General features: G+C 61.9%; 68 protein-coding genes and 3 pseudogenes. 43 read left to right on the top strand and 28 right to left on the bottom strand.

Going from position 1 to position 85805, the window contains the following annotated elements; genetic code table 11:
* Nucleotides 1-165: 165 nt before the first annotated feature.
* A pseudogene (locus HV770_RS25190) lies at nt 166-420 on the bottom strand (transposase); the annotation flags it as partial.
* Nucleotides 421-1004: 584 nt separating this feature from the next.
* On the opposite strand from HV770_RS25190, the gene HV770_RS25185 reads away from it, so the two are divergent.
* On the top strand, nt 1005-1919 hold the full coding sequence (locus tag HV770_RS25185) for a hypothetical protein (protein WP_175164060.1): 915 nt from the start codon (nt 1005-1007) through the stop codon (nt 1917-1919).
* 10 nt (nt 1920-1929) lie between these two features.
* Nucleotides 1930-3933, top strand: coding sequence for a hypothetical protein (locus HV770_RS25180; protein WP_175164059.1), 2004 nt, complete (start codon nt 1930-1932; stop codon nt 3931-3933).
* A gap of 32 nt (nt 3934-3965) precedes the next feature.
* On the opposite strand, the gene HV770_RS25175 is transcribed toward HV770_RS25180, so the two are convergent.
* From HV770_RS25175 to HV770_RS25125, 11 genes are all read right to left on the bottom strand, one after another.
* Entirely contained in the window at nt 3966-4718 is a 753-nt protein-coding gene (locus HV770_RS25175; protein WP_175164057.1) for a FecR family protein, read from the bottom strand.
* 116 nt (nt 4719-4834) lie between these two features.
* Nucleotides 4835-8353, bottom strand: coding sequence for an nSTAND1 domain-containing NTPase (locus HV770_RS25170; protein WP_175164055.1), 3519 nt, complete (start codon nt 8351-8353; stop codon nt 4835-4837).
* 1 nt (nt 8354) lies between these two features.
* Entirely contained in the window at nt 8355-9728 is a 1374-nt protein-coding gene (locus HV770_RS25165; RefSeq protein ID WP_175164053.1) for a toll/interleukin-1 receptor domain-containing protein, read from the bottom strand.
* 211 nt (nt 9729-9939) lie between these two features.
* Nucleotides 9940-11535 (bottom strand): GMC oxidoreductase, encoded by a 1596-nt coding sequence (locus tag HV770_RS25160; RefSeq protein ID WP_175164051.1) that lies wholly within the window; start codon nt 11533-11535, stop codon nt 9940-9942.
* Complete coding sequence (locus HV770_RS25155) at nt 11532-13064, bottom strand: patatin-like phospholipase family protein (protein WP_175164049.1); 1533 nt, start codon at nt 13062-13064, stop codon at nt 11532-11534. The genes HV770_RS25160 and HV770_RS25155 overlap by 4 nt, the downstream gene beginning before the upstream one ends.
* Nucleotides 13061-13465: a DUF4345 family protein gene (locus tag HV770_RS25150; RefSeq protein ID WP_175164047.1), complete on the bottom strand. Its 405-nt coding sequence runs from the start codon at nt 13463-13465 to the stop codon at nt 13061-13063. Before HV770_RS25150 ends, HV770_RS25155 begins: the two co-directional genes overlap by 4 nt.
* Nucleotides 13466-13468: 3 nt before the next feature.
* Entirely contained in the window at nt 13469-13852 is a 384-nt protein-coding gene (locus HV770_RS25145; RefSeq protein WP_175164045.1) for a patatin, read from the bottom strand.
* Nucleotides 13849-14340: a hypothetical protein gene (locus tag HV770_RS25140; protein WP_175164043.1), complete on the bottom strand. Its 492-nt coding sequence runs from the start codon at nt 14338-14340 to the stop codon at nt 13849-13851. Before HV770_RS25140 ends, HV770_RS25145 begins: the two co-directional genes overlap by 4 nt.
* Nucleotides 14337-15221 carry an acetoacetate decarboxylase family protein gene (locus tag HV770_RS25135; protein ID WP_175164041.1) on the bottom strand — a complete coding sequence of 295 codons (885 nt, stop codon included), beginning with the start codon at nt 15219-15221 and terminating at the stop codon, nt 14337-14339. Before HV770_RS25135 ends, HV770_RS25140 begins: the two co-directional genes overlap by 4 nt.
* Before the next feature lie 26 nt (nt 15222-15247).
* Complete coding sequence (locus tag HV770_RS25130; protein WP_175164039.1) at nt 15248-16267, bottom strand: lipase family protein; 1020 nt, start codon at nt 16265-16267, stop codon at nt 15248-15250.
* Nucleotides 16268-16432: 165 nt separating this feature from the next.
* Nucleotides 16433-16762: a hypothetical protein gene (locus HV770_RS25125; RefSeq protein ID WP_175164037.1), complete on the bottom strand. Its 330-nt coding sequence runs from the start codon at nt 16760-16762 to the stop codon at nt 16433-16435.
* 559 nt (nt 16763-17321) lie between these two features.
* Here HV770_RS25125 and HV770_RS25120 point away from each other — a divergent pair.
* From HV770_RS25120 to HV770_RS25095, 6 genes are all read left to right on the top strand, one after another.
* Entirely contained in the window at nt 17322-18374 is a 1053-nt protein-coding gene (locus HV770_RS25120) for a hypothetical protein (protein WP_175164035.1), read from the top strand.
* Between the two features lie 269 nt (nt 18375-18643).
* The gene (locus HV770_RS25115; RefSeq protein ID WP_175164033.1) at nt 18644-20149 is read left to right on the top strand and encodes a metallophosphoesterase; all 1506 of its coding nucleotides are present in this window, start codon (nt 18644-18646) and stop codon (nt 20147-20149) included.
* A gap of 2 nt (nt 20150-20151) precedes the next feature.
* Nucleotides 20152-22176: a CHAT domain-containing protein gene (locus HV770_RS25110; RefSeq protein ID WP_175164031.1), complete on the top strand. Its 2025-nt coding sequence runs from the start codon at nt 20152-20154 to the stop codon at nt 22174-22176.
* 177 nt (nt 22177-22353) lie between these two features.
* On the top strand, nt 22354-22812 hold the full coding sequence (locus HV770_RS25105; RefSeq protein WP_175164029.1) for a hypothetical protein: 459 nt from the start codon (nt 22354-22356) through the stop codon (nt 22810-22812).
* Nucleotides 22813-22819: 7 nt separating this feature from the next.
* Complete coding sequence (locus HV770_RS25100; RefSeq protein ID WP_175164027.1) at nt 22820-24187, top strand: TRAFs-binding domain-containing protein; 1368 nt, start codon at nt 22820-22822, stop codon at nt 24185-24187.
* 74 nt (nt 24188-24261) lie between these two features.
* Nucleotides 24262-25197 (top strand): toll/interleukin-1 receptor domain-containing protein, encoded by a 936-nt coding sequence (locus HV770_RS25095; protein ID WP_175164025.1) that lies wholly within the window; start codon nt 24262-24264, stop codon nt 25195-25197.
* 10 nt (nt 25198-25207) lie between these two features.
* Here the strand turns inward: HV770_RS25095 and HV770_RS25090 are convergent, their stop codons facing one another.
* The 8 genes from HV770_RS25090 to HV770_RS25055 all read right to left on the bottom strand — a co-directional run bounded on the left by HV770_RS25090 (nt 25208) and on the right by HV770_RS25055 (nt 37377).
* Nucleotides 25208-25987 (bottom strand): N-acetylmuramidase domain-containing protein, encoded by a 780-nt coding sequence (locus tag HV770_RS25090; protein WP_175164023.1) that lies wholly within the window; start codon nt 25985-25987, stop codon nt 25208-25210.
* 11 nt (nt 25988-25998) lie between these two features.
* A complete protein-coding gene (locus tag HV770_RS25085; protein ID WP_175164021.1) occupies nt 25999-27054 on the bottom strand; it encodes an SLATT domain-containing protein in 1056 nt (351 codons plus the stop codon).
* A 709-nt stretch (nt 27055-27763) separates the two neighbouring features.
* Nucleotides 27764-29398, bottom strand: coding sequence for an eCIS core domain-containing protein (locus HV770_RS25080; RefSeq protein ID WP_175164019.1), 1635 nt, complete (start codon nt 29396-29398; stop codon nt 27764-27766).
* A 220-nt stretch (nt 29399-29618) separates the two neighbouring features.
* Nucleotides 29619-31685: a hypothetical protein gene (locus HV770_RS25075; RefSeq protein WP_217468643.1), complete on the bottom strand. Its 2067-nt coding sequence runs from the start codon at nt 31683-31685 to the stop codon at nt 29619-29621.
* Nucleotides 31631-34846: a WD40 repeat domain-containing protein gene (locus tag HV770_RS25070; protein ID WP_175164015.1), complete on the bottom strand. Its 3216-nt coding sequence runs from the start codon at nt 34844-34846 to the stop codon at nt 31631-31633. Before HV770_RS25070 ends, HV770_RS25075 begins: the two co-directional genes overlap by 55 nt.
* The gene (locus HV770_RS25065) at nt 34843-36045 is read right to left on the bottom strand and encodes an AAA family ATPase (RefSeq protein WP_175164014.1); all 1203 of its coding nucleotides are present in this window, start codon (nt 36043-36045) and stop codon (nt 34843-34845) included. Before HV770_RS25065 ends, HV770_RS25070 begins: the two co-directional genes overlap by 4 nt.
* A gap of 37 nt (nt 36046-36082) precedes the next feature.
* On the bottom strand, nt 36083-36805 hold the full coding sequence (locus HV770_RS25060; protein ID WP_175164012.1) for a hypothetical protein: 723 nt from the start codon (nt 36803-36805) through the stop codon (nt 36083-36085).
* The gene (locus HV770_RS25055; RefSeq protein ID WP_175164010.1) at nt 36802-37377 is read right to left on the bottom strand and encodes a toll/interleukin-1 receptor domain-containing protein; all 576 of its coding nucleotides are present in this window, start codon (nt 37375-37377) and stop codon (nt 36802-36804) included. The genes HV770_RS25060 and HV770_RS25055 overlap by 4 nt, the downstream gene beginning before the upstream one ends.
* Before the next feature lie 914 nt (nt 37378-38291).
* Here HV770_RS25055 and HV770_RS25050 point away from each other — a divergent pair.
* From HV770_RS25050 to HV770_RS24935, 24 genes are all read left to right on the top strand, one after another.
* Nucleotides 38292-40979: a glycoside hydrolase family 15 protein gene (locus HV770_RS25050; protein WP_175164008.1), complete on the top strand. Its 2688-nt coding sequence runs from the start codon at nt 38292-38294 to the stop codon at nt 40977-40979.
* A gap of 487 nt (nt 40980-41466) precedes the next feature.
* On the top strand, nt 41467-42495 hold the full coding sequence (locus HV770_RS25045; RefSeq protein ID WP_175164006.1) for a sigma 54-interacting transcriptional regulator: 1029 nt from the start codon (nt 41467-41469) through the stop codon (nt 42493-42495).
* A 380-nt stretch (nt 42496-42875) separates the two neighbouring features.
* On the top strand, nt 42876-43133 hold the full coding sequence (locus HV770_RS25040; protein ID WP_175164004.1) for a hypothetical protein: 258 nt from the start codon (nt 42876-42878) through the stop codon (nt 43131-43133).
* 87 nt (nt 43134-43220) lie between these two features.
* Nucleotides 43221-45248 carry a phage tail sheath C-terminal domain-containing protein gene (locus HV770_RS25035; protein WP_175164002.1) on the top strand — a complete coding sequence of 676 codons (2028 nt, stop codon included), beginning with the start codon at nt 43221-43223 and terminating at the stop codon, nt 45246-45248.
* Between the two features lie 30 nt (nt 45249-45278).
* Nucleotides 45279-45800: a phage tail protein gene (locus tag HV770_RS25030; protein WP_175164000.1), complete on the top strand. Its 522-nt coding sequence runs from the start codon at nt 45279-45281 to the stop codon at nt 45798-45800.
* Nucleotides 45801-45884: 84 nt separating this feature from the next.
* Nucleotides 45885-46616 carry a T4 family baseplate hub assembly chaperone gene (locus HV770_RS25025; protein ID WP_175163998.1) on the top strand — a complete coding sequence of 244 codons (732 nt, stop codon included), beginning with the start codon at nt 45885-45887 and terminating at the stop codon, nt 46614-46616.
* Complete coding sequence (locus HV770_RS25020) at nt 46613-47452, top strand: hypothetical protein (RefSeq protein ID WP_175163996.1); 840 nt, start codon at nt 46613-46615, stop codon at nt 47450-47452. The genes HV770_RS25025 and HV770_RS25020 overlap by 4 nt, the downstream gene beginning before the upstream one ends.
* Complete coding sequence (locus HV770_RS25015; protein WP_175163994.1) at nt 47449-48723, top strand: Pvc16 family protein; 1275 nt, start codon at nt 47449-47451, stop codon at nt 48721-48723. Before HV770_RS25020 ends, HV770_RS25015 begins: the two co-directional genes overlap by 4 nt.
* A complete protein-coding gene (locus tag HV770_RS25010; RefSeq protein WP_175163992.1) occupies nt 48720-50687 on the top strand; it encodes an ATP-binding protein in 1968 nt (655 codons plus the stop codon). The genes HV770_RS25015 and HV770_RS25010 overlap by 4 nt, the downstream gene beginning before the upstream one ends.
* Nucleotides 50678-51136, top strand: a complete 459-nt coding sequence (locus HV770_RS25005) for a hypothetical protein (RefSeq protein WP_175163990.1) — start codon at nt 50678-50680, stop codon at nt 51134-51136. Before HV770_RS25010 ends, HV770_RS25005 begins: the two co-directional genes overlap by 10 nt.
* The gene (locus HV770_RS25000) at nt 51137-51787 is read left to right on the top strand and encodes a hypothetical protein (protein WP_175163987.1); all 651 of its coding nucleotides are present in this window, start codon (nt 51137-51139) and stop codon (nt 51785-51787) included. It abuts the gene before it with no gap.
* On the top strand, nt 51784-52140 hold the full coding sequence (locus HV770_RS24995; RefSeq protein ID WP_175163985.1) for a LysM domain-containing protein: 357 nt from the start codon (nt 51784-51786) through the stop codon (nt 52138-52140). Before HV770_RS25000 ends, HV770_RS24995 begins: the two co-directional genes overlap by 4 nt.
* Nucleotide 52141: 1 nt before the next feature.
* The gene (locus HV770_RS24990; protein WP_175163984.1) at nt 52142-53272 is read left to right on the top strand and encodes a hypothetical protein; all 1131 of its coding nucleotides are present in this window, start codon (nt 52142-52144) and stop codon (nt 53270-53272) included.
* 35 nt (nt 53273-53307) lie between these two features.
* Nucleotides 53308-53814, top strand: a complete 507-nt coding sequence (locus HV770_RS24985) for a phage baseplate assembly protein V (RefSeq protein ID WP_175163982.1) — start codon at nt 53308-53310, stop codon at nt 53812-53814.
* Between the two features lie 38 nt (nt 53815-53852).
* The gene (locus HV770_RS24980) at nt 53853-54170 is read left to right on the top strand and encodes a hypothetical protein (RefSeq protein WP_175163980.1); all 318 of its coding nucleotides are present in this window, start codon (nt 53853-53855) and stop codon (nt 54168-54170) included.
* 36 nt (nt 54171-54206) lie between these two features.
* Nucleotides 54207-54572, top strand: a complete 366-nt coding sequence (locus tag HV770_RS24975) for a GPW/gp25 family protein (protein WP_175163978.1) — start codon at nt 54207-54209, stop codon at nt 54570-54572.
* On the top strand, nt 54569-57076 hold the full coding sequence (locus tag HV770_RS24970; protein ID WP_175163976.1) for a baseplate J/gp47 family protein: 2508 nt from the start codon (nt 54569-54571) through the stop codon (nt 57074-57076). The genes HV770_RS24975 and HV770_RS24970 overlap by 4 nt, the downstream gene beginning before the upstream one ends.
* Nucleotides 57073-60042, top strand: a complete 2970-nt coding sequence (locus HV770_RS24965) for a baseplate J/gp47 family protein (RefSeq protein WP_175163974.1) — start codon at nt 57073-57075, stop codon at nt 60040-60042. Before HV770_RS24970 ends, HV770_RS24965 begins: the two co-directional genes overlap by 4 nt.
* Nucleotides 60043-60052: 10 nt before the next feature.
* Nucleotides 60053-62419 (top strand): hypothetical protein, encoded by a 2367-nt coding sequence (locus HV770_RS24960; RefSeq protein WP_175163972.1) that lies wholly within the window; start codon nt 60053-60055, stop codon nt 62417-62419.
* Between the two features lie 47 nt (nt 62420-62466).
* Nucleotides 62467-65262 (top strand): DUF6519 domain-containing protein, encoded by a 2796-nt coding sequence (locus HV770_RS24955; RefSeq protein ID WP_175163970.1) that lies wholly within the window; start codon nt 62467-62469, stop codon nt 65260-65262.
* Nucleotides 65263-65309: 47 nt separating this feature from the next.
* The gene (locus tag HV770_RS24950; protein WP_175163969.1) at nt 65310-66212 is read left to right on the top strand and encodes a DUF6734 family protein; all 903 of its coding nucleotides are present in this window, start codon (nt 65310-65312) and stop codon (nt 66210-66212) included.
* A gap of 91 nt (nt 66213-66303) precedes the next feature.
* On the top strand, nt 66304-68565 hold the full coding sequence (locus HV770_RS24945) for an eCIS core domain-containing protein (protein ID WP_217468642.1): 2262 nt from the start codon (nt 66304-66306) through the stop codon (nt 68563-68565).
* A 277-nt stretch (nt 68566-68842) separates the two neighbouring features.
* Nucleotides 68843-70048 (top strand): eCIS core domain-containing protein, encoded by a 1206-nt coding sequence (locus HV770_RS24940; protein WP_175163967.1) that lies wholly within the window; start codon nt 68843-68845, stop codon nt 70046-70048.
* Between the two features lie 645 nt (nt 70049-70693).
* Nucleotides 70694-71140 (top strand): FAD-dependent monooxygenase, encoded by a 447-nt coding sequence (locus tag HV770_RS24935; protein WP_175163965.1) that lies wholly within the window; start codon nt 70694-70696, stop codon nt 71138-71140.
* Nucleotides 71141-71521: 381 nt separating this feature from the next.
* Here HV770_RS24935 and HV770_RS24930 read toward each other — a convergent pair whose 3' ends face one another.
* Nucleotides 71522-72430: a hypothetical protein gene (locus tag HV770_RS24930; protein WP_246291148.1), complete on the bottom strand. Its 909-nt coding sequence runs from the start codon at nt 72428-72430 to the stop codon at nt 71522-71524.
* Between the two features lie 111 nt (nt 72431-72541).
* On the opposite strand from HV770_RS24930, the gene HV770_RS39830 reads away from it, so the two are divergent.
* The 3 genes and pseudogenes from HV770_RS39830 (at nt 72542) to tnpC (ending at nt 74896) form a co-directional block, all read left to right on the top strand.
* Entirely contained in the window at nt 72542-72781 is a 240-nt protein-coding gene (locus HV770_RS39830; RefSeq protein ID WP_425497475.1) for a transposase, read from the top strand.
* Nucleotides 72782-73001: 220 nt separating this feature from the next.
* On the top strand, nt 73002-73310 hold the full coding sequence (gene tnpB, locus HV770_RS24920) for an IS66 family insertion sequence element accessory protein TnpB (RefSeq protein WP_343048332.1): 309 nt from the start codon (nt 73002-73004) through the stop codon (nt 73308-73310).
* 30 nt (nt 73311-73340) lie between these two features.
* Nucleotides 73341-74896, top strand: a pseudogene (gene tnpC / locus HV770_RS24915) (IS66 family transposase).
* A 107-nt stretch (nt 74897-75003) separates the two neighbouring features.
* Here tnpC and HV770_RS24910 read toward each other — a convergent pair.
* Together HV770_RS24910 and HV770_RS38235 are read right to left on the bottom strand one after the other, a co-directional pair.
* A pseudogene (locus tag HV770_RS24910) lies at nt 75004-75396 on the bottom strand (hypothetical protein); the annotation flags it as partial.
* 125 nt (nt 75397-75521) lie between these two features.
* The gene (locus HV770_RS38235; protein ID WP_246291146.1) at nt 75522-75878 is read right to left on the bottom strand and encodes a helix-turn-helix domain-containing protein; all 357 of its coding nucleotides are present in this window, start codon (nt 75876-75878) and stop codon (nt 75522-75524) included.
* A 226-nt stretch (nt 75879-76104) separates the two neighbouring features.
* On the opposite strand from HV770_RS38235, the gene HV770_RS24900 reads away from it, so the two are divergent.
* The 8 genes from HV770_RS24900 to HV770_RS24855 all read left to right on the top strand — a co-directional run bounded on the left by HV770_RS24900 (nt 76105) and on the right by HV770_RS24855 (nt 82301).
* Nucleotides 76105-76575 (top strand): hypothetical protein, encoded by a 471-nt coding sequence (locus HV770_RS24900; protein ID WP_246291144.1) that lies wholly within the window; start codon nt 76105-76107, stop codon nt 76573-76575.
* A gap of 12 nt (nt 76576-76587) precedes the next feature.
* Nucleotides 76588-77469, top strand: a complete 882-nt coding sequence (locus HV770_RS24895) for an HAD domain-containing protein (RefSeq protein ID WP_175163961.1) — start codon at nt 76588-76590, stop codon at nt 77467-77469.
* 162 nt (nt 77470-77631) lie between these two features.
* Nucleotides 77632-78150: a 3'-5' exonuclease family protein gene (locus tag HV770_RS24890; protein ID WP_175163959.1), complete on the top strand. Its 519-nt coding sequence runs from the start codon at nt 77632-77634 to the stop codon at nt 78148-78150.
* Between the two features lie 237 nt (nt 78151-78387).
* Nucleotides 78388-78825 (top strand): hypothetical protein, encoded by a 438-nt coding sequence (locus HV770_RS24885; RefSeq protein ID WP_175163951.1) that lies wholly within the window; start codon nt 78388-78390, stop codon nt 78823-78825.
* Between the two features lie 226 nt (nt 78826-79051).
* A complete protein-coding gene (locus HV770_RS24880) occupies nt 79052-79507 on the top strand; it encodes a hypothetical protein (protein WP_175163949.1) in 456 nt (151 codons plus the stop codon).
* A 674-nt stretch (nt 79508-80181) separates the two neighbouring features.
* Nucleotides 80182-81063, top strand: coding sequence for a DUF29 family protein (locus HV770_RS38855; RefSeq protein ID WP_217468641.1), 882 nt, complete (start codon nt 80182-80184; stop codon nt 81061-81063).
* Nucleotides 81060-81320: a hypothetical protein gene (locus tag HV770_RS24860; protein ID WP_175163947.1), complete on the top strand. Its 261-nt coding sequence runs from the start codon at nt 81060-81062 to the stop codon at nt 81318-81320. Before HV770_RS38855 ends, HV770_RS24860 begins: the two co-directional genes overlap by 4 nt.
* 726 nt (nt 81321-82046) lie before the next feature.
* Nucleotides 82047-82301 (top strand): hypothetical protein, encoded by a 255-nt coding sequence (locus HV770_RS24855; RefSeq protein ID WP_175163945.1) that lies wholly within the window; start codon nt 82047-82049, stop codon nt 82299-82301.
* Nucleotides 82302-82457: 156 nt separating this feature from the next.
* On the opposite strand, the gene HV770_RS24850 is transcribed toward HV770_RS24855, so the two are convergent.
* The 5 genes from HV770_RS24850 to HV770_RS24830 all read right to left on the bottom strand — a co-directional run bounded on the left by HV770_RS24850 (nt 82458) and on the right by HV770_RS24830 (nt 85789).
* On the bottom strand, nt 82458-82784 hold the full coding sequence (locus HV770_RS24850; protein WP_175163943.1) for an H-NS histone family protein: 327 nt from the start codon (nt 82782-82784) through the stop codon (nt 82458-82460).
* Nucleotides 82785-83027: 243 nt separating this feature from the next.
* On the bottom strand, nt 83028-83603 hold the full coding sequence (locus HV770_RS24845) for a hypothetical protein (protein WP_175163935.1): 576 nt from the start codon (nt 83601-83603) through the stop codon (nt 83028-83030).
* Nucleotides 83604-83932: 329 nt separating this feature from the next.
* On the bottom strand, nt 83933-84163 hold the full coding sequence (locus HV770_RS38850) for a hypothetical protein (RefSeq protein ID WP_175163933.1): 231 nt from the start codon (nt 84161-84163) through the stop codon (nt 83933-83935).
* Between the two features lie 190 nt (nt 84164-84353).
* Nucleotides 84354-84557, bottom strand: a complete 204-nt coding sequence (locus tag HV770_RS24835) for a cold-shock protein (RefSeq protein ID WP_025527573.1) — start codon at nt 84555-84557, stop codon at nt 84354-84356.
* Nucleotides 84558-85027: 470 nt separating this feature from the next.
* Nucleotides 85028-85789 carry an AbiU2 domain-containing protein gene (locus tag HV770_RS24830; RefSeq protein ID WP_175163931.1) on the bottom strand — a complete coding sequence of 254 codons (762 nt, stop codon included), beginning with the start codon at nt 85787-85789 and terminating at the stop codon, nt 85028-85030.
* Nucleotides 85790-85805 lie beyond the last annotated feature (16 nt).

The raw sequence follows: 85805 nt of genomic DNA, 5'->3' as shown, positions 1-85805 counted from the left end.
TTTGTCTTGTCCGCTGCCCAGTTGACCCATCATGACGAATCACTCCCGTCGATCGATGTCTTCCAGGATACCGAACAATCCGCGCGTCGACAGACTTTTTCAACACAATCTGTCAGTAAGCTGACATCCGACCCAGCAATATGCCGGGATGATAAATCGATGAGCGCGCTGCCGGACTTTATCCGACGGTCTCGCGTCGCTCAATTCGGAAACCGGTACGACTTCCTCACCGGCAGACACCGCAGACAGGCTGCCGTCCTGGTACAGCTTGCGCCACTGGAACAGCTGGTTCGGATTCACGCCGTGCCGCCGGGCCACCATCGACACGGTCTTGCCCGGCTCAAAGCACTCGCGAACCATCGCCAGTTCTTCATCGGCCGACCACCGCCGCCGGCGCTCAGGTCCCGTCAACACTTCCATCACTTCTTTTATTGTTAGTCATATACACAGTCTTATGCCTACCCTTTATTGTAAGTGGGAGGCTGTGTCCGGTCTTTCATGGGGCCGCTCCAATCCTCCGAGCCGTCGAGTTGCTGTTGTGCCATAGCAAGGACGAAAAAGCCGCACGTGCGACGCTTGCGTTCGCGCGCCGGTTGGTGACTATTTTCAGTTCGGTCGCCTTGACAGCCAATGTACCTTCAAGATACGCCGCGTCCGACTATGGACGATCACTGGATATATAAAGGAAGCTAGCTGTGAGCACCAACTTCAAAACGACTCTCAAATCCGCGTCTTGAGATCGGGAACGCCATTCCGTGGGGGCTCGTCCTCCTAACATGGTCGGCAAAAAACTCCATTACAAGTTCACGCGCTAGCGACTACTGTAAACGGGTTCGACGAGTTCTCCGTTCGAATGCCGACGTTCACCGGACCCGTCGGCGCGTACGTACGAATGATCGTGCCTGCACCTCTACTGCGGAGATGCTATGAGATTCGCTTCCGCTTTCAAGATGACCCGTCTACGGCCGGCGTGCGGAGCTCGCCGGCGCGGACGACTTCCCGCAATGCTGCTCGTCGCGGCGATGAGCGACTTCGTTTTCGCCGACACGCCCGAGCCCACGGTTCCAGACACTTCCGCTTCCGGTGACACTAGCCAGGGGGCGCTTCCGCGCAAGCCGCTCGACATCGCGGTGAGTCTGGGCGCGGGTTATGACAACAACGTTAGCCGCGCCCGCGACTCCATCGATAAGCTTTCCGACGAGTCGTTGAAAGGCGAGATCGCGAAGACATTCTTCGTTCCGCTCGGCAATTCCTTTCAGGTCATGCTCGACGTATACGGCGGCGCCGAAGGGTTCAGGACCTACACAAAACTGTCGAACCTTTACGCAGGCCTGTATGGACAGCTTCAATACCGGCCGTCAATTGCTTTCTATGCGCCGGTGGTCTCTGTCTTCGCCCTCTTCGAGGGCGACCAGTACGGCTCGGACCTGCGAAGGGGTTATCGCTATTCGGTGGGCGGCACGATCGATCAGCCTGTGACCGACCGGATTCGGGTGGTGGGTACGCTTGCCCATAACCAGCGCTTCGCGAAGAGCGATGTATTTGCAACCATCGACAACGCCGCGCAACTGAGCGTCAACTATCGGACGCTCGCAGGCGGTCGCTTTTACGCCAATGTGGAATACCGGCTTGGCGACACGGTGTCGTCCGGACGGCTGACGCTAGACAACATCGACGTTGCAAACGTCTTCGTTCGTGACGACGCATTCAATCGCGACAATTTCTTCAGTTACCGCTTCCGGGCGCACATGTGGTTCACGTCGCTGGGCTATGTCCATCCGATCGGTTCGAACGGATCATTGGATGTCTCGTGGCGCTATGCGCATGCGACGCCGACGGAGGGGCCAAACTTCGAAGGGGCAAGCAACGTGCCCTATGTGTCCAGCCAGTTCGTCATCACCTACAAGCACCGCTTCTGAGGACAGGGCTATGACTTCGAGACCTTTTGCCTTACTCCCGGCCCTCGCGCTGGCGTCGTGGCTCGCCGCCTGCACCGGCGGCAGCAGCAGCAACGATGTTTCGCCCTCTGCACCGCCCGTCGCGGCGCCGACGAGTTCCGACATGTTCCTGATCTTCCCGAACCCGCAGTTGCCTCCCGGCGCCACGCAACTGGCCCAGGCGCAGACGCTGTCCGAAGACTATGCGAAGGCGTACTACGCGGCTATCGATCCGCTCAACGAGCGGGATACGCTCGACAAGTGGAAAGCCGCAAACGGCTTCGGAAGTGGTACAGGAACCGAGGTCACCGCTGTATTCGGCGATGTGCGCGATCTTGGTTACGGGCGCAGGATGACGGCGCGGCGCGACCCGGCGCGCAAGACCATTGCGTTTCTCGTCGAGAACTACCTGACGAGTCCGGGTGGCGCCTATGGCTATACGCCGCAAAGTCTCAGCGCTGCAATCGTGAAGGACACGCGCTGGCGCATTCATTACAACGCCATTGAATTCAGCCCGAGGCCTGGCGCCGGGCCGAACGATGCACCGTTCGCCAAGTTTTTCAACTTCGATCCGGTTACGGGACAGCGCAAACTGACGGTCGACATCGACGGGCGAGGGAGTAAGGCGATGCCGGCGGTCTGCTTCAGCTGTCACGGCGGACGCGGCGATGCACTGGACAGAAATGCAAGCGGTCAACTTTTCTATGGCAGTCCATTGTTCGCGGCATGGCCCGGGGCTTCCAACGCCGATGGTGATGCACAGGCGCGCCTGCAGCCGTTCGAGGTCGGCAACTTCGATTTCTCGACAATGGCCGGAAACACGCGCGCCGATTACGAAGCCGCGCTCAAGCTGATGAACCGCTTCGTCATGTGTTCGTACCCGTCGGCCGCCGGGAGCGGCGGCAACAACTGCCCGGATGAACCGGTCTTCAAGCGCGAAGCGAACGTGAACGAGTGGCAGGGCGGCGCGGCGAATCTGATCCGTAACGCATACGGCGGCGACGGACTTCCCAATGACGTTTATGCGGATACCTACATGCCGGTTTCATGGGCCAACAACAATCCGGACCTGTATCGCAGCGTCATCGCGCGATCCTGCCGCGCGTGTCACATGTTGCGGGACGATGCGAGGTCTGCCAACAACACCGATATCCATCTCGACTTCGACGACTATGCGACCTTCAAGAACTACGCCCCGCTGACACGGCACTACATGATCGATCTGGGGACCATGCCGCTTGCCAAGATCGTGTACGACAACTTCTGGCAAACGGACGGCCCGGAAAAGCTCGCTCAGTTTCTCGAACAGACACTCGTGCCGACTCCCACCGAACCGCTGCCCATTCGCGACGCATCGGGCAAGGTGATCCAGCCGGGGCGTCCGATCGCGGATCCCGGACCGCTTACTCGCACGGTGCGCATGGGATGGGTGCCGCTCAGAGCGGTTCAGACGTTCAACGACGCCTATAGCTGGACAGTCGTCTCCGCCCCTGCAGGCATCGCACCGGCCGCGGTGCCGATCGAAAACGCGAACACGCCTCAGGCCCGTTTCAACGCAACCGTGCCCACGGGAACCTACAAGGTGCAACTGGTGACGAGCCGGGCCGGCGTGAAGAGCGATCCCGCGACCGTCGAGGTGTTCGTGAGTAACGACAACACCATCGGGCTGTTCGATCAGAACACGATCCGGCTTGCTCAGATCAACACTATTCTTACGAGGGGTACCTGCTTCTCATGCCACTCCTCGCCACCGTCAAATCCGGTGCCGCCGGTGGATTTCAAGTCGGCACCGGGCCAGTACGAAAGAATCACGAGCCGAATCAATTTCTCCGATACCCGATTGAGCAAGCTCCTGCTCAAGCCGGCTGCGCTCGTGCCGCATGCTGGCGGAAGCGGGCCGCTTGGTTCATTCAACTCGCTCGCTAACCCGGGAGCTGCCGACAGAGTCGACTACGACAACTTCGTGAACTGGATTTCCAACGACGCACCGCAATGACCGCGCGAGCCGGCGCGATGCGCCGGCGCGCTTCATCGATAACGGCCCTGGTCGCGCTCATACAACGTGTCGAATCTCGGGAACGACGGCGGCAGCACGCGTCCCGCAATCGTCTCGATCACGGCCAGCTCCTGATCGGTGTGATTGACGAACGGCGCATTGCGGATGCTGTTGCCGGCCGATTTCTTGCCCGCATTGATGAACAGTGGCCGGTCGTGATGTTTGGACACCACTGTCGTCCTGCTTTGCGGATCGTCCTTCGCGACGACATCGGCGGTGCCGAAGCAGGTGCAGAAGTAGGTCTGCTCCGGATCGGTCTCGAGATAGAGCCCGGTGCCGCGAATGCCGATGAGCGCGGTCAGCGTATCGATGCGGACCGGCCGCCCCGGCGCGAAGACGGATAGCAGCTTGCCCATGGCGAGATTGAGCGACACGGGCGTGGAAGACGCGTTGACGTCGGTCGACTTGTCGAGCAGCAACTGCGTGTTGTCGCGCATGAGCACGGCCGTGTCGCCGACGACGAAGATGAACTGGCTGCGTGGCCCCGTGACGATTGTGTCGCCCGGAGCAATACGTGATTTCATCGTCGCGGTCTCGCCGTTGATCGTGCATGTGCCGTCGATGCTGAACACCGACTGGCCCGGCGGCAACTTGCGCGGCACGCCGCCGAACAGGCTCATCGCGTAGGCTTGGCCCGCCGCCCCCCAGGCTGTGAGCGTACTGCCGACGAGGGCGCTGATCACCAAGCGGCGGCGCGGATCTTCTGCTTCACCATAGCGAGACATGGAGGGCTCCGTCGATGCGTCCGGTTTCGGGCTTGCCACGGCCGTAGACTTCACGTTCGCGCCGCGGATACTTCAAGGTATGTCAGTTTGTGTCGACTATCCATGCCTTTCTTCATTCACTCACGGCGTTCGCGCGACGCTGTCCGTGCTTCGCCTGCCGGTGCTTCCGCACAGGGAACACCTTCGCACACGCAGTGAAACGACGGTGCTCCGGCGGCGGAGTCTGGCCAGTCGGCGGAACTCAGATTGCGATTGGCGATCGCACAGGCCTGTTCGCGCAGCGCTGCGGGGGCGATATCCCAAAGACTTACCGAGCCGTCGAAGCCCGCCGCCGCGAGCTGTTTGCCGTCCGGGCTGACCGCGACAGCCTGCAGACGGGCAGTCGCACCTCCGATCGTCACGGGCGAAAGATTTTCCCTCATATCGTGCAGGATTACGTTGCGGTCCCAACCGACCGACGCAAGGTCGTCGGATGTAGCGCCGAATGCGACGCCCGTCGCCCGCTTCTGATGCTCTTCCATGACTACGGGCTTTTCGAAGTTCGCCGTATTCCACGCATACACGACGCCATGCCAGTCCGACGCCGCAAGCCTCTTTCCGTCATGGCTCAGAGCGAGACCGCTCACGGCATCGCGGCATTTGAACAGTTCGCGCGGCGCAGTGCCGGGCGCGCCGCGCAAGTCATGTAGCAGAATCTTGCCGTCCGCCCTTCCGCTGATGAGCGTGGTGCCGTCAGCGCTAAACGCAAGTACGAGTTCCTCTTGTCTGACGCCCTGTCTGGGATACCTCGCGACGACTGCGCCCGTGCGCAGATCCGTCAGCGTGGTTTCCGTCTCGGCGGCCACGGCCAGCAGCGAACCGTCGGGCGAGAAGGTGACGCTCGTGACGCGGCCCGGCTGCGGGAAGACGTGCAACGGTGCAGACGGTGCATCGGCGTCCGCGCGCCATAACTTCACTGTGCGATCCCATCCGCCCGACGCGAACAGCGTGCTGTCGGGACTGAAAGCGATGCTCGTCACGACACCCTCGTGTGCGGACAGCGCGACGCGGTGCATGCTTTGCCGGTCCCAGATCACGACCTGATCGGAGCCGCTCGCGGCGGCGAGCCATTTGCCGTCGGGGCTATAGTTGAGCGCCATGACCACGCGATCGTCGACCGGCAACTTGGTGACGGCTCCGCTTGCGTCGGGATGCCAGAGAATCACCGTGCGGTCCTGGCTGGCAGAGGCGATCTGGACTCCATCCGCGCGCCAGGCGACGCCGAAAACCTTGTCCGTGTGGCCACTCAGCGTGACGACGGGCTTGCTCGTCGCGACGTCCCATATCATGACGGTCCTGTCGTGGCTCGATGAAGCGAGCTGCTGTCCGTCCGGGCTGAAAGCTAGGCTTCTGACCGCCTCCGTGTGGCCTTGCAAGGGCTTGCGCGGGCTTGCGCCGCCGCATCTGACACTCCGCAAGTCGACGAAAACAGTTTGCGCGGCGCTGCCGCTCAGACAGCCCATGTCGATCATGTCGATGTATCCGCTGCTTTCTCCCATCGCGAGAGTGCGGTCGTCCGGGCTGAAGGCGACGCTGTAGAAGCCGCCGCTCCGTTTCTCGCTCAACACAGCGAGAGCCCGGTCGGGCCTCGCGACCTGCCAGACCAAGATACCCTGCGTCGTACTGACGGCGAGCAGCTTGCCGTCGCCGCTGAAGGCGAGGTTCGTCGCACTGTGTGCGCCTTGATAGGCGGTGCCTTCCGCATGACCGGCCAGGGGCCACACGAGGACGTTGCCTTCGATATCGCAGGCGGCGAGCATCGTGCCGTCGCGGTTGAACGCAACGCTCACGACCGTCGCGCGGAAGTCACCGAAATCCCGAATCTTCGTGCGCGTGTCTGCATCCCATAGCGTGACCGTTCTCGCGTCGCCGTTCGCTGTGACGAATTCGTGCGTTTTCGGCCGGAACGCCGCGCCGTAGAGCTCGGTGGGCGCCGATGTGACGACGCCGACCAGCCCGTGCGTGGCTGCGTCCCAGATTGCGGCGGTGTGATCGTAGCTGCTGGAAACGAGCAGCTTTGAGTCGTCGCTGTAGGCGACCCCGAATGCAGGCGCCTCATGCCCGCGCAGAAAGGTGATCAGCTCGGGATGTGCCAGGATCCGCTGCATGAGACGCGCGCTGTCTCCCGCGTCGTGCGTGGTCCGCATTGCTTCGAGATGCAGCAGCAGTGCGCGATCGTAGTTGCTCTTTTCGATGCTGTCGGCCCGAGCCATCAGCGTGTCGTGCCGAACGCGCTGGCGGTGCCACTCGGACGTGACCACCAGCACGGCGACCACGGCCACACACAGCGTGGTCGCGCCGAACACGCGCCACGCGTTCCGGATGCGTCTGCGCCGCGCTTCGAGCATCGCCTCGCGGGCGCGCCGGATGTCGCGGCTCTCCTTGACCACGCTCGCGAGCACGTCGTGGGCCAGCTCCAGCCGTCGCATACCGCGCCGCTCGTCGATACGCAACAGGCGACGTCTGACGAGCAGTTCGAGGCCGTCGCGCATATGGTCGCCGCGCGTGAGCGCTTCGAGATAATCGCGGCTGTCACGGTCGCCGCGCGAGGTAATCAGTTCCTCTTCGACGAACTTTTGCAGGTCGTCCGGGCACCCCTCCATGCTGCGACGATAGAAGCTCGACAGAATCTCACGATCCGCTCCTTCTAGCAGTCCGATGTCGATAGACGGTAGCCCTCGCTCGATCCGCTTGCGGTTGAGTTCACTGCAGACCACGCTCAGCAGAGACGGGTCGATCTCCATGAACTCGAAGTTCGATCGTTCAGCCGGAGGAGCCGGTTCGTTCTTCCAGGCGAGCTGAATGATGCGCCGGGCGACGTCATCGTCGACCAGCCCGCCGCCCGCGCGCGTGATGACCGAATACGCCTGGCCACCGCTCATGGCGGTGAGCTGCAGCCGGTTGTACATCAGCGACGGCATGAGCTTTCTGCCGCTCTCCAATTCCGCCAGAAAGTCCTTGCGGAGGCTCAATATGACTTTCACCCGAGCGCGCGTGAACTCAAAACGGCTTGCCGCTGCCGGATCGCGATCCAGAAGCGAGCGGACGGCCTCTGGCGGGCGGTTCTCGACTACTTCCGAGAGTGCGATGAAGAAATGGGCGGCGCGCGCGCGCGCCGCTTCGTCGCCGCGCTCCGCCGTGAAGATCTCCTCGAACTGGTCGAATACGATCACCGGCGTGACTAGCTGAGTGCGATCGTTCCAGAACTCGACATCGCGGCGCTGGAAATAAGACCACAAAGTTTCGTCCGGCGCGGGCGGCGGACATCGCACAGCGGCGCGTTCGCATGCCGCGAGCAGGGAATCGAACACCTGCTGTACGAGGGGAGCCGCGTCCGGTGCATGGTCGAGGCGGATATAGACTGGCAGCCGGGCTTCGTCGCGCAAGAGAGGAAACAGGCCAGCATTGAGCAGCGAGGTTTTGCCGAGTCCTGAGCGCCCGTGCAGGACCGTCAGCGTCTCGCGTCGCACGAGGCGCAGCAGGGCCTGCGTTTCCTGGTCCCGGCCGAAGAAAAACCGGCGCTCGCTTTCACTGAATGATGCGAGTCCCGGCCAGGGATTCTCCGGCGTCAACGGGTCACGCGCGAAGTCGTCCATGTCAATGCGCCGGTTGACGCCGATGGAATTCCCGCACGAGCTTCGCGAGCCCACTTATCGATGCCGCGTCGATCTTTCCGCCGGGCGCGTCGATCGCTTGAGCGCGCCTGAAACAGGCGGGCAGCGCGTCGGCGCTGTCCATGCGAGTGTCGTCGATCACGACCGGGACGATGAACCGCTCGCTCGCGGCGATGCCATCTGCGATGCGCCTTGCGCTGTTCCATTCTCTCCAGAAATAGCTGCGGCGATTGGATTCGCGGAGCGTTTCGCGCGACACGATAGGCACGAACAAGGAACATCGCTCGACGTTGCGGCGGATTTCTTCGTCCCAGTCGTCGCCCGGCTTGAGCGCTTCGCGGTCGAACCACACGTCGAGGTGGTGCATGCTTAGTGCGCTGGCGAGAAGCTTCGCCGCCTCCCGGTTCTCGCTCGCATAGCTGATGAAGATCGCGCCGCGCGCAACCATCTTCACGACACGCGCGGCGGCAACGGGGCGAGGCGACGGGGTGTCGTCGTGATGCCTGAGGTGCCAGCGGCGCGCCAGCTCTTTCACGAACGCGTAAGAACTCGTCTTGACCACGCGTGTCTTGTGGCTGAAGTTCTCGAGAAAGAGCAGAAGGCCGGCGGCGTCATCGGCCTGTTCGCCGACGAGCGTTTCGCAGAACCGGCGCGATTGCGAGAGCCCCGCGCTGCGCGACGCACGCAGGAAGAAGCGCGTCACCCAGTCGTTAAGGCCGCAACCGAGAATCAGCAAATAGTGCTCGCGCAGCGCATCGAACAAATGTTCGGGTTGACGCTGCCGGTCCTGCAGCGCATGTAGAAATTCGAGCAGATCTTCTTCGCAGGTCACGAATTCGGGCGCGCAGCATGCCTTGCCTAGCAGGTGAAATACGACCGGCTGCGTCAGATCCTCGAACGGCACAGGCAGGTCGCTGATGTTGTTCGGCGCATAGGCGATCCTTAGCACGCGTTCCTGAGGCCTTGCGTCATCGATGGCTTGCGCAAGCGCGGAATCGCAGGTTAGCAATACGAACAGCTTGAATGCCTCGATGGATGCGAGATCACGCAACGCGTGATCGTCGGCGAGCGCGATACCCGGTTTGAGAATCGCGTAGATGTCCGAGTAGATTTCCTGCCGGTCGCCGCCGCAGCTCAGGTATTTCGACACGACGTCATTGTACGTAAGCCGCTTTGGAAGACCGGATTCAGGCAGGTTCAGCCTCTTAAGCAGCCTTTTAGAAATCCACTGGTCAATTGGCACGAGCGTGGCGTCGTCGGGAAGCAGCACGAGTTCCGGGCCAATCACTGGGATGACGCGGCCATCCTCGATGGAATCGAGGAGCGTTTCCCATTGACGCTCAGGATCTTCGTTCATCGCGTGTCCCATCTGCAACTCAGTGGCGTGCCGGCGTGCACCGGGCCTCTGACACGATGTCGTGCTCGAATCCAATCATGCAGCAAAGCATATTGCTTGTCGAGTGAACGCCCGATGGAAGGATCAGGTTCAATCCCCGAGTCAATTGAAAAGCCGTCGTTCGCGCGTTCCTCGGGTGCCATGCGAGGTGACTATCCTCTTAACGTGCCGGTCAGGTCTTATCGAGCAACAACGCGACGTTGCGTTCTGCCAGCGCAGCAATCGTGCGCGATGGATTCAGTCCAAGCGCTCGCGGAACAACGGCACCATCCATTACGTACAGATCATCGTATCCGAATACTTTTCCGTTCGCGTCAACGACACCATCCGCCGCTGTGTCGCCCATATTGCAGCCGCCTAGTGGGTGAGGGGTGATCAGCTTGTGCAACTCGCTCCACGTTGGCGGGATGAAAGGGCGCCCGTCCGTGGCGGCCGACAGGCGCTTGTGAGCATCGATCATGGCGTCGACCACCGCTTGAGATCGCATGTACGACCAGTCGAGTCGCAGCTCACGGCGCCAGGGGGCATACCAGCAGCGACCGAGGCGCATCCGCCCGTCGCCCGGATCAACCGCCTGGCCGAACCACGGCATCATGTTGTTGACGGGGTCCTCGGAATCAAAATGGTGCGCGAAGCTTCGCCAGAAAGTGCGCAACACTCCACGAGGCGTTCGCTGAAGGCAGCGTTGCACGAGATCATGCGTAAGATCGGGTACCCCGCCGTCTTCCACGAACAGTGACTGACCGTTGGCGCCAGCATGGTCCAGCAGGTCGATCGCAGCGGAAATGGTCACGCCATGTGACGGCGAAATCTTGCGGTCCCGATAGAACGTTGGCGTGACGAAGTCGCCGTTGAACGCCCATCCGCAGCCGAGTCGCGAAGATAGATTGGGCAGTGAGCAATGTTCGTCGCGACAGCGTAGCAGCAACTCGGTGCTGCCGATTGAGCCGGCGCTCAGGATCACTTTGGCTGCGGTTGCGGTTCCGGGCGTGCAGCCGCCTGTTGAGCGATCAACGACATTGAAATGCACACGCCATCCAGGGCCGAGTGACTCTATCTTTTGCACCACATGCAGCGGCCGGATGTTTGCGCCGTGTCGCTCGGCTACGGCAAGATAGTTGAGGTCCAGTGTATTCTTCGCCGACACCTGGCAGCCGATGTCGCAGTTGCCACAGTGTACGCAGGTGCCTTGCGGCACCCCATGCACGTTAATGAACTTGACCGAATGGCCGTCGCTCCGGGCATCGGGCAAAGACGGGTCGTAATTGGGCGAGAAGCTGACAGCCAGCGGCAGCTTTCGGAAGCGGTCGCCCCAGCCGCAAGCCTCAGCGGCCTCGCGCATGAGCCGGGTGCGTTCGCTAAGCTGGTTGTCGGGCAATTCCTGGACGCACAGCATCTTCCCCACGATCTCGTAGTAGGGCTTGAGCGCTTCATACGTGATCGCGGGCGGCCAGCCGCGGTCAAAGGCGTCACGTTTAGCTTCGACCGAGACATTGGCGTAGATCAGCGATCCTCCACCCACACCCGCGGCAGCGACCACCCACATGTTCGAGAATGTGCGCAGGTCGGCCCAGCCATTGAATCGTTGCGGATGCTGCTGGTTCCACAACCAGGACTCGGCATCGTTGCGCGGATAGGTTTGCGGGGTCCAGCGGCGGCCACGCTCCAGCACCAGCACGTCGCGTCCTGCCTCCGCAAGCCGACAGGCCGCAACTGCACCGCCAAAGCCACTACCGACAACGATCACATCGTGTTCGAACGCGCTCATGTCGGCGATCTCCTGATATAGATGCGCCACAGTTCCGATACGAAAAACCTGAAGAACCGCGACATCGCATGCGCCGCTTGTTGCGAGTTATGAGCATTCGTGGCGTAAACCGTTTGCATCAGGCGCCCGAGCTGGAGCACGCCAAGGTGTAGAACGCCAGCGCCGACGACGGGACCACTCGCATCGCTGCCCCGATGCAACGTTGTGTAAAGGGTTGTCGTCTCGCCCCACATCTTGAACGGGCTGCCAATGCGGACATGCTTCTTGCCTGCCAGATAGTATGGTTGGCCTGCGTGACGAAATCCGATCTCGTAAATCATGTAGGTTAGCTCTGGATCGTCGCAAGGCGTGAACAGGCCGAAGACGCCCGACTCCGACGGCATCGCGAGTCCAAACGGGGCGAAATCTATGTGGCCTGTCAGGCCACCGAGGTGACGAGGGTCGGCAATGAAGGCCGCCATGTCGTCGATGTGAATCGTGGCGTTCATGGTCAGCGGGGAGCCATCCCTGCCGCTCTCGACGGCGCCTGGGTCGGCAGCCCCCAGACGAAAGCCGCCCGCCATCGTCTCGCGAAAGCTCAGTCCCACGCCGGGCTCGCGCATCAATGATGCACTCGGGTTCAGCGGCGACGAAGTACCGATGCGCAGCGTACGTCGCGCGTCACGGTAGCCCATGTCGATCAGTGTCGCGGCATCGATCCGTCCTCGATAGAAATCGGGGTCGAGGGGCAGCGGCAGCTCCGGTTTGATCACATGCACGGAGATGGGCTGATCGTGTCCGAAGACACACTCGCCGCGCGCGATCCTGCGATTGATATCCGCGATCGTCTCCAACTCCAGGTTAAGCGCGCCCCCCGCACTCATCTCGATCATGTGCACGTACTGGTTGAACGCGCCATCGCGGTAGACGGGCGTGTTGCCGATGCACCAGACGAGCCACAGCTCGCGCGCGCCGCGTTCGACACAACTCAGCAGATTGGCGTCCTTGATCCAGACCGCATCCGTCCATGTTTTGCCGTCGGCCTTCACGGCGGGCATGAAGATAGGCAGCGAGGCGGCCGCGACCAGCCGCTGCAGGTCGAGCTGCGTGTGAGGGATGGGCACCACGGTTTTGTCGTCGAAGCAGCAGGCATTGAAGGAGCCATCGATGCCGGTCGCCGCGCGAACCCGTTCGATGTCGATACCCAGCGACGGATAGACATGCTCCGTCAAACCGGCGGCACTGCCCAACGCACTCACGTTCGCGACGTGCAGGTAATCAGGCGCTGGGCGCAGCGCGGCGAATTGCTTGACGGGCAGTGCTCGCCAACGCGCGCACAACTCGTCCGGCGGCACACCGGACAACAAGGCAGCCAGATTGATCGTGCCGCCCGAGGCGCCGTCGGCGTGACTGAATCGCAGTCCCTCGTCAATCAACGCCTTGACGGCGCCCGCCTGGTAGGCGACACGCATGCCGCCGCCGGCCAGCACCAGTGCGCGACGAACAGAGGGATTGTCAGCCGCGATAGGCGGGCAATGATTTGCGCTCACGACGTTCTCCCGCGCCAGACGACTTCCCACACCAGAAATCCCGTCACGGCCTCCAGTACACAGAACGCGATGAAGACCTTGGTGGGATTGCCATCGACGATGAAACTCAGTACCCGAGCCGCGACACCGGCGCACAGGCCGCCGAGAAACACGCGTGATGCCGTGAGAGGCAAGAAGATTTCATTCCGGAAGGCCCAGCAAAACACACCGAAGCCCAGCTCGAGCCCTTTGAGAAAGCGATATTGGCTGAGAAAGGTAGCCCGGTGCGGTTCGGGGATCGAATCCAATCGCACGTCGAAGATGTGAGGAAGCTCCCAGGCGGCAATGAAGATCCCGCTTCCGCCGATGCCCAGAAGCATCAGCATGTAGCCCCAGAAGCAAATGCGCGCCAGGCGTTCCATCGGTTATCCTCCGCGGCGTCGCAAGTCCAGATAAAGCAGGCCGCTGGCTCCGTCGAAGATGGCGACCAGCAGTGCCGCGGAAATGAATGCGCCTCGCGTGACGCCCCACGCCACGAACGCCGACGCCAGCAGCTTCTGTAACGCTCCCCAAAGAAGCACGACGCCAAGGGCTTCCGTGCGCCGCTGCGCGTGCAGCAGACTGCCGCCGAACAGCATCATGAACATCCCTACCGTGGCGAACAGATGATCTGCGAGCCGATCGGGTGGTGCATACGCGATCAGGGCCAGTAAGGAGCTTGAGGCGATGACCTGGGCGGCTCCCGTCAGCACGGTTATGGCCGCTATCAATGTCGTCGCACGGCGCTCGAAAATGAGGAATCGCATCATCGCCCCAACGCTGAATAGCGGATGCGATATGTCCAGCGCGCGAAATACCAGGCCATCGAAAGCCACTGAATACACCACAACCCGGCACGTATCCGATTGAGCCGCATCCACTCGTTCAGCACCTCGTGCAACCTGATGGCATCCTTGATGTGACTGGCCATTTCTGCGTTGAGCGGGAAAATCCATTTCAATGTGAGAAACGTGGCAACGAACACACCGAGCAGAACCACGATCGGTACCCAGCGCGTGGGCTGACGCCATTCGCCGATGAGCATGACGACGCCGCTCGCCAGCATCAGTTTCGTCATCGTCGTGAAGAACGCGGTGGCTGCCGTCACCTGGGGGACGAACTGCAGATAGTAGTTGTCCGGAGTGAGCTGCGAGGCAATGGGAAACGAAAAGAGTACCAACGACCCGCCCGTGCCCAGGTACATCGATGTGCACAACAGCAGGAACACGTGATTGACTATCAACAGGCGGCCGATCATCGCGCGGACTCCCAGTCTGCCGGCCGGGCTGGCGGCGCGAGCCATTGCTGCGATTGCCCGAGCGGATACGTCGTCTCGAGGCCCGGCATGGGCTCAGCCGGCGGCTCGGCGCTGGTCACGAACCAGCACTCGAAGTAGTCATCCAGCACGCCGGTTGTCGACGGGAAGAAGCCTGTGGCGATCGGATTCGGATCGATATCCAGCGTCCTTAGCCAGGCCATGCGCGGGTGATCGCCGATAAACATGCGGGCGGACCTATCGGCGAACAGCGAGAATCCGAGCTTGCCCCTGAAATAGATGTACGACTTCATCAGCATGCCGCGAAAGCTGCAGTAGTTGACTGCCCCGGTGTTGACGGGCAACCACGCGGTCCGGGGCTTCTGCACGTCGATGCGCATCATCATCTGGCCATCGAGGTCGTACTGACTGCTGACCCACTGCTCTCCGATGACGAAGTCGAGGTTCGCCTGGTGCTTCGGCATGCCCCAGATGCCACGGCCACCTTTCACCGAAACCTCGGTCGACACCGGCAGGTCCACCACGTACTGCCCGGTACCGAAGGTCTTCATGAAAAGGCCCGGCAACAAGCGTGGGGCCGGTTGGCGGCCGTGGGTGCAGGCGATCGCGATGGAGTATTCGATATAGCGGCCGATGTTGGTGATGACATAGTCGATCACGGTCACGACGAGCAGGCCCCGGCGCCAGAGCTGGAATGGATGGACTTCATTGGCCGGGATCACACTGCGCGCTGCGTCGAGGTCGATTGAAAAGACCGCCATCAGCGCCGGCGAATTCTGGGAAGCGACTGGAATCTGGAATGGAATGTCATCGACCAGTGCATGGCGGCCGGCAAGCCGCCTCTGTCGTGCTGGAATCGCCATCACCGGCTCCCTTTGTCGGTTCTGAGTCAGTGGGGGGCGGCCAGTGACGCCATGAGCACGGGAAACACGTCGCGCTCCGCGTTCTTGCCGATGAATACGTCGAGATGCCCGTATCCGCCCAGCACATGCAGACGGTGATAGTTAGGGCGGTAGCGTTCGAACCAGTCGAACGTAGCCTGCTGACTTTGCCACTTGAAGCAGTCGTTGAGTTCGCCAGCGATGAACGTAAAGCGCGCCTGCGTCTTCGGCGGCTGTGCTGTCGGGTCCGGCAGAAGCCCCGGCAACTGTGACACCAGGTGACCTGCATCCAGGCACCGGTTCATCTGCCGGAAGAACGAGATTGGCACATTGGCGAATTCCTGGCGGATCCAGTCGTGCACGGTATCGCTGAGATTTTCATGGCGCCATAGCACCGGAAATCCTATGCCGAATGTGAAGCTGGAAAATCGGCAGACCCCATTGGCACATTCGTGGTGGGTAAGCAGTACCAGACCTTTGAGCAGGTTGGGTACGACACCGGCGGCGTGCTCACCCCATTGAGGGTTGAGGTAGTCGGTCATCAGGCCGACGATGGGCAGCGCGTAGCGACCTTTGTGATATGAAAGCCAACCGACCTGAGGGTGAAGTGATACTGCGTTTGATACGATCGTGTCGACTTGCGGGACGAGCCCGGCAACTGCCGACAAGAGGAAGCTGGTTGACCCCTGACAGTGCACCACCGCTTTGATCGTGGGAACCCCGGTCAGCTCGACAACTTTTTTCACGGCGGCGGGGTGATCATATAGAGCAGCTTCGTCCAACGTCCATTCACACGGCGGAAGGTCGATACTGGCGCGCCAGTTTTCCAGCCAGACGTCATATCCCTCATCGATTAACGCTTCAACGAAGTTCGTAGCGTTTGGGGGGCGAAATATGTTGGCGCGCACACCTGCTCCATGTACCAGCAGGACAGGTCCCTTCGGAGCCTGCCTGGAGCCGCTAACGTGAATTAGGTTGCACGCGTGACCGTCGCCGGCTCGAAACGCGACAACCTCTTCGTGGGACATGGGCAACTCCTTCCGGGTGATACGAAGGTACGCAGTGCCAAAATGTCAATGAACAACAACGGCTGAATCGTGGCACTCCAGGTTGGACGGCGTCAAGCAGAATGGCCGAGAAACCCGTTGTAGTGATCTCAGATGCAAATGAATGTCCGGCCGAGCCAGACGGCCTCAAATTGAAAACGATTGGACGCGATTATGTTTGAAATCGACGATCGTGCAGACAGACTGATACTCAATGAGGATCCGGGTTTTCGCTGATAGCAGGCGCTGCGTGGCGTCAAATGGAGCGTGCTTCGCATGCATGGTCACGCGTTGCAGCTTAAATTTTTGCGGATGATCGACGCAGGCGCAGTTGCGGCTCAGTCGAGCGGTTGAGAAGGCGCCGAAGTTCAGGAGATAGAGGCCACAGACCTCATGGCCACTCGACCATCCAGAATAACAATTCTGGATTCTGAAATCCGCGTCGATGGGCTGGGCGAATGGTTCGCCTTCATCCATTTTCAAGAACGAACCGGCCGCTTATAACGCTCGCCGAACTCGCATCCACAGAACTTCTCGTGCATGTCAGAACTCCATCGCTGGATCTCGATGACTCACTTCGCGCAGGTGCGGAATCGGCGGATTTTGGCGGATAGGCGCTAGTCAGGATGACTATGAAGGACGGAATGGGCTGCAATGACCGCAGCCCTTCTGCGGTGGTCATCGTCGGTGCTGTGACGGCTTGAGCACCACGCCGCGTTCTTCGACGAAGTGGGTTGGCCGCGCGGGATCGATCTCGTGCGGCATCGGCTGCCGAAATTCGCATAGCGCTTAGAACATTCAGACTTTTTGTTCAGGTACTCATCGCGCTGCCCGTGACAAGCAGTGCGTTGTCATCCATGCCAGATTGCATGCGCCATCGACGCGGGCGCCCGACCGGCTTTCGTAGCCTGAACCCAGGTTCCCATATCAATACGGACAACAGGGTCGCGCCGATTCAATTTCTTTATCTCCAATCGTCTTTATTGCATCGTAAAGATGCGTGCGCAAGACACGAGCGGGACATAAGGAGACGAGAATGAGCACCGTCAAAATATTCCTGAGTCACACGTCGGAGTTCGTCAACATTGCGCGAAGTTTGAAATGGTCAATCCTGGCTCTGGCGTCTCCCGATTCGGTTGAGGTGAAGCTGAGCGAAGAAATGCTGGGCGGCGCCAACTGGCACGCGTGGATCGAGCAGAACACCCGCGAAACCGACGCCTTCGTATTCCTCTATCCACGCGCTGATATGGACAACGGCTGGCCGGCCTATGAACTCGCTCGTTTCACGGAAAATTGCGAAAAGCCGGTGATATGGTTACGCAATCTTGAACTGAAAAAGCTTCCAGGCATGTTCGAGCAGTATCAGTATTACCCCGCAACGGAAGAAGGCATTCTCAAGTTCTTTAGTGAGGTCTTCGCGAAGGGATTGTTCACTCACGGTGAACCTCTAAACGCGGAAGTGGACGAAATCGGGTCCAAGTCATATAAAAGCGCGGTGGACGCCGCTAGCGAACTGGCAGAAGCCTTCGCCGATACGTTGATCAAACTAAAGTATTACACGAGGCGAATTCAGATCTCCCTTGCGTATGACAGGAACCGCAAGTTCGATCCGGAGCAGTCGCAGGTCGCAGGAAATGCCGAAGGCATGAAGATGCTAGGCATGAGTGCCGATGCCACGGTCAGTTGGTCTTCTGTATTGGAGATGTTCGAGGATCAGGTCGACTGGCCTCGTGAACTTGAGACGGAGTTTGCCTCGATAGTGGCAGGGGCACTACCTCCGCACCTTTCACCATTCGAGACTGAGCAGGGAATTTTCATCCCGATCATCGCAAAGTGCGAAGTCGCGCAGTCACAACTGCGACGGCTCACCGTGCTGTTCGTCGAAGCGAATAGCCAGAAGCTGCGGTCGATGTTCGAATGGAAAATGCCGGCGGCGATGCCTGGACGTGCAGCTTGTCAGACTGATGCTGAGAGTGCGCTACGACATCCTCGACCCGAAATACCAGGAGGCGAGATTCCATTCGCCGTCGCAAGAAATGTGCATCTCGCTATACGACGCGGTGCTCACCGAGTACAGAATTGCGCGTGAGGAAACCAGAAAGATCGGCATTTCGGGTGTGTCAGCTTTTCAGATGCTATTTGACAAATCGCTGTGGGACAAACTGGACGCAGCGGCTGAGGAGTATGCGATCCGAACCAAGGCTTTGAAAGCGTATCCTGAACTGCTGAAGACCGCCGAAGCGGACTTCGATCATGCCGCTGCGCTCAACAGCCTGCTAGATCTCGTTCTGCCGGACGGCTGCAAGCAGGCTCGAATCTCGCGCAGCGCATTGATGGACTTGGACCGAGGAGGGCGAATTGATTCCGGTACACAGTGTCGATCAGCTTTACGTCATTTCCGATCTCCACCTTGGCGGCACCCAAGGCTTCCAGATCTTCGGCTCCGCGGCTGAACTCGCGTGGCTCATCAGTGACCTTGCCCGGCGCGATCCGGAACAGGAGATAGCGCTCGTCATCAACGGTGACTTCATCGATTTCCTGGCCGAACCGAACGCCACCTACTTCGACCCGGACGGCGCCGTGGCGAAGCTTGAGCGCATTGCCTTGCAGGACCCGACATTCAAGCCCGTCTTCGATGCCATCCCGATCTTTCTCCAGCAGTCCAGACGTCGTCTGATCGTAAACCTTGGCAATCACGATCTGGAGCTTGCGTTGCCTTGGGTGCGCACGCGCCTCGCGCAAATCCTGACAAAGGACGCGTCACCGTCGAGCGGAGCGCACGCGCGCCTGCATTTCGTGTTCGACGGGTCGGGCGTGCAGTGCGATGTCGGTGGCCATTCCGTGCTGTGCGTGCATGGTAATGAGGTAGATCGGTGGAATCCGGCGGACTTCGAGAAAATAAGACTGATCGGCCGGGACAAGCAGTTTGGGCGCCCTGCAGAACCGTGGATACCCAACGCTGGCTCGCGGATGGTTATCGACGTGATGAACCAGATCAAGCGCAAGTATCCTTTCGTCGATCTCCTTAAACCGGAAGGGGCCGGCGTCGTGCCGACCCTCGCAGCATGTGCTCCCGAAGCCATGCGGGACTTCAACAGCGCGATGAGGCTGGCGAACGTGGGACTCGTCCGCGCGTGGGCCGGCATGTACAAGCCAAACGGAATGCTGGGGGCTGAGGAACTGGCAGCGGGAGACCCGGTACAGCCCGCAACCGTGTCCGGCGGTCTGCTAAATGCAGCGGGACCGGCCACTTCACGTCAAGATCGCGATGGACGCGCGATGCTAGCTGCGGCGGATGCCATAGTCCGTCGGGGCGTCGATCCGCTTGCGTTTGTCGCGAGCGAGCAGGGCAAGCGACTTGACATGGCGAGCGCGCTGTACAAATGGGCGCATGATGCGCCGACGAGCGAGGTGTTGCGCGAGGCGCTCGAAAAGCTCGACAATGACCGGAGCTTCGACATCACGGCGCGCGACGAAACCGCCGTGCTGCTCGACAAGGAGATCGGCCCGGAGGTCGACATCATCATTGCGGGGCATACGCATCTGTGTCGCGCACTACGCCGCCAGAACGGCAAGGGGCGGTACTTCAACAGCGGGACCTGGGCACGGCTGATCCGCATCGATCCCGCCACCCGGAGCGATCCACAAAAGTTTGCCGAGATTTTTGAGGTGCTCAACGGTGGTGACATGGCAACTCTCGACAGCTTTCCCTCCGGATCACTGGTTTTGCGCCCCTGTACCGTCGTGGCCATATGGAAGAAGGACGACGGATCCGGCGCAAGAGCCGAGTTGCGGCAAGTGGTCAAGCTTGCGGAAGACGAGTACACACTCGAATCGATTAGTGGCAGCCTTCTGGATAACTGACGATGCGCAAGATCACACTCGAACTGCTCCGCCAGGGTCCATCGCACAACCAGTTGCTCTCGCCGCTCACGGCCTATATTGCACTGTGCGAAAACCATAGCGCGGTGACGCTGCATGTTCCGTTCGAGCACAATCAGATGCTCTACCGGCTGCGCGCGCTCAGCTATCAACTCGGAGCCGAGGCGCGTGAGTTTCAGCTCGGCGACACCGCGGTGGTGCTTGGCAAGCTGCTCGGCGAAATTCCCGGCCTGACCGCCGACCTCAATCGCCGGGGCGCCGACACCGCAGCGGGCGACGAGCCAGTCACGCACTTGCGGCTGATCCTGTCCGCCTCTGAGCTCGCGCTCCTGCCGTTCGAGCTCGCGACCGCGCCCGGCGGTTTTCCAGGCGAAGGTCAGCCGCTTACCCTGCAAACACAGCAGCCCATTTGCATTACGCGCGAGACGCGGCGCGTGCCGGAGGAATTCATCCGTTGGCCGAGCAAGCCGCGCATATTGTTTGCCTTTGCTTCCCCGCCCGGTTTCGAGGAAGTGCCGGCTGCGGCGCATCTGCTCGCGCTGCGCGAGGCGCTCGCGCCATGGCTCGCGCTATCGGACGACCTCGATGACGACGAGCGGCTCAAGATTGTCGAGGAACGGTTGTCCGTGTTGCCTGACGCGACGGTCCAGAGTCTGGAGCGCGCATGCGCGGCCAGCGATTACACGCATGTGCATATTCTCGCGCACGGCGTCGATTTGCCGGGCGGCTACGACCACCGGTTCGGCGTAGCGCTGATCTCACCCATTGAACCGAACGGCTATGAGGTCGTCTCTAGTGCGCGGCTCGCGAGCATCCTGCGCACGCCGCGCCGCGACAAGGCTGGGAAGTTCGTGCGGCCTGCCGTCGTGACGCTCGCGAGCTGCAATGGCGGCAATGTCGGCGGCGTGACGGGTGTTGGGGCGAGCGTTGGGCACGCGTTGCACGAGGCCGGTATTCCACTCGTGATCGCGAGCCAGTACCCGCTGTCGTTCGGCGGATCGGTGATGCTCGTTCAGGATCTCTACCAGGGCCTGCTCTGGGGCGAGGACCCGCGAAAGCTGCTGGTGGGCCTGCGCAGGAGGCTCCACTCCTGCTTCAAGGACCAGCACGATTGGGCCAGCATCGTCGCGTACGCATCCCTTCCGCCGAATTTTGACGATCAACTGGCCGACGCGTGCATTCGACAGGCCATGAGCAGCATCAATATTGCATTGCGTGTGTCGGATCGTGTCATGGTGGCCTTTTCCGACCGGGAGTCCAGCATCAGCGGACGCCATCAGACGCTCGCCGGGGATAAACGTCAGGAGATGCTCCAGCACGTGCAAAGAAAAGTCGCCTACGCGAAGGAGCGCCTCGAAGCGGCGAATGAAGCGTATCCCGCCCAGCGGGCCCGGATCCTGGCGCAACTCGCCAGCACCGAGAAGCGCGAAGCGCAGATGCTGTATCACTCGATCAAAACCACTTCCCGCTTGACGAAGAAAGGCGGCAACGAAGTGGTGGACAAGCTGGAGCGTGCACGAGGCTGGTATTGGCAAGCCTATCTGCTGAACCGGTCGCATCCCTGGGAGCTGGTGCAATATGTGTCGCTCACGTTGTTCCTGCGGTCTTTGGGCAGGCTGCCGGCTTCGGACTGGACGGAAAGCAAGGTAAGGCCCTTGTGGATCACGGCGGACGCCCAATCGCAGAACGATGCCGAGAATGGTTCCGCGTGCGAGCGCGCCTGGGCCCACGGCAATATCGCCGAGCTGAGCCTGATCGAGCCCTGGCTGAAGGATGTTCCATTAGCTCCCGACCAGACCTCGGTCGACAAGGCGATCGAGGCTTGCCGCAATGTGGTTGAACTGGCGGGTCCATCATCGTTTCATGTATTTTCCACCCGGCGCCAGATCCTTCGCTATCTTGAGTGGTTCGGCCCTATGGGGGGCTGGAAATGGCCCGGGCTGCAAGTAATTGCCGAACAGATGCTCGATGTGTTGCCAGTTGGCGAAGAACCTGAATGGGACTATTGAGCACATAGCGCCGCAGACGCTATTCGGGGTGCGTCGACAAGGACCTCCAAGGTGACTCAAATTTTTTTACCGAAGCATGTCTTTCTCTTCAGCGGGCATATGATCGATCGCCCCGAGCGCCGGCAGCCGCGCTTCCCACCGGAACGGGAAGGAGCGGTAGCGAAGGATATAGCTGCAATGCTCGACGGTCTCCACGGTGGCAGTGCCGACCTCGCCATCTGCGGCGGTGCATGCGGCGGCGATCTGATCTTCGCGGAACTGATGCTCGGGCGCGGTGCGCATCTCGATCTTTATCTGCCCTTCGAGCCGCAGGTGTTCGTGCAGGATTCGGTTGACTTTGCGAACTCGAACTGGCACGCACGCTTTGAGGCCGTGCGGGCACACAAGTGCGCCCGCACTTTCGTGCTACCCGAAGCCGCGACCGACGAGGAGCGCCGGGCATCACCCTACGAGCGCAACAACCTCTGGATGCTTGAACGTGCGCTGGGGTGTGGCGCGCAGAAGGTTCATTTCATTTGCGTCTGGAACGGCCAGACGGGCGACGGGCCGGGCGGCGCCGGCCATATGTACGAGGCCGTCAAGGCCGCCGGCGGCGTTGTGGGGCGGCCCATCCATCCGCTCGGATCGACACAGTGAGCCAATCATGCCGAAACCTATTTGCTTCGCCATCATGCCCTATGGGCGCAAGCGGACGCAGGCGGACACCGCGCACGCTCCGGGCGAGATCGACTTCAACGCGTTGTGGGACCTCGCCTATGTGCCGGCAATCAGAGCGCTAGGCTACGAGCCCGTGCGCGCGGACCAGGACACCGGCTCGATGATCATCACGCAGATGCTGGAACGCATCTTCTATGCGGACCTGGTGCTCGCGGACATGACCATCCCCAATGGCAACGTCTACTACGAGGTCGGCATCCGCCACGCGGCCAGGCGCACCGGCTGCGTGCTGCTCGCGGCCGACTGGTCGCAGCCGCTCTTCGACGTGGCGCAGATGCGCACGGTCCGCTATCCGCTCTCGAACGGCAATATTGATCAGGACACTGCGCAGCGCATCCACGAATGCATCATGCCGGGCATCAGCGCGCTCACGGATGGCGAATCGCCGATGTTCAATGCAGTGAGCGGCTTCCCGGACAATCCGGATCCGGCCCTCGCGTCCACGATGAAGCAGCACATGATGGACCTGGCCGTGTTCCAGTCCGCCGTGCGCAACGTACGTCTGCTGCCGCGGGAAGAGCGCATGGAGGCGGCGCAGGAACTTGTGAAAAAGCACGGTGTGCCGCCGTTGATGGGAGGCGTCGTGTTCGCATTGCTGCTGCTGTTGCGCGATGCGGCAAATGAGCAGGCGGACTGGAGCAAGCTGCTCGACTTCATCGACAAGCTGCCGCAGGAATACCGCGAGAAGCCCGAGGTGCAGGCACAGCGCGCGTTCGCCGTGTCGCAGACGGGTGATGTGCAGTCCGCGATCGACCAACTCGAGGCTTTGGTAGCGATAGCCGGGCCGTCGGCAGAACGTTTCGGCTTGCTGGGAGGCCGGTACAAACGGCTGTACAAAGCGGCCGCGGATTCGAAAAGGCAGTCGCGACTTCGCGACCAGGCAATCGACTACTACGAACGGGGCATGGATCTCGACTTCAACGAGTACTACTGCTCGTCTAATCTTCCGCGTCTGTATCGCGAGCGCAATTGCGACGGTGACTTGAAGCGCGCGCAAACCGTGACGGCGCTCGCGACCGCCGCTTGCGATCGCGCGTTCCGGCGAGGCGTCACCGACGAATGGCTACGGCCGACGTGGCTGGCCCTTGCGTTCGACGACGGCAACGCTGATCTGGCCGAGGATCTCGCGAAAAAAGTCGTCAGCGAAGATGTGACGCGCTGGAAGATCGATAGTGTGCTGGCCGATCTGCGCGTCAGCGCGCGGCTGGTCGAGGACGAGGTTCAACGCGGGCGCCTTGGCGCGGTAGCCGACTGGCTGGCCACGCAATCGGGTGTGAAAAGCGTCACGACGTGAGGTGTTCGGGGCGCGGCCTGACGGGCCCGTTGGAGGGTTTTTTCCACTGCCGTTGTCACGCACGAAATTGGCGCTTGAAAAAACGTGCAGTCGTCGCGGAGGTTATCGTGGCAGAAGATCAAGATGGTATTCCCGAGTTCTTCGACGTATTCATCTCGTATCGTCACAGCGACGAGGCAAGAGCCCGGCAACTCGCAACGACGATTCGCGGCTACGGTTTCACACCGTTCGTCGACGCGGATTTCGCCGAACTCGCTGACACAAGCAACGTGACGCACGAAAAAGTTGAGATCCTCCGCAACAGGATATCGCGCGCGACGTGCCTGATCATGATTTATCCAACGCAGGAGGAGGGCGCCAGGATGCCTGCCAATTCTGCGTCTGCGCCCGGTATAGGCTTCTGGACACCGTGGGAGCTAGGTTTTTTCGACGGGAGCATTTCGTCACGGATCGGCGTTTTTATACCCTATGAAAAGACTGAACGATTCAACGCGAAAGACTACTTTAACGGCAGCGAGTATCTCCAGATATATCCCACCTTGAGCGACTCCAACCTCGAAGACTTTCTGAAACGGAATGCTGTGCGAGAGCGACGCATCGACAACGTGTCCGGCGCGTTCGTGTGGCTGCAGAATCTTGCCGAGGAGTGGGTCGCGAACCCTGTCAACGTCAGTCTTGGCGTTGGGGAGTGGTATGCCGATCATGCGGCTCGATTCTGGCGAAAACAAGGCGTCGACGTCTGGGCGGATTATTTCGCCAGCCTGAAAGTGCAACTGGACGATCTGCGGATCTCCTGGAGTCCTCAGTTTCGCTCTCCCGTCTTCGATGCGTTGCGGAAGGTGACCTCGTCAGACCAACACGCGATGCAGAATGATGGAATCCATCCTCAGATCACTCCGGTGCCTGGATTGGGCAACGCCGGGGGACCCATCGGCGATGTCGGGTATCGCCGACTGCCGATCATGGATATCGCAGCAATCTTCAAGGCATTTAGCGGAGATAAACCTTAGAGCGAACTGGTCACGGTGCCGCGGATTTCAGTGCGTCGAGCGTCGCATCGTCGAGTTCGGCCGAGACGTTGAGTCCTTTGGCACGCTGAAAGGCAATGATCGCCGTGCGAGTTCCGTTGCCAATCACCCCGTCGACACCGTGTGTGTCGAACCCAAGATAGGTCAAAATGGCCTGAGCCGTCCGCAATTCGATGCTCGGTAGTCCCTTGATTCCATATAGTTGCTGATAGTGAAGCAGCTTGTCGTCGTACGCGTTTTTCTTGTAATCCTTGCCGTTGTAGAAGAAGGCGACGCGCGGCCATACTTTCTGCCGGAATGCCGAAGCGAGAGGTGCGTTGCTCGCGATGAAGCGTCGCGCTCCATCAAGCTGGGCGTCTTCATCGACGACGAAGGCCTGGACCATGCCGTCGACGTTGGTGTAGCCCAGCTTCGATGCATTGAATCCCATGAGCTGTGGCAGACCCCAGGACGCGCTCTCGAGTGCGGCCTGCCGGTCGAGCTGCATTGCACGCGCAAGGCGGTCGTACTCGGCCGCCCCGCCGCTGTAGCCGCCGGGAGTACTGGAACTGATGTCGGGGTTTGATGCACTGAAGCGCCCGCCAGTGCGATTGTGAAAGACGTGCCGCTCGAAGAGTATCTTTGGGCGACGATCAGCGAGAAATCCAAAACCCCGGGTTTCGACGGTGACCAGTGCCCATAGCGAAGAAGCATCGACATCCAGCGCACTGAGGACAGTGTCGAATCCGTTCTGCGTCAACGGCGATCCTTTCCCGACAAACATGCTGTTCATACCGGGCTCCGTCATAACATGATGGTGAGCGGCTTGTCCTCGTCTTCGATCGTCACGTTTTCCTGCAACTGTGCGCGCACGGCTTTCTGCGCGCGCTGTCCGGTCGCGACGATCGCGTGATCCATTCCAGGAGCGAGTTGCAGTTCGACAAATCCATCGCCCGCTACGTCGATCTGCGTGCCGTCGACCTCGAGGCGCAGGGAGCCTTCGTCCAGCGTGTCGATGCCGTCGATCGCGAGACGCACGTTGACGGTCGCTACGCGCTCGTCCTCATGCGCGGCTGGGGGTGGGGAGCGTTGAGAAGTGGCAGCCGCGCTGTACCCGCCATTGGTCGTGCCGGCCCGGCCGCCAGCGTCATCCGCGTCTGCCTCCGGACCTGCACCTGCCTGAGCGCCTGGTGAACCGCCCAGCGACACCTTCAGATTAGGATTTCGATCGAATGTATCGATCATCTGGCTGAACCGCTTTGCCCATTGTTTCGTCTCATCTTCCGCCAGCCATTCCACCTTGATGACGAAATCGCGCAAGATCGCCGTGAAAGATGGGGGACGTTCTTTGCCGATAAGGGACCCTTGTGCCTGTGCCATCGCCTGGGCCCAGCTGAATCGAAAGTCTGCCAGCAAAACTTCGAGCCGTGCCTGCGATTGACGGAAACGAATCCACGAACCGGATGCGTCGAAGAATTGGTCGAAGACGACCAGCGCACCCGCAACGGCCAGCAACACATAGCCGATCTCCGCCAGTGGCAACGCAGCGATCATGTCGAGCCACGTCGAAGGCGTGTTCGGAGTCTTGCCGACGGCAGCGATTTTGATCAGAAATGTGAGCAATATTGGTGCAAGCGTTCCGAGTGCAAACAGAAGGAGCGACATAAAGCGGATTCGCTTGGCTACGGCCGCGCGTTCGGTGGCCTTCGCGTCGTACCAGTTGATGCGGTCGGTCGCATGCGTAACGGCCGTCGAGAACAACTGGCCCAATGTAGCGTCCCACGCGCTTCCCCGGTATTGGTCTGGGCGGGTGGGAAATTGCCGATATGCACCACCATGTGCTTCGTCAGGAATATTCATTGTTTTCTCGCGATAGAGCGAGACTCACGCCGGGATCATTTCTTTTCGCCTGGATTGCGAATCTAGACAGCCGTCGCCTCGTAATGGTCCCTCCATCAAAGAAGCATGCAACTTGAAAATTGAGCCAACCCCGTGTTCGAGGTTTCGCGGGGATAGAGCAGTACGAATGCGTGTGACGCGCGGCTGGTACTCGACGTCTGGTGGTTTAGTTTGAGGGTGTAGCAGCCGCATTCCAAACGGGAGCGTTTTTGGGGGATTGCTGTAGCGAATGTACGTTTCAGCCGTGCTCTTCAGCAAGGCTAGGACAATCAACGTACTTCGCTATGTACGGCAACGAACGATGCGAGCTAATTAAAACCCGAAAATACCGGGTTTCTAAAAAAGACGCGAACGTAGGGGCGCAAGTTCTCTTTTCTTAAGAAATTAATAAATCAAGCGATAGCGCACTCCATGTCGATCGCGGGATCAAAGACGAATCGAGCCGCTCGATAGAACACGGATCATCGAAACCGGAAGTGCGCTAATGGCTAGCGCGGACACCTGGGCCGCGAAGTGGCGCGGAATACGGGACGTGTCTGGACGTTTTTTCAGCGATTTCCCGAAGCCTGCCGCGCGGATCAGGACGAAACGAGCGAGCCGCTGAGCAGCAGAGTACATGCTGCGCCAGGCAGAGTTTTACGTCGGCACTGGCGATGAAAGCGAGCGCAGTCTACTTGCCGTGGTGGAAGTGCACCACGGCGAAGCGGTCCAGCGCGCGTTTGGTTTCGTCGGTGGTGTTGACCGCTTTCGTGGAACCGAAGCTGATCAAACCGCCGCTATCGGCGCAAGCGCCTTCCAGCAAATTTGGTTCGGGGTCCGCAATGCGGGCGACCGGCACGTTCAATTGTTGCCGTAGCCATTCGGCGCGGCGCGAGCCAAGGTCGCAATTGTACTCGGTAGTTCCCTCTATTGAGGCGGCCGCAGAGATTGAGATCTTGAGGCCAGGATCACCCGCGAGAGCTTTTCCGATTTGCGCTTTGAGACCTTCGAGATCTCCACTCGCCAAAACGCCTTTGTCGTTTCCCCCACCGTGCGTCGGCCGATCCTTGACGAAGAAAAACGTGGCGTCCGAAGGTGGAGGCGGAATTGCGGGTTTGTCGGCGGGTTTGTTCTCCGGTTGATCCACGGTCTGCCTGGCGTCGGCGCGCTTCTGTTGATCGGCCGTCTTTTTGGGTTCTTCGACGGGCGGCTTCGCCTCGTCGGGTAGCTTCACTTCGACTCTTTCCGGAGGCGGCGCGGGTTTGCGCTTCACTGCGTCCCAAGCGAACTGGAATCCGGCGTTCACCTGCCACGTGCGGCTGCCGGAATATTGATCATCCGCAGGTCCTTTTGACCACGCACGACCGCCGGCCAAGGACGCCACGGCTTGCAACTTGAGCGGCCCCAACTCCACCAGATCCTGCGTGGCCTGAATGCCGCCGAGCAGACTGAACTGCTTGCCCGCGAGAGTGGGGTCACTGGAAGAGGTGGAAGCGAACCCGCCCTGGCCGAACAAAGCGACCTGAGTGCTGCCGGTGTTGATGAACAGATACGAGGGCTGCAGCGCGCCGGACCACTGGTCTCCGGTGGCAGTAGCGTTGCTGCCCCAGGTCATGATTCTTCCGTACTGGCCCACGAGCGCGAGTTCGAAACCGGTGCTGTTGGGAGCGCCGTGGAATTGGATGTTCGCGGCCAGTTGCGCGCCCAGCATCCAGGGCGGCGGCTTGGGAATGGTATAGACGCGCGAGTACTGAATCAGCCCCTGCGCCTGGAGCGTGAGCCACGGCGTCGGATCGGGCGGTTCTTCTTTCGCACCGCCTTTGTCGTCTGTCCGCGCGAGGGGATCGACGGGTTGGGGGTCGCGCTGGAGGGCGATGACACCATCGGCGGGTGGTAAGCGCATGTGTCCGCCAGCCGTCACCACGTCCGATGCGTGGCGCGCGGCCGCTTCTTCAGGGGAGTGCGCATCGGCTATGGGCAAGTGCGGCGGAATCCGGTTCGCGGCAGGGTGTTGCGCGACGTGGGCCAGTTCATGATGGAGCGTGTGAGCATTGCTCTCACGACCCATGACAACGTGCTCGCCAACGGCGTAGCCGCGTGCACCGACGTCATCCGCCGAGCGCGCGCTGCGCGAATCATCATGAATGCGTACGCGGCTGAAGTCGAAGTCGAACGCGGCGCCAAACTTTTGCCGGGAGGCGAGGTCGAGCGAGTGGCCCGGAGTGGCGAGGATTTCATGCACCGAGTGTGGGGCGAAGGTCCGCGCCAGCGCTGCGTTGCGCTTCGATTGAACAGGCTTCGACTCGGGTCTGGCAAAAGATCGCACGCTTGCCTCCTACACCGCTACGGTTCGACGTGTATATGCTGGGCGGCCGTCAAGCCGTCTAAGCCGAATCACGCCCCCAAATATAGGTCAATCGCCGACCGCTATACAATCCAGCGATAATCCGCTGCTTCCGTCGTCGGCTTCACCCGCTGCAATGCGCCTGCGGTACAAACGGCATCGAACGGTAATCTGCGCTGAATGCGAGCGCGACTCCTGCCAATCAAACGACTGTCGGTGGTTCAATGGGCGTTCCGAGTGGTGGCTTCGTGCGTTCTTCCGGCTCGGCGGATTGGGTGTGCTTCGTACGCGCGCGCAGATTCCGGCGATACCACGCCGGCCATGTATAGCCGAATAGCGCGCCGATCCCGGCGCTCACCAGGACGGGCGTCCAGGATGTCACCGGTATGTTCGGCCGGACCCGTGCGATATCCGGCATGACCCAGTTGATCACGAGCCAGCCCGCGATCGCCATCACGCAGGCGAGCGCGATGCTTTCCAGCGGACGCAACCACGGCGGATCGGCAGGTTGGAGCACATAATCGTCGCATAGCGATGCGAGCGTCACGGTGAGCGTCACCGAAAGCAGTAGCCACTTGGCCTGGGAGAAAAACGGCGTCATCGGCGCATTGCCGAAGTGCACCCGGATCGGATAAATCATGGCCGACAGCGCTAGCAGAATAAGGAACGTCGCGAGGCCCGACAGCGCATAGGCACCCTTGGGTCTGCCACTCCAGAAGGTGCGGCGCGCGAAGCTCAGATAGCGCTTCGGCAGGATCGCCACCGCCGCGGCGATGCAATGGTTGATGGCCACCAGGACGGCAACGATCACCGTCGTGGTGGCCCGATGGCTGAAACCATGATTCAGCAACGCGCCGAGCGCGAATAGCGCACACACGCCGAGGCCATTCCACGCAAGCGGTGCGCCCAGATAGAACGCCGGCCAGTCCGGCTCTTGCGGCATGGATTTGCCCTCATGCCGGCCGATGTGCTGCTGTAAGACATTGGCGGCGCGTTTGAAGCTGTCCCTGCCGACCGCGGCGATGCGCACGATGCTCAAGCCCTGTAGCGTCGCGGGGACCTCTGCGCCGGTCAGCGCGAACGTGCGGCTGATGGGAAGGCTCGCGCGGATCGCATCGAGCCGCCTCGACGCGTCGCCGATCGTGACGAGATCGTGGCTTTCGGCGACGAGCAGTACCCACGTCGATGGCGTCAGCAGCGAGCGGAAGTAGTCGGTCCACAGCGACGGGGTGGGATAGCACTCCCGCGCGACCAGCCCCTTCCAATCGTCATCGCGCGGAAGCTCTTTTCGTGCGTGGCTCAGCTCGCCGACGGTCTTGGGGAACAGTGTCTCCAGGCAGTCCGCGCGCGCGGCGACGCGGGCATGCGCGCCGTAGTAGTCGATCGCATTCGATGCCGGCGCCATGAGCGTGACCGGTCCGAGCAACCATCTGCCGGAAAAGAGGTTGATAAAGTTCCGCAGCGCGCGCGAATTCCGGCCTTCGAGCAGCACGATGACGAGCGACGGTGCGCGCTCGGGCCTTGGCCGCGATAGCGCGACGCGCGTAAAAACGAAGCCCGTTACGGCCGCTATGTCACTGACGGGCCGGTAGAAGCGGTCGGGTTCCCAACTGACGTTTATGATCCATGCGGCGAGCGCGCCGAAGCTCCAGATGGTGGCGGCGAACCACAGGCAGTCATCGGCGGCGCGACCCGTGATGCGGCCTTTCAGCTGAAGTCGCGCCAGCGCGCGCGGCAGCGCCGTGAGCAGAAGGAGCAGCAACGTGGCGCTCGCGAGAGCGGCGATAATTCGCAGACCGGCGGTCAGGCTCTCGAACTGTGTGTTCCGGAACGTCTGCGAGACGAAATCATAGAGATTGTTGGAAAACGCGAAAGCCAGGCGCAGCATGAACAACATCCCCGCGCCATAGTAAAGCGCGAACCACACATAACGCCAGGAGGTGCTGCCGAACGGCTTGTGCCGTTCGACCGTCAGGAACGACCAGGCCACCAGCCACATGATCAGCATGACCGCGGCATTGTCCAAAAACAACTGCCCGACATCGATGTCTCGGTCAGTCGTCCAAAAGAATTCTCTGTTGACGACATCGACCGCGCCCGCCGCCACCATGGATGCGGCGATCGCGCCGACGCGTCGCAGCGAACGCGCGACCGGCAGCGCGGGCAGTTCGATGGGAGCAGCGACATCGGTATCCACGATTTCTCCGCCTTGATTCATATACTGCTCAATTTCACCACCCGGTGGCGCAACCTGCGCGCGTTCAGCCACCCTATGATCGCAATCACGATTACCCACAGCAGGGTCGGCACGACCGGATGTGCGGCCATCAACGCGGACACGAGGCTATGCATCGCATTCAGATCCATCAACGACATCGCGAAGTTGTTATTCTCGCCGGTCCATAGCGTGGCTCGATCCGCGTCGCCGATGACGAGATGCTGGCCGTCCGGGCTGAACCCAACGTCGCTCACCGGACTGCCACCGCCCTGCCAGACCCTGAGCTGCCTGAGGGCGGGGTGCACGCTCCACAGTTGGACGGTTCGTTCGTCGGCGACCATGAACTGGCTGCCGTCCGGGCTTAGCGCGACGGCGTTTATGCGTTGGAATGACTTGGGGGGACAGATAGACGAATCATCCTCGAGATTCCAGAGGCATGCGACGTCATCGCCGAGCGTAATCACGCTGCTACCGTCGAGGTTGATGAACGCGTTATTGACGAAGCGATCCCATTTGAGAATCACCGAGTATTCGTCATTTCTCCATGCCCACGAAAAGACACCGTCAGAACTCGCAACGATGACGGTGTCCGCGTCATTCACGAATCTGGCCGCATAAGCCCCATAGCCGAAAAGGCGGCTTTTCATTTTTTGTCGGGTGCGCATGTCCCATATGTCAACCGTCCCTACGTCGTACGTCACCGCGAGAAACTGACCGTTATCATCGCATCCAATGGATCTCACGGACGCACTTATGCGCGGCAGCGGGTCGCCATCGCGCACCCCACGCGACAAGTGCCAGAACTGGATTGCACCGTTCGACGTCGTCGTTACTGCGGTGTCGCCCCGGCCGCAGAACGCGACGCGCGTCACTGAAGAAGCGTGGTACAACGGGTCGCCGCGCGGCTCGCCCGTGCGCACGCTCCAATTTTGCACGCGGCCATCGTCGCCGGCGGTCAGTACGTAGTCGCCGTCCGGGCTGAACCCGTATGCATTCATTCGCGTGCCACGCATGACATAGCTGATCGGATGATGTTGCTCGGAAAGCAGCATTCCCGAGTGAGAGCCCTTCCTTTGCATAGAGGCGGCAACCAGAACCAGCGCGCAGATCATCAAACCTGCAACGACGATCCATAGCGCGCCGCGCGTGCCGTTGCGCACCATACCGCCGCGATACGCGAGTTCGGCCCACGCCCCCTTCAGCTCGTCGCGAAGCCCGCTCGCCGCATTGCGCCACGTGAAGCGGCGAGCGGGCGTGCGAGCGGGGCGTTTGCGTATCCAGTTCGCCCATTTCTCAGGAATACGCATGGCAAGCCGTTGCGCGGACATTCCACCCAGGTAGCCGAGACAAATAGCGACGCTCTGTTCGCCCACGGGCACACGAGCGCCGTGCGGATCGGGCACAGAATCCAGTTCGATGGTCATGCCCGGGCCTTCGGTCGGTGAAAGCGGTTCCAGCAGGCCGCGCACGACTTCGCGGATGCGCTCGTGCGTCTCCGGCGGCAATTCTTCCAGCAACAACAGCCGAAGCCAGTTCGGCATGCACTGCCTGCGCAGCCAGGGAAGCCGCGCAAGCCGCCGGTAATTGCGCGCGATCAGATAACGTAATTCGGCTTCGTGCTGGACGTTCGCGAGGCGGAAGAACCGTTCGCCGATCAGAAGCGTCAGCGGATGCCGTACGACCGGCGCGACCGCGAGCGCCGCGAGCCATTGGAAGCCGTTGTCGCCCAGATAGAGCTTCAACTGCGCGATCAGGCGTTCAGCGACCTCCTTGTTGCTGAAATCGTCGCTGAGAAAGTCGTACCGGCCTTCGGCGAGCAGGCGCGGATAGCGCTGCGGTTCGCTCAGCACGATGTTCGGCAGTTCCCCCGAAACCAGCAGCGTCGCCCATGCGCGCAGCGCGTCTTCTTCGAGCGGCAGAACCAGAAAGCCGGGATCGGCAGCGCGCTCGGGCTGTTCGATCAATTGTTCGCGCAGGTCCCAGTCTTGTGGTTCGATCAGGGTAAACAGCGCGCGATTTCGCCAGCGATAGAAACGCGCGGACTCGACCCATGGCAGGAGACGACCGTCCTGACCCGTGAATGCGTCGCGATCCGACACCACGATAAGCCGCTGACCGACAGGAGGATCAGGAAGACGATCGAGGGGTTCGCCGTGCGCGTCGTCGAGTTTTCCGCGTGCGGCGAGCCGGTACGCGACCGGTGCCTCGCCTTTACGGCGATGAAACATTCTGATGTCGACATCTAGCCCTTCCTGCCGAAGCCGGTTCGCCCACATGTAGAAGAGGCGTCCGCGCGGATCGGCCTCGTCTTCCGCATCGATCAGCATCAAATAGGATGGCCGCAGATTCGTGTGCCGGAAATGCAGTTCGGGAATGCCGAAGTTGCGCATCGTGGCTTCGATGGTTCGGCGCATGTGCAACGGTGCGCGGCGAGCGAGCGTGCCGCGCGCCGTGCGCGATTCGCGCGTATGACGTTCGAGCGGGGTGGCGATGTCGGAAGCCAGAGTAGGGACGATGTGCTGCGTCGCTTCGTGCAGCGAGCGTTCGTCGAGTTTGATGCTTGCGGACATCTGGCGTCGCTGGGTGCGCGCGAGGAACCACGCTGGCGCACACACGAACAGCAGAATCGCGACCAACGGCAGAAAAATGCCCCAGACGATCGACGTGTTCACTTCGTCGTTCGAGCGGGCCGCGGGATAGTACTGCTCGACCTGCCGCGGCACCGGGATGGGCTTCGTGATCAGTTGCTCCACTGCCGGGAGTTTCAGTTCGGGCCTCTGGCGCTCATCCAGAGGCGTGCCCCAGTTGACTGCGATCGCGAACACGGTCACTACGACGAAGAGCGCGGCAAAATACCAGACGATCTGGGGCGACTTCGCATAGAACGTCGTGAACCTGCGCCATGGGCTCTCCTTTGGGGGACGAAGCTCGGCCTCGTCGTCCGTACTGGTGGCTCTCGTGTCGTCGATCCACTCGCGGAATGCATCGTCGAAACGGCTCTGGTCTTCGCGCGACTTGCAGAAGATCGGGCGCAGGCGCGCGCGCAGCGTGTCGGGCGAGAGCGCCTCGCCGCGCTCCTCCAGATGCCGCAAAAGCCGCCCAGCGTTGACGAGTTCGGTCGCACCCGGCGAAAAACAAGCGTCGCGCAGGTGTTGCACGAGTTCGATGAACGGCGGCCAGGACCTTGGCGCCGACGTGTCGGGCGAGGTCATGGGCGTCTCGCCCATTCGTCGATCGCCCGCAATATCAGCCCGCGATCATCGCGATGTTTAGCCACGGCGGAGAGCGCGCGTTTTACGCCTGCGATGCTGTCGCGCATGAGTCCGTCGCTGGGGAGGCCCGAATTGCGCAGCGATTTCGCCCAGTCGATCAGCTCCGAGGTACCCGACTGGTAGCGCAACTCGGGCCCGCAGCGCTCGCGGCAATCGACGAAGAACTCGAGCAGGTCGTCATAGAGGCGCGTCGAGCCGGCGACGGCGAATTGCGATTGTTCGCCCGCGCTACGTTCGCTCATGTATCTCTCGGGGAAGACGCGCGCGAGCAGAATCTTGCGCAGCGTTTCCTCGTCAGGATCTTCGATATGAAAGTACACGCAGCGGCGCAGAAACGGATCAGGCAAATCGCGCTCGGAGTTGCTCGTGATAACGACTATGGGCCGCAGGCGGGCGTCGCGCGGTGCGGCGACCAGCCGGTCGCGCATCTCGCGAATGCGGAAGTCGAGGCGCTCGATGCCATTGAGCAAGTCGTTGGGGAAATCGCGGCTTGCCTTGTCGATTTCATCGATGAGCACGACGCTAGGACGCGGCCGGGCCAGGTGGGCGGGTTCGTCCGGAAAGGCGACGGCGAGCAGATCCTCGTTACCCTCGGGCGCGGCGCGCAGAACCGCCTGGCCAAGCGGCCCGAACGTGATGAAGTTCTCGGGTCTCAGTTTCGCGGGCATCGGATCCCCAGTGCCCGGCGCCTGGCCCGTGGTCTGGAACGTCAACTGCGCGCGCGCGATTTCGACATCGCCGAGTTGCGCGACCAGATCATAGCGATAGAACAGGTCGGGCGATTCGCTCATCGATTGGGCTTCGAAGCGCAGAACGGGCGCAAGATCGAATTCCCACGCGATGCGGTCGGCCAACTGGCTCTTTCCCGTGCCTGGCCGTCCTGTCAGCAGAAGCGGCTTGCCGAGAATGACGGCGGTGTTGACCGCTTCGGCCAATTCCGCGCTGGCGGAATAGCCTTCGGGATGATCGGTGAAGTTATAGATGACAGATACGGCTTCGGCGTGGTCGGCCTCGTTACCGTCGGAGGGCGTCTCGCGCAGGATGACTCCGTTGCCTGCCACGCTCGCGTCTGGATTGCCGGACATCTCTGCGCGGCTGCCGTGCCCGATGAAAACCGGGAGTTCGATCCGGCGATTCATGGCTCCTCCATTCCTTGAGAGACGCGGCCTGACGGCACTACGCCGCACCCCGAAATAAGCGGCGAAGCCAACTCGTGCTGGGTGCGACCTCGGTTTCATTCCCGGCGGTCTCGTGCCGATGGCAGCATTTGCCGCAGCCGAGCCGCTGATGTTTGCGCAGACGCGTCGCGGCGGTGTGCAATTGCTGCTTCAGGGTCTCGCCCGATACGTCGCCCAGCCGCAGATAGTCGTTACCGTCGAGCAGTTCGTGCCACCAGTCGGGGGACGTGTCGGCGACGAGCGCGTATTCCCTCGGATCCGACATCTGATGAACGAGGATCAGCCACATGGCCAACTCCCTTTGCTCGGCGCTTTCTGGTGAGCCTTGCTCCCACGCGGCCTCCTCTGTGCGCTTGCGCCTGACGAACTGGCTCAGATCCACCAGTTCGGAAACGTGCGGCTCGGCGGCAATGTAGTCGTCCGTCAGGAAGGCGATGACATCGGTGACATCTTTCATGTTCTCGATCACCATCAGCGGACTGATATGTGAATTGGCGAGATCGCCCGCCTTCGGCGGCTGAAGTTCTTGACGCGACCGATAGATCGTCTTGAGCGGCGTGTTGTAGGCGTCGTACGGGTAGCATTTGAGCTTGACCCAGAAATCTTTCGCGCATTGATCGGCTTGCCCCAGGCGGTCCGACACCCAGGACAGATAAATGATGCGTTCTATCTGGAGACACTTTTCGATCTTTGTGCCTGCGGTGAACGTGACGTTCGTCATGGCCGGCTTCCCATAGTCCGCGCGGTTTGTGTATCGAGCGTCGGCAGTGTTTCCTTGAGGCGCTTCACGAGTTGCGTCAACTGCTCGGCAAAGCGCGCGGCCGAATCCTGACTGAGCGGTTCGAGCCGGAGGTTGCCGTCGAACGGCCCCAGGAAATTCACGTCGCTGACGGACTGGATGACACGCTCGCCGTCGCCCGGCAGGCCGAGCCTGTCCGGGCGGCCCGCATCGTCGAAAGTCAGGTATTCGGGGCTCATCGCTTCGGCCAGCACGAACAGCAGCCGCGGCTCGCCCGTTGCGCGAAAGCTCTCCACTGCGAACATCAGTTCGCGTTGGCATTCGATCGATTCCCAATATTCGTCGCAGAGCACGCAGACGAAGTGCGTCGTTGCCTGGAGCTGCTGCTGGAGATGCTGCGCCCACATTACGCCTGCACCCATGCCTTCGTCGATGAACAGATCGAAGCCCAGCGCCTTTGAGACGTTCTTCAAACGAACCTGCAGGCGACGAGTCAACTCCGTCCACGGGTCGCCGTGGCGGTAGGAAATGAAAACGAGGGGCCGTTTTGGCATGGGTCGCCTCTTCCTCGATGGAAACCATAGAATATTTCTTTGGATTTCCTGATTTTCCCTACTCAATCTAGCAGATGTTTTCTGGCCGCCAAGTACCGGTTATGGACGACGAACGCCAAAATAAATCATTTATTGGCTATTCCACTTGTGTTCCCATCCGCCCACTGGCTGCTTCGACGAACCAGGCTGGAACCCTTGCTCGACCGGAAAATCGCCTTGCTCGTTACAGCGCAACACTAAATTACAGGACGAGCAAAAGAGAGAATTTTTAAATTGCCGGTTCCCACCTTTGCTTTCGCACAGTCCCGTGCGTTTGCTAACGCTAAATGAAGTACGCTCGGGACGCGTTGTATGCAGTGATGGGGCATACCCGGATAGCTTGACGTAGTGAACGAGCCTTTGTGGATTGCTTTGTCATCGAAAGGAGAAAATCTTTCGACATGATCGGATAGCTTTTGACTATCGCGGTACATCAAGACTACATCGACCTGGTACTTCAGGCAGTTTAAGCATCGCCGGATTCTCTGCATTCACCAAGCTTTCATTGGCTATTTAAGATCATCTTCGAGTCGAACTGAACATTTGTTCGAGATGCATTAGATTGAGGGTCCTCTCCGAATCATGGCGGACTGCAGAGTGGAAAAGGCGCTTCCATGCTAGGTGTTCCGCTGAATTCGATCGACGCTGTACTAATATGAATGCGGAAACCCGGCGGCGCGTACCGTGGCGCCGCACACGTTCGTTCGCACTCGGTCCTGATCGCCCCGAATCGCGGCGTCCATCCGCAGTTCATCCGGATTGCTGAAGTTCGCTAGCCGAGCGATGACGCGCTATCGCAGTCGGCGCGCAATGCGCGATACCCCGCCTCGCGGTGTCGAATCGGGCATCCAATTCGCGAGCCCCAGAGAATACCTATGAGCCCGACTTCGCCTTCGGCCACCTCCACCCGTGCGCTCTATCTGTCGAACTGGCGGGATCTCGTTGGCGTATGGAAGGCCGCGAAGCTTAGCCAGATCGACACATCCTGGACCGGCCCATGCCTGAGCGAACTCCATTGTCTGCGCGGCTCTCTCGCGCGCCGGACGGTGAACCAGATCGTCGACTACACCGGCTTCTTCCGTGACGAAACCAACGCGATTTCCTATAGCCACGCCGAGAAGTTCGACTCCGAAGCGTGGTTCGAAAGCGGCGCAGATGACGCCGGCGTGCTGACGACGCACTACCTGAGCTATCAGGGCGCGTCGCTGCCACCTCGCCTTGACCTGACCCGCAGCTTCGCGGCGCCGCCCGATCAGCCGTTCTTCATCGTTCGTTACACGCTGACCAATCCGACGGCCGAAAGCGTTACTTTCAACCTGCTCGATCAGGTACATCTCAACAACGTTGATCCGAGCAAGCAGGTGCACGCGTGGTACGACGCCGGACAAAACGCGTTCATCGCGGACATGACGGCCTCCGGGCAGTTATTCGTGCTGCTGGGCGCGCTGCAACCGAGCGACGGCTATCAGGCAGGCAACAACGCCGACGCATCGACGCAAAGCGGTACCGTGTCGGCCTGGTACAGCTTCGACGCCGAAGGCACGCTGAAAAACAATGCCGACGTCAGTGCTCCCGACGTATCGCTCGCGTTCAGCAAGCGCGTGGAGGTCGCGCCAGGCGCATCCGCGACGCTCTACTTCTATCTTGGCGTATGCGAGACACAAGCTGATGCCAGCGCCGCGATCGCCGCCGCCCGAGCATCTTCGGGCGACGCCTGGATGACGGCGGTCGCGTCCGCGTACAACACATGGCTCACCAACGGCAATCAGGGCCGGCGCGTGCATTTCGACGACGATGCGCTCAACCAGATGTTCGACCGTGCGCTGATCCTGATGAAGAACATCCAGAACCCCGTACTCGGCACGTTCGCCGCAACCACCAATCCCGTCGCCTATCAATACCGGACCTGGGTGCGGGATGCTTGCATCGCAGCGATCGGGCTCGACACCAGTGGCCATCACGACGAAGCGCAACTGTACTGGCGCTGGATGAGCGGCAGCCAGGGCGGCGACGGCACCTGGAAGACGACTTACAACACATGGGACGGCAGCTATGTGCCCTTTGTCGAGCCCGAGTACGACTCGGTCGGCGCATTTCTGTACGGCGTCTATCAGCACTACGCGCTGACCGCCGACGCGACGTTTCTGCGCGACCTGTGGCCGAGCGTCAAGCGGTCGGCGGACTGGATCGTCAGCCATATCCAGCCCAACGGATTCGGCCAGGCGGACTACAGCATCTGGGAAGAAAGCGACAATCTGGAGCACAACAGCTACACGCAGAGCTGGTATGTGGTCGGCATGTATGCGACGCAGGCCATCACCGAGGGGCTCGGCGAGACATCCCTGACCGACTGGTATGCGGGCGGCGCGGCTTCGATTCTCACCGCTCTTCAGCGTCCGTCGGACTGGTTTCCGCCGGGTTCCTGGAATCCGCAAGGATATTTCTGTCGCGCGGTGAACGTGAACGACACGCCGCGCACGATGATCGACAGCTCGTCGGACATGCTGATCGCGCTGGGCGTTATCGATCATGAGTCCGGCCGCGCAGCGAGCCATGTCGATACGATCCTTAGCGCGCTCACGAATGAGAGCTTTGGGATCGCGCGCTATCCTGGCGACACGTTCTACTACACGGCGAGCTGGAGCCCGGGCGGCAACGAGGCCCTTGGGCCGGAACCGGCGTGGCCGCAGATGAGCCTGTGGGTGGCCGTCTACGACATCCTGCGCGGCCATGCCGCCGACGCGTTGGCGCGCCTGCAATGGTGCGCCAGCATCTGGGGGAAGGGGTACATGCCGCCCGGCGAGGCGGTCTCCAACGTGACGAAACAGCCGCTCGTGAGCTCAATGTGCGAACCGTTGACGGCCTCTGCGTTCATTCTGGCTGCGTTGCTCTACGAAAAGCAGGTGCGCTTTGGCTGCGTACCGCCGTCGTACAACGCGGGTACCTTCAAGACGATCGGAGTTAGCTATGCGGCGGCGGGAGACTGGAATCAATGGTCGAACGTTCCGTACTTCGTGGGCGCGCAGACTTCGGGCGCGTCGCCGATGTGTTCGATCAAGCGCGTGTACGTCACCAACGACGGCTCGAATCTCTATGTGCGGATCGACAACGTAGCCGGGACGTTCACGCGCTTCGCACAGCCCCCGTTGTTCGCGCTGCAGCTATACAGCCAGGATCTGGCGCAGGGCGGCGCGGCCGCCAGCAGCCTCGGCATCTTCAATCAGGCGTTGAGCCGGCCGATGAGCTTCGTCGTCTCACGTCGCAGCGATTCGGATTCGTTCTCGCGCTGGCGCGTCGCCAACAATGCATGGAGCGCCGAAGGCAACGTCGATTATGTCGAAGCGCCCCAATGGGATCCCGGGAGCGGAAGAATCGAGGCGATCATTCCGCTCGCCGCGCTGGCGAGCGCGGGTCCTTCGTTCGGAAGCTGGGCCGATATGCTGTTCGTGCTCGCCGCTTGCGACCCGGCCTCCGGCGCGTGGTCCGAGACGGATCACATGCTAATTCACTATCGGCTCAGCAACGGCGCTCAGGACTGGATCTATGGGAACATCGAAATGTGACGGAGGTGGAACGGGCACAAGGCAAACTCTGCAAACCTAACATAGGTCGGATACGGCGTTTGATAACCGGTCACATAGGATTTTCAGGGACTCGTACCGATAAATCCTGAATGACCTCTCGCCGGGCGAGAGCAAAGCGCGGATGGTGCTGCTGTCAGATGTAAAACGGCATTCACAGAGTGGAATCCCTGATCAGTATCGGTTTAATTTTGTGCTCGAGTTCTTCGTTATATTGCCGAGGGCCGGGCGCGAATCACAGACTTTTATCTGGACAAAAGAAAGTCTGAAGCTAGACTAATTCAGTAGCGCAAGCTTCCGGAATTGCACCACGGAAAGCTCCGACCTACGCCTCGCGCATGTGGCTCTACCCTTCGATAAAGGACACCGAATGTTTTTTACGCCGCATTCACGCATCCCACAGAGAACGAGTGGGCAATGATGCAACGCGGGCGTATCTGGCATGCCCGCTGGCGAGGAGTCGTTTCCGATGATTGGAAGCTCGCAATCGTTTCTGGAAGCCCAGCGGGTGATCGAACGGTTTGCCCGCTGCGACGTGCCGGTGCTGATAGAAGGCGAAACCGGCACGGGAAAGGAACTCGCCGCCCGCGCGATTCACTACGGTGGACAACGATCATCGGGGCCGTTTGTTCCCGTAAACTGCGGCGCGCTGCCGGATGCGCTTGTTGATAACGAGTTGTTCGGTCACAAGCGCGGCGCTTTCACCGACGCGCACATCGAGCAGGCAGGCCTTATCGCTCATGCGAGTGGCGGCACTCTGTTCCTGGACGAAGTGGATGCGCTTCCGCTGAAGTCCCAAGTCATCTTGCTTCGTTTCCTGCAGGATCACCAATATCGGCCGTTAGGCGCGCCCGAAAGCCGCCATGCCGATGTCAGGCTGATAGCAGCAACCAATGCCGATCTGGCTGAGCGTGTCGAGGAGGGAGAGTTCCGGCTCGATCTTCTGTTCCGCTTGCGTATTCTCGTGGTGACGTTGCCGCCATTACGCGAACGCGATCGAGATATCGAACTGCTGGCCGACAATTTTCTTCACGTCTGTGCGCAACGCTTCGGCAATGGCGACAAAGTGCTGCATCCGGCAACCTTCGACTGGATGTACCGCTATGACTGGCCAGGCAACATTCGCGAACTCGAAACGCTGATCTGTCGAGGCTACCTGCTGAGCGACGCTCGCGTCATCGAGATCGGACCGCCGGACCCCTTCATCTCCGATCGATGCCAGCCGGGCATCGTGCATCTTCAACCGGCTTCGCTGTATGGATCGCTGCGTCAATCGGAGGCGCCCGCCATGCTTGCGCATGAAGATTTCAAGACCGCAAAAAGCCGGGTTATCACGGAGTTCGAGTGCCGTTATCTGGCCGATGCGCTGAGCGCCGCGGGCGGCAACGTGACAAAGGCCGCGAGGATCGCGGGCAAAGAACGTCGGGCGTTCGGCAAGCTCCTGAAGAAGCACGGACTCGCACCAGCTCAGAGCGCTTTCGACGGCCCGCTGCGCTGAGCGCTGCGCTCGCTTATATGACTGCGCCGCCTGCTGCGACGGCGATCGAGCGCAGACAGCCCGTCCGCATCGCGGTTTCGACCTCTGAAGTCCGTTCCCGTTGCAGCGCGCATCAGCTTGGGGAGTATGCGCGTCTTCATCGGGGACACGCTTGACCCATGTCCGGGTCAGGCGTGCGGCTTCCCACAAATTCCATCGTGCCCCGTCCAGGCATGTCAAACCGCCGTCCACGCGATTTAGCGGGTGGGTTCGCATTGACCCGCTGCACGTTCAGGCGGGCGCCAGGAGTCGCTACAGGCAAGCATCCGTCGTCCGTCGCCAAATGGAATGGAGTTTGCATCGGGCGCTTTGCCTGTAATGAGCCACAAGCCGGTGCTCAAGTGAATAGCAAAGAAGCGCGTGTGGAGCGTATCCGGGATTCGATCGAATCGTATCTGGTTCACCATCCCGGCGCCGCGGATACCGTCAATGGAGTGTTGAGCTTCTGGCTGCCAGTAGCGTGCAGCGACGCGACGCTCGCCGATGTCGCCCTCGCATTGGGACAACTCGTTGACGAGGGCTACCTCGCGCAGAGCGAGCTGCCGGGTGGCCCGGTGTTGTACGAACGAGCTCGCGTTGCAGGCAACGCCACGCAGTGAGGCGATCGGGACTCGCGGCATCGCCGGACCGACCGTAGCCCGGATACAGTGCAACCTGCTTTGCTTTCTCGGAAAAGGAACTTCGCCATGCCCGCAACGCTCACGTATCCCGGCGTCTACATCGTCGAGTTGCAGAATCCAATGCACAACATCACGGGCGTGGCGACATCGATCACCGCGTTCGTCGGTTACACGGCAACGGGAATCGATAACCGGGCGCAAGCAATCTACAGCTTCTCCGACTTCGCGCGTCTGTTCGGCGGCCTCGCAATCGACAGCGAACTCAGTTATGCGGTCCTGCAGTTCTTTCTGAACGGCGGAACGACAGGGTATGTCATACGCGTGCCGCATCACAATGCGACGCCGGCGAGCGTCGAAGTGACCGGTGCGAGCGCCATCGACCTGACGTTCACCGCACTTTCCAGTGGCGTTTGGGCGAATGGCCAGATCACGATCGACATCGACTACGACGGCATCGACTTCTCGCTGCCCGGCGTCGACCCCAGTACATTCAACGTGACCATAACGAATCTCTCGGGAAACGTGGTCGAGACGTTTCCGCAAGTCTCGCTCAATGGCACGAGGCAGAACTACGTCGCTAACGTGATCAACGACTTCGATACTGGATCGCAACTGGTGAAGATGAGCGAGGCCGCCGATCCAACGAACCCGCTGCGCAAGAACACACCGGAGGTTTCGGGAGTACTCGGCAAAAGAATCCAACGCAACAGCGGAGAACTGCTCTTCTTCGACAAGACCAAGACCACGCCCCAGCTCATCGACAAAAACTACACCTTGACGCTACAGGTTCCGAAGCCGAAGAATTCGCTGCCCGACATCAAGGACGTGAACGTACTTCTTAAGGATGCGCCTATACCGGTGTCGTCCGCGGCGATTGCTTCCCAGGTTCAGAGCGCCCTCGCCAATGCGGTCGCGCTGAACTGGAACGGTGCGACCTTGCGTTTCATTGCGACGAAGAGCAATGCGGACGACGTGCTGCGCGCCGTCGCGAGCATCCCTACGTTGCCGGATGCACAAGTCGTATTTAGCGGAACCGCAGCCGCGCCGCTCGGGCTCGATGTCACCCCGACCAACGTTGCACATTACGCGCTCGGGACGGGCAATGCGATCGAAGGGCAGAAGACGTCCGTGGCCGGCACGGACCCGGGTAATCAACTTCCGTTCTCGGCCGATCTCGTCGGCGACCCGGCTTCGTTCAAAGGTATCTACGCACTGGAAAAGGTCGACCTCTTTAACCTGCTCGTGATACCGGACGCGACGCGCGCGCTTGCCGGCAGCCCGGCCACGCCCGATCCCAACGTGTCCGGCGCCGATGTCTTCCCTCCCGCGATCGCCTATTGTCAGCAGCGGCGTGCGTTCCTGCTCGTCGATCCGCCTCCCGATGCGACGACCGTGACGGCCGCGCTCGACTGGAAGACGAGCATGGCTATCACACCTCCGGAAAACGGCGCGTGCTTCTTCCCGCGGCTACGTCTGCCAGATCCGGTGAACAACTATCAGTTGCGCACGTTTGCGCCGAGCGGCGTGGTCGCGGGGCTGTTTGCGCGTATCGACGGATCGCGCGGCGTCTGGAAGGCGCCTGCCGGTACCGAGGCATCGCTGACCGGCGTCCAGGCGTTCAGCTATCACAACCAGTTGACCGATACTGAAAACGGCGTTCTGAATCCGATCGGTGTGAACTGCTTTCGCAACTTCCCGCTGTACGGGCCGGTGCTGTGGGGCTCACGCACGCTCGCGGGCGCGGATGCCGAGGCGAGCCAGTGGAAGTACGTGCCCGTGCGCCGGCTGGCGCTCTTTCTGGAAGAAAGCCTGTATCGCGGCACCAAGTGGGCCGTGTTCGAACCCAACGACGAGCCGCTGTGGGCATCGCTCAGACTCAGCATCGGCTCATTCATGAACGGACTCTTCAGGAAGGGAGCGTTCCAGGGACAGTCGCCCAATGCGGCTTACTTTGTGAAATGCGACAACGAGACGACCACGCAAAACGACATCGACAGCGGCGTCGTCAACGTGCTCGTCGGCTTCGCTCCATTGATTCCGGCGGAGTTCGTCGTGATCCAGATTCAGCAGATGGCAGGGCAGGTTCAGACCTGATTCGGAGATTCCCTCGCGGAGGTAAGCGTCATGGCCGAGTTCACCGTCAATGCACAGCGATTCGATCCATACAAGAATTTCAAATTTCGCCTCAAGTGGGACAACAAATACGTCGCCGGGATCAGCAAGGTGACGGGTGGCCTCAAGCGCACGACGGAAGTCGTCGAACATCGCGAGGGCGGCGATCCGAGCACGGGCCGCAAGTCGCCGGGGCGTTCGAAATTCGAAGCGATCACGCTGGAGCGCGGCGTTACGCACGATCCCGAGTTTGAGCTCTGGGCGAACAAGGTCTGGCAGTTGAATGCCGGGCTCGGCGCTGAAGTCTCGTTAGCGGACTTTCGCAAGGACATCATTCTGGAGGTCTACAACGAGGCCGGGCAACTGGCGCTCGCTTACAAGATCTACCGCTGCTGGGTGTCGGAATTTCAGGCACTCCCCGATCTCGACGCCAACGCGAATGCCGTCGCGTTGCAGCATATCAAGCTCGAGAACGAAGGTTTCGAACGCGATCCCCAGGTCAAGGAACCTACCGAGCCGACCTTGTCGCCATAGGCGACACGCGGTGCCGACCGGGCCTCGCCGCCAGCCGGGTCATAGCTTGTCACGGGCGGTGCCACTTGATCGATGAGACGGGAAATGCGTCCATTGCACGCTCAGAATCTGCTGCTCGCATGGGAGCGGGGCAGTTCGCCCGCCCACCTGCCGGCACTGCATCGCGCACTCTCGATGCTCGAAGTGGCTTGTCCGGAGCATTCGCGGGCCGCGCTCGCAGCGCTTGACATGTCGGCGCGCGACAGGCTGCTGTTGCAGATGCGAGCAATGAGCTTCGGCGCACGTCTCGACTGCCGTTTCGACTGTGCTCAGTGCAGCGCGGCGCTGGAGTTCGCCGCGTCGACCGAGGCATTGCAGCCGCCTTGCGCGAACCCGTCCGACACGGTATTCGGTGCTTACCGACTCAGCTTGCGCGAAGCGTCTAGCGAGGATCTGTGCGTAGCGGCTCGCGAAACCGACGGCAGCGAGGCGCTGCGTGTGCTGATCGAACGTTGCGTGCAGGTCGAAAACGAACAGGGGCACCTCGAGCCGCCATCGACATGGCCGGTTGAATTGCGGCAACACGCGGGCGCATATCTCGAAACGCTCCACGCGTCGGCAGCGATAGTGTTGCAGTTCGACTGTCCCGCATGCGGTCGCCACGACGCACAGACGTTCGACGCCGCCTCCTTCGTGTGGCGCGAGGTCGTTCATCACGCGCAACGTCTGCTCGATGATGTGCATGCGCTTGCCTGGGCCTACGGATGGTCGGAGGCCGCTGTGCTGCGCATGCATCGACGCCGCAGGCAAGCGTATCTGGAACGGGTGGGTCTATGACTATGCAGACTGCGCTGGGCGGACTGCTCGACCGTGCACGCGGGGCGCTTTCCGGTGTGCGGCCAGCGCTTGAACCGCGCTTCGCACCTCGTTACGTCGAGCCAGAGGAGTCTGACAATGCGGACACGTCGACGCGTGCGCACGCCAGCGTCGAGATGAGCACTGCATTGCGCGGGCACGAGTTGCCGCTGCCACCGTCACCGGCTGCGATTCGAGCGCCGACGTCAACGCCGATGCCGGATCCCATGCCGATACCGGATCGTTTCCATGCGGACGATCTGCCGCCCGTGGTATCGAGCGACGTGCGAAGCGCCCTTGCCAATGCACCTGCCGACCCGCGGCATCAAGCGGACGTGTCCGTCCCGCTTCGCCCGGGCGCGGTCTCGATGCCGCAGCCAGATGTTGCCGTACACGAAACCGTGTCGCTGCGCACGGTTCCGGTCGAGCCGGCGTTCGTGCAGAGCCAGCCCGCGCCTTCGAGGGAACCACAGGCATTGCGTGGCCGTGATACTGGACGGTGGCAACCTGAAGCGCCGCTTCAGCAGGAGAAGCGCGACGTGACGCAGGCGCCGGCCCGTCAAAGTGCGCCGCTGCCGGCGGTTGCGCCGGCGTATGAGGCGCAAGCTTCGTCGCCTGGCGTGCCACGCTTGCCGCCGGTGTCACCGCATTTCGCCCAGTCCGCGGATACCACTGTGCCGCGCGTGCAGGTGAGCATCGGCCGCGTCGAAGTCCGGGCCGCACCTATGCGCGCGACGCCGGCCGCCGCGCCGTCGGCCGCGAATGCGGCACTGTCGTTGCATGCCTATCTGCAACGCTCCCGAGGAGGTCACTCGTGAGCGACTATTTCGCCGTCGCGGCTGTCACCGCGGTCATGCGCACGATCCTGCAGGACGCGCTCGCGCAGTCCGCGCTCCCTGGTCAGCTCGCCAATGCGACGATCACCGCGCTGCCGCCCGATCGCATCTTGATCGGAAATGAGGAAAAGGCGCAACTGAATCTCTTTCTCTACCGGCTCTCATCGAATACCGGCTGGTGCAATGAAGGGCTGCCTTCGCGTGACGCGAGCGGGCAACGCATCGCCAATCCACCGCTCGCGCTCAATCTGCATTACATGATGTCCGTATACGGCCCGAATCCGTTTGACGGCGAGCTGTTGCTCGCGTGGGCGATGCAGATCTGGCATGAGACGCCTGTCCTCACCCGGGACATCCTGCAAACCGCGCTCACCGAAATGGCCAAGCCGATCGCCCAACCGGCGCCGGAAGAGCAGGCGCTTGCCACGACGACGCTGCCCGATCAGGTGGAACTGATCAAGCTCGTGCAGGAGCCGCTTGGCATCGAGGAGCTGTCGAAGATGTGGACGGCGTTTCAGGTGAGCTACCGCCCGACGGTCGCATATCAGGCGTCGGTCGTGTTGATCCAGCGCCGCGACGCGGCGCGCCTCGGGCCGCCCGTGCAGAAACGACATATCAAGGCGGTGCCGTGGCAGCAGCCGGTCATCGAGGACGTCTCGCCCGCGATCGCGAGAACCGGCGACATCCTGACGCTGCGCGGGCGCAATTTCATCGGCGATACGCCGGCATCGACGGGCGTCTCTTTCGACGGCGGTGTACCCGTCGCGCCCGCTCAGGTGCAGGGCAACGCGCTGCGCGTGCAGGTGCCCGCCAGCTTGCCCGCGGGCATCGCAACGGTGGCCGTCAGGCAGTCGATCGCGCTTGGCGATCCGCCGACGCCGCATGTCGGCTCCACGTCCAACCTCGCGTCCTTTACGCTCGCACCAACGGTGCTCTCGCCACTGGCCGGGTCGTTCAAGGCGGGCACCACGCTGACCGTGCAGACTGACGTGCAGATCGGTCGGATGCAGTCGGTGTCGCTCGTAATCGGCACGTCCGAACTGCCGATCGACATCCGGCCGGCAAGCGGGCCGCCGAGTTCGTCGAGCGTGGACATTCCGATTCCTGCCGACTTCCCATTCGTGCAGCCGGAGGCCAGCGTGCCGCTCTATCTGCGCGTGGACGGCGCACAGAGCAAGCTCTACATCGACCAGGACACGACGCACCCGACCCACGGCCAGCTCGTGCCGCAGATCACGGTGACGGCGCCATGAACGCGCGCGCACCGTCTTGGCCAGAGGCCAACCAGGCCGCTCTCGCGGCGGAGCTCGCGCGTGTGCTGCGCATGCTCGTCGCGGCACGCGCGAAACAGGGCGGGGACGGCGGGTCTGGACAGGCGATCGAAGCCGACGCGCCGCCGACGCCGTCCGACGACGCCAGCGCACTCGCGGCGCTTACGGCGCGGCTCGGCTTGAGCGCCTTCGAGCGTGACCTGCTGGTGCTGTGCGCGGGCGTCGAACTCGACAGCGCCTTCATGCCGGCTCTAGCCGCAGTCTTCGACGAACCCGGCCGTGCCCAGCCGACCTTCAGCCTTGCGCTCGCGATCCTGCCGGGTTCGCACTGGAGCGCCTGTACGCGCGACAGGCCGCTGCGCTACTGGCACCTGGTCGACGTCGAGCCTGGCGCGACGCTCCTGACGAGCCCGCTTTGCATCGACGAGCGCATCGTCCACTATCTCGCGGGACTCGATCCGCTCGACGCGCGTCTCGACGGCATCGTGCGACGCTGCGAGCCCGCATTCGCCGAGCTATCCGACGTGCCGGCGTTCTTACAGCCCGCTGTGGTGACTGCCGCGCGTGCGCTGCAGGGCGCCGCGCCGTGCGTCGCGTTGCTCGGGCGTTCCGCGCGCGGCCGCAACGAGGCCGCAGCGATTGCCTGCGCGCTTGCGGGTCGCGAACGCTTCTCGTTGCGCGTGACCGACATTCCGACAGGCGTGGCCGAGCGCGAACTGATCACGCGGCTGTGGAACCGCGAAGGACGACTGACGGGCGCGGTCCTCACGATTCAGTGCGGCGACTTCGATGAACCGACCGACTCGCTGCGCCAACTCGCGTCGTTCGTCGAACGCATTGACGTGCCGATGTTGCTCGAACTACCTGAGGACGCGCTGCCGGCAAGCTTCGACGCCATCAGGATCGACGTGCCCGAATTGCCGCCGGCCGAGCGGCGCGCGTTTATCGAGGCGCGGCTCGGGCCGCTTGCCGAGCGCATGAACGGACGCGTGTCCGTGAGCGCCGAACAGTTCCGCCTTGATCTTGCGGGCATCGAAACCGTGACGATGCTCACCTGCGATTTGAACGACGCTTCGCCCGATGCGCCGCTCGACCATGCATTCTGGCATTTTTGCCGCCAGCAGGCGCGCCATTCGATGGAGCAGCTTGCACGCCGTATCGAGCCGAAGGACGAATGTCTGCACCTCGTGTTGCCGGCCCAGCAGGCAAGCCTGCTCGACCAGATCGCCGCACATGTGCGTCAGCGCAGCACCGTGCACGAGACCTGGGGGTTCGCCGGATACTGCTCGCGCGGCCTTGGCACGACCGCGCTCTTCTCCGGGCTACCGGGAACCGGCAAGACGATGGCCGCCGAGGCGCTTGCCGCGATGCTCGAACTCGATCTGTACCAGATCGATCTCGCGACCGTGGCGAGCAAATACATCGGCGAGACGGCCAAGAATCTACGCCGCATTTTCGACTCCGCCTCAGAAAGCGGTGCCATCCTGCTCTTCGACGAAGCTGATGCACTCTTCGGACAGCGCACCGAGGTGAAAGACAGCCACGACCGCTATGCGAATTTCGACGTCAGCTACCTGTTACAGCGCATGGAGTCGTATCGCGGACTTGCGATCCTCACGACCAATATGAAGCATGCCATCGACAACGCGTTTCGTCGCCGCATCCGCTTCGTGATCGACTTTCCGTTCCCCGACGCCGAGAGCCGCGAGCGCATCTGGGCAAGTGCCTATCCGGCGGCCACGCCGACCCAGGATCTGGATCTCGGCAAGCTCGGACGACTCAATGTGGCAGGCGGCATCATTCATAACATCGCGATGCACGCAGCCTATCTCGCGGCGGATGAGGACGTGCCCGTGCAGATGAAACACATCCTGCGTGCCGCACACGTCGAATACGCGAAGCTCGAACGGCCGCTCACCGCATCGGAGACGCAAGGATGGCTATGAAACCCACGCCTTCCTTACCGTCGAGTCGGCCGGACTGGGGCCTGCCGCGGCGTGACGTCACGCACTGGCGTACGCGGCGCGACACCAGGGCACCGTCGCGACATGCGGACAGCGTCCCGCAGACGGCGGCGCCGCACGTTTCGCCGCATGTCATCGACCTGCACATCGACACCCTCGTGCTGGACGGCTTTGCGAGGAGTCAACGCGCGCGTGTCGTGCGCGCGCTGCGGGCTGAACTCGACTTGCTTTGCGTGAGCCTGTCGCGTCTCGGCACGGACGTCGAGGCACGCGCGTTGCGCTCGGCTGCCGCTCAATTCGTGCAGACCGGAGTGCCCGACGCCGACGGTCGCGCGATCGCGCGTGCGATCTTCCGGGCGCTAGGGCTCGACGAGTCCGAACGCGTCAGCGAACCCAAGACCACGCATCCCGACTTAGATGGAGGCGACTGAATGTCGGCTATCTCTCCTCGCACGCTCAAGGGCGGCCTCGTGATGCTGGATCCGGACACGGCGATTCCGCTGGGCGCGGTGATCCTGCAGTACAACCCGGATTCGCTCACGCGCAAGCTCCAACCGCAAAGCGTTGCAGAGCCCGCAGACCGCTCGGAAGTGCTGCGGTTGAAGGGGCCGCCGATCGAGACCATCAACCTGAGCGCCGAACTCGACGCCACAGACCAGCTCGAATTTCCCGCTCAGAATCCACTGGCCGTGCAATTCGGCATTCAGCCGCAACTCGCCGCGCTCGAGATGCTGGTCTATCCGTCGAGCGTGCGGATCATCGTCAACGAGGCACTGAGCCTGCTCGGCACGATCGAAGCCGTGCCGATGGAGTCGGCACTCACGCTGTTCGTCTGGAGCGCGACGCGGGTGATTCCGGTGCGCGTGACGGAACTCGACATCACGGAAGAAGCGTTCGACCCGAATCTCAACCCGATTCGCGCGAAGGTGAACCTCGGCATGCGAGTTCTCAGCGTGACCGATGTGAACTTCGTGAGCCCGGCGGGCGCACTCTACATGATCTACCAGATCGGCAAGGAGGCGCTTGCGGCAGCCAACACACTCAACACCATCGCCGATCTCGGCGCGGGAGCCTTGCAATGAGTGATTCGCTGGGCGCACTGATCAAGGCGGGTGTGCAGATCGGTTCGCCGACCACGCCCGACAGCCGTTACTATGGCGTGTCGACGCTGTCGTACACGCAAGCCGACGGCACCGTTGTGCGCTATCTCGCACGCCGTCTCGTGCCGCAGCCGGAGCAGTACACGTCGATCCAGCAATTCGTCGTCGCGCAGGGTGCGCGGCTGGACAACATTGCCGCGAAAACCCTGGGCAATCCGCTACTCTTCTGGATGCTCTGCGACGCCAACCTCGCGATGGACCCCGATGACCTCACGAGTCAACCGGGCCGCTCCATTGCGATTCCGCTTGCCACCGCGGTACCCAAGGGAGGCTAGCGTGCTCAACGGTGTCTACGTCTCTCTTCTGATCGGGCCGATGGTTCCCGTGCCTGCGCCGAAGCCGGTTGTCGACGCACTCACGTCGATCGAAGTCGAGGTTCAAGCGGGTCAGCGCAGCGGTTTCAAGCTGGTGTTCACGCTCGCCGATTCCTCACCGCTCCAAACGCTTTTCCTACTGACAGGCGGCGCGCCGCTGCCGGTGCTGCGGGTGGTGATCGTCGTGACGGTGAACGGCTTGCCGCAGGTGCTGATGGATGGCGTCGTCAAGCATCACCAGGTCGAGCCCGGCGCGAACGGTGCGGCGAAGCTCACTGTGATGGGCGAGGACCTCGGGGCGCTGATGGACCTGCAGGCGCTCGACGGCTTTCCTTATCCCGGCATGACGACCGACGCCCGTGTGCTTCTCATGCTCGCGAAGTACGCCGTGTTCGGCGTCACACCGAACGTGATTCCGGCCATCGTGCCTGACGTCGAAACGCCCGTGCAGCGGTTCGCGAGCCAGCGCGGCACCGATTACGCCTACATTGGCGCGCTCGCGAAGGCTGCGGGCTACGTCTTTTACCTCGAACCGGGACCGCTGCCCGGCGTGAGCCAGGCGTACTGGGGACCGGAAATCAAGTTCGGCGTGCCGCAACCCGCGCTCGCGATCAATCTCGACAGCTGGAGCAACTGCGAGTCGCTCAACTTTACGTATGCACCCGAAGGCGCGAAGGAGTTCGTCGTGTATATCCAGGAGCCCATCAGCAAACAGCCGATTCCGGTCGCCATTCCGCCTGTTACGCCGCTCAATCCGCCCCTCGGTGCCGTTATCGCGACGCCGCAGAGCGTGGAGTTTTCCCTCGACACCGCCAAGCTCCAGCCAGGCCAGGCCCTGATGCAGGGGATGGCCGCGACCTCGGCGAGTGCGGACGTGGTGACAGGCACGGGCACGATCGACGTATTGCGCTACGGTCAGGTGCTCAAGGCGCGACAGCTCGTGGGCGTGCGCGGCGCCGGACTCGCCTACGATGGCCTGCACTACGTCGAAGGCGTGACGCACACCATTTCACGCGGCGCATACAAGCAGAACTTCACGCTCAAGCGCAACGGCCTCATCAGCACACTGCCCGTGGTGCCGACGCTGTTCTAGCGCCACCGTCATGCGAAGAGACAGAGGAGGCGCAATTGCAGAAATATTTTGGCAAGTACCGCGGCACGGTGCTCAACAACATCGACCCCATGCAGATGGGTCGGTTGATGGCGACCGTCCCGGACGTGACGAACATCGTGCCGGGCACATGGGCGATGCCGTGCGTTCCGTTCGCGGGCATTCAGGCCGGACAGCTGGTCGTGCCGTCGATCGGGGCCGGCGTGTGGATCGAGTTCGAACAGGGTGATCCGGACTATCCGGTCTGGACGGGCTGCTACTGGGGATCCTCTGCGGAACTGCCGGCGCTTGCTCTGGCGGCTACGCCCGGAACGCAGCAACTCGTCTTGCAGACGATGCTGCAGACTACCTTGATGGTGAGCGACATGCCGGGGCCGACGGGCGGAATTCTGCTCAAGACCGCGACCGGCGCGCTGATCTCGATCAACGAGACAGGTATCACGATCAGCAACGGGCAAGGCGCGACCATCGTGCTCGCAGGGCCCAGCGTGACGGTCAACGAAGGCGCGCTGGTCGTGACCTGAGCGCGGCGCGAACGCACATGAAAGCGAGGTGAACGATCATGCCAGGCTTGTTACTGCATGTGGGAGCGACCGTGCTCTGCGCCCATGCCGGGCAGGCGCAGCCGAGCGTGCCGAATGCCAACGTGCTCGTGAGCGGCCAGCCAACTGTGACGATCAGCGGACCTTATCTGATCGCGGGCTGTCCGTTCGTGCCGCCTCTGCCTGGGCCGTGCGTCACGGCGCAGTGGATAGTGGGCGCGACACGCGTCACGTCGTTCGGCCAGCCCCTCGTGATTCAGACCGGGCAGGCCGTATGCGCTCCGACGGGCACGCCGCTCGTGCCGCTCGTGTGCCAGACGAGAGTGCTGGCAACGTGAGCGCGATTGCCATCTTGACTGGATGAGTGAGTTGACATGAACCTCAGCTTTCCTTACGGATTCGATCTGTCCGGGCGCACGCAGCTTTCGGATCTGCCGCGCCATATCGAGGACATGGTCGAACTCGTGCTGTTGACTTCGCCAGGTGAACGCGTGAACCGGCCGACATTCGGCAGCGGGGCGGCACAACTGGTGTTCGCGCCCAACAGTGACACGCTCGCGGCAGCTTTGCAGCAGATCATCAAGGCAGGATTGCAGCAATGGCTCTCCGATCTGATTCAGGTGCAATCGGTGCAGGTCGACAACAATGATTCGACGCTTCTGATCACGGTGCAGTACACGGTCATTCAGACCCAGCAACCGCAGACCTCCGAGTTCGTGTTCGGAGCGGGGGCGCCATGATCTACTTCTGCGCCGAGAAGGTACGCCGCGCGCGCGTGCTGGGACACGCGGGCCTCAACGGTATCGACTTTCTCGAAGTCGACCCCGATACGCCGACGCAACTGCATGTCGTCTTCCTGAAGTGCGAACGTCTCGCGCAGCTTCAGGCCGCCGAATTCGTGATCACGGGCGGCGAGACCGTCTCAGGTATCGTCGCGAACTCGCTTGCTATCACACCTGACGCGCCGAACCGGGTCATCGTCACCGTCAACGAAACGGGAGATTTCTCCGGGTACACGCTGACGTTGCACCATCTCGCCACGTGTGGCGATCCGCACATCGAGGGGCCGCCGCACGGATTCGACCCGGCGCTCGCGAGGATCGATTTTTCGTTCAAGGCGGGCTGCCCGACGATTGGCGACTGCAAGGTGGACAACTGTTGTCCATCGCCAGCTCTGAGCGCGCCGGACATCAACTATCTGGCAAAGGACTTTCAGGGCTTCCGCCAGGTGATGCTCGACCGCATGTGGACACTCATGCCCGACTGGACGGAGCAGCACGCGGCCGATCCGGGCATCGCGGTCGTGGAAGCGCTCGCTTACGTGGCCGACCATCTCAGCTACCGGCAAGACGCGGTTGGCACGGAGGCGTATCTCGGTACGGCCAGGAGCCGTGTCTCACTGCGGCGGCATGCGCGGCTCGTTGACTATACGGTGAGCGACGGCTCGTGCGCGCACGTGTGGTTGCAGATCCAGCTCGTGCAGACCGACGCCGTCACGGACGACCAGCCCGCTGCGATCGTGCGTGCGGGCACGCAGGTCTACTCGCGTGTCGCCGGCGCGCTGCCACGCGTGGCGCCCGACACGAGAGAGGCCGACGCGCTTGCGCGGAGCGCGTCGAGCGTGTTTACGACGCTCGCCGACGTGCAGTGTTTCTCCACGCATGACACGATGCAGTTCCATACCTGGAGCGATGCCGACTGCTGTCTGCCGGCGGGCGCGACCGAGGCAACGCTGGTCGGCACGCTGAAGAATCTGCAGGTGGGCGACGTGCTGGTCCTCGAAGAAGTACTCGGCCCGAATACGGGTCAGCCTGAGGACGCGGACCAAACTCATCGCTGGGCCGTGCGGCTCACCGCCGTCCGCTCCACTGACTATCTCGGTGACACGCTCATCGATCCGGTCGACAACATCGCGATTACGCATATCGCCTGGAAAGCTTCTGACGCACTCCCGTTTCCGCTCTGCGTCTCGGCGACTTTCGACAATGGCACCACCACCACCGAGCTCGAGAACGTGAGCGTGGCGCGCGGCAATGTGGTGGCCGGCCGACATGGCATGCGGATCGCGCAGCCGCAGCTCCTCGATCCGGTGCCAGCCGCGCCGCCCGCGCCCGTCGGCGATCCGGCGGGCTACTGCTGCGGCACGAGCGCAACCATCACGACGCGGCCGCGTTATTACCCGGCGCTTGCTGGCCAGCCGCTCTCGTTTGCGGCACCTGTCGACCCGAGTGCGCCGGCCTCCGCCCTGACCGCGCCCGCGCCGCCCGTGCCCGGTGTCGATACGCAGGCCGTTCCGCTCATCAGCCTCGTCGACGACCAGAATGAAATCTGGACGCCGGTGGCAATGCTGCTCGGCCAGACCGAGCCCGGCAACAACTTTGTCGTCGAGATCGAGCGCGATGGGACGGCGTTCCTCCGTTTCGGAGACGATACTTTGGGCGTTGCGCCGCTCGAAGGCACGCGGTTCAGCGCCGACTACTGGATCGGCAACGGCAGCGCAGGCAACGTCGGGCGCGACGCGCTCGCGCACATCGTGTCGAACGACGCGGCGGTGCAGGGGGTGCGCAATCCGTTGCCGGCGGCAGGCGGCGTCGACGCGGAATCGATGGAACATATCCGCCAGGCCGCGCCCGTCGCGTTCAACACGCAGATGCGCGCCGTCACAGAGGACGATTACGGCGAAGTCGCGCTGCGCGATTCGCGTATCAAGGCTGCGCGAGGCAGGTTTCGCTGGACCGGAAGCTGGCGGACGACTTTCGTCACGCTCGAACCGTCCGCAGGTCAAGTTGCGGACACGACGATGATCGACGACACGCTGACGCGCCTCGATCTTTTCCGCATGGCCGGCACCGACCTCGAAGTCGAGGCGGCCGTGATCGTGGGATTGAAGATCGTGCTGCACGTGTGCGTCGATTCACAGCATTTCCGTACCGACGTGCGACAGGCGTTGACGCGCATCCTGGTTTCCGGCGACGTATGCGACGGCACGCCGGGCCTGCTCGCGCCAGTCAACTTCTCGCTCGGCGAGACGGTCTATCTGAGTCCGCTGCTGGTAGCGGTGCAGGCCGTGGAGGGCGTGACTTCCGTCAATGCTCTGGCCTTCCAGCGGCTCGACGATCCGTTGAGCGACGCAGTCGCAAGAGGCTACATCACGATGAACCGGCTGGAACTGGCCAGTGTCGCGAACGACCCGAGCCGGCTCGATCGCGGCTATCTCACGCTCACGATGGACGGCGGAAAATGAGCAATTCCTGCGAGTCCGCGTCGGTTCAGTTGTGCGGCTGTTGCGAAGGAGTCGGCCGGGAGACGCCCGCGCCCATCTACAACCGGCCGGCGCTTGCGCAAATCGTCTATCGCGCGGGGGTGTTCGCCACCTTCAAGGCTAGCATGATCGCGGCGCTCTCGAACCGGGAGTATGGAGCGCTGAGCGCGCTGACGACGCGCGATGACGGCGACTTCTCGATCGCGCTGATCGACGCATGGGCGCTCGTGTCGGACATCATCACGTTCTACCAGGAGCGTGCCGCCAACGAAGCGTATCTGCGCACTGCAACAGTCACGCGCTCCGTGTTCGAACTCGCGCGGCTGGTTGGCTATCAGCCCTCGCCGGGCGTGGCGGCATCCGCGCCGCTCGCCTTTACACTGAACGATGCGCCGGGCGCCCCGGACCCGGTGGTGATCGCATCGGGCAGCCGTGTGCAGAGCACGCCTGGCGCCGGACAGTCGCCGCAGACCTTCGAAACCTCCGCGGACCTGACCGCGTACGTTGCACACAACGCGCTTGCCGCGACCACGACCGGGCCGGTCGATCTCACGGCGCTGATCGGCAATTCCGCGGCGGCCCTGGCTTCGGCTGCCGTTTCAGGTGCGAGCGTGGCCTCGGCCGCCGACCAGGACGACCCGGCTATCTGGCTCGCGGGCACCTCGACCGGGCTCAAGGTGGGAGACGGCGTGCTGTTCATTGCCGACGACGACTGCGTGCAAAACGCCGACAGTCCCAACTGGTCGTTTTGCCACGTGGTCGGCATGAGCGTGGATTCCGCCAGGCAGCGCACCCAGATATCGCTCGATACGCCGCTGGCCGCGGCCCTGGCGTCGGCGACGAGCGTGACACTCTATGCGATGCGAAAGCGCGCGGCACTGTATGGCTATAACGCGCCCGATCCAAAATTGCTTGCCGACCAGACGCTGGCCCATTTTCCGTCGGGTACGTTCACGCCGGCGGGATCGCCGGCTACTCCGACGATCGCAGACTGGAACTTCGCATCGACCTTGTCGGGCACGACCATTACGCTCGACCAGGTGTACCAGGGCATCGTGTCTTCGGGCAGTCCAGCCAACCCGACCTGGATCGTGCTCGTGGCCGACGGCGGGCCGTCGCAGTTTTATCAGGTGACGGGCGTGGCCGAAGGTGCCTTCGACCTCTACGCAATTTCGTCCAAGGCGACGCAAGTCACGCTGCATGCACCCGATGGCACGAAAGCGAAGCAGACACTCGCGCAGTTCGTGACACCCACTCCGCGCATGACGGTCGCGTTCGTGCAGAACGAATCGCTCACGGTGGCCGACCAGCCCGTGACGCAAACGTCGATCGACAACGGCACGGCTAGCGGCGGCAGCGCGGGCACGCCGCAGACCCTTCAGGCCGGCATGCTCACGCCGATCTTCGGCGATTCGGTGGAGGTGGGCGGTGGCCAGCGGTTGACGGCCGGCCGCACGGTCGCGATCTCGGGCAAGCGGTTACGAATCACGGTGATTCAGGCGGGCGCGTACCTGATGCCGGCCGACGGACAGGCACCGATTCTCCTCAACGCCGGGGACACCTTTATTCTCGATTCGTATCCGCCGGTGCAGGTGGCCGTGCCGCCCGCGTTGCAGTGGCTTTCGAGCGCGCTCGCCAACCTCACGAGCCTGTACGCATGGAGCGTGATCACGACGACGGGTCAGCCCGGCATGCTCTATGTGGACCCGTCGCAGACCGTGCTCGTCCCGCCAGACAAGAATGATCCGTCTGCCAGTGAGGCCGCTGTTCTGGATAGTCTCGACAAGAACGGCACGGGTACCACGCTCGTTTTCACCGCGCCCCTCGCTCGCATTTACGACCGCGAGACGTTCGCCGTCAATGCCAACGTCGTCGAGGCAAGCAACGGGCAGACGGTCAACGAGTTGCTGGGCAACGGCGACGGTACTCAGGCCGGTCAGACTTTCACACTGAAGCAGAGTCCGCTCACCTACGTCAGCACGTCGAACGGCGAGGGCGGTCAATCGACCCTCGAAATCTGGGTCAACGAATTGCAGTGGCACGAGGTGGCGAGTCTTCTCGATCAATCGAACCGTGCCCGCGTGTTCGTCACGCGCATGGCGCAGGACGGTACGGTCACCGTGCAGTTCGGCGACGGCGTGCACGGAGCGCGCCTGCCGAGTGGACAGATGAACGTGCGCGCGGTGTATCGCAAGGGCATCGGCACAGCCGGCAATGTGCCGTCCGGACAACTGAACCAGCCGCTCGATCGCCCGGCGGGTCTGAAGTCCGCGAGCAATCCGGCGTCGGCCTCGGGCGGAGCCGATCCGGCCACGCTCGCCGACGCGCGCACGAGCGCGCCGTTGCTCGTACAGACCATTGGACGCGTGGTGTCGCTCGAAGACTACGAGAACTATGCGCTGGCGTTCTCCGGCATCGCGAAGGCTCTGGCGACCTGGACCTGGTTCGGCCGCACGCGTGGCGTGTTCGTCACCGCCGCGGGCGCCGATGGCGACGTGCTCGATCCGGCTGGTACGACCCTCGCGAATCTGGTGGCGGCCTACCGTCGCTACGGTTCTCCCTATGTGCCGATCCGGGCGATGTCCTATCAGCCGCGCTGGTTCCGGCTCGGCGGCAACGTGAAGGTCGATGCGTGGAACTACGATCCGCCCACCGTGCTCGCCGCCGTGCGCGACGCGCTGACTCTGGCCTTCGGTTTCGATGCGCGCGCGCTCGGCGAAGGCGTCGCGGCGAGCCTGATCGTCAAAGTTGCGATGCAGGTGCCGGGGGTCCAGGCAGTCCGGCTCACCGTGTTCAACCGTGACGATCAGGGCGTCAGTCCAGGCGCGCCGCTGCTCAATTTCCTGCCCGCCTTTTCACCGGTGCCGGGCGACCGGCAGGCGATCGTTCCCGCCGAACTGATGCTGCTCGATACGTCGTCGTTGAAGGGGCTGCAACCGTGGTCATGAGGGAGCCGTCATGAGTCTCGGAGTCGAAGAAGTCTATGCGCTGCTGCCGGCGATCTTCCGCACTCGCGACGCCGCGGCGGGCGAGCCGCTGAAGAGTCTGATCGGCGTGATCTGCGAGCAGGTGGCCGTGCTGCAGAACGACCTCGACGGCCTTTATGACGACGCCTTCATCGAGACCTGTTCTCCCTGGGTGATTCCGTATATCGGTGATCTCGTCGGCTGGCAGGCGATCACGCCCGCGTCGCGCTCTGAGGTCGCGGATACGATCGGCTATCGGCGTCGCAAGGGTACGCTCGTCGCGCTCGAACAGATCGGACGCGATGTGACCGGACGGCCGACGCACGTCGTCGAGTATTTCAGAAGACTCATCACGGCAGAGAGCATGCATCATCTGCGCCCTCACCACGCAAGCACGCTGAACTTGCGGCATGGGACTGCGCTGGAGAACATCAGTGCCGCGGCCATGCCGTTCGACGACTCGAACCGCACGATCGACGTGCGGCGCATCGCACCACGCGCGCGGATGAGCGACTCGAGGGCGGCGTCCGCCGATGCGCCCGACAACGCGCCGCTCGACGTCTTGCTGCATGGCGCGGGACGCTACAACATACCGGAGGCCGGCGCGTTCCTGTGGCGCTGGCAGGCCTGTCCGGTTCGCAATCAGCCTGCGTTCCGGATCGACGGGCGCCGCTTCATGTTCAGCCCGCTCGGCAACGACATGCCGCTCTTCAATGAGCCTTCCGGCATCACGCCGTTCGCCGCGCTTTCCACGCGCCTGAATGTGCCGCAGCCGATCAGCCGGCGGGAGTTCTTCGACGCGCCGGCGACCTTCTACGGCAGTCTCGACGATGCCGGCAGCGTGCGGATCATCCGCGATGGCGTACCCGTGCCGCGGTGCGAAATCTGCGTGTGCGACCTCGCGAGCGACGCGCTGGACAGGTGGCCCACGCCGGCCGCCGGCCACGTCGCGCTCGATCCGGTACTCGGGCGCATTGCGTTTTCGTCGGCCGACGTCCCACCCGCCGATGTGAGACTCGACTATTGCTACGGCTTTCCGGCTCACGTCGGCGGTGGCAGTTACGACCGTACACCGAATCTCGCGATGCCTGAAGACGGATTCGACTGGACGATCGTGGTCGGTGACGAGACGCCGTCCGGCGTGCCGACGGCCGACAGCCTCGACGACGCGGTCGCGCTATGGAACACGCTGCCGCCCGCGGTGCGCACGGGTCGTATCGTGCTGCTCGACATGTACACGGCACACATCGATCTGAGCGGCGCGCAGGCGGTGAAGATCGGCGCGGGCCGTCAACTCTGGATCGTCGCGGGCGAGTCGCACGTCGACGCGAATCGGGCGTTCGTACCTGGCTTCACGGGCAGCCGGGCGACGCTCTTCGGCGATATCGACGCCATGGGCGGTGCGAGCGACGCGACCACTGCGGGCGAACTGTGCCTGAGCGGCGTGCAGCTCGCAGGTGGTGTGAGCGTGTCGAGTGGCGCGCTGACGCTGCGCATCCTCGACTCGACGCTCGTGCCGGGCCGTGGCATCGCCCGCGACAACGAGCCGCTCCGTCCGGGAGAGCCGTCGATCGTCGTGAGTTCGCCGGGCGCGACCGTCTGCCTCGTGAACGCCATCAGCGGGCCGCTGCTCGTTACGCCGGCAGCCAGTATCGTGCGGATCTGTTCGTCGATTGTCGACGCGACCTCGCCCCATGGCGTGGCGTTCGCGGGCCTCGACGGGCTAGGCGAGGGCGCGACGCTGCACGTCGAGGACAGTACGGTGATCGGCAAGGTGCACACGTACATGATGGAACTCGCGTCCAACTCGATCTTTCTTGCGCGTGCGCGACTCTCCGGAAGCTGGCGCGCGGCGCTCTGGTGCACCCGCAGGCAGGCGGGCTGTGTGCGGTTTTGTTATCTGCCCGCGCTGGCGCTCCTGCCGCGCCACTACGAGTGCGTGCAGGGCGAGCCGCAGCAGGAGGGCACGTTGATGCCGCACTTCGTGTCGCTGCGTTTCGGGCGGCCTTCCTACGGGCTTCTATCCGGCGCCTGTCCGATTGCGATCTGGCAGGGTGCTGATGACGAGGGCCAACTCGGCGTCTATCACTCGCTCGACGAAACGCAGGCGGTCACGAACCTGTTCACGCGGCTTGGAGAATATCTGCCGTTCGCGCTCGAGGCGGGCATCTTCCTGATCCCCGCGCGTGGCGAGCGGCGGCGCCCGCGTGCCGGATTCGCCTACTACGGCTATCCATCCGGCGCCGCGCCCGCATTGGCGGCGTCCGGCGCACCGGACGCTTGCACGGCGATCGACGAACGCGATGTCGACGACGATCTGACCCAGGGTTACGTGGGCATTGGCGCACATCTGATCTGAATCGCCGCCGGTCCGTCGTGACCGGAGCGAGTTCGAAGGGGAACACCATGAAGGGCGATTTCAGTCGGCTTCGTTTCAACCGCGCAAGGCACTATACGTCGGTCCTGACCCAGCAAGGCCGGGTCGAACTCGATTCCGACGCGAACGAACAACGCGCGATCGACGAGCACCTGCGCAAGACCGAGACCATCGACATCGTCGGACAGTCGGGCGGGCCGATCGATCATGCGGGTTTTGACATCGCGCTGAATGCCGACCAGTCGTCGCTGACGTTTTCGGCTGGCCGCTATTATGTCGACGGACTGCTCTGCGAGAATCCCGCGCCGGGCGACTACGCCACGCAACCGTATCTGCTGGGCGCGACTGGCATTGCCAGTATGCTCACGGCGTTGCGTCGGGGCACCTTGAGCGCGCTCCAGGTCTATCTGGAAGTGTGGCAGCGCGTCGTCACGCCAATCGATGACCCCGGCATCAAGGAGGTTGCGCTCGGCGAAGCCGACACGACCGATCGCCTGCAGACCGTCTGGCGGGTCGTGGTTGAGCAGGTCTTCGCCGAAGGTTCGTCCACGACGGCGTCCGCGCCCGCCGGGTCGAGCATCAACAGTTCGACGTTCAGCCGCCTCGGGCTGACCAACCGTATCGCCAACCTGAACCCGGCGTTGACTACTGCGCTCACGGCCGCGTCCAACCGGTCGTCGAATCTGAATGCCGTCACGTCGCGGGCGACTAGCACATCACTGATCGACAGTGCCGCGGGGCTCGGCTCATCCGGGGGAGCGGTCGGTGTTTCGGGGCCGGTCGGCACGCAGAGCGCCACGGTGCAAACACAGGACGGCACCTCGCAGGACACAACGCCAGCGCTTTCATGCTGCCAACAGATGGCGCTCGCGTCTAAGCCCGTTACACCTGGCAAGATGGGCGTGCTCACAGGCAGTGCCGACACGACCGCGAGCCCTTGCTTGCCGGTGCCTTCGGCGGGTTATCGTGGCTTGGAGAACCAGTTGTATCGGGTGGAGATTCATCACGGCGGGACGGCGGAAATCGCAACGTTCAAGTGGTCGCGTGACAACGGTTCGGTCGTGACCTCTGTCGTGTCGACAAGCGCGTCCTCGGTCAACGTGGATAGCCTTGGTCCCGACGCGAATCTCGGTTTTTCGCCCACGCAATGGGTCGAGCTGATCGACGACAGCAACGAGTTCGGTCTCGTGCCGAATCAGCCCGGACAATTGCGGCAGATCGAAGGAATCGACACCACCGACCTGAAGGTGACGTTCGACGCGAACGTTGACGCGTTGCCGATCGATCTCGACGTGGTGGCGGGTCATGCGAAGCTGCGTCGCTGGGATCAGTTCACACCTTCGGCATCGTCCGACGGCGTACCGCTGTCGGCGGGCAACTGGATCGATCTGGAAAACGGCATCCAGATCTGCTTCACGACCACGGGCACCTACACGGCGGGAGACTACTGGCTGATACCGGCGCGTACAGCGACGGGCAATGTCGAGTGGCCGCCCGCCGACAGCGACGCCTCACGCTTCCAGCCGCCGCATCAAACCACGATACACCGCGCGCCGCTCGCCTGTATTCACATTACCGACCGGCAATTCGTGGTCGAACCATGCAGGCAACTCTTTTATCCTCTCATCGACCTGACGCCCGCTGCTGCGGTGCCTGCGCTGCATGTGACTAACATCAACTGGCCGAACGACGGTATTTATACCGTCGCGCAGTTACTTCAAAAGGGCCTCCTCGTTACATTCGACAATGCGCCGAGCGTGGCGCTGACCTCGGCGAACTTTGTCGTCGAAGCGAACGTGCCGATTAGCGCGCTCGAAAAACGCGAGTTCCAGTCGATCTGGGCGGGATCGCTGCTGTTTGCGACCCCTGTGCTCGAGATCAGTGGGACCGTCGCTCAACAGGGCAGCACGCCTGTTTTCAAGTGGAGCCCACCCCTGATGCCCAACGTGGCCTGGTATTACGATCTGCTCCAACTTGCCCAAAGCAGTCTGTTCGTGCGCATCCGCGTGACGCTCAAGGGACGGTTCATTTTTGCGCCGTCCGGCGCGCAGACCTTGTACCTCGACGGTCGTGCGCTCGGTCAGCCCGGCACGGCGCTCGACGGCAAGACGCCGCGGATCGATCTCGTACTGCCGTCGGGCGAGGGCGCGCAAAGCAGCGACTTCGAAAGCTGGTTCACGCTCGTGCCGCCTCTCGAGATCGAGTCGCTCACCGTCGCAACAAATACGCCGGCGGTCGCGCCGGCAGTCGGCGCGGGGCCGATCACGCCGCTGACGGAAGTCGGGGCAGCCGTGCGCGACGCGCTTGCGCCAAACGCTTCGGGCGCGGCTGCTACGGTTGCGCCGAGTGCTGCTGCGGCTGTCGCGCCGGGCGCGGCAGCGACCGTTGCGCCGGCCGCGGCGACCACGATTGCTTCAGGTGCCGCGCCCGCTGCCGCATCGAGCGTTGCAGGCAATCTCGCGACGGCCGCTGCGAACGTGAGCAAGTTCACGCTCGCCAACCAACCCGACGCATTCACGCAAATCATCGACCCTGTGTTTCGCTCCACGCTGACGGGCGAGAGCACGACCTGTCAGGTGACACTCCAGTATCCCCCGCTGTTTGACACGACGGTCCAACTCTCAGTCAGCAACGCGGGGGGATACGAACCCTACATTTCGCTGCCGTCTTCCGTGGTGGTGAGCGCGGGAACGAAGAGCCAAACGTTCGTTGTGCGAGTCATTGTGATCCGAGAACTGGCGACGAATCCGCCGACGATCGTCGCGTCGCTCACGGACTCGGGCGGTCAGACCTCAACTCAATCGCTCGTGCTCAAAGTGGGCTGAGCTCACCGTGAAGTCCGCTCGACAAGTTCGACATCAAGGATTCAATCATGCGCGCTGTCTGGTCCTTCTGGAGCCGTCCGTTCGATAACTTCTACAAGGGCGCATGGCTCAGCGAATATCACCACCTGCTCGCATGGGTGATCTCGGTCAATGTCGCGCGCAGGCACTACCCCGACACGCTGCTCGTCACCGATATCGCTGGGAAAAAGCTGCTCGTCGAGCAACTCGGCTTGCCGTTCGCGAGCGTATCGACCGCGCTGGAAGGGCTCGCCGACATCGATACGCGGTGGTGGGCGGTTGGTAAGCTCGTCGCCTATGCGCTGCAAAGCGAACCATTCGTGCATATCGACACGGATGTATTCATGTGGAAACGGCTGCCGCGCTGGCTTGAGGAAGAACCGGTGATTGCCCAGCATCCGGAGTATTTTTCCGAGAACGACGGTTGCTATCAGCTCGACGCCGTCGAAGCTGCTATGCGGGAGACTGGCGGCATTCTTCCCGAAGAATGGCTCTGGACACACGCGCGCAGTTCGTACCAACGCTCGGAGAATTGCGGTGTCTGCGGCGGCACGGACGTGCAGTTTCTGAGTTATTACGCGAACCTTGCCAGGTCGGCGGCGTTGCGCCCCGAGAACGAGCAGGGATGGCTCAGGCAAGCCAACACCTGGGTCCACAACATGATGGTCGAGCAATACGTGTTGGCAGCGTGCATCGAATATCACCGGCACAGGCCCGACTCGCCGTTCCACCACGTGCGGCCGGGCTACGTCTTCGCTTCCTGGGACGATGCCTGCGATCAAGCGCGAGCCGCGCAAGCAGGCTATACGCATTTGCAGAGCGGCGCGAAGCGGCACCCAGCAGTGGGTGCGCGCATCGAAGCGCGTGTGCGGCGGGACTTTCCTGGGTATCTTGGGCGGTGTCGGGAGATCGCGAAGGTGGGGGCGGCATAAGGTACATTCAGCGGAGAGTAGAATCGTCATCAGGTTCCGTTCGATAGATTCGCGATGACCGAGCGAGTCGCGATGTGTTTCGGAGGCAGCAATGATGTTTGCTTCGAAGATCGCCAGGCCGCAGACCAAGTCCACGCAAAATCCGACAGCCGGAACCGCCACTTCGCGACCTGCGCTTGCGAAGCATCGACTTGGCTATCGTCCAGTGGAACAGGCAGGCTCTCTTCAACGCGTGATCGATATCCGAACACCCCTCTGGCTGTTTCAGCGAGGGACTGGATCGGAGGCAAGCACTCCCATCAGCGACCACGAGCAAGAAAGGGACGGACCGAATGCGCCGCCCGTGAGCGCATCCAGCGGCACCTCAGGTTCTTTTGCGAAGATCGTGCTCTCCACTCTTGGACCAACACGCCGAGCGCAACTATCCTCGGGGGACGGCCATCAGGCGGCGATGCAACCGAAGCTTCTGATCGGATCAGTCGACGACCCTTTAGAACGCGAAGCTGACCGCGTCGCTGATGAAGTGATACGGATGCCGGATTGGCATGAGCAAGTCACTTCATCGCCGGTGCAGACAATGCGAAAATGCGCCGCTTGCGAGGAAGATGACAAGAAGAAACTGCAAATGAGGCCATCAACTGCGCCAGCGAGTGGAGCTGTCGACGCTCTTGCCTCAGTGCAGGACGTATTAGCGTCGTCGGGGCAGCCTTTAGACGCAACTGCCCGAGCCTATCTCGAGCCCCGGTTTGGGCACGACTTTTCGCGCGTTCGCGTGCACACCAATGATCGAGCAGCCAAGTCTGCGCAATCGATCGGCGCCTCCGCTTACACGACCGGATCGGATATCGTGTTCGCGGCCGGCCAGTATGATCCAGGCAGCAGAGCCGGCCGACACCTATTGGCGCATGAGCTGACTCACACCATCCAGCAGCGCGCATCATTTCCAAAGGTCCTTCGACAAGCGGATGATCGGCCAGATCCGGACGATGCGGGTGCAGCTCCAACGGCGAGTCTCGAGGATCGCGCCACGCGACCTGCCAGCAAAGCGGTCATTCACGCACTGAATAGCAGTAATCCCGAGGCGTCGGGCGGCATCGAAATCGGTAACTTTCCGGAGGCATACCGCATTCTGAATTCCCTGGCGATGTTCGATATTCTGGCCACGCTCGATGAACTCAAGAAATTGGGCGAGCTCCAGGTGCTGAGGGACCATACTAACGATGCGATCGGGGTGGATCTCCCGAGGATTGAAGTGGGCATTGCGGCGGTTGCTGATCGTACGACGATCACACAGAAAGGGTGGTCCCCGACGCAGGGCGAGGCGTTCGCAGCCCTGCCTCCTGAGCAACAAAAGGACGTTACCGATTTCCTCGGTGCTACTCCGAACACGCAGGCTACAGCACCGCTTATCACTGCGGAGGACGCTGTTATTATCGGAGTAGTCGTAGGCGCGCTCGCCGTGGGGGTGATAGCAGTCATTGTGGTACCAGAACTCGTCGCGCTCGCCGCTCCTGCAATAGCTCGAGTGGGAGCGCCCGTCATTATTAGAGTCGCGGCCGGTCTTGCGGCGGCTTCGGGGATCTCGACAGCGGGGGAAGGCGCGGTCCTTACTGGGGAGATCACCGCGATTGAAGCCGCACCAGCTGCAGTGGAGACTGCAAGCGGGGGCGCCCGTGGAGTGCAAGTTCTGCGAGTGGTCATGCAGGAAGTGCCAGCAACCGTTACTGCGCCGGCTTCACAGGCGAGTCAGGCGGTTATCAGCATTAGCAGTTCCGCATCGTCGATACCACAAGCAGCGATCATAACGGCGGGTGCTGCCGCTGGCACGCTATCGAGCGATAGTTCGAGCGCACCGAGGGATAAAGACAAGAAGGAGAAAAAATCGGTTTGCGACACGGAAACACCAACTGGCGAGCTTACGTCGTGGATTGGCTGGGGAACCGATCCTGATTACGCAACGATAGGAATGTGGAGGCAACAGCTGCTGCCGCTGACAACAGATTTTTCTGGCTGCGAGGTCTTCGAAACCGACCCGGGTGGTGGAACAGACTCTTGCTGGTATAACTATTCAGCGATATTCCCGTACAACAAGGTAAGCGGCGGTCCGCCGTGGATTGTTGAACCCGGCAATTATTGGAAAACAGATTACGTCGGCTGGCATGACTATGCTGTGGATTTCTACCGGAAGGATGGAAGAGCGCCTTGCGGATCCAGTTTTTTGCAATCCATGCATATCAGGCGTCCATCAGGTGGCGACCAGGAATATGCCCGGAATCAGTTGGCCGGTGAATTTGACGCGAATCAGGTTTCGAGCTCGCGGGCCGGCCAGACGGAGATTAGAAACTGGCCATAAGTTCGAATCGGTTGATGTGCAAACTAGGAATGAGGTCGCGCCAGCGAGGTTGATAACCCGCTCGAACACGTGACAAACGGTCTCGCTAATCAGGCGACGCATATGCCTGTGACGCTGGAGTTCGTCATCCGCGGTACCAATTTGAATCAGGGAGGTCCGAATCATGTTTGCACAGCGGTGTGCCAAGGCACAAATGAAACCTCCTGCGAGTCCGGCGAGCACATTGGGAAGCACTAATCTGCCACGCGGGTCTCGATCAGTTGTATCTGGCGCAACAGTGGGCACCATTCAACGGAAGCTCGTTGTTGGAGCGGTTAATGATCCACTGGAGCAAGAAGCCGACCGCGTCGCTGAACTGGTTATGCGTATGCCTCATCCAGCGCTATTCACTGGCGTGGGCCCCGCGCAGATCGCTCGCAAATGCCCGACTTGCGCCGAAGAACAGAGCACAGCCGTCGACAGCGAGCAGGTGCGACGGCAGTCAGACGACCAGGTCGGAGCAGAGGAGGATGAAGAGGGCTACGAAGATGTGGACGGTTCGACTGTGCGGCGAGCGGTAGATGCAGGTGCCCGTGCCAGCGGGCGGCGTGCCGTTTCGCAACACGCTCTGAACCTGCTTGATGCAACTCGTGGTCAAGGCGAGCCTCTGACGCCATCATTGCGGCGGTTCTTCAATCCTCGGTTGGGGCACGACTTTTCCCGCGTGCGGATACACGCCGATAGGACAGCTGCCCTGTTGAACCGGGACCTGCACGCCAAGGCGTTTGCAATTGGACAAGATATTTATTTCGGCGAAGGGCAATTCCAGTCGCACCCAGGGAAGCTGTTGGCCCATGAACTCGTCCATACGCTCCAGCAGAACAATCGGATCGATGGAGGGGCAGGGCCAACGCCCTTTCAAGGAAGTGCTGGACTTGTACGCAGGCAGCCGCTGGATGCGCTCGACGAACCGATTGCTGCGGATGTGCCACAGGTAGCCCAAACTCCTTGTCCGAACAGCGTGTCGCTCGGAACCGTCTCGCATCGCAATTTTGCAGATCAGTCGACGGCAGACCAAGCGAAGTTCAGGACCTACCTGAGCGCGAAGGCGACCATGAACGTCGGCCCTGGACCCGACCACACCGGCCATTGCATGAAGGAGACGTTAACGCCGGTGTCGAATAGCTGCCCTCCGGAGGCCATAGCACTCCTCAATTCGCCGCCTTGCTCCTCGAGCAAGTGTCTCGACATCAACAGATTTGGCAGCGGCCCAACGGCTTTCCTGGACGAGCATAAAACGAAGGGGCCGAGCAGCATTTTAGAGGGAACCGGCAAAAATTCCTGCACTGCCGTTTGCGATCAGGTTTACAAATGCGATCGCACCCGAGCTACGACCGGCAAGTTCCGCATCACGCGTAATTTTAAGGCTGAAACCGCCACGGATGCCGACGGCGCGAAAATCAACGTCACAACGGGAAGGGTGGAAAAAACGGCGCTCCCATAGTAGAGGCACACGCCGCGGAGACTTTGTAAACAAAAATAACTACTTGGATACCCCTTCTGCGTGCTTGTTGCCGAGCGATCTGATCATCGCGACTGATTTGCACTGAAGGCCGCGGTAGTGCACGTTAGTTCTCCGGGACGAAAAACGATTTCGATGGCTTTTCCGCGTACACCGCATCGGTGCAGCCTCGCAGCATCTTGCGAGTTGGCACTTGTCCGGACTGGCGAGCTCGACGCTGCGTGATCATTCGACGGCTTTCATAATAAAAGGGCACACGGCATCTGACGTGGTCGGACGAGTGTCCACCGGATATGGCTACAGATCTTGTGGAGTGATCTTCCGGCGGACAGTCTCGAGACTGCCAGCAGCTGCGTAAGTGGCGCTGTGCCCCAAGCCTCACGAGACCCATGGATTGGAGGGCGCACGAAGCCAGTCGCCGGCTCTGTATCGCAGACGTCCTATATGCGTGGCACGCATATCTCTGCCCGGCCCAACATCTGCCCACGGTCGTCAATTTGCCCCAAAGTGTTCTCCGCGCAGCATGGCGCGGACCACAGTGGACGGCGGAGACAACGACATGATGGAGATGACGGTTTCGATGGGCGCGCTTCTCGATGGGGTGGCGTGCGGTAACGGAGACGATCAATGACCGCAGCAACGCATACGAAGGTCTTGATCGTCGGTGCCGGTCCGACTGGCCTGGCACTGGCTATCGAATTGGGAAGCCGCCAGATTCCGTGCGTGGTGGTCGAGCGCAACGATAGGGTTGGCTATGCCCCGCGCGCGAAAACGACCAATGTCCGGACCCGCGAACATCTGCGTCGCTGGGGTATTGCGGACAAGCTCGCCGCCGCCTCGCCACTTGGGCTTGATTACCCGTCACACGTGCTCTTCATCACGCGGCTGGCGGGTCACATGCTGGCGAGATTCGACAACGCGCTGGACTGCAGCCCGGAACGCAATCCGCATTATTCAGAACACGGGCAGTGGATTCCGCAATACATCCTGGAGGAAGTGCTGCGCTCTCATGCCCAGTCTCTGCCCACTGTGATCATCGGCACCAGTGCCTTGGTTGAGAGCCACAACGTGTAGCCTTGTGCGCGTCGTGCGTCGAGGAACTCCCCGAGAACCGGGTCGGTGAGCATCGTTGCATCTAGTCGCCTGGACGCAAGCCAGCGGCTCAGATTACCAAGGAGCTGAAGTTGATTCGCTGCGGCGTTGGGCCGGTAACGAATCTCCTGAACGATTGATGTGAGCATGATGGTTCTTCGTCCAGTTGTACAAGCCAGATGCGGCTTTGCCGATCGCTGTTGTCCGGCGTGGATTTCTGGCTGGTTGTACGACTCCGGATCAAGGAGAAAGTGTCTTATTAACGGACATCCAGATCGGCGGTCCGCCTGCTTGTACTACCAGGTGTCTGACATGATCGGCACAGCCCCGTTGCCTTTGCAGCACGGCGCACGCACTCTCGACTTACAAGAGAACTGCCTGCTGCAAAAGTTCCAGCGCCTTCAATTCGTCCAGTCGACCCGTCCGTGCCTTACCTGCCAGCGTCTTGATCAATGCTTCGGCGATTGGCGCGATGCCGTGAAGATTGTCCAGGCTTGTCGCGGAAGCGGGTTGCGTCACCGGATCTTGGTGCGACGTCGCGGCGACTGGCGGCGGCTCACTTTTTGCCGCTGGGACGGACGGTAGCCCACTATCGCCGTTGGCGGCATGGCGACCGGCTGGCTCGTCGGAGGCATCGCCTGAATGATTTCGCCGGCTGACACTGATCCCATTCGCTTCTACGGAATCTGCGGAAACAGGTGAGGCGCTTTCCAGAGCGCTCGCGACACTCGTGCGCGGGCGTGGGCGTGGACCGCGCACCTCTACCTTCGCATCTGCCGCCGTTTCCCGCAGGCTTTCGCTGGATGCGGTGGCGAGCGGCTCCTGTCGTTCAACAGGCTCGCGACCGCGCGAAGCAGGGGTCAGCAAACACGACACCGATTCCGGAATCTCCGCTTCGGATCGCGGCGTATCCAGCCAGCCAGCGGGCAGGCCAAGCCGCTCAGTGAAACGGTTTGCTTCAACACTGTCCATGCGCTTCTTGCCATAAAGTCGATGGGCCATGTTCGATCCGCTCATGGACATCACCACACCCAACCTTGCTTTCGATCCGTTGCGACCCGTGAGAACGTGGAGGTTATCCCGTCGAACTTTTGCGACCGTGGCCTCGTCTTCCAGCGCCAGCGCCAGCGGTTGCTGCTGGATCGCTTCAGACGCTGCTTTCTGTTTCGATCGCGAAGCTTTGTGCGGTACAGCGGCGTCGAGCTGCAGGGTCGTTTCGCGTCTACTGCTTCTGACGTTCCCCGGGGACCCGCCAGTTGGTTTCTTCGGCATTTCCGTTTCCTTGGACAGGTTATCTTCAGTAGATGATGGTTGGCCGCCGTCCGGTGCAAGGTAAGCACCTCACGACGACCGTCGTAGACGACGGCGAGAACCGACATCAAAGTGGTGCCCATCATTTTCGATTTGATGGACATCACTGTGACAGAGTCGGAAGCCAAGCCGGGTAGCCGCAAGGGCCGCCCGAATTATGATCGCGAGTTTCGACGCCGGCTTGCGGCCGCGGCATGTGAGCCTGGTGCGTCGGTCGCGAAGCTGGCGCGGGACAATGGCATCAATGCAAACATGCTGTTCACTGGCGGCGTCGCTATCGCGAGCAATTGCAGGCCGAAACGACGTGCCTGATTCCAGTGGCGGTGGTTCATGAGACGCCGCCGCAGCGCGTGGCGATGCCCCCAGATGCAAGGGACGTCTGCAACCGGACTGCACGAGCCGGGACGATCGAGATCCGGTTCGGTGACGTGGTAGTCAAGGTCGACGGCGTTGTCGACGCCGACACGCTACGCGTCGTCCCGGGGAGCGTGCGATCGTGATCTCTCTACCCACGGGTACACGCGTCTGGCTGGTGGCAGGCGTCACCGACATGCGCTGCGGGTTCCAGGGGCTGGCGGCAAAGGTGCAGACGGCGCTCGAGGACAATCCGCTGGGTGGCAACGTGTTCATCTTCCGGGGCCGGCGCGGCGATCTGGTGAAGGTCATGTGGGCGACCGAGGACGGGCTCTGGCTTCTTGCGAAGCGGCTTGAGCGTGGTCGCTTCGTCTGGCCGCAGGCCGATGGCGGCAAGGTCCATCTGACGGCGGCGCAATTGTCGATGTTGCTCGAAGGCATCGATTGGCGGCAGCCGCGTCGCACCGCTGCACTGTCGATGTTGTAAACCGAGCAGAAGACTCGTAAACTGCGCCGCATGTCGAACGGCGCCGAATTTCCTGACGATGTTGAAACTCTGCGGGCCTTGCTGGTCGAGGCCCGTGCCCAGCTTGCGAGCGCGATCTGGAGATCGAGCAGCTCAAGGCGCAGATCGACAAGTTCAAGCGCATGCAGTTCGGCCGCAAGTCCGAGCAGTTGGACCGGGAGGTCGCGCGGCTCGAAACCGCGCTCGAGGACTTGACCGGTGAGCGTGGTGTCGCTGATGTGCGACGCGCCCGCCAATCAAGCGCGAGCACGCCTGTGGGCAACGCATCGCCAAAAGAAGCGCTGCCGCCGCATCTGCCACGCGAAGAACGCGTACTCGACGCCGACGCGACCTGCCCGAAGTGCGGCAGCGCCATGCAGCCGCTCGGAGAAGACGTGTCCGAGCAGCTCGCCCGCGTCGCGGCAATGTTCAAGGTGATCCGCACGATCCGGCGCAAGACGGTCTGTCCGTGCGGCCACCACTTCTCGCAGCCGCCCATGCCCGGCCTGCCGATCACGCGCAGCATTGCCCATCCGAGCCTGCTGGCCGACATCCTCGTCTCGAAGTACGCTGACCACGCGCCGTTGTACCGGCAGTCGCAGATTGCCGCGCGCGACGGCGTGAAGCTGGATCCGGCCAGCATGGGACGCTGGGTCGGCCAGTGCGAGGCCCTTTGCGTGCCGCTGACCGAGGCACTGCGCCGCTACACGGTGGCACAGTCGAAGCTGCACGCGGATGACACGCCGATCCCGGTGCTCGAGCCGGGCAGGAAGAAGACAAGGACCGGGCGACTGTGGGTGTATGTGCGCGATGACACCCGTTCGGGCTCGACCGAACCGGCCGCGGTGTGGTTTGCTTACTCGCCCGACCGCAAAGGCATCCACCCCCAGACCCATCTCGCTGGATTCGAGGGCATCCTGCAAGCCGACGCCTACAGTGGCTTCAACGAACTGTACGAGGGCGGCAAGATCCGTGAAGCTGCATGCTGGGACCACGCGAGACGGTACCTCTACGACGTGCATGCCCGAACGCCTACCGAGGCGACCCGAGAGGTGCTCGAACTGATCGGTGGACTTTACGGCATCGAGGCGGACATCCGTGGCAAACCCGCTGCTGAACGGCTGTGCGTGCGGCAGGAGAAAAGCGTGCCGCTGCTCGCGACCATCAGGACGTGGATGACGGACAAGCTCGCAACGCTGTCGAAGAAATCCGAACTGGCCAAAGCGATCCGTTACTCGCTCAACCAGTGGGACGCGCTCGCGCTGTACTGCGAAGAGGGTCGTGCTGAGATCAGCAACGCCTTGGCCGAAAACGCGCTGCGCTGTGTGAGTCTGGGCCGCAAGAACTTCCTGTTCGCCGGCTCCGACAGCGGAGGCGAGCGGGCAGCCGCGATGTACGGTCTGATCGGCACATGCAAGCTCAACGGGATCAACCCGCGCGCCTACCTCGAATACGTCCTGACCCATATCGCTGACCATCCCATTAACCGCATCGACGAACTGTTGCCCTGGAACGTGGCCACGAAGCTGCCTCGGCAGTCTGGCCCATCGGCGTCTGCTGACACGTAACCCGATTCCCGATCATGCCTCACGCGGGCGCCGCGTTGCGGACGGCCGTCGCGAGGTGCTTACGGTGCAAGCACCGTGTTGGATTCTTCAGTCACGCTTTCCCGCTCATCATCCAGGCTCGCGAAATCAAGCGGCGACTTCAGGCGCGCTATGGTTTCGACCGAGAGAACCGGATGGGACTGGTCAAAGAAGCCGTGCGGTAGCCCAAGCGTGGTTTCCATGTGAAATGCGGTCTCGGGCGTGAACCGTTCACCTTTTGTCAGTTCAGCCACTCGCGTCATGCTGGATTGAAGTCCTAACGCGATGTTCTCAGCACCCACAGCATCGACGAGGAACTGGAAGGAACGTGTTTTGAAAATCGAAGCGGTTTGTGCGGAGTCTCGAGGCGGCGCTTTCGCGTACGGTTGCCCCTGCCGGTTGGCTGGAGATTTTTTCACGTGACGGGGCTGACGTTGCGCGCCGTCCCGAACTCCCGCATATCGTCCGCGGGTTTGACTCATAAAGTGGGGGCTCCGTGCGGTCGTTGATGTTTGACTTCCGGATTATAGGCGAGGCAATGATGGAATCACGCGTCCGTAATTTCGTCAGCAGCTCAGGTCTTTTCTCCTCGTGCACGCCGATTTGATCAACCGGTAGGCACCTGTTTGCTGGAAGCTTTTGTCGGCTTCCTGGCGACCTTTGGTGCGGTCTTCTGAGTGGCGGGAACGTTCACGCGCGTCTTGATAGCAGGCGGTGTTTTTTTCTTGGACCGACGAGCTTTTTTCAGCTTCCGTTCTACCTCGGCGAGTAGCTCGGCGGGCGAGCATTTCAAAGCGGTTGCCAGTGCGAACAGCATCGTTAGCGTTGGCTGGTGCTGGCCGAGTTCCAGCATGCTGACATAGTTGCGACGTATATTGGCCTCGAAGGCGAGCTGTTCCTGCGTTAGCTCGGCGTGAATACGGCGCTCGCGCAGAATGGCGCCAAAGACTTCGGCCAACTCCAAATTTCTCTCCCAGTGAAATGGGAGCACTGTCCAATCGGCGCTATAATTTGTCTTCCCAGTACACTGGGAATTAGATGTTTTGTATGTAGGCGAAGTCCTTGTCCAGTAAGGATGTATGAATTTTTTGATGTCGGCGGACGTGCGCGAAGCGATGGTGCTCCCGAAGAAATCGCACTTCGGCATCAGGTGGTTGATTTATCGCGAAAGCGTTTGAGGTTGTGGTTGAATGTTTGTGACTAGTGAAAAGAACCGTTTGCCTTCGTCGGCAGTGCCGTTTGAGCCTGAGGGCGCAGGGGTGTGGGGGGTGATCTCGCAATTGATGCCGCGGGATGTACTGATCCTCCGGGTCTCGCCGCGGGGTTCGCGGGCCGTGCCGACGATTGTGATGATGGACCTGACCGGAAGCGCGCCGTCGCTTGAGCAGTTCGCGGGCGGGGATGTCGTGCTGCGCGACGCGGCCGTGCTGAGCACGAAGCTGGCCCGGGAGGTCGACCAGTGGACGCTCGAACCGCTGAGCGAGATCCGGGTGAGGGCAACCGAGCCCGAACAGTACAGCCGGGGCGAGCGACTGGTGACGGTGACCCGGTTCACGACGTCGGCAGGACGCACGTTCTCCGTGCCGTACGCGCTGGCGACGCGCCCTGCGCGCGGCAGGCGGCTATGGCGGGCGAAGGCGCCAGCCGCCGCCCGTCGCTGACCGGGGCTGGCAGTGGATGCACATCCCGAGGTGGGGCCGGGCAGGGCCATTGAGGAGCCGGACATCCTGCCGCGCCGGCGTGGCGGCCTCGTGCTGTATCTCGATTTCGATGGAGGGTGCTTCACCCGGAGGACGTGTGGCGCCGTCCGGGCACCGGGCCGTCTGTCGCGAGCCCGCCGGGCCACGCGCTGTTTCAACACGCGGCGCTGCTTGCGCGCTGTCTCGCCGCCCCCCGCGCTGCGCATCGTGCTGTCGACGAGCTGGGTGCGCGTGTTCAGCAGCACGCGCAAGGTCGCGCGCCGCCTGCCGCCTGCACTGTGTCAGCGGGTGGTGGGCGCGACCTTCCACGGCCGGATGGATCCGGGGTGGTTCCAGTCCGTGCCGCGTGGGGGCGACGTGTGCCGGCGTCAGCCCGCCGCGTGGCTTGCGCTTGACGACGGACCGCGGCTGGCCGGCCGTGTGCCGGAACCATCTGGTAAGGACTGGTCCGGTGCTGGCGATCAGCGCGCCACCAGTCCCGGCAGAACTGCTGGCGCGGCTTGGCGCGATGCACCGGCCGGAAGAAGGCTGGCGATGATAATCCGCCTTATCGCGGCCAGCGTGTACTCGCCGGCTCGAGGGGGCATCCGGAGAAATGACATGAGTCGACGCAGCAAACGGCCGGCGCTGCCGCCCGACGAAACCTGCGGGCAGTTGCGCGCGCGGCTGCGGCGCTTCGCGCTCGCGACCTGCGACGACGCCACCCGCGCCTCCAGAACCGCGACGATCCCGTTTCCGGAGCACGTGAGCGTGCTCGCCGGTCCGCTGCGCCGCGTGCGTCCGCCGGGTACGGAGCCGGCGCGGGCTCACAGCAACGCCGGAGAGCCAGACCAGGATGATGAGGACAGTCAATGAAGAACCCGGAACGCGGGGGCGATGGTCAGTGGCGCGGATCACACCGTGCGGGCCGTCCAGGCCGGTTCAATCAAGCAGGAGCAAACAGATGCTGAATGTCGAATGGACCGGCCACGGCGATCGGCCGGCGCGTCCCGGTCACGCGAGGAGGCGCACGCGGCCATGACCGATACCCGCTATCACGGCGCGCTGGTGTATCCCACCCCGACCGGGGATGCCCCCAGCTGGGACAACCGCTACTTCATCGACACCGAGTTCACCGATTTCCAGCGCTGCCAGCTGATCAGTCTCGCGGTCGTCGGCGAGAACGGGAACGAGTTCTATGGCGAGCGCACCGACTTCGACCGGACACTGTGCAGCGACTTTGTCCGCACCGTGGTGCTGCCGCAACTCGGCCAGTTCGAGGGGCGCGCAATGCCGTTCGCAGCACTGCGCGAGGCATTACGCGCCTGGCTCGCGGACATCCCGGGCGATGGGGCGCCGGTGCTCTGTTACGACTACGAGACGGACCTGAACCTGTTCCGGTTTCTGCTGGACGGTCCCCTGCCGCGCGGCTGGCGGCTGGAAAACATCGCGGGCCGGCGCGACCGGGAGCGGCGCGCAACGTACTTTGCCCGTTATGGTGGCGAGCACCATGCGCTGCATGATGCGCGGGCCAATGCGTATGCCTGTACCCGCTGAACCTGGGACGCGGCTGCGTCGCATCCACGGATGCGCGATTGGCGGTGGTGCTGGCCAGTGAAGTAGTGCCGTGACTTGTCGCTGACGCTGGCTCCCGAGGGCAGAGGCCGGAACGCGCACCGCGCAGTCGGCCACGCAGTTCAACAGGGCGCAGGCGATGGCCCCGCACGGCGCCGTCGGGATGCGTTTCCGCAGGACGGCTGCACTGGGTGAAAAGGTCAACAGAAGGAGAGATCGATGCTTCGGGTCACCGTTGAGTTGCTGCCCGGCGGACGCGAAAGCGAAAAGCATGTCATCGCGACCGCGGATATTGCGCGGGTGCGCGGCGGCGCCCTCCCGGATTACCGGGTGGCCCTGAACGATGCGGCGCTCGGTGAGGTCGGTGAACGCGCGCTGGTACGGGGCTATCCGCGACGGGCAGGCAGCGTGTGGGACCTGGTTGCACGCGGTCTTGCCACGGCGCTGAACCGGGGCCGCGAAGAACTGCCACCAAGACCGGTGAAGCCGGAGGTGACGGTCCACACGAACGAGGCAGGCTACCGTTACGTGCGTCTGGATGAGATCCCCGAGCCGGTCCGGACGCTCTTTGACGGGACCTTGGCTGGTTCGGGCATTCCGGATCACGGCTGCGCTTTCGCGCACGACTGGTTCGATTTCCTCAACGGCCAACGCTGATGCCAGGACACAGGCTCCACGTCGCCGGCGCGTCTGACGTCCATGTGACGTGGATCGCCGCTGGAAATCCGGGCGAACTGATGATTGCCGCCCGTAGTCGGACCCGCATGTCGCACCCATGTCGTGGAGCCATTCGTGCAGTGTTCGCGACCGTTCGGGTCGTTGTCGCCTGTTTGCCGCACGCGGGGTCCCGGCCCACCTGCCGGTAGTAGAAAGGAATTTTTTGATGCTGATGACAATTACACAATGGGCCGATGCCACCCGGGCGCCCCTGACGGAGTCACATCAGGCATGGAAGTATGTCGCCTGGACCTGCGGGACGGTGAGCTTCTGGGTGATCCGCTCGGATGACGACGCACCCGATGTGCCCGACGTATCCGACGCGCCGGAAGGCTGGCTGGTCGCCGGCCCCCAGGCTCTGCACGAGGCTGCCGGCGAATTCGACCCAGGTACCATTGCGGTCTACGTGCTTGACCGCGTCGGGACGCAGAATGCGCGGCTGAGCCGGGTCACGGGGCTGTGGCGGGAAGTCGGTGCGCCGCACGACGCATCGTGCTACTGGTACGCCAACGACAGCGGCGAACTTAAGCCCTGCACGCCTTCGCCGCGGCCGCCACGCGCAAGGCTGGAACTGGCTGTCAGCCTGGTGCCCGAGCCGCCGCCGCGTGCTGCCTGTGCATGAGATGGAGATCCAGGCTGGCGGGCGACCTGTCAGAACCCACCGGGCGGACAGGGGCCCGCGTTTGACAGTGAATGACCGACTCAGCGTGGATCGTCCATGTGTATTGAGCCATGGATTCATCCCGGAGCGTGTGATGGAGAAAACACAACCGGACGGTCGCGATAGAACGGCGGCCACTTCCTTGCGGGCCGGGATGGAGGAAAAGGCAGCCGGAGCGGTGCCTGACGGCGCGCACTGGCTGACGGCTCAGACGGTCGGTGAGCGGCGCGGTTCGGAATTCGCCCGGGACACGGCGGACCGGTGGCAGGCAGAGGGCAAGGTGTTTGCCATTCAGTGGGCTGGTGAGACCTTCTATCCCGGCTACGTTTTCGACGCTCAAGGAAACCCGATCCCCGAAGTGAAGGCGATCCTGAAGGTGTTTGAAGGCTACAGGCCTTTCCGGAATGCCTCATGGTCGAGTCGACGAACAGCATGTTGCGAGGCAAGCGTCCTCGCGAAGTTCTGGCGTCGGCCCCCTCGGCAGTGCTGGAGGCTGCGGGGGATCACGCGGCAGGAGCACTGCATGGGTAGTCCACTGGGAAGGCTTGCCAACTCTGGCTCCACGATCCCCAGCGCGTTTGCGGAAATGCGGCGGGGCCGCTGCACCCGGTGCATCCCACGCCTCGAGGGACAAAATGGACATCCGGCCACTTCACACTGACGATGACTATCGGGCGGCGCTGGCAGAAGTGTCGGCGCTCGTCGACCAGGAGCCGGAATCCGGCACGCCGGAAGGCAACAGGCTGGAGATCCTGAGCATCCTCATTGAGCATTACGAGGACGCGATAGGGACGGCGCATCTGCTGCGGTCTCCGGCCAATGCCGCGCATCTGGAACGCTCTATCACCCAGTTACGTGGAATCATCCGAACGCCAGTTCGGCCAGTGTCGGTCGATAACATGAGCGAATCGGTCCGGGACACTGCAATGACCGGCTACAACACCGACTTTGCATTATGGGCCGAGGAACAGGCGCTCAAGCTACGCGCCGGCATGCTCACTGAACTGGATCGCGAGAACATCGCGGAAGAACTGGAGAGTCTCGCGCGCGCACTGCGGCGTGAGGTGGTTGATCGCCTCGCGCGGCTGCTGCAAAACCTTGTCCAGTGGCACTTTCTGGACGGCGTGCGCCTACCGGCGTGGTACGTTGCAATTACCGACGAGCGCGACATGATCCCGCGCATCCTTGATGATGCGCCGAGCCTTCGCGCGACCTTGTCCGAGACTTTCGCGGACGCGTGGCAGGAAGCCCGGGAGCGGGCAAGCGGCGCGACGGGGCTCTCTGATCGCATATTTCCAGAAGCGTGCCCCTACAGCCCTTCTCAAGCGCTTGATGCAGCATTCTGGCCCGAGTGGAACACCAGACAGGAAGGCCCAACGCGCCTCGAGCAGCTGCGAGGTTCAGTCCGCCGATACGACAACCCGACTGGGTCGGTCTGGCCTGGTGACGGCCCTGAATACCAGGAAAGCATGCGAGCGCAATGGGATGACCGAGACCGTCCGAAGGAGAACCCATGAGCACCAAGGTGACCCTTGCATACCGCAATTCCGAAGGCGGCAAACCCTCGTGGCATCTTTATGAGGAGGTATTTGAAGCGGGCGTCGTATATCTTCAGCTTGAGGGCGTTGCTATCGATTTCACCACGCTCGGCAACATGGAACACGCGCCAGGCACCGTAGTACTGCGCGTTCCAGTCGAAACCGCGCAGCAGCTGGGATTGCACACCAGCGTGCCGGCTGAAGAGTGGACGCGAGTCTGCGACCACGAGAAGTAATCGAGGGAGCAGCCACCAAAGAACGAGCGTTGAGCCGATGTCCCTGTTGCGGCCGCACGTGGCACCTTTTCGACGGAAGGAGCGCCATGTCGATGACACTCGGATAGAGCTAGCTGAACAAGCCAACTGGACTGCTCTTGCGGAATCCCGAAGCATCCGGGAGGCCGCCACTAGTGTTTACCAACCTCAACTTGCGGTGTGGGGTGGGCCGCTCCACTCTGGAAGCAGACGGAGGAGCAACGCACGCAATTCGGCCATTGCGGACGGTGGCCGCCGAAGAACGTGCGGCAGGTCGAGATCGCTTAGCCGACATTCGCGACCCGGTACCAGCGAATGTCAGCATTCGTTATTGGCGATGAGTCTTGTCGACCCGTTCGCGCCCCTCAGTTAACGTCTGCGAATGCCGCCCCGCGCTCGAAAGCAGCCGTTCCGCCCACGGCACCCGGTTGGACGTATCGAGAGGCCGCTGATTCCCGTTCGCTCCCGTCCATGCTTACGAAGGACTTTTCTGTCAGATCGGAGGAGCCGGTTGTCGATCCATCCGCGACCCCTGGTGGCTTGGCGTGTCGCCGTGCGACACATCAGGCGTTATGTCAACAGGCACCTCGGCTGGATGAATAACTGCGGCCGAAACTGGCAGACATCGGCTCGTAGCAGGAACGCACGTTGCGCGCTCCATATCCACGGTCGGGCATTACCGGCCCCTTATTTATAAACGGAGGTGCTATGACGCAAATAACCATGGATGAACATGACGATTCCGGAAATAGACGGCAATCAGGCGATGCGGGTCGGGCGGATGAACTCACCTCGGAGCAGGCCGCGCAGCGAGCACTCGATGAAGGCGACAACGAAAAAATCGACAGGACCCTTGATGAGCTTGACGTTTCAACCACCGAGTCGGGCAAGAATCAAACTTCCAAACCGGATACGGAAGGGTCCAATTCCTCGAGCAAAAATCTTGATGAGCAGAACGAGTGAAGGGGCGGCACCCACGGGTGACCGTAGAGGGCGTGCGAATTCCGGTCGTGAGGCGCCATTTTGTTTCGACGGTCAAAGGTGCTGGCGGATGAGACGGCGAGTGTCCATCAGCGATCAGCGACTACCGGGGCCGAACCAGAAGGCGCACACTATTGCCTAGCGGTGGCTCGACCGCGCGAGTGGGCTTCCGGCGAAGGGGTCGTTTTTCCAGTCCGCACCGGTCCGCGTTGCCGGCTGGGCGAGCGCTCCGCACGGAAGCTCAAAGTGCCCGATTGATTGTCCCGCGCTAATAGCCTGTCTAAGCCATTGCGGCACCTCGCCTTCACCGCTCCAGGTATCACCACCCGCGCTACGATAGCGACCCGTGTCCGATCCCGCAGGCTCAGTCGCCAGGAAGGTAGCGAGGTCATCCGGGCTGATGCCGAAGTCATCCATGCGGTGGCGGAGATACGCAATCATGCTGTCCCGTTTCCGTTCGTCCATAAGGCGTTCCTATAAGGTATCTTGCTGTCGCTTCTCATCCATCAGAGGCCGGCGAGGTGCGGGGGTGAAAGGGGCGACATGAAACTGGGCCAGGAAACCATCCGCGGCGACCGTGAGAAAAGACGCCGTCAAGGCTTGCCTGAAGCCAGCTGGCGCCGAAGTACAGGGAAAGCACGTGTCATTTGAGACTCGCCGCTTCGCATTTCGGTGAAATATCGTCTCCAGCTGCGCCTAGGTAACGCTTCACAGATGCTGAACAGCAGTCGCGTAGGACTTCGCAGCTTCCTTCAACTGCCCGGCCGCGGCCTGTACGCGCGTGGGCAGTTCGCTCAGCGCGAGCAGGGTGTCCGCACCGTCCAGCCGCCTGCGAAGCTCCACCACGAGATCCATGACGCTGGCGTCACCCACCCGCCGGCGGTTGCTTTGTCTGGAACTCACACTGGAGCAGTCGACAAGGCGATCAACCTTGCGGAAGTATGCTTGAGCAGCTACGCGGTGCCTTGCATACAGCGAGGCAACATTTGACTTTGAAAGACAGTCTTTAACGACCTCGGGATTCATGTCGAAATGAACCTGCAGCGCGTCGGCGGCATCTGCCCGGTGAAAACATGCCACCTGATCAAACAGCGTCTCGCCGTCCGTGTCGATGAGATCGATCCAGACCTCACCATCTTCGAGGATCTGGCCGGCGCGAAGAATCACCCGCTCGTCCTCATTTGCATAAGCGAGCATCCGGTGTCCGTCGACATCATCAACCGGCATCTCGAACACCTCGACCAGTTCCCCGCTTATTGCGACCTGCATGACCAAAAACGCCATCTCTGCTCCTTGCAATGGGAATGACGGGAATACCGCTGCGCGGATCAAGCGATCCGACCTGGCGACCGATATGAGTGGCGTTTCAGGGAGACCAGGCGTGACCCCGACATCTTGGCGCTTTCTTCAGTACGACGTTTCGCGCCAACCTGGTTGATGTGGACACATGGCCCCGGCGACACCAACATCTGACCGGCAGGCAGCCTCTTGGCGGCCATGAGATCCGGCGGTCGAAGGCCGGCGACAGGGGTGCTTGCATCATGACGGGACAGATTTTCATCTCACCGGGGAGCGCCACGCATGGCCGCTCGTGCGCTGCAGGCCATGCCAACTTAACCGCGACTGTCGACCCAGCCGCGCGCCCATGCTGTCGCGTGCCCCACAGCCTGTGTTTCGCTATCGAAATAGTTGAGCGCATCAAACTTGTAGGCGACTGGCGCAGCACTGCGGGCGTCACTTCTTGTGAGCAGCAGATTTGCAGCAAACCAGCCGTCAGGTAACCGGTGAGCGGATGGGGAGATTGAATAACCGTTGTACTGGTGAACAGGTTTATTATTTTGCATAAGCGATAACCGACCGCACGACATCATGTCGTACAGGCGAAATATTAAAAAATGGGGCGAGACGGATCGTGTCGAAAAGACAAATGATGCGCGCGTCGAAACGCGACGATCAGATCGGGAGCGCATGGCTCCGGCGAGGATGCTAGTCAAGCTAACAAGCAAAGGGCCGGTAGACCGGCCCTTGAAATACTTACTGCGGCGAGATATTCGCGGCCTGCATACCCTTCGGACCGCGCTTTGTCTCGTAGCTGACCTTCTGGTTTTCTGCGAGCGTCTTGAATCCGTCGCCCCGAACTTCCGAGAAGTGCGCGAACAGATCGTCGCCGCCAGCGTCAGGAGTAATGAAGCCAAAGCCTTTGCTATCGTTGAACCACTTGACAGTACCGGTATCCATGAGATTCCCTGAAATAAAAATAACAGCTCCGGTGCGGAGCGACAAAAACTTCAAGGAAGAAGAGAGGACAGCGAGTACCGCGCAGAAGAGGCGGAAAATGGTGATCAGCAATCGAGCTTCTTGAATATTTCGAGGTTCACGATATAGTGCCGGAGTGGGTCTGTCAATGCTTTTCGCAATGGGCTCCTCTCTCATCAGACGGTCCTTCGACGCAACGTGATGGAGGCTTCTCGTTCGCCGACAAAGTGCGAAGGACCGTTCCTGGCCGAGAGTACGCATTCACGGCAACCGCCGCTATGCGGTCGTTAAAAATTTCAGCGGCCGCTCTATAGAACGTTCATCGAACTGGCGCTATCGGCCAACAACGGACGGTCGACGTCCCTACGGGAATCGTTGACAATTTCGGCATTGCGATGACGGCTAGGAGCGTGCAATCAAACTGCAATCGCGGAATCCCGCTGCACCTCTTCTCACGAGCCTGAAGGCGGCGGATGAAAGTCGGGATGCCCCTCGGTGCGCTCACCACGTGCAGAAGCCCAGAAGTATTTCGCGTGATGCTTGTAGACGTCGGTGGCTTCCGATAGGTCGAAGGCCAGACCTTGAACCAAACTCAACAGTAGGCGCATGATTTCGAGATTGTCTTGATAGAACGTCTCAATCTCGTCATCGGTCGCCCAAACAGGCGGCTCACCTTCCTCGTCTTGCTGCCCCGGGGTATCCGGTCCCGCTACTGCCACCGGTGCCTTTGGCAATTGTCGGTGCGCCAGATGCTGGTGACGTAACATCTTTAGCTTCTCCAGAACGTCGAAGGCTGCGCCATTCACGCTGTATTTGCCGATCAATTCCAGTATCTGATCCCGTTTTGGCGTGAGTGCTTCCCTCATGGTGTCGGGTGCGAACCTGGAGCGAAGGCCTGTGCGCCCCGCCCGGTACTGAACTAAGGCTTCGAAGAATTTCCTTTCCCGTAGACGATCCGCTATCAGGCTCATCCTCACAGCCTGTTTGTTGGTATCCCATACGCGCGTCAGCGCCAGTAATAACTCACGACGCAGCGACAACCGAATGATCTGAAAGGCATGTGCCGCATAGGAAGTGCCGATACGGGCATGAAGGCCGGTGTCATATGCCGCCGGTCGCCACGTCTCATGGAACATAACCGCCAGTTCGATCTCCTGTCGGGCCGTGTCGACGATTTTCTTCAATCCTTCGATCTCTTGTTGGGCATCGTCCATCTGCGTCGTCCACGAG

Source organism: Paraburkholderia fynbosensis, from assembly GCF_902859935.1.
In the GTDB taxonomy this organism is placed as follows: domain Bacteria; phylum Pseudomonadota; class Gammaproteobacteria; order Burkholderiales; family Burkholderiaceae; genus Paraburkholderia; species Paraburkholderia fynbosensis.
The sequence above is the reverse complement of the archived record's forward strand: the minus strand, read 5'-3'. Positions and strand labels throughout refer to the sequence as shown.

Coding starts and splice junctions, on each gene's coding strand:
- HV770_RS25185 (WP_175164060.1), top strand. CDS start 1,005: ATGCTGCTCGTCGCGGCGATGAGCGACTTCGTTTTCGCCGACACGCCC.
- HV770_RS25180 (WP_175164059.1), top strand. CDS start 1,930: ATGACTTCGAGACCTTTTGCCTTACTCCCGGCCCTCGCGCTGGCGTCG.
- HV770_RS25175 (WP_175164057.1), bottom strand. CDS start 4,718: ATGTCTCGCTATGGTGAAGCAGAAGATCCGCGCCGCCGCTTGGTGATC.
- HV770_RS25170 (WP_175164055.1), bottom strand. CDS start 8,353: ATGGACGACTTCGCGCGTGACCCGTTGACGCCGGAGAATCCCTGGCCG.
- HV770_RS25165 (WP_175164053.1), bottom strand. CDS start 9,728: ATGAACGAAGATCCTGAGCGTCAATGGGAAACGCTCCTCGATTCCATC.
- HV770_RS25160 (WP_175164051.1), bottom strand. CDS start 11,535: ATGAGCGCGTTCGAACACGATGTGATCGTTGTCGGTAGTGGCTTTGGC.
- HV770_RS25150 (WP_175164047.1), bottom strand. CDS start 13,465: ATGGAACGCCTGGCGCGCATTTGCTTCTGGGGCTACATGCTGATGCTT.
- HV770_RS25145 (WP_175164045.1), bottom strand. CDS start 13,852: ATGATGCGATTCCTCATTTTCGAGCGCCGTGCGACGACATTGATAGCG.
- HV770_RS25140 (WP_175164043.1), bottom strand. CDS start 14,340: ATGATCGGCCGCCTGTTGATAGTCAATCACGTGTTCCTGCTGTTGTGC.
- HV770_RS25135 (WP_175164041.1), bottom strand. CDS start 15,221: ATGGCGATTCCAGCACGACAGAGGCGGCTTGCCGGCCGCCATGCACTG.
- HV770_RS25130 (WP_175164039.1), bottom strand. CDS start 16,267: ATGTCCCACGAAGAGGTTGTCGCGTTTCGAGCCGGCGACGGTCACGCG.
- HV770_RS25125 (WP_175164037.1), bottom strand. CDS start 16,762: ATGGATGAAGGCGAACCATTCGCCCAGCCCATCGACGCGGATTTCAGA.
- HV770_RS25120 (WP_175164035.1), top strand. CDS start 17,322: ATGAGCACCGTCAAAATATTCCTGAGTCACACGTCGGAGTTCGTCAAC.
- HV770_RS25110 (WP_175164031.1), top strand. CDS start 20,152: ATGCGCAAGATCACACTCGAACTGCTCCGCCAGGGTCCATCGCACAAC.
- HV770_RS25105 (WP_175164029.1), top strand. CDS start 22,354: ATGCTCGACGGTCTCCACGGTGGCAGTGCCGACCTCGCCATCTGCGGC.
- HV770_RS25100 (WP_175164027.1), top strand. CDS start 22,820: ATGCCGAAACCTATTTGCTTCGCCATCATGCCCTATGGGCGCAAGCGG.
- HV770_RS25090 (WP_175164023.1), bottom strand. CDS start 25,987: ATGAACAGCATGTTTGTCGGGAAAGGATCGCCGTTGACGCAGAACGGA.
- HV770_RS25085 (WP_175164021.1), bottom strand. CDS start 27,054: ATGAATATTCCTGACGAAGCACATGGTGGTGCATATCGGCAATTTCCC.
- HV770_RS25070 (WP_175164015.1), bottom strand. CDS start 34,846: ATGACCTCGCCCGACACGTCGGCGCCAAGGTCCTGGCCGCCGTTCATC.
- HV770_RS25065 (WP_175164014.1), bottom strand. CDS start 36,045: ATGAATCGCCGGATCGAACTCCCGGTTTTCATCGGGCACGGCAGCCGC.
- HV770_RS25060 (WP_175164012.1), bottom strand. CDS start 36,805: ATGACGAACGTCACGTTCACCGCAGGCACAAAGATCGAAAAGTGTCTC.
- HV770_RS25055 (WP_175164010.1), bottom strand. CDS start 37,377: ATGCCAAAACGGCCCCTCGTTTTCATTTCCTACCGCCACGGCGACCCG.
- HV770_RS25050 (WP_175164008.1), top strand. CDS start 38,292: ATGAGCCCGACTTCGCCTTCGGCCACCTCCACCCGTGCGCTCTATCTG.
- HV770_RS25045 (WP_175164006.1), top strand. CDS start 41,467: ATGATTGGAAGCTCGCAATCGTTTCTGGAAGCCCAGCGGGTGATCGAA.
- HV770_RS25035 (WP_175164002.1), top strand. CDS start 43,221: ATGCCCGCAACGCTCACGTATCCCGGCGTCTACATCGTCGAGTTGCAG.
- HV770_RS25030 (WP_175164000.1), top strand. CDS start 45,279: ATGGCCGAGTTCACCGTCAATGCACAGCGATTCGATCCATACAAGAAT.
- HV770_RS25025 (WP_175163998.1), top strand. CDS start 45,885: ATGCGTCCATTGCACGCTCAGAATCTGCTGCTCGCATGGGAGCGGGGC.
- HV770_RS25020 (WP_175163996.1), top strand. CDS start 46,613: ATGACTATGCAGACTGCGCTGGGCGGACTGCTCGACCGTGCACGCGGG.
- HV770_RS25010 (WP_175163992.1), top strand. CDS start 48,720: ATGAACGCGCGCGCACCGTCTTGGCCAGAGGCCAACCAGGCCGCTCTC.
- HV770_RS25005 (WP_175163990.1), top strand. CDS start 50,678: ATGGCTATGAAACCCACGCCTTCCTTACCGTCGAGTCGGCCGGACTGG.
- HV770_RS25000 (WP_175163987.1), top strand. CDS start 51,137: ATGTCGGCTATCTCTCCTCGCACGCTCAAGGGCGGCCTCGTGATGCTG.
- HV770_RS24995 (WP_175163985.1), top strand. CDS start 51,784: ATGAGTGATTCGCTGGGCGCACTGATCAAGGCGGGTGTGCAGATCGGT.
- HV770_RS24980 (WP_175163980.1), top strand. CDS start 53,853: ATGCCAGGCTTGTTACTGCATGTGGGAGCGACCGTGCTCTGCGCCCAT.
- HV770_RS24975 (WP_175163978.1), top strand. CDS start 54,207: ATGAACCTCAGCTTTCCTTACGGATTCGATCTGTCCGGGCGCACGCAG.
- HV770_RS24970 (WP_175163976.1), top strand. CDS start 54,569: ATGATCTACTTCTGCGCCGAGAAGGTACGCCGCGCGCGCGTGCTGGGA.
- HV770_RS24965 (WP_175163974.1), top strand. CDS start 57,073: ATGAGCAATTCCTGCGAGTCCGCGTCGGTTCAGTTGTGCGGCTGTTGC.
- HV770_RS24960 (WP_175163972.1), top strand. CDS start 60,053: ATGAGTCTCGGAGTCGAAGAAGTCTATGCGCTGCTGCCGGCGATCTTC.
- HV770_RS24955 (WP_175163970.1), top strand. CDS start 62,467: ATGAAGGGCGATTTCAGTCGGCTTCGTTTCAACCGCGCAAGGCACTAT.
- HV770_RS24950 (WP_175163969.1), top strand. CDS start 65,310: ATGCGCGCTGTCTGGTCCTTCTGGAGCCGTCCGTTCGATAACTTCTAC.
- HV770_RS24945 (WP_217468642.1), top strand. CDS start 66,304: ATGATGTTTGCTTCGAAGATCGCCAGGCCGCAGACCAAGTCCACGCAA.
- HV770_RS24935 (WP_175163965.1), top strand. CDS start 70,694: ATGACCGCAGCAACGCATACGAAGGTCTTGATCGTCGGTGCCGGTCCG.
- HV770_RS24930 (WP_246291148.1), bottom strand. CDS start 72,430: ATGCCGAAGAAACCAACTGGCGGGTCCCCGGGGAACGTCAGAAGCAGT.
- HV770_RS24900 (WP_246291144.1), top strand. CDS start 76,105: ATGTTTGTGACTAGTGAAAAGAACCGTTTGCCTTCGTCGGCAGTGCCG.
- HV770_RS24890 (WP_175163959.1), top strand. CDS start 77,632: ATGACCGATACCCGCTATCACGGCGCGCTGGTGTATCCCACCCCGACC.
- HV770_RS24885 (WP_175163951.1), top strand. CDS start 78,388: ATGCTTCGGGTCACCGTTGAGTTGCTGCCCGGCGGACGCGAAAGCGAA.
- HV770_RS24880 (WP_175163949.1), top strand. CDS start 79,052: ATGCTGATGACAATTACACAATGGGCCGATGCCACCCGGGCGCCCCTG.
- HV770_RS38855 (WP_217468641.1), top strand. CDS start 80,182: ATGGACATCCGGCCACTTCACACTGACGATGACTATCGGGCGGCGCTG.
- HV770_RS24860 (WP_175163947.1), top strand. CDS start 81,060: ATGAGCACCAAGGTGACCCTTGCATACCGCAATTCCGAAGGCGGCAAA.
- HV770_RS24855 (WP_175163945.1), top strand. CDS start 82,047: ATGACGCAAATAACCATGGATGAACATGACGATTCCGGAAATAGACGG.
- HV770_RS24850 (WP_175163943.1), bottom strand. CDS start 82,784: ATGGACGAACGGAAACGGGACAGCATGATTGCGTATCTCCGCCACCGC.
- HV770_RS24845 (WP_175163935.1), bottom strand. CDS start 83,603: ATGGCGTTTTTGGTCATGCAGGTCGCAATAAGCGGGGAACTGGTCGAG.
- HV770_RS38850 (WP_175163933.1), bottom strand. CDS start 84,163: ATGCAAAATAATAAACCTGTTCACCAGTACAACGGTTATTCAATCTCC.
- HV770_RS24835 (WP_025527573.1), bottom strand. CDS start 84,557: ATGGATACCGGTACTGTCAAGTGGTTCAACGATAGCAAAGGCTTTGGC.
- HV770_RS24830 (WP_175163931.1), bottom strand. CDS start 85,789: ATGGACGATGCCCAACAAGAGATCGAAGGATTGAAGAAAATCGTCGAC.